The 114,069-nt window shown below is 59.6% G+C and carries 110 protein-coding genes and 1 tRNA gene (1 of these 111 only partly in view); 68 read left to right on the top strand and 43 right to left on the bottom strand.

Annotated elements, in window-relative coordinates; all coding sequences use genetic code 11:
* From ftsZ to ACR0J8_RS12495, 5 genes are all read left to right on the top strand, one after another.
* Positions 1-1,434 carry the 3' portion of a cell division protein FtsZ gene (gene ftsZ / locus ACR0J8_RS12515; protein WP_480890488.1) on the top strand. It extends 183 nt beyond the left edge of the window, so 1,434 of the gene's 1,617 nt are visible here — the last part of the coding sequence; its start codon lies off the left edge, out of view; its stop codon occupies positions 1,432-1,434.
* A gap of 213 nt (positions 1,435-1,647) precedes the next feature.
* Complete coding sequence (lpxC, locus tag ACR0J8_RS12510; RefSeq protein ID WP_170806597.1) at positions 1,648-2,568, top strand: UDP-3-O-acyl-N-acetylglucosamine deacetylase; 921 nt, start codon at positions 1,648-1,650, stop codon at positions 2,566-2,568.
* A 148-nt stretch (positions 2,569-2,716) separates the two neighbouring features.
* Entirely contained in the window at positions 2,717-3,577 is an 861-nt protein-coding gene (locus ACR0J8_RS12505; RefSeq protein ID WP_170615252.1) for an outer membrane protein assembly factor BamD, read from the top strand.
* A gap of 35 nt (positions 3,578-3,612) precedes the next feature.
* Positions 3,613-5,262, top strand: coding sequence for a DNA repair protein RecN (gene recN / locus ACR0J8_RS12500; protein ID WP_480890485.1), 1,650 nt, complete (start codon positions 3,613-3,615; stop codon positions 5,260-5,262).
* Between the two features lie 100 nt (positions 5,263-5,362).
* Positions 5,363-7,048, top strand: a complete 1,686-nt coding sequence (locus tag ACR0J8_RS12495) for a chloride channel protein (protein WP_480525140.1) — start codon at positions 5,363-5,365, stop codon at positions 7,046-7,048.
* A gap of 49 nt (positions 7,049-7,097) precedes the next feature.
* Here the strand turns inward: ACR0J8_RS12495 and ACR0J8_RS12490 are convergent, their stop codons facing one another.
* Positions 7,098-8,015: a LysR family transcriptional regulator gene (locus ACR0J8_RS12490; protein WP_480525142.1), complete on the bottom strand. Its 918-nt coding sequence runs from the start codon at positions 8,013-8,015 to the stop codon at positions 7,098-7,100.
* A gap of 137 nt (positions 8,016-8,152) precedes the next feature.
* On the opposite strand from ACR0J8_RS12490, the gene ACR0J8_RS12485 reads away from it, so the two are divergent.
* Both ACR0J8_RS12485 and ACR0J8_RS12480 read left to right on the top strand, forming a co-directional pair.
* On the top strand, positions 8,153-8,665 hold the full coding sequence (locus tag ACR0J8_RS12485; RefSeq protein ID WP_480890481.1) for a sulfotransferase family protein: 513 nt from the start codon (positions 8,153-8,155) through the stop codon (positions 8,663-8,665).
* Between the two features lie 295 nt (positions 8,666-8,960).
* A complete protein-coding gene (locus ACR0J8_RS12480; RefSeq protein ID WP_480525146.1) occupies positions 8,961-9,779 on the top strand; it encodes a DUF2189 domain-containing protein in 819 nt (272 codons plus the stop codon).
* A gap of 62 nt (positions 9,780-9,841) precedes the next feature.
* Here ACR0J8_RS12480 and ACR0J8_RS12475 read toward each other — a convergent pair whose 3' ends face one another.
* From ACR0J8_RS12475 to ACR0J8_RS12430, 10 genes are all read right to left on the bottom strand, one after another.
* Complete coding sequence (locus ACR0J8_RS12475; protein ID WP_480525148.1) at positions 9,842-10,186, bottom strand: DUF427 domain-containing protein; 345 nt, start codon at positions 10,184-10,186, stop codon at positions 9,842-9,844.
* Between the two features lie 63 nt (positions 10,187-10,249).
* A complete protein-coding gene (locus tag ACR0J8_RS12470) occupies positions 10,250-12,040 on the bottom strand; it encodes an aminopeptidase P family protein (protein WP_480890478.1) in 1,791 nt (596 codons plus the stop codon).
* 77 nt (positions 12,041-12,117) lie between these two features.
* Entirely contained in the window at positions 12,118-13,284 is a 1,167-nt protein-coding gene (locus ACR0J8_RS12465; RefSeq protein WP_480525152.1) for an alpha/beta hydrolase, read from the bottom strand.
* 294 nt (positions 13,285-13,578) lie between these two features.
* Entirely contained in the window at positions 13,579-15,456 is a 1,878-nt protein-coding gene (gene cobT / locus ACR0J8_RS12460) for a cobaltochelatase subunit CobT (RefSeq protein ID WP_170615270.1), read from the bottom strand.
* 121 nt (positions 15,457-15,577) lie between these two features.
* The gene (cobS, locus tag ACR0J8_RS12455; protein ID WP_170615271.1) at positions 15,578-16,564 is read right to left on the bottom strand and encodes a cobaltochelatase subunit CobS; all 987 of its coding nucleotides are present in this window, start codon (positions 16,562-16,564) and stop codon (positions 15,578-15,580) included.
* Positions 16,565-16,747: 183 nt separating this feature from the next.
* Positions 16,748-17,821, bottom strand: a complete 1,074-nt coding sequence (locus ACR0J8_RS12450) for an alginate O-acetyltransferase AlgX-related protein (RefSeq protein ID WP_480890474.1) — start codon at positions 17,819-17,821, stop codon at positions 16,748-16,750.
* A 12-nt stretch (positions 17,822-17,833) separates the two neighbouring features.
* Entirely contained in the window at positions 17,834-18,247 is a 414-nt protein-coding gene (locus ACR0J8_RS12445) for a hypothetical protein (RefSeq protein WP_480890472.1), read from the bottom strand.
* Between the two features lie 6 nt (positions 18,248-18,253).
* Positions 18,254-19,249 carry an MBOAT family O-acyltransferase gene (locus ACR0J8_RS12440; protein ID WP_480890469.1) on the bottom strand — a complete coding sequence of 332 codons (996 nt, stop codon included), beginning with the start codon at positions 19,247-19,249 and terminating at the stop codon, positions 18,254-18,256.
* Between the two features lie 156 nt (positions 19,250-19,405).
* A complete protein-coding gene (locus ACR0J8_RS12435) occupies positions 19,406-20,050 on the bottom strand; it encodes a dimethylsulfonioproprionate lyase family protein (protein ID WP_480890466.1) in 645 nt (214 codons plus the stop codon).
* 30 nt (positions 20,051-20,080) lie between these two features.
* Entirely contained in the window at positions 20,081-20,500 is a 420-nt protein-coding gene (locus ACR0J8_RS12430; RefSeq protein WP_480525161.1) for an Lrp/AsnC family transcriptional regulator, read from the bottom strand.
* Positions 20,501-20,637: 137 nt separating this feature from the next.
* On the opposite strand from ACR0J8_RS12430, the gene ACR0J8_RS12425 reads away from it, so the two are divergent.
* Positions 20,638-21,414 (top strand): carbon-nitrogen hydrolase family protein, encoded by a 777-nt coding sequence (locus ACR0J8_RS12425; RefSeq protein ID WP_480890463.1) that lies wholly within the window; start codon positions 20,638-20,640, stop codon positions 21,412-21,414.
* 69 nt (positions 21,415-21,483) lie between these two features.
* Here the strand turns inward: ACR0J8_RS12425 and ACR0J8_RS12420 are convergent, their stop codons facing one another.
* A complete protein-coding gene (locus ACR0J8_RS12420) occupies positions 21,484-22,110 on the bottom strand; it encodes a J domain-containing protein (RefSeq protein WP_170615281.1) in 627 nt (208 codons plus the stop codon).
* 107 nt (positions 22,111-22,217) lie between these two features.
* Here ACR0J8_RS12420 and ACR0J8_RS12415 point away from each other — a divergent pair, with 107 nt between their 5' ends.
* Entirely contained in the window at positions 22,218-22,472 is a 255-nt protein-coding gene (locus tag ACR0J8_RS12415) for a BolA family protein (protein ID WP_480525164.1), read from the top strand.
* 6 nt (positions 22,473-22,478) lie between these two features.
* Here ACR0J8_RS12415 and ACR0J8_RS12410 read toward each other — a convergent pair whose 3' ends face one another.
* The 7 genes from ACR0J8_RS12410 to pepN form a co-directional block, all read right to left on the bottom strand.
* Complete coding sequence (locus tag ACR0J8_RS12410; RefSeq protein WP_480525166.1) at positions 22,479-23,378, bottom strand: hypothetical protein; 900 nt, start codon at positions 23,376-23,378, stop codon at positions 22,479-22,481.
* Positions 23,379-23,520: 142 nt separating this feature from the next.
* A complete protein-coding gene (locus ACR0J8_RS12405; RefSeq protein ID WP_480890459.1) occupies positions 23,521-23,955 on the bottom strand; it encodes a DUF4177 domain-containing protein in 435 nt (144 codons plus the stop codon).
* 81 nt (positions 23,956-24,036) lie between these two features.
* Positions 24,037-25,293 (bottom strand): peptidase T, encoded by a 1,257-nt coding sequence (pepT, locus tag ACR0J8_RS12400; protein ID WP_480525170.1) that lies wholly within the window; start codon positions 25,291-25,293, stop codon positions 24,037-24,039.
* A gap of 150 nt (positions 25,294-25,443) precedes the next feature.
* Positions 25,444-26,955 (bottom strand): Asp-tRNA(Asn)/Glu-tRNA(Gln) amidotransferase subunit GatB, encoded by a 1,512-nt coding sequence (gene gatB, locus ACR0J8_RS12395; RefSeq protein WP_480525171.1) that lies wholly within the window; start codon positions 26,953-26,955, stop codon positions 25,444-25,446.
* 99 nt (positions 26,956-27,054) lie between these two features.
* Positions 27,055-28,242, bottom strand: a complete 1,188-nt coding sequence (locus ACR0J8_RS12390; RefSeq protein ID WP_480525173.1) for a hypothetical protein — start codon at positions 28,240-28,242, stop codon at positions 27,055-27,057.
* Positions 28,243-28,446: 204 nt separating this feature from the next.
* The gene (locus ACR0J8_RS12385) at positions 28,447-28,875 is read right to left on the bottom strand and encodes a hypothetical protein (RefSeq protein WP_480525175.1); all 429 of its coding nucleotides are present in this window, start codon (positions 28,873-28,875) and stop codon (positions 28,447-28,449) included.
* Positions 28,872-31,424 carry an aminopeptidase N gene (gene pepN / locus ACR0J8_RS12380; RefSeq protein ID WP_480890455.1) on the bottom strand — a complete coding sequence of 851 codons (2,553 nt, stop codon included), beginning with the start codon at positions 31,422-31,424 and terminating at the stop codon, positions 28,872-28,874. Before pepN ends, ACR0J8_RS12385 begins: the two co-directional genes overlap by 4 nt.
* Before the next feature lie 210 nt (positions 31,425-31,634).
* Here pepN and ACR0J8_RS12375 point away from each other — a divergent pair, with 210 nt between their 5' ends.
* The 3 genes from ACR0J8_RS12375 (at position 31,635) to ACR0J8_RS12365 (ending at position 35,289) form a co-directional block, all read left to right on the top strand.
* Complete coding sequence (locus ACR0J8_RS12375) at positions 31,635-33,770, top strand: malate synthase G (protein ID WP_480525178.1); 2,136 nt, start codon at positions 31,635-31,637, stop codon at positions 33,768-33,770.
* 82 nt (positions 33,771-33,852) lie between these two features.
* Entirely contained in the window at positions 33,853-34,278 is a 426-nt protein-coding gene (locus tag ACR0J8_RS12370; protein WP_170615294.1) for a GlcG/HbpS family heme-binding protein, read from the top strand.
* A 231-nt stretch (positions 34,279-34,509) separates the two neighbouring features.
* Entirely contained in the window at positions 34,510-35,289 is a 780-nt protein-coding gene (locus ACR0J8_RS12365) for a gamma-glutamyl-gamma-aminobutyrate hydrolase family protein (RefSeq protein WP_480525180.1), read from the top strand.
* A 39-nt stretch (positions 35,290-35,328) separates the two neighbouring features.
* Here ACR0J8_RS12365 and ACR0J8_RS12360 read toward each other — a convergent pair whose 3' ends face one another.
* On the bottom strand, positions 35,329-37,569 hold the full coding sequence (locus ACR0J8_RS12360; RefSeq protein WP_480525181.1) for a xanthine dehydrogenase family protein molybdopterin-binding subunit: 2,241 nt from the start codon (positions 37,567-37,569) through the stop codon (positions 35,329-35,331).
* 3 nt (positions 37,570-37,572) lie between these two features.
* Positions 37,573-38,037: a (2Fe-2S)-binding protein gene (locus tag ACR0J8_RS12355; protein WP_170806577.1), complete on the bottom strand. Its 465-nt coding sequence runs from the start codon at positions 38,035-38,037 to the stop codon at positions 37,573-37,575.
* Positions 38,038-38,135: 98 nt separating this feature from the next.
* On the opposite strand from ACR0J8_RS12355, the gene ACR0J8_RS12350 reads away from it, so the two are divergent.
* Positions 38,136-38,714 carry a TetR/AcrR family transcriptional regulator gene (locus ACR0J8_RS12350; protein WP_170615298.1) on the top strand — a complete coding sequence of 193 codons (579 nt, stop codon included), beginning with the start codon at positions 38,136-38,138 and terminating at the stop codon, positions 38,712-38,714.
* Here ACR0J8_RS12350 and kynU read toward each other — a convergent pair.
* Positions 38,707-39,900 carry a kynureninase gene (kynU, locus tag ACR0J8_RS12345; RefSeq protein WP_480890450.1) on the bottom strand — a complete coding sequence of 398 codons (1,194 nt, stop codon included), beginning with the start codon at positions 39,898-39,900 and terminating at the stop codon, positions 38,707-38,709. The genes ACR0J8_RS12350 and kynU overlap by 8 nt on opposite strands.
* Positions 39,901-40,070: 170 nt before the next feature.
* On the opposite strand from kynU, the gene ACR0J8_RS12340 reads away from it, so the two are divergent.
* From ACR0J8_RS12340 to ACR0J8_RS12315, 6 genes are all read left to right on the top strand, one after another.
* On the top strand, positions 40,071-40,520 hold the full coding sequence (locus tag ACR0J8_RS12340; RefSeq protein WP_321254091.1) for an isoprenylcysteine carboxylmethyltransferase family protein: 450 nt from the start codon (positions 40,071-40,073) through the stop codon (positions 40,518-40,520).
* 131 nt (positions 40,521-40,651) lie between these two features.
* Complete coding sequence (locus ACR0J8_RS12335) at positions 40,652-42,223, top strand: Re/Si-specific NAD(P)(+) transhydrogenase subunit alpha (RefSeq protein ID WP_170615301.1); 1,572 nt, start codon at positions 40,652-40,654, stop codon at positions 42,221-42,223.
* Positions 42,224-42,236: 13 nt separating this feature from the next.
* Positions 42,237-43,691 carry an NAD(P)(+) transhydrogenase (Re/Si-specific) subunit beta gene (locus ACR0J8_RS12330; protein WP_480525187.1) on the top strand — a complete coding sequence of 485 codons (1,455 nt, stop codon included), beginning with the start codon at positions 42,237-42,239 and terminating at the stop codon, positions 43,689-43,691.
* A gap of 161 nt (positions 43,692-43,852) precedes the next feature.
* A complete protein-coding gene (locus ACR0J8_RS12325; protein ID WP_480525189.1) occupies positions 43,853-44,209 on the top strand; it encodes a VOC family protein in 357 nt (118 codons plus the stop codon).
* A gap of 106 nt (positions 44,210-44,315) precedes the next feature.
* A complete protein-coding gene (locus tag ACR0J8_RS12320) occupies positions 44,316-45,593 on the top strand; it encodes a DUF3422 family protein (protein WP_480525191.1) in 1,278 nt (425 codons plus the stop codon).
* An 83-nt stretch (positions 45,594-45,676) separates the two neighbouring features.
* The gene (locus ACR0J8_RS12315) at positions 45,677-46,801 is read left to right on the top strand and encodes an MFS transporter (protein ID WP_480890445.1); all 1,125 of its coding nucleotides are present in this window, start codon (positions 45,677-45,679) and stop codon (positions 46,799-46,801) included.
* A gap of 6 nt (positions 46,802-46,807) precedes the next feature.
* On the opposite strand, the gene ACR0J8_RS12310 is transcribed toward ACR0J8_RS12315, so the two are convergent.
* The 3 genes from ACR0J8_RS12310 to ACR0J8_RS12300 form a co-directional block, all read right to left on the bottom strand.
* On the bottom strand, positions 46,808-47,788 hold the full coding sequence (locus ACR0J8_RS12310; protein WP_170806572.1) for an ABC transporter permease: 981 nt from the start codon (positions 47,786-47,788) through the stop codon (positions 46,808-46,810).
* Positions 47,781-48,788 (bottom strand): ABC transporter permease, encoded by a 1,008-nt coding sequence (locus ACR0J8_RS12305; protein WP_170615306.1) that lies wholly within the window; start codon positions 48,786-48,788, stop codon positions 47,781-47,783. The genes ACR0J8_RS12310 and ACR0J8_RS12305 overlap by 8 nt, the downstream gene beginning before the upstream one ends.
* 94 nt (positions 48,789-48,882) lie before the next feature.
* Complete coding sequence (locus ACR0J8_RS12300) at positions 48,883-50,589, bottom strand: peptide ABC transporter substrate-binding protein (protein WP_170615308.1); 1,707 nt, start codon at positions 50,587-50,589, stop codon at positions 48,883-48,885.
* Positions 50,590-50,874: 285 nt separating this feature from the next.
* On the opposite strand from ACR0J8_RS12300, the gene ACR0J8_RS12295 reads away from it, so the two are divergent.
* From ACR0J8_RS12295 to ACR0J8_RS12280, 4 genes are read left to right on the top strand one after another with little or no spacing between them, the layout of a single operon-like run.
* Complete coding sequence (locus ACR0J8_RS12295) at positions 50,875-52,695, top strand: ABC transporter ATP-binding protein (RefSeq protein WP_170806571.1); 1,821 nt, start codon at positions 50,875-50,877, stop codon at positions 52,693-52,695.
* A 5-nt stretch (positions 52,696-52,700) separates the two neighbouring features.
* Entirely contained in the window at positions 52,701-53,867 is a 1,167-nt protein-coding gene (gene argE / locus ACR0J8_RS12290; protein WP_480525196.1) for an acetylornithine deacetylase, read from the top strand.
* A 51-nt stretch (positions 53,868-53,918) separates the two neighbouring features.
* On the top strand, positions 53,919-55,085 hold the full coding sequence (locus tag ACR0J8_RS12285) for a M20 aminoacylase family protein (RefSeq protein WP_480525197.1): 1,167 nt from the start codon (positions 53,919-53,921) through the stop codon (positions 55,083-55,085).
* Between the two features lie 18 nt (positions 55,086-55,103).
* Entirely contained in the window at positions 55,104-56,267 is a 1,164-nt protein-coding gene (locus ACR0J8_RS12280) for a M20 aminoacylase family protein (RefSeq protein WP_480890441.1), read from the top strand.
* Positions 56,268-56,361: 94 nt separating this feature from the next.
* Here the strand turns inward: ACR0J8_RS12280 and ACR0J8_RS12275 are convergent, their stop codons facing one another.
* Positions 56,362-57,657: a 3-deoxy-D-manno-octulosonic acid transferase gene (locus ACR0J8_RS12275; protein WP_480890438.1), complete on the bottom strand. Its 1,296-nt coding sequence runs from the start codon at positions 57,655-57,657 to the stop codon at positions 56,362-56,364.
* A gap of 1 nt (position 57,658) precedes the next feature.
* Positions 57,659-58,666: a GTP 3',8-cyclase MoaA gene (moaA, locus tag ACR0J8_RS12270; protein WP_170806566.1), complete on the bottom strand. Its 1,008-nt coding sequence runs from the start codon at positions 58,664-58,666 to the stop codon at positions 57,659-57,661.
* Between the two features lie 90 nt (positions 58,667-58,756).
* Between moaA and ACR0J8_RS12265 the strand changes: the two genes are divergently transcribed.
* Positions 58,757-59,173: a hypothetical protein gene (locus ACR0J8_RS12265; protein ID WP_170806565.1), complete on the top strand. Its 417-nt coding sequence runs from the start codon at positions 58,757-58,759 to the stop codon at positions 59,171-59,173.
* On the opposite strand, the gene ACR0J8_RS12260 is transcribed toward ACR0J8_RS12265, so the two are convergent.
* The 4 genes from ACR0J8_RS12260 to glmU are packed head-to-tail and all read right to left on the bottom strand — an operon-like array spanning position 59,161 to position 63,580.
* Complete coding sequence (locus ACR0J8_RS12260; protein ID WP_480890435.1) at positions 59,161-59,847, bottom strand: DNA alkylation repair protein; 687 nt, start codon at positions 59,845-59,847, stop codon at positions 59,161-59,163. The two genes, ACR0J8_RS12265 and ACR0J8_RS12260, sit on opposite strands and share 13 nt — an antisense overlap.
* A complete protein-coding gene (locus ACR0J8_RS12255; RefSeq protein ID WP_480890432.1) occupies positions 59,837-60,397 on the bottom strand; it encodes a pyridoxamine 5'-phosphate oxidase family protein in 561 nt (186 codons plus the stop codon). The genes ACR0J8_RS12260 and ACR0J8_RS12255 overlap by 11 nt, the downstream gene beginning before the upstream one ends.
* A 3-nt stretch (positions 60,398-60,400) precedes the next feature.
* The gene (gene glmS, locus ACR0J8_RS12250) at positions 60,401-62,224 is read right to left on the bottom strand and encodes a glutamine--fructose-6-phosphate transaminase (isomerizing) (RefSeq protein WP_480525208.1); all 1,824 of its coding nucleotides are present in this window, start codon (positions 62,222-62,224) and stop codon (positions 60,401-60,403) included.
* Positions 62,225-62,227: 3 nt separating this feature from the next.
* Complete coding sequence (glmU, locus tag ACR0J8_RS12245) at positions 62,228-63,580, bottom strand: bifunctional UDP-N-acetylglucosamine diphosphorylase/glucosamine-1-phosphate N-acetyltransferase GlmU (RefSeq protein WP_480525210.1); 1,353 nt, start codon at positions 63,578-63,580, stop codon at positions 62,228-62,230.
* Positions 63,581-63,714: 134 nt separating this feature from the next.
* Here glmU and ACR0J8_RS12240 point away from each other — a divergent pair, with 134 nt between their 5' ends.
* The 3 genes from ACR0J8_RS12240 (at position 63,715) to ACR0J8_RS12230 (ending at position 66,955) form a co-directional block, all read left to right on the top strand.
* Entirely contained in the window at positions 63,715-64,386 is a 672-nt protein-coding gene (locus tag ACR0J8_RS12240) for an HAD-IA family hydrolase (RefSeq protein ID WP_480890427.1), read from the top strand.
* 39 nt (positions 64,387-64,425) lie between these two features.
* On the top strand, positions 64,426-65,625 hold the full coding sequence (locus tag ACR0J8_RS12235) for a DegT/DnrJ/EryC1/StrS family aminotransferase (protein ID WP_480890424.1): 1,200 nt from the start codon (positions 64,426-64,428) through the stop codon (positions 65,623-65,625).
* 166 nt (positions 65,626-65,791) lie between these two features.
* Positions 65,792-66,955 carry an isovaleryl-CoA dehydrogenase gene (locus ACR0J8_RS12230; protein ID WP_480525216.1) on the top strand — a complete coding sequence of 388 codons (1,164 nt, stop codon included), beginning with the start codon at positions 65,792-65,794 and terminating at the stop codon, positions 66,953-66,955.
* A 51-nt stretch (positions 66,956-67,006) separates the two neighbouring features.
* Here ACR0J8_RS12230 and ACR0J8_RS12225 read toward each other — a convergent pair whose 3' ends face one another.
* Complete coding sequence (locus tag ACR0J8_RS12225) at positions 67,007-67,609, bottom strand: OmpW/AlkL family protein (RefSeq protein ID WP_480525218.1); 603 nt, start codon at positions 67,607-67,609, stop codon at positions 67,007-67,009.
* Between the two features lie 136 nt (positions 67,610-67,745).
* On the opposite strand from ACR0J8_RS12225, the gene ACR0J8_RS12220 reads away from it, so the two are divergent.
* The 31 genes from ACR0J8_RS12220 (at position 67,746) to ACR0J8_RS12070 (ending at position 96,848) form a co-directional block, all read left to right on the top strand.
* Positions 67,746-69,272: an AMP-binding protein gene (locus ACR0J8_RS12220; RefSeq protein WP_480525220.1), complete on the top strand. Its 1,527-nt coding sequence runs from the start codon at positions 67,746-67,748 to the stop codon at positions 69,270-69,272.
* Positions 69,273-69,651: 379 nt separating this feature from the next.
* Positions 69,652-71,256, top strand: a complete 1,605-nt coding sequence (locus ACR0J8_RS12215) for a carboxyl transferase domain-containing protein (RefSeq protein ID WP_480525222.1) — start codon at positions 69,652-69,654, stop codon at positions 71,254-71,256.
* A gap of 78 nt (positions 71,257-71,334) precedes the next feature.
* Positions 71,335-73,266, top strand: coding sequence for an acetyl/propionyl/methylcrotonyl-CoA carboxylase subunit alpha (locus ACR0J8_RS12210; protein ID WP_480525224.1), 1,932 nt, complete (start codon positions 71,335-71,337; stop codon positions 73,264-73,266).
* Between the two features lie 79 nt (positions 73,267-73,345).
* Positions 73,346-74,200, top strand: coding sequence for a hydroxymethylglutaryl-CoA lyase (locus ACR0J8_RS12205; RefSeq protein WP_480525226.1), 855 nt, complete (start codon positions 73,346-73,348; stop codon positions 74,198-74,200).
* Between the two features lie 12 nt (positions 74,201-74,212).
* Positions 74,213-74,731 (top strand): P-loop nucleotide/nucleoside kinase family protein, encoded by a 519-nt coding sequence (locus ACR0J8_RS12200; protein ID WP_480890541.1) that lies wholly within the window; start codon positions 74,213-74,215, stop codon positions 74,729-74,731.
* Positions 74,724-75,512, top strand: a complete 789-nt coding sequence (locus tag ACR0J8_RS12195) for a crotonase/enoyl-CoA hydratase family protein (RefSeq protein WP_480525229.1) — start codon at positions 74,724-74,726, stop codon at positions 75,510-75,512. The genes ACR0J8_RS12200 and ACR0J8_RS12195 overlap by 8 nt, the downstream gene beginning before the upstream one ends.
* 186 nt (positions 75,513-75,698) lie before the next feature.
* Positions 75,699-76,064: an NADH-quinone oxidoreductase subunit A gene (locus ACR0J8_RS12190; RefSeq protein ID WP_170615352.1), complete on the top strand. Its 366-nt coding sequence runs from the start codon at positions 75,699-75,701 to the stop codon at positions 76,062-76,064.
* On the top strand, positions 76,055-76,588 hold the full coding sequence (locus tag ACR0J8_RS12185; protein WP_480525231.1) for a NuoB/complex I 20 kDa subunit family protein: 534 nt from the start codon (positions 76,055-76,057) through the stop codon (positions 76,586-76,588). Before ACR0J8_RS12190 ends, ACR0J8_RS12185 begins: the two co-directional genes overlap by 10 nt.
* A gap of 11 nt (positions 76,589-76,599) precedes the next feature.
* Entirely contained in the window at positions 76,600-77,202 is a 603-nt protein-coding gene (locus ACR0J8_RS12180; protein WP_480525233.1) for an NADH-quinone oxidoreductase subunit C, read from the top strand.
* A gap of 2 nt (positions 77,203-77,204) precedes the next feature.
* Positions 77,205-77,378, top strand: coding sequence for a hypothetical protein (locus ACR0J8_RS12175; protein WP_170615358.1), 174 nt, complete (start codon positions 77,205-77,207; stop codon positions 77,376-77,378).
* Positions 77,379-77,382: 4 nt separating this feature from the next.
* Positions 77,383-77,505, top strand: a complete 123-nt coding sequence (locus ACR0J8_RS12170) for a hypothetical protein (RefSeq protein WP_480713765.1) — start codon at positions 77,383-77,385, stop codon at positions 77,503-77,505.
* Positions 77,505-78,728: an NADH-quinone oxidoreductase subunit D gene (locus tag ACR0J8_RS12165; protein WP_480890415.1), complete on the top strand. Its 1,224-nt coding sequence runs from the start codon at positions 77,505-77,507 to the stop codon at positions 78,726-78,728. The genes ACR0J8_RS12170 and ACR0J8_RS12165 overlap by 1 nt, the downstream gene beginning before the upstream one ends.
* Positions 78,725-79,336, top strand: coding sequence for a hypothetical protein (locus ACR0J8_RS12160; protein ID WP_480525236.1), 612 nt, complete (start codon positions 78,725-78,727; stop codon positions 79,334-79,336). Before ACR0J8_RS12165 ends, ACR0J8_RS12160 begins: the two co-directional genes overlap by 4 nt.
* Positions 79,336-80,433, top strand: a complete 1,098-nt coding sequence (gene nuoE / locus ACR0J8_RS12155; protein WP_480525237.1) for an NADH-quinone oxidoreductase subunit NuoE — start codon at positions 79,336-79,338, stop codon at positions 80,431-80,433. The genes ACR0J8_RS12160 and nuoE overlap by 1 nt, the downstream gene beginning before the upstream one ends.
* Before the next feature lie 32 nt (positions 80,434-80,465).
* A complete protein-coding gene (locus ACR0J8_RS12150; protein WP_170806546.1) occupies positions 80,466-80,687 on the top strand; it encodes a DUF5337 domain-containing protein in 222 nt (73 codons plus the stop codon).
* Positions 80,688-80,699: 12 nt separating this feature from the next.
* The gene (gene nuoF / locus ACR0J8_RS12145; RefSeq protein WP_321254057.1) at positions 80,700-81,998 is read left to right on the top strand and encodes an NADH-quinone oxidoreductase subunit NuoF; all 1,299 of its coding nucleotides are present in this window, start codon (positions 80,700-80,702) and stop codon (positions 81,996-81,998) included.
* Between the two features lie 5 nt (positions 81,999-82,003).
* Positions 82,004-82,420, top strand: coding sequence for an MAPEG family protein (locus ACR0J8_RS12140; RefSeq protein ID WP_170806545.1), 417 nt, complete (start codon positions 82,004-82,006; stop codon positions 82,418-82,420).
* Complete coding sequence (locus tag ACR0J8_RS12135; protein ID WP_480890411.1) at positions 82,369-82,809, top strand: hypothetical protein; 441 nt, start codon at positions 82,369-82,371, stop codon at positions 82,807-82,809. Before ACR0J8_RS12140 ends, ACR0J8_RS12135 begins: the two co-directional genes overlap by 52 nt.
* A 149-nt stretch (positions 82,810-82,958) precedes the next feature.
* The gene (locus ACR0J8_RS12130) at positions 82,959-83,312 is read left to right on the top strand and encodes a DUF5333 domain-containing protein (RefSeq protein WP_480890409.1); all 354 of its coding nucleotides are present in this window, start codon (positions 82,959-82,961) and stop codon (positions 83,310-83,312) included.
* A 3-nt stretch (positions 83,313-83,315) separates the two neighbouring features.
* Positions 83,316-85,337: an NADH-quinone oxidoreductase subunit NuoG gene (gene nuoG, locus ACR0J8_RS12125; RefSeq protein ID WP_480890406.1), complete on the top strand. Its 2,022-nt coding sequence runs from the start codon at positions 83,316-83,318 to the stop codon at positions 85,335-85,337.
* A 204-nt stretch (positions 85,338-85,541) separates the two neighbouring features.
* Positions 85,542-86,579 (top strand): NADH-quinone oxidoreductase subunit NuoH, encoded by a 1,038-nt coding sequence (nuoH, locus tag ACR0J8_RS12120; RefSeq protein WP_480890403.1) that lies wholly within the window; start codon positions 85,542-85,544, stop codon positions 86,577-86,579.
* 1 nt (position 86,580) lies between these two features.
* Positions 86,581-87,075, top strand: coding sequence for an NADH-quinone oxidoreductase subunit NuoI (gene nuoI, locus ACR0J8_RS12115; protein WP_170615374.1), 495 nt, complete (start codon positions 86,581-86,583; stop codon positions 87,073-87,075).
* Positions 87,072-87,482, top strand: coding sequence for a carboxymuconolactone decarboxylase family protein (locus tag ACR0J8_RS12110; protein WP_010442761.1), 411 nt, complete (start codon positions 87,072-87,074; stop codon positions 87,480-87,482). Before nuoI ends, ACR0J8_RS12110 begins: the two co-directional genes overlap by 4 nt.
* Positions 87,479-88,081: an NADH-quinone oxidoreductase subunit J gene (locus ACR0J8_RS12105; protein ID WP_170558473.1), complete on the top strand. Its 603-nt coding sequence runs from the start codon at positions 87,479-87,481 to the stop codon at positions 88,079-88,081. The genes ACR0J8_RS12110 and ACR0J8_RS12105 overlap by 4 nt, the downstream gene beginning before the upstream one ends.
* Before the next feature lie 4 nt (positions 88,082-88,085).
* Complete coding sequence (gene nuoK / locus ACR0J8_RS12100; RefSeq protein ID WP_005984024.1) at positions 88,086-88,391, top strand: NADH-quinone oxidoreductase subunit NuoK; 306 nt, start codon at positions 88,086-88,088, stop codon at positions 88,389-88,391.
* A 6-nt stretch (positions 88,392-88,397) separates the two neighbouring features.
* Complete coding sequence (gene nuoL / locus ACR0J8_RS12095) at positions 88,398-90,587, top strand: NADH-quinone oxidoreductase subunit L (protein WP_480525246.1); 2,190 nt, start codon at positions 88,398-88,400, stop codon at positions 90,585-90,587.
* Positions 90,587-92,131, top strand: a complete 1,545-nt coding sequence (locus ACR0J8_RS12090) for an NADH-quinone oxidoreductase subunit M (RefSeq protein WP_170615380.1) — start codon at positions 90,587-90,589, stop codon at positions 92,129-92,131. Before nuoL ends, ACR0J8_RS12090 begins: the two co-directional genes overlap by 1 nt.
* A 15-nt stretch (positions 92,132-92,146) precedes the next feature.
* Positions 92,147-93,589, top strand: coding sequence for an NADH-quinone oxidoreductase subunit NuoN (gene nuoN, locus ACR0J8_RS12085; protein ID WP_480525248.1), 1,443 nt, complete (start codon positions 92,147-92,149; stop codon positions 93,587-93,589).
* 54 nt (positions 93,590-93,643) lie between these two features.
* On the top strand, positions 93,644-94,393 hold the full coding sequence (locus ACR0J8_RS12080; protein WP_480525250.1) for a biotin--[acetyl-CoA-carboxylase] ligase: 750 nt from the start codon (positions 93,644-93,646) through the stop codon (positions 94,391-94,393).
* A gap of 11 nt (positions 94,394-94,404) precedes the next feature.
* Positions 94,405-95,184: a type III pantothenate kinase gene (locus ACR0J8_RS12075; RefSeq protein WP_170615386.1), complete on the top strand. Its 780-nt coding sequence runs from the start codon at positions 94,405-94,407 to the stop codon at positions 95,182-95,184.
* The gene (locus tag ACR0J8_RS12070; protein ID WP_480525251.1) at positions 95,181-96,848 is read left to right on the top strand and encodes a ribonuclease J; all 1,668 of its coding nucleotides are present in this window, start codon (positions 95,181-95,183) and stop codon (positions 96,846-96,848) included. The genes ACR0J8_RS12075 and ACR0J8_RS12070 overlap by 4 nt, the downstream gene beginning before the upstream one ends.
* Positions 96,849-96,857: 9 nt before the next feature.
* Here ACR0J8_RS12070 and ACR0J8_RS12065 read toward each other — a convergent pair whose 3' ends face one another.
* Together ACR0J8_RS12065 and ACR0J8_RS12060 are read right to left on the bottom strand one after the other, a co-directional pair.
* Positions 96,858-97,559, bottom strand: coding sequence for an NUDIX hydrolase (locus ACR0J8_RS12065; protein WP_170615390.1), 702 nt, complete (start codon positions 97,557-97,559; stop codon positions 96,858-96,860).
* A gap of 9 nt (positions 97,560-97,568) precedes the next feature.
* On the bottom strand, positions 97,569-97,967 hold the full coding sequence (locus ACR0J8_RS12060) for a DUF983 domain-containing protein (RefSeq protein ID WP_170806534.1): 399 nt from the start codon (positions 97,965-97,967) through the stop codon (positions 97,569-97,571).
* 198 nt (positions 97,968-98,165) lie between these two features.
* On the opposite strand from ACR0J8_RS12060, the gene ACR0J8_RS12055 reads away from it, so the two are divergent.
* The 4 genes from ACR0J8_RS12055 to ACR0J8_RS12040 are packed head-to-tail and all read left to right on the top strand — an operon-like array spanning position 98,166 to position 100,064.
* On the top strand, positions 98,166-98,633 hold the full coding sequence (locus ACR0J8_RS12055; protein WP_170806533.1) for an EF-hand domain-containing protein: 468 nt from the start codon (positions 98,166-98,168) through the stop codon (positions 98,631-98,633).
* A 6-nt stretch (positions 98,634-98,639) separates the two neighbouring features.
* Positions 98,640-99,254: an RNA polymerase sigma factor gene (locus ACR0J8_RS12050; RefSeq protein WP_480525254.1), complete on the top strand. Its 615-nt coding sequence runs from the start codon at positions 98,640-98,642 to the stop codon at positions 99,252-99,254.
* Positions 99,247-99,594 carry a hypothetical protein gene (locus tag ACR0J8_RS12045; protein WP_480525256.1) on the top strand — a complete coding sequence of 116 codons (348 nt, stop codon included), beginning with the start codon at positions 99,247-99,249 and terminating at the stop codon, positions 99,592-99,594. The genes ACR0J8_RS12050 and ACR0J8_RS12045 overlap by 8 nt, the downstream gene beginning before the upstream one ends.
* Entirely contained in the window at positions 99,591-100,064 is a 474-nt protein-coding gene (locus tag ACR0J8_RS12040; RefSeq protein WP_480525258.1) for a periplasmic heavy metal sensor, read from the top strand. The genes ACR0J8_RS12045 and ACR0J8_RS12040 overlap by 4 nt, the downstream gene beginning before the upstream one ends.
* A gap of 18 nt (positions 100,065-100,082) precedes the next feature.
* Here ACR0J8_RS12040 and ACR0J8_RS12035 read toward each other — a convergent pair whose 3' ends face one another.
* A complete protein-coding gene (locus ACR0J8_RS12035; protein ID WP_480525260.1) occupies positions 100,083-101,483 on the bottom strand; it encodes a diguanylate cyclase in 1,401 nt (466 codons plus the stop codon).
* An 88-nt stretch (positions 101,484-101,571) separates the two neighbouring features.
* On the opposite strand from ACR0J8_RS12035, the gene ACR0J8_RS12030 reads away from it, so the two are divergent.
* The 5 genes from ACR0J8_RS12030 (at position 101,572) to ACR0J8_RS12010 (ending at position 105,949) form a co-directional block, all read left to right on the top strand.
* A complete protein-coding gene (locus ACR0J8_RS12030; RefSeq protein ID WP_170615403.1) occupies positions 101,572-101,856 on the top strand; it encodes a DUF3572 domain-containing protein in 285 nt (94 codons plus the stop codon).
* 24 nt (positions 101,857-101,880) lie between these two features.
* Positions 101,881-102,582 carry an HAD family hydrolase gene (locus ACR0J8_RS12025; protein ID WP_480525262.1) on the top strand — a complete coding sequence of 234 codons (702 nt, stop codon included), beginning with the start codon at positions 101,881-101,883 and terminating at the stop codon, positions 102,580-102,582.
* A 105-nt stretch (positions 102,583-102,687) separates the two neighbouring features.
* Positions 102,688-104,247, top strand: coding sequence for a trimethylamine methyltransferase family protein (locus ACR0J8_RS12020; protein WP_170677788.1), 1,560 nt, complete (start codon positions 102,688-102,690; stop codon positions 104,245-104,247).
* A gap of 101 nt (positions 104,248-104,348) precedes the next feature.
* Positions 104,349-104,936 (top strand): heme NO-binding domain-containing protein, encoded by a 588-nt coding sequence (locus ACR0J8_RS12015; RefSeq protein WP_480525264.1) that lies wholly within the window; start codon positions 104,349-104,351, stop codon positions 104,934-104,936.
* Entirely contained in the window at positions 104,933-105,949 is a 1,017-nt protein-coding gene (locus ACR0J8_RS12010) for a GGDEF domain-containing protein (RefSeq protein ID WP_480525266.1), read from the top strand. The genes ACR0J8_RS12015 and ACR0J8_RS12010 overlap by 4 nt, the downstream gene beginning before the upstream one ends.
* Before the next feature lie 103 nt (positions 105,950-106,052).
* On the opposite strand, the gene ACR0J8_RS12005 is transcribed toward ACR0J8_RS12010, so the two are convergent.
* The 8 genes from ACR0J8_RS12005 to ACR0J8_RS11970 all read right to left on the bottom strand — a co-directional run bounded on the left by ACR0J8_RS12005 (position 106,053) and on the right by ACR0J8_RS11970 (position 113,601).
* On the bottom strand, positions 106,053-106,748 hold the full coding sequence (locus ACR0J8_RS12005) for a sirohydrochlorin chelatase (protein WP_480525267.1): 696 nt from the start codon (positions 106,746-106,748) through the stop codon (positions 106,053-106,055).
* A 62-nt stretch (positions 106,749-106,810) separates the two neighbouring features.
* On the bottom strand, positions 106,811-107,743 hold the full coding sequence (locus ACR0J8_RS12000) for an AEC family transporter (protein ID WP_480890390.1): 933 nt from the start codon (positions 107,741-107,743) through the stop codon (positions 106,811-106,813).
* A 66-nt stretch (positions 107,744-107,809) separates the two neighbouring features.
* Positions 107,810-108,607: an MBL fold metallo-hydrolase gene (locus tag ACR0J8_RS11995; protein ID WP_170615417.1), complete on the bottom strand. Its 798-nt coding sequence runs from the start codon at positions 108,605-108,607 to the stop codon at positions 107,810-107,812.
* Positions 108,604-109,410: a TatD family hydrolase gene (locus tag ACR0J8_RS11990; protein WP_480890387.1), complete on the bottom strand. Its 807-nt coding sequence runs from the start codon at positions 109,408-109,410 to the stop codon at positions 108,604-108,606. Before ACR0J8_RS11990 ends, ACR0J8_RS11995 begins: the two co-directional genes overlap by 4 nt.
* Positions 109,407-110,528 (bottom strand): DNA polymerase III subunit delta', encoded by a 1,122-nt coding sequence (locus ACR0J8_RS11985; protein ID WP_480890384.1) that lies wholly within the window; start codon positions 110,526-110,528, stop codon positions 109,407-109,409. The genes ACR0J8_RS11990 and ACR0J8_RS11985 overlap by 4 nt, the downstream gene beginning before the upstream one ends.
* A 7-nt stretch (positions 110,529-110,535) precedes the next feature.
* Positions 110,536-111,162 (bottom strand): dTMP kinase, encoded by a 627-nt coding sequence (tmk, locus tag ACR0J8_RS11980; protein WP_480525275.1) that lies wholly within the window; start codon positions 111,160-111,162, stop codon positions 110,536-110,538.
* Complete coding sequence (locus ACR0J8_RS11975; RefSeq protein WP_480441340.1) at positions 111,159-112,325, bottom strand: D-alanyl-D-alanine carboxypeptidase family protein; 1,167 nt, start codon at positions 112,323-112,325, stop codon at positions 111,159-111,161. Before ACR0J8_RS11975 ends, tmk begins: the two co-directional genes overlap by 4 nt.
* Positions 112,326-112,344: 19 nt before the next feature.
* On the bottom strand, positions 112,345-113,601 hold the full coding sequence (locus ACR0J8_RS11970) for an SPOR domain-containing protein (RefSeq protein WP_480890380.1): 1,257 nt from the start codon (positions 113,599-113,601) through the stop codon (positions 112,345-112,347).
* 128 nt (positions 113,602-113,729) lie between these two features.
* Between ACR0J8_RS11970 and ACR0J8_RS11965 the strand changes: the two genes are divergently transcribed.
* Positions 113,730-113,819 (top strand) — tRNA-Ser (locus ACR0J8_RS11965).
* Positions 113,820-114,069 lie beyond the last annotated feature (250 nt).

Here is a 114,069-nt window from a genome sequence, read left to right as displayed (position 1 = left end):
GTGCAGCTGGGTGTGAAAGTCACCGAAGGCCTGGGCGCTGGGGCGCGTCCGACTGTTGGCGCAGCCGCCGCCGAAGAAAGCATCGAACAGATCGTCGATCATCTGGCTGGCGCGCATATGTGCTTCATCACTGCTGGAATGGGCGGTGGCACCGGGACAGGCGCGGCTCCGATCATCGCGCAGGCCGCGCGCGAGCTGGGTGTGCTGACCGTCGGTGTCGTAACCAAACCCTTCCAGTTCGAAGGTGCCAAGCGGATGCGTCAGGCCGAAGACGGTGTTGAGGCGCTGCAGAAGGTTGTCGATACGCTGATCATCATCCCGAACCAGAACCTGTTCCGTCTGGCCAATGAAAAGACGACCTTTACCGAGGCGTTCTCGATGGCTGACGACGTTCTGTATCAGGGGGTCAAAGGCGTGACCGACCTGATGGTCCGTCCGGGCCTGATCAACCTCGACTTTGCCGATGTTCGCGCCGTCATGGACGAGATGGGCAAAGCGATGATGGGGACCGGCGAGGCAACCGGTGAAGATCGCGCGGTACAGGCGGCCGAAAAGGCGATTGCCAACCCGCTGCTGGACGAAATCAGCCTCAAGGGTGCCAAGGGCGTGCTGATCAACATCACCGGTTCGCACGACCTGACCCTGTTCGAACTGGACGAAGCCGCCAACCGCATCCGCGAGGAAGTGGACCCCGAAGCCAACATCATCGTCGGGTCGACCCTCGATACCGCGATGGAAGGCGGCATGCGCGTGTCCGTCGTGGCCACCGGGATCGATGCAACCGACAAACAGGCCGAAATTCCGGTTGCGCGTCGTTCGATGTCGGCACCGCTGACCCGCACCGTTTCCGCGGAAGAGCAGGCGCAGGAAGAAGCGCAGACCGTTGCCGCAGAACAGCAGGCACCTACTGAGGTAAACCCCGAACCATCGCTGTTCGAAGCGGCTGACGAGCCGGTGCAGTCCCAGCCTCAGTTCCAGCCGCAGGCGGAACAGGATGATGATGACCTGCCGCCGCCCGCCTATCAGCCGCGCGTGGCCGAGTTTGAGCCGCAGCCCGAGGTTGCGGAACCTGCGCCGGAAAGCTTTGTCGCACCGCGCGCCGCTGCTGCCGGCACTCCGTCCCCCGAGGCCCTGCAGCGACTGCAGGCGGCGGTTCAGAATGTGCCATCGGCAAAACAGCGCATGGCGGCAAGCCGCGCGGACGTCGAAGAAGCAGCCCCCGCACGGCAGGCGGAAGCTCATGACCGGCCCCGTTTCGGCTTCAACAGGCTGATCGACCGCATGACCGGTCATGCGGCCGATACACCCGCTCAACCGGCCCGCCAACAGCCGGTCATGCGCCAGGCTGACGCCACGGCACCTGCCCATGAAGAGGCAGATCCGGATCAGGAACGTATCGAAATTCCGGCCTTCCTGCGCCGTCAGGCCAACTGATCGCGGTAACAAAATGATGACAAGGGGTCGCCATTTGGCGGCCCTTTTTCGTTTAAAATAAAGTGCTTATTGTAATGTAAGCAGGGTTTTGCCGATCTGTAACATCCATGTTTCAATCGGTTGCAAAGAGTGAGTTGAGCCTTATCGCCGGCTTCCTTAACTGAGTGTCCAACACAGCCCAAGCAGGCTGGACATCACTCACTGAGGTCAGTTTTGCAACACACGCTCAAATCATCGGTCACGTTTACAGGCACAGGGCTGCACAGCGGCAAGCCTGCGACGATGGTCCTGAAGCCGGCAGCCGCCGGTCACGGCATCTGGTTCAAACGGACGGATATCGAATTGGGCAATGCGCTGATCCCGGCGATCTACGACATGGTGGACCGGACCCCGCTCTGCACCCGTCTGGTGAACGAGGCCGGAGTTTCCGTTTCAACCGTTGAACACATCATGGCGGCCCTTGCCGGTTGCGGCGTGCACAACGCGCTGGTCGAGATTGATGGCCCCGAAGTTCCGATCATGGACGGCTCGTCCATCGAATTCGTGCGCGGCATCATGGCCAAGGGCGTGCGCCGTCAGGCCAGCCCTGTTCTGGCCTACGAAGTGCTCAAACCGGTCACCGTCTCTCGCGAGGGCGCAAGCGCCTCGATCGCTCCGGCAAATGGGCTGATCATCGACTTCCACATCGATTTCGAAGATGACGCGATCGGCAACCAGACCAAGACGCTGGATATGCGCAACGGCTCGTTCGCGCGCGAACTCAGCGATTGCCGCACGTTCTGCCGCCGCACTGATGTCGAAGCCATGCGCGAAAACGGTCTGGCGCTGGGTGGTACGCTGGACAACGCAGTTGTTGTTCAAGGCACCGACGTTCTGACACCCGGCGGGTTCCGCCGCGCGGATGAGGCCGTGCGCCACAAGATGCTGGATGCCCTGGGCGACCTGTATCTGGCAGGCGGTCCGATTCTGGGCCACTTCACCGGCGACAAGTCCGGTCATTCGATGACCAACACGCTGCTGCGCAAGCTGTTCGAGACGCCCGGCGCCGTGCGCCCCGTGCTGTGCACCCCCGAACAGGCGGCCCGACTGCCCGGTCAGGGTCTGATCTGGGCGGAAATCCCCGAAGTCGCCTGATCTGGGCGGTCTGCGAGATGCCGCGGATCAACACTGGCGACATTTCCGACAGAGAGCGTTAAAGACGTTTTGCACCGGAATTTTCTATGCTAGACCATGGCACAATCCGGGTCAGAACCCGTTAAGCAAGACGACAAGGATGAGCGGAATGGTGGGCAGCAAAGCGGCAGTCAGGTTCGCAGGGGCGATTCTTCTGGCAGCAACTTTAGCAGCGTGCGGCAATGGCGGACTTTTCGGAAGAAGGGGCGCGGACCGCGACCAGAACCTGGAAGGCTTCACGCCGGAACAGATTTACACGCGCGGTGAATACGAACTGTCGCAGAACCGTTCTGACGATGCGGCGTGGTATTTCTCGGAAGTCGAGCGGCTCTATCCCTATTCTGACTGGGCCAAACGGTCGCTGATCATGCAGGCGTTCGCGTTCCATACCGACGAGAACTATGAAGAAAGCCGGGCCGCAGCTCAGCGGTATATCGATTTCTACCCCACGGACGAAGATGCCGCCTATGCCCAGTATCTGCTGGCGTTAAGCTACTATGACCAGATCGACGAAGTGGGCCGCGATCAGGGTCTGACCTTTCAGGCGCTGCAGGCGCTGCGCACGGTGATCGAGGTCTATCCGGACAGTGAATACGCCACCTCTGCGGTGCTGAAATTCGATCTCGCCTTCGACCATCTGGCTGGAAAAGAGATGGAGATCGGACGCTATTACCTGCGTCAGGATCATTTCGCCGCCGCCATCAACCGCTTCCGCGTCGTGGTCGAGGATTTTCAGACCACCTCGCACACCGCCGAAGCGCTGTATCGTCTGGTCGAGGCGTACCTGTCGCTGGGCCTGGTGGATGAGGCGCAGTCGGCCGGTGCGATCCTGGGCTACAACTACCAGTCTTCGGAATGGTACGACAGCGCTTATACCCTGCTGACTTCGCGCGGCCTCAAACTCAAGAGCCGTGGCAACAACTGGCTCAGCCAGGTTTACCGTCAATCGATCAAAGGGCAGTGGTTGTAATCGCCATGACCATAGGGTTGGGACAGTAGGACCCGATGCTACGCGCCCTTGATATTCGCGACATGCTGATCATCGACCGGCTGGAACTGACCTTCCAGCCGGGTCTCAATGCGCTGACCGGTGAAACCGGTGCGGGCAAGTCGATCCTGCTGGATTCGCTGGGCTTTGTTCTGGGCTGGCGCGGTCGCGCCGAACTGGTGCGGCAGGGGGCAGCACAGGGCGAAGTGCTGGCCGAATTCGAACTGTCCGCCGATCATCCCGCCCATGCAGTTTTGGCCGAAGCCGGGCTGCCCGCCGGCGAAGAACTGATCCTTCGCCGCGTCAACACGGCCGAGGGCCGCAAAACCGCCTGGGTCAATGACCGCCGCTGCTCGGGCGAGGTGCTGCGTGCGCTGTCCGAGACATTGATCGAACTGCACGGCCAGCACGATGACCGCGGCCTGCTGAACCCGCGCGGTCATCGTGTTCTGCTGGACGACTATGCCGGGGCAGGGAACCAGCTTAGCGCCGTTCGAGCGACCTGGTCACAGATGTCCCGCGCCCGCAAGGCGCTGACCGAGACCGAAGGCACGCTGGCCGCAATGCGCGCCGAAGAAGAGTTTCTGCGCCATGCTGTGTCGGAACTGGATCAGCTTGATCCTCAGCCGGGTGAAGATGCCGAACTCGACGCCCGCCGCCGCATGATGCAGGGGGCCGAACGGATCCGCGACGACGTGGCCCGTGCCTTTGCCCTGTTGGGGGGCGAGAGCGCCGAAGGCGCTTTGGCCGACGCGGTGCGCTGGCTTGAAGGTGTGTCGGACCATGCCGGCGGCCAGCTTGAAGAGCCCATCGCCGCCCTCGGCCGCGCCATGATTGAACTGGGCGAAGCGCAGGATGGCGTCAACGCCTGCCTTCAGGCGCTGGATTTCGACCCGGCAGAACTGGAACAGACTGAAGAACGCCTGTTCGCCATCCGCGCGCTGGCCCGCAAACACGACGTCGCGCCGGACGATCTGGGCGCTTTCGCCGAAACCCTGCGTGAGCGTCTGAACCGGCTGGACGCCGGAGATGCCGACCTTGCCGACAGGCGTGCCGCTGTCGAGGCCGCGCAGGTCGCCTACGATGCCGCTGCAGCCCAGCTCAGCACCATGCGTCAGAATGCGGCCGGGCAACTCGACGCCGCCGTGATGGCCGAACTTGCACCGCTTAAAATGGAACGCGCGGTGTTTCGAACCGAAATCACACCAGCCGATCCCGGCCCCGAAGGCACCGATGCGGTGGCCTTCACCGTCGCCACCAATCCCGGCGCGCCCTCGGGACCGCTGAACAAGATCGCATCCGGCGGTGAACTCAGCCGCTTCCTGCTGGCGCTCAAGGTTTGCCTCAGCGGTGATGACAGCGCCCGCACAATGATCTTCGATGAAATCGACCGGGGTGTCGGCGGTGCCACTGCCGATGCGGTTGGCCGCCGTCTGGCCGCTCTGGCGCAGGGGGGGCAGGTGTTGGTCGTGACGCATTCGCCGCAGGTGGCCGCGCGGGCCGCGCATCACTGGCGTGTGCAGAAACAGGTTGCGGACGGGCAAACCCTGTCCACCGTCATCCCGCTGGCCGACCCGGATCGGGTGGATGAGATTGCCCGCATGGTCGCAGGCGACACCATAACGGACGAAGCCCGCGCCGCCGCACGCGCTTTGCTGCAGGCCTGAGACATATCTGCCGCTTTCCGGTTCTCAAACCGTCGCTATCCCACTTTTATAAGGACGCCCCGTGGCTTACTAATGAGGGAACGATGACCTCCGAGGGCAAATGACCCAGTCGACCCGCACCGTTCTGCGCAATCAGCTCAATCAGGCACTGGCCGCGATCAAGGATGCATGGCGGGTGATGCTCCGCCGGGGACCCAGCCAGATTCAGTTCTGGTTCATTGCCCTGGCCATCGGTATCGCGGCGGGTTTCATGGCGCTGGGATTCCGCAAGGCCATCGCCGCACTTCAGGCGTATATCTACAACACCGAAGATATCCTTCTGCTGCACAGCCATGTGGAAAAGCTGCCCTGGGTCCTGATCCTGATCACGCCGATCATCGGTGGCCTGGTTGTCGGTATCATCCTGCACATTTTCACCGATGACGGGCGTGTCCGGTCCGTAGCGGACGTGATGGAAGGTTCTGCCGTCACTGATGGGAGGGTCGAGATCAAGGCAGGGATCGCGTCTTTCCTCGCCTCGCTCATAACGCTCAGCTCTGGCGGCTCGACGGGCCGTGAAGGGCCGGTGGTTCACATGGCGGGCGTCATTTCAACATGGGTCAGCAACCGCATCCACGCGGACGGCATCACCGGTCGCGACCTGCTGGGCTGTGCCGTGGCCGCCGCCGTCTCAGCCAGCTTCAACGCCCCGATCGCAGGTGCGCTTTTTGCGCTCGAAGTGGTTCTGCGCCATTTCGCGGTCCATGCCTTCGCCCCTATCGTAATTGCCTCGGTCGCGGGGACAGTTATCAACCGTCTGGCCTATGGTGACGTCACCGAGTTTGTCCTGGAGACCCCCGGATCGCTGCAATTCTATGTGGAGTTGCCCGCGTTCCTGATCCTCGGGCTGATCTGTGGGTTCGTCTCTCTGCTGCTGATGCGCTCGATCTTCTTTGCCGAGGATATCGGCAACCACATTCAGACCCGCCTGTCTCTGCCGCGCTGGCTGCGGCCGGCGGTATCGGGGGCGATGCTGGGGCTGATGGCGATCTGGTTCCCGCATATCATCGGTGTCGGGTACGAGACCACGATCCGCGCCCTGACCGGCGACCTGCTGCTGACCACCGCAATCCTGTTTGCCGTTCTCAAGACCGTTGCGGTCGCCATTACCATGGGCGGCCGCATGGGTGGCGGTGTGTTCTCACCGTCGCTGATGATCGGCGCGCTGACCGGGCTGGCCTTTGGCCTGATCGCCACCGGCCTGCTGCCGGACGTATCGGGGACCCACACGCTCTATGCTTTTGCCGGAATGGGTGCCGTGGCCGCCGCAGTTCTGGGGGCACCCATCTCGACCACGCTGATCGTGTTCGAACTGACCGGAGACTGGCAGATCGGCCTTGCGGTGATGGTCTCGGTTTCGATGTCCACCGCGCTGGCTTCGCGCCTGGTGGACCGGTCCTTCTTCCTGACACAACTGGAGCGCCGCAATGTGCATCTGGCCGCGGGGCCGCAGGCCTACCTGCTGGCCATGTTGCGCGCTGGTGCCGTGATGCGCCCGCTCGGAGATCCGCGCTCGATCACCAGGGACGAGGCGCAGGAGTTGATTGAACAGGGCTTCTGCATTCAGGCCAGCGCCACGCTTGAGGCTGCGATGCCCTATTTCGACCGCGATGACATCCCCTGCATTCCGGTGGTTCTGATCGAAGAAAACGGTGTCGAAACCCCGGTCGGCGCGCTTTATCACATAGATGCGCTCAAGGCGTATAACCGCGCGCTGGCGGCGACAGCGGCCGAGGAGCATTCGTAGCGAGGCGGAAGCCGGTACGTTGCGCTGCGTCTTCTGAAACGGGAGCCGCTTAGCCGGTTGGCGCTTTCTTCGCTTCTTCCTTGATCACAGACCGGACCCAACGTGCCAGTTTCGACCGGTCGGTTGCAGCGGTCCAGTACATATGCTCTGCCATGCCCGTGTCAAAATCGAAAGGCCGCAGAGCAAGCCTGTCCCTGAAACGGTTGGCCATCCGTGAAGGCAACGCAGCCAGCAGGTCGGTGCCCACGATGATTTCGCCAAAGGATATCGCATCACTGCTGACGATCGAACGCCGCAGGCTGATGCCCTGTTCGGCGGCATAGCGAACCGTCGCCTGCTGCCAGCCGGGGCGCGGTTCGAAATGGACGAAATTCATCTCCTTGATGTCGTCCAGCCCCAGGACCTCTTTCTTTGCCAGCGGGTGTGACGGATCCATCATGCAGACATGCTGCTCGCAGTTCAGGTATTCTTCGCCGTAAATCCCGCTGTCCGACACTTTCTGCGGCCCGAGGTAGATATCGGCGCTGCCACTCAGCAACAAGTCGCTGGCAAGGCCGTAGTTATAGTTCAGGATCAGCCGGATCGCAGGTGCTTCGCGCCGGAGCCGCCGAACAACTTGCGGCAAAACAAGCAACGTTTCGTAACTGGTGATGTTGATCCGGATCTCTCCCTCGGACTGCTTCGGATCGAATGCCTCATCGTCGCGAAACTGCTCGGCTTCTTCCAACATGTGCTCCACCCGGTCCATGAGCCGGTGACAATGGTGCGTGGGTGCTATCCCCCCGCCTTGTTTGACGAACAGGGGATCCTGCGCTGCCTTTCTTACACGTTCGATCGTGTAACTGACCGAAGACGGGTTCATGCCCAACTCGGCTGCGGCCTTTGCGAATGAGCGGTGCGTGTACACCAGCTTCAGCGTACGAAGCGCCGCGAAATCGAGCGAGAGTATTTCTGGCGCTGTGGACATCGGAACCCTGTCTGAGTGTAATTGAAAATTTCAATGTATTGAAACGAATTGATCTGATTGTTCAATCTGACACATCCGGACATCCTTAGGCAAGCAGACCCGTCACGGGATGCATTGCAATTGACCGGAGGATGAACATGACTTTGAAAGTGATCGGAGCCGGATTTGGACGGACAGGAACGGAAAGCCTCAAGCGGGCGCTTGAAGCCCTTGGGCTCGGACCGACGCACCACATGTACGAGGTCATGGACAGCGAAACGCAGCGGGAACGCTGGCTCGCTTTCGCAAACGGGGCAACACCGGACTGGCCCTCGCTGTTTGAAGGATACATCAGCGCCGTGGACTGGCCATCAGCCGCCTACTGGCGCGAAACGATGGCCTTCTACCCGGATGCCAAAGTGGTGCTGACCCACCGGCCCGCCGAAGACTGGTGGAACAGTTTCACCAATACGATTCAGACAGCGCTGCTAACGGGCACGGATGTCGGCGGTCTGGGAACCAGCGTGATAACCGAAGGGGTTTTCGGCGGAAACATCCAGGACAAGGCACATGTTCTGTCTGTTTACGAGGACACGATCGCCAGTGTCCGAAACGAAGTGCCTGCGGAACGGCTTATCGAGCTGCCGCTTGGCTCCGGTTGGGATCCTTAGTGCAGGGGGCTGGGCTTGCCGGCACCCGACATCGACTATCCCAAAGGCAACACAAAGGCAGGGTTCCGGGCGGTCGCATAGCCCTCCCGAATAACCCAGGCCTTGGGAACCGGCGTACCCTTGACGCGAAATTGCTGATTTTCCGCAGACCCTGCGAAGACTTGGCCACAATACTCGCTTCTTGCCCTTGTGCCCCACCTGATGCAAACTTGGTCGCAGAGGAGGGATGTCTGTTTCTCCGTTTGGTCTGTTTGAAAGCGGACCAGAACGGTGCAGCTGCTTTGGGAGGAGTGTCATGACATCCAAGACTGCGGGTTCCACGCCACCGGACAATCTGACGCCGCCGCCGCAGGCCATGCCCAGGATCAACAAGGTCACTGCGGATGATATCACGGCGTCCCTGAAGGCCGGCTTTTCCGATTTTCTGGCCCGCCCCTTCATGAGTGGCTTTTTTGGCCTGTTCTATGCAGTCTTCGGCATCCTGTTTGTCTGGAGCCTGGTCTGGCTTGGCAAGATCTGGATGATCATTCCAGCGGTTGTTGGCTTCCCCCTGGTCGCGCCATTTGCTGCCGCCGGGCTGTATGAGATGTCCCGCCGGATGCAGAACGACGAGAGTTTCGGCTGGTCTGAAATCCTCACCGTCATGGCCAACCAGCGCAAGCGCGAAATGGGCTGGATGGCCTTTGTCACCCTGTTCATTTTCTGGGTGTGGATTTATCAGGTCCGGCTTTGGCTGGCGATCATCCTACAGAATGCATCTTTCTCGGATTTCGACGGGTTTCTGAACACCGTGTTCTTCACACCGCAGGGCTGGACTTTCCTGGCCGTTGGCACCTGCGTCGGCGCATTTCTGTCGGCTGCCTTGTTCTCGGTGACCGTCATCGCCATGCCCATGCTGCTTGACCGGGAAACCAATTTCGTCTCTGCCATGATCACGTCCATTCGCGTCGTCACGAAAAATCCGTTGGTCATGCTTGGCTGGGCGGCGATCATCTCGGTCACTATGCTGTTGTCGCTTGTCCCGGCGTTTCTGGGACTGATCTTCACCCTGCCGATCCTTGGCCACACAACATGGCATCTCTATCAGCGGGCCATGCAACCCGCCGAGGGGTGATCCGGCCTGCCATCACTTGGCGCAACTGTCGGCTTCGACTGACTTCTCAACACCGGATGGTTCTACAACTGTTCGACCTTCACCGAATCCAGCGGATAGAACGCCAGATAGCCTTTGATTTCGGCCACCGCCGGGATCGGGTCTTCATAGCTCCACGCGGCGTTTTCGGTTGTCGAGGATTTGTTGACGATCGAGAAATGCGTGGCGTCGCCTTTGTGCGGGCAGTGGGTGACTTTATCCGTCTGGTCCAGAAAGGCCATCGCGACATCTGAGCGTGGGAAATAGATCACCGGATCCAGATTGCCTTCAAGCAACTCCAGCGCACCCGTGGTTTCGCCCAGAATCGCGCCACCTGACCGGACGCTCCATTTTCCGGGCGCCTTGCGGATTGTTATGTGGTCGGTCATGTCTGCTCCTTCTATTGTCGCGTCAGGGCCTTTCCTCTGCCCAGTCTATGTAACAGCCGGATGTCACACCGGCGCGGTTGCGGCATCCAACCACAGTTGCGCGTCATGGCCCAGCCTTGGCCTGATTTTTTCCGCAACTTCGCGGTGATACTCGTTCAGCCATGCCCGTTCCTGCGGGGACAACATGTCGGCGACGATCAACCGGCGGTCAATGGGCACAAAGGTCAGCGTACGCCAGTTCAGCATCGCCCGTTCGGTATCACCACCGGGCAGCGAGGGGGCTTTGTCCACAACCACCAGATTCTCGATCCGGATACCAAAGGCACCTTCCCGGTAGTACCCCGGCTCATTTGACAGGATCATACCGGGTTCCAGCGCAACATGGCTGACCTTCGACAGGCGCTGCGGGCCTTCGTGCACGCTCAGATAGGCACCGACGCCGTGGCCCACGCCGTGGTTGAAATCCTGCCCCGCGGACCACAGCGGCGCGCGCGCCACACATTCGATGTCGCGCCCGGACAGCCCGACGGGCCAGCGCAGCATGGACATGGCAATCATGCCTTTCAACACGCGCGTGAAGCAGGCGCTTTCCTCGTCACCGGCGGTGCCGATCGCAACGGTTCGGGTGATGTCCGTGGTGCCGTCCAGATATTGCCCTCCGCTGTCCAGAACCAGAATATGGCCATCCTTCAACAGGCTGTCTGTCTCGGTCGTCACCCGGTAATGCATGATTGCGCCGTTTGGCCCGGTGCCCGCAATGGTGTCGAACGAGATATCCCGCAGTGCCGCGTCCTGCCGTCGGTTTTCCTCCAGCCGGGTGACGACCTGTGTTTCGGTCAGGCTGCCTGGGGGCTGCGCGTCCAGCCAGCACAGCGTTTCGATCACCGCGACTGCATCGCGCAGATGCGCCTCGGCGCTGCCCGCGATTTCCGCAGCGTTCTTGCACGCTTTGGGCAGGGCGCAGGGGTCGCCCCCCTCGGCCATCCTGTCGCCCAGAGCGTCCGCAACAATCTGCGGCAATGTCGCCGGATCGACCTGCACCGAACCAGCCAGCCCGCTTATGGCCTGCAAAAACGCATCCGGTTCGTGCTGGCGCACCCGAGGCCCCAAATGATCGGCAACACCGGACAGCTTTTTGGCGGCCATGAACAGGTCCACTCCGCCATCGGCATGCAGAATCGCAAACCCGTGCGCCACCGGGTTGTACCCGATATCCGATCCCCGGATGTTCAGCAGCCACATGATGGAGTCCGGCAGCGTGATCACCGCAGCCGCATGTCCTGCTTTTTGCAGCGCTTCGGCCAGGCGGCTGATCTTGCTTTCGGCGGATTCACCCGCGAATTCAATCGGGTGCGCGCTAACCGGGTTCATCGGTGGCGCAGGCTGGTCCGCCCAGATCCGGTCCACCAGGTTCGGACAGCGGACCAGTTCGATACCGCTGCCCTGCAGATCCTTCTGGGAGCTCGTGATCTGACCCACAGCATGCAGCCAGGGGTCAAACCCGACCTTGCCGCCCTGTGGCAGCTGTTCTTTCAGCCAGGCGGCCAACCCGATATCGGGCCAGGGAACCGGAGTATACACATCCGCGACCTGCGCCTTGACCTGCGTGCGATAGCGCCCGTCGATGAATACACCCGCCACGTCTGTCAGCGCGGCACAAAACCCGGCCGATCCGGTGAACCCGGTCAACCAGGCCAGACGCTCATCGCGCGGCGCTACATATTCCCCCTGATGCGCATCTGCGCGGGGAACCAGAAATCCGTCCAGCCCTTCCTGAGCCATCTCACTGCGCAAGGCCGCCAGCCTGGGCGGCCCCTGTTCCGGGCGGGCGGTCACTTCGAATGTCTGGAACATGGGGGCCTCTTGCTTATGTCTTGGTGCGGCGAAAAGTGGGGCGCGCGGCGGCAAATGTCCAGCACATCGCGACGACACTATTCGGTTGCGCCCAGAAAGCCTTTCAGCGTCTCGATATAAGAGTCGTAAACGTCGTTTCCGGGCAGAGGAATGTGATTGGCGGTTTCCAGAATGACAAGCGAAGCGTCGGGAATACCGGCTGCCAGTTTTCGCGCCTCGGACAAGGGGTGGACGGCGCTGTTGCGCCCATGCAGGACCAACGTCGGGCATTGCACTTGCGGCAAAAGATGCAGAACCGAGGCGGTGTTTCCGCTGTCGCGCTGATACAGTTTCTGCTCGACGGAATAGAGCGTCTGCATCTCGTTCACAATTTCGCGCACGGTTTCCAAAGGTCCCTCGGGAAAGTAGCTCAGTAGCGAGCCAACCGCATAACCGCTCCCGGGGTCTTTCCAGCCTTCGATGATCAGGTTGCGGATCGAATCCGGCCCCGCCACACCTTCACGATGATCGCGCCCTTCTGCCCAGCCGCCAACAATCGCCAGCCTGCTGACGCGCTCGGGATATTTCGTGGCGAATTGCAGGGCCGAGAATACGCCGCCGAATTCCGAGACAATGGCAAACCGGTCAAATCCTGCGGCCTGCGTCACCGCCAGAATGTCTTCGGCAACCCCTTCGTAATTGGCCCGGCAGGGGTCGCCCCAATGGGACTGGTGGCTTTTGTTGTAACGCAACATCGTGAACTCAGCGTCCATCGCTTCAAGGTAGGTCCGCTCAGAAGCCAGCCGCCCCTCTGCCTCCAGATCATAAACGATGGAACCGACCCTCAGAACCGGAGGGCCTTCTCCGGACATGGCAAAGGCAATCGCCTGACCGTCATGTCCCCGGGCATATCTTAGCCGCTGGGTTCGATGTTCGCCGTTTTGTGCAGGCTGTGAATCACGGCTGACTTCAGCCGCCATCTGCAGGCCACGCCGCACAATTGTCCGGATGATCCGTTGCGTCTTGCCATCATCGCCTACTGCCTTGCGTGCTGCAGCGATGCGGGCGCTTATGGTCGATTCCGAGACAAACCGACCATGCCAGACCCGCTCGATGATCTCTTCGCGTGCAACCAGCTTGCCGGGGCTTTCAACCAGTAACTCCAGCAGATCAAAGACCTGAGGTTCAACCGGAACCGCTTCGCCCCCGCGCAACAGCACGTGGCGGTCAACGTCCAGAATACAATCTGCAAACTCATAGCGCATGGGCTGAATACACTCCGTTTCGATTGGGGCCACAAGGTTCAATGGCCTTCCCAAAGGTTTCTCGGGGGTTTCTCAGGATTGTCTTCAAGCGAGAGGGCAGCGCCGTTGCCAAATTAGAGGCAACAAACAGGAGCTTCAGATGATGCCACCCTTCGATATCGCGTTATTGCACCACAAGGCCGTTCGCCACAGGCACAATAATACCCAGCCCCGAATTGCTCCGACTACCGGATCGTCAATCTGGGGCTGGTTGCTTAGGATGCTATGCCGCCCGGCAGGGCGACGTCAACGGATCTAGCTGGCCCGCTTCATTCCCATGACCCGCGCCCGCGCCCGCGGGTCGCTGTCGAACAGAGCTGCCAACTGCTCGGTCATCGCACCCGCCAGTTGCTCGACATCGGTGATCGTGACCGCACGGTCGTAATAGCGGGTCACGTCGTGACCGATACCGATCGCCAGCAGTTCGACCATCTTGCGCTTTTCGACCATCGCGATCACGTCGCGCAGGTGTTTTTCCAGATAATTCGCAGGGTTAACGCTCAGAGTTGAATCATCAACCGGCGCACCATCCGAGATCACCATCAAAATCTTGCGCTGCTCTCGCCGCGCCAGCATCCGGCGATGCGCCCATTCCAGCGCCTCGCCGTCGATGTTTTCTTTCAACAGACCTTCTTTCATCATCAGACCCAGATTGGGCCGCGCGCGACGCCACGGGGCATCCGCACCCTTGTAGATGATATGGCGAAGATCGTTCAGGCGCCCCGGCTGCTGCGGGCGTCCATCGTTCAGCCACGCCTCACGCGCCTGACCGCCTTTCCATGCCCGTGTGGTAAAGCCCAGAATCTCGACCTTGACGTTGCAGCGCTCCAGCGTCCGCGCCAGAACATCCGCACAGATCGCCGCGATCGAGATCGGACGCCCGCGCATCGAGCCCGAGTTGTCCAAAAGCAGCGTCACCACGGTGTCGCGGAACTCGGTATCCTTCTCGACCTTGAAGCTCAGCGGTGTTGTTGGGTTCGCCACGACACGTGCCAGACGGCCTGCGTCCAGAATGCCTTCCTCGCGGTCAAACTCCCAGGACCGGTTCTGCTGCGCCTGCAACCGACGCTGCAGCTTGTTGGCCAGACGCGATACCGCCCCTTTCAACGGCTCCAGCTGCTGATCCAGATAGGCCCGCAGCCGCTCCAGTTCGGCGGGTTCCGCCAGATCCTCGGCGGCGATCTCCTCGTCATGGGTGCTCAGGTAAACCTTGTAGTCGGGATCCGCTTCAGACGCGGGCGGCGGGGCAGGCGGCTCCAGCGGGGCCTCGCCATCGGGCATCTCGGCCTCTTCGCCCATCTCATCCTCGGCCATCTCGTCCATCGAGACCTGCGCCTGAGACTGATCCTGCTGCTCTTCCTGCGTCTGTTCGGGGGTGGCGTCGGCGTCCTGCTCGTCCTGATCGTCCTGCCCGGTGCTGTCGGGGTCGGGCTGTTCCTCGGCGTCGTCTTCGGCCTGATCTTCCTGCTCGTCGTCCAGCTCGTCCGGGTCCTCGCCCAGCTGGTCGCCATAGCCCAGATCCTTGATCATCTGACGGGCAAACCTTGCGAATTCCGCCTGGTCCGACAGAACCTCTTCAAGGTTCTCCAGCACGCCACCCGCCTGTTCCTCGATGAACCCGCGCCACAGGTTCATGATGTTCTCGGCTGCCGGCGGCAGATCCCGCCCGGTCGCCAGATGCCGGATCAGATAGCCCGCGGCCACCGCAAGCGGCGCATCTGCAGGCTGTTTGCACTGGTCATATCCGCGCCGGATCGCCTCGTGGCTGATCTTGACATCGATATTGCTGGCAGTCCCGGGCATGTCCCGTGCGCCCATCGCTTCACAACGGGCAACTTCCATCGCCTCATAAAGATCCCGCGCCATATCACCCGGAGGGGCATAACGCGCATGGGTCGCATCGTCATGATACCGCCGCTGCAGCGCCAGAGCATCCGCCGTGCCGCGTGCCAGCAACACCTCCTCGCGAGTCATGCGGCGAGAGACCTGCGGCAACCGCATCGATTCACCGGACAGACCCGACGGGTCGACCGTATAGCTCACCGAAAGCTCGGGATCGTCGGCCATCACCTTGGTGGCCTCGGCCAAGGCCTTCTTGAAAGGATCGGCGGGGTTATCGTTCTTCTGTGCCATGTCCTTAAGCCCTCATCAAAGTGACCAGCCCGGCCTGGAAAACATTAACGGATCCGCCTTCATCTGGCCAAAAATATCCCCGCCGGAGGCATTGCGCCCGAAACGGGCGCAATTCAGGTGCTTACCCCAGGCTCGCACTCGCCGCGCTCTCGGGCAGTTCCTCGTCGAAACAGCGCTGATAGAACTCGGCCACGGTCTGGCGCTCCAACTCATCGCACTTGTTCAGAAACGACAGGCGGAAGGCGTAACCCACATTGCGGAAAATCTCTGCGTTCTGGGCCCAATTGATCACGGTCCGCGGGCTCATCACCGTGGACAGATCGCCATTCATGAAGGCCGTCCGGGTAAGGTCAGCAACGGTCACCATCTGGCTGACGGTCTTGCGGCCCTCGGCGGTGTTGTAGTGCGGTGCCTTTGATAGCACGATCATCGTTTCGGCATCATGGCTCAGGTAGTTCAGAGTCGAAACCAGCGACCAGCGGTCCATTTGCGCCTGGTTGATCTGTTGCGTGCCGTGATAAAGGCCGGTGGTATCGCCCAGACCCACGGTGTTGGCGGTCGCGAACAGGCGGAAGTTCGGGTTCGGCGTGATGATCTCGTTCTGGTCCAGCAGGGTCAGCTTGCCGTCATGCTCCAGCACACGCTGGATCACGAACATCACGTCGGCACGGCCCGCATCGTATTCGTCGAACACGATGGCAACAGGGTTGCGCAGGGCCCAGGGCAGGATACCTTCGTGGAATTCGGTCACCTGTTTGCCGTCGCGCAGCTTGATCGCGTCCTTGCCGATCAGGTCGATCCGGCTGATGTGGCTGTCCAGGTTCACACGTACGGCAGGCCAGTTCAGACGCGCGGCGACCTGTTCGATATGGGTCGATTTCCCGGTGCCGTGATAACCTTGGATCATCACGCGGCGATTGTGCGAAAAGCCCGCCAGGATTGCCAGCGTGGTTTCGGGGTCGAACTTGTAGGTCGGGTCGATCACCGGAACGCGGTCGCTGCGCTCGGCGAACCCCTTGACCGCCATGTTGCTGTCAATTCCAAATACGTCACGGACCGAGATGTCTTCGGTTGGTTTTGCGTTGATATCGATCGATCCGTCAGCCATGCGCCTTGTCCTTATCCTTTGCCCCGCTCTCCGGGTTTGAACCCGTGTGTGGTGCAACATATTGCGGACAAGGGCAAGGGAAAGCCGACCGTTCATTTGGCTGGCCGGATGTTTCTTTGAAACTGACCATAAATCGTGGGTATCACAATCCGGTGGCCCGTAGCCGGCGGGCCTTTCAACCTATTACAGGTGCAGGCGAGGCTCGAACAGGTTTCGTTCGACAAGTTGGAAAATGACCACATCGGGCTGCAGGCGAGCGATCTGTTCCGCCATGTCTCGATCTAAAAGATCCTGCCATTGTACCTTGTGAACGATCCGGAACGTGCTGCGATAAAGCGCGATGTTCGCCTCGCAGAATGAATCGCAGATTAGCAATGCGGTGCCGGGATTTATGGCGGCAGGCGCAAATGTCGTCTCAAAACCCCCTCCGTCGCCCGCTTCTGCCGTACAGATGTCAGGTACGCTTCCGATGAACGGAGTTGCACCTGCGCAGACCACCAAATTCTCAAATCCGATTGCATAATCCGTTTCATGGCGGTGGCCCAGCAAATCCCGAACTTTAAGCAGATTGGCCAGATCACCTGATGTATATTCCAGTACCTCTGCCGCGTAGACAATCGGATCATAGTCGGGCCCAAGTGCCTCCAAAGTCGCTTCATATCCTCGCGCGGCCCCCAAGTTTGTCCAATGGGTATCGGTTTTCAGGTAGGCCTGAGCGGTGGCCTTCAGTCCCGTCATCAGGGTGCGCAAATCCAGCAGCGGCAGATTTTGTTCACGCGCGGCCTCAATAAACATGTCCGTGCCGTTAATGTCCGCTGGTGCCACTTCGGGCGGCAGAAATTCCGGATAGATCGTATGCTTGTTCGGCGCGATCACAAGCAGGAAATCCGAACCCCGCGCCTGCAGCCAGTCCGAGAACTGCCGCAGATGATCCGCCCAGCCCGCAACATCCCTGGCATCGGGCATCTTCCGGCCCGACGTTCTGTCGAGCACACGATTGTGACCGTTGCCCAGAAACAGATAGCCCGACTGCCCGATCACCACCTGATCGGTGTCCAGTGAGACGCCGCAGCAGGACCACAACCCCAGCGCCAGCATGCCTTCGGCATTGTTCACGGACCATAATGCGCGCGGGTCTTCCGGCACAATCGGCCCGTCCTGCATCTGCAGGCGCGCCAGCAGAGTGGTGACGGGCAGAAACAGGAACACAACCGCCGCGATGGCGCTGACCAGAAGGAAACGATTGCGGTACATCATCCGGCCTGTTCCTCAGAAGTTGAAATAAAGGAAAACGTCGCTGCGCGTGGCCAGCATCGCCGTGCAGGCGGTGCCAAAGGCCATCCCGGCGAAAACGGTTTTCCATTGCGGTTTGAGGTTGCGCACAAACTGGTTCGTGTTGGGCAGGGCCAGCGCCACGTAGAACGCGGCAAGAATGGCAACCGCCGCAGTGTCACTGTCGATGATCACCACATGGCTGCTGCCGGAGTTCGATGCACCCCGGCCAAACATGGTTCGAAGAACGCTGTTGGCCTGCGCCACGCTGTCGGCCCGGAAATAGACCCAGGCGCAATGAACGATCAAAAAGGTGATTGCCCAACGGGCCGGTTTCGGCAGGCTGACCTTCAGCCGGGCCAGATAGCGCTCGGCCACCAGAACAGCGCCGTGAATGGCACCCCAGATCACAAAGGTCTAGCCTGCGCCGTGCCAGGTACCGCCAAGCAGAAAGGTTGTGAACAGGTTTGCCGACACCCGCGCGGGCGACCGGCGGCCGCCGCCCAGCGGGATATAGACATAGTCGCGCAGAAAACGCGACAGCGTCATGTGCCACCTGCGCCAGAAATCCTGAACCGACAGGGATTTGTAGGGCGAGTTGAAGTTCTGCGGCAGGCGGATGCCGAACATTCGCGCCGCGCCGATGGCCATATCCGTATAACCGCTGAAGTCGAAATACAGCTGGAACGTGTAGGACAATGTCGCAACCCAGGCGTCCAGAACGGTCAGGTTGGCATAATCGGCAAAACCCTGATCCGCATAGACCGCCAGTTGATCTGCGATGACCAGTTTCTTGAACAGCCCGATGCCAAAGATCACTATCCCGACATACAGGTTTTTCCATCGCAAAATCCCGATCGAAGGCGATTTGAACTGCGGCATCATCTCATGGTGATGCACGATGGGTCCCGCGATGAGCTGCGGGAAGAAGGTGACAAAAACCAGATAGTTCAGAAACCGCGTCGGCCGCGCGATCCGCTTGTAGCTGTCCACCAGAAATGCGATTTGCTGAAAAGTGAAAAAGGAGATCGCCAGCGGCAACGCGATGCTCAGCGGCTGGATGAAGGACCCCGTGACGTCATTCAGGATACCGACGGCAAATCCAAGGTATTTGAAGAACCCAAGCAGACCAAGGTTGAACAGTATGCCCGCGACAAGCAGCCCCCGCGCCGCGCCGTCCTGCCCCTGCGCCGCCATCTTGTGCCGAATGGCCCGGGCCACAAGAAAGTTGACGCAGACCGATCCCAAGAGAATTGGCAGGTAATCCAGCCGCCAATAGGCATAGAAAAACAGCGAACAAGCCGCGATCCACAAGAGTTTCACATCCGCATTGCGCAGTCTTGCGGCTGCGTAAAACCCCAGAAGGCTCAGAGGCAGAAAAACAAACACAAACGGAACGGAACTGAATAGCATCTCAGTCTTTCAAACGCGGCGGGTCACGACCTACTGCCTCAGTCCCGAAGCGCTTTCAAGCGAGGAGTTGCCCCACACCCGGTTTGCCCAAGCCCGATGCGCCGGAAAACCGAAGCCTCTGGCCGGAACCCTGCGCGTGATCAAGCCACAAGGCTATCACTTCGAAGGCGTCAGAACAGGCGGTGTGTCAAACCCGTTTCGCCACGCGACAAGGCACAGGACCGGCGCGTCCAATGTCTCCATCGCGTGTGGCTGGTTGCTTTGATGCAGTACCGTGTCGCCTTCGCGCAGGGCTTCATCGGGGCATCCCTGCCGCTTGAAAACAGCCGACCCGGACACAACCAAATATGCCTCCTCCCCCGGATGATGGTGCCAGGGATAATACAGCCCGGCTGGCATATGGACGACCCACAGCCACAACTGCCGCGAGGTGAATGGCCCGCCTTTGCCGATGATGGAATAGCATCCGAAATTTTGCAGGAACCGGTCCCCGATATTGGTGCCCTTGTAGGTTTCACGCCAGACAGCCGCCGGACCGGCGGCAATGATGGCATCCTGCAGATCGCCATAGTGTTGGGATGACAAACCGGTTTCGTTGCGCAGAGCTTCACCGCAGGGGCGGTGTAATGGCGTGATTGGCTGCCGCTCGACGTCATCTGGAAACGCCGCAAAGGCCGTCAATTCACGATTGCCGCGATAGGCGTCGCGCGAAAGGCGCAGAAGATTGTCGTACAGGTGATCGTTGCCCATACGGTGATCAGACGATCGAATCGGACCATTAGGCTTGTCCACCTGCGACATCGGGCAGGTATTTCGCTGCGGGCACTTGCTTCATTTGAAATGATTAAGGCGGATGCAGCTGTTGGTTTCGGCCACCATCGGCATGCGGCGGATATCCATCAGGACCGTATCCAGACGCTGATGCGAGGAGGTGCGCAATTCCAGAACCAGATCGAACACACCGTTCACGGAGCCAAGCGACTGAACTTCGGGAATTCTCCTGAGTTGGTCGATGATCCGTCTGCTGTCCCCCGGTGCCAGCTTCAAAAGCACAAGTGCATCGACCAGCGCATTTTCAACCAAGCCCCCAAGTTCCACCGTAAACCGCGCGATTGTGCCGTTCGCCTTCAGCTTGTCGATCCTGTTCTGGATCGTGGCCCGCGACACGCCCAGTTCACGCGCCAGTTCGGCGGCCGAACAACGGGCATCCCCGCTCAGAAGGCGCAGCAGTTCCCGATCGATATTGTCCATGCCTTGTGTTCGCTTTCGTCAAAATGGCTGTCAAATCGTTAAAGGTCTATCGAAACGATACCATTCCTTGACTGTTACGCCAATACACGCGCAGTCATGCTGATCCGCATTACCAACCATGTCCAAGGACCGCAGCCGTGAAAGTCACCGTTTGCCAACTCGACCCGCGCCCATCACAACTGGACCAGTACCTGTCGGGTCTGGCCGATCATGTCCAAGCTGCCGGAACAGATTTTTTGCTGCTGCCCGAGATGTGTTTTTTCGACTGGCTGGCGCATGACGCAACGCCGGATGCCGGGCGCTGGGCTGCCTCCGTTGCGGCGCATGACGACAGGATTTCGCAGCTTTCGAAACTGGGCGTTCGCGGCGCGATGGGAACCCGCCCGATTGTCAACGCCGCCGGCAGCCGCCGCAATCAGGCCTATGTCTGGACCGCTGAAACCGACAACGCAGCGCCGGTGCATGAGAAATACTATTTGCCGGATGAACCGGGTTATCATGAGCACAGCTGGTATGATCGCGGACCCAAGAGCTTTGATCTGGCCCGTGTTCTGGGGATGCGCGTCGGCGTCCAGATCTGTACCGAGATGTGGTTCTTTGAATGGGCCCGCCACTATGCGGCCTCGCGTGCCGACCTGTTATGCGTCCCGCGTGCGACGCCGCACGGCTCTGTCGAAAAATGGCTGGCCGGCGGTCAGGCCTCGGCCGTGTGTTCCGGTGCTGATTGCCTGTCGTCCAACCTGTGGGCCCCTGTCGGAGATGCCCCCGACGCAGGCGGTCTGGCTTGGGTGATCGACCCCGAAGGAAACGTGCTGGCCACCACCGACCCTGACAATCCCTTTGCCACGGTCGAGATCGATCTGGACTTTGCCGCGCAAAGCAAATCGACCTATCCGCGCTACGTTCCGGAATGATTGTTTGACGCGCCAGATCCGTTCTGGTCCTGCTGTCATTGTTTGCGGCAGGGCCAACCGGATGCCGGACTATTTGAAGTTCCGGCTGTCCTTGATCTGATCCCAGGCCCAGACAACCTCCTGCAGTTGCTCTTCCTGACTGCGGTCGCCGCCGTTCATATCCGGGTGAAGCACCTTGATCAGCTTTTTGTAGGCCTTGCGCACCTCGGCCTTTGACCAGCTGTCATTGGCTTCCAGAATCTCGATCGCACGGCGCTCGGTCGGGGGCAGGCGACGCCCGCCGCCACCTGATGTACGGCCCTTGTTCTGTGTACCGTTGGCGCCCAGCACCTGGTGGGGATCCTCGATGCCCAGCCGGGCCCAGGCGCGCGCCTCGGGGTCGCCCATGGGTTTGGTCTCACGCTCCCACACCTTGTCCTTGGACCGCTGCGCGTTCAGTTCGGCCTCGGTGGTGCCGTCGAAGAAATTCCACTTCTGATTATACTCGCGCACATGCTGCTGGCAGAACCAGAAGAAGTCATCCAGAACGTCCGGCGCTTTTGGCGCCCGAAACTTGCCCGCCTCTTCACAGCCCTCGTGATCGCAGATTCGCATCGAGGTCTCAGACGCACCCGACATGCCCCGACGCCCGCGCGGGTTCTTTTTCTTGGCGCTGGAAACGGACATATCGAATCCGAATGGGTCTGATTTCGTCATGCTCTGATCCTTACGAACACATCTTTTCGACTCGGAGGCAGCAGTTTAGTCTAAGCAGCCGAAAGTAGAAGAGGGGGGCGGCAAAAATTTTGCCGATGAGCATAAAAATGAGCGTGACCGAAGAAATCCGATCCCGCCTGCAGGCCGCGTTTGACCCGCGCGAGCTTGAAGTGGTCGATGACAGCGAAAGCCACCGGGGCCATGCCGGATACCAGGACGGGGGCGAGAGCCACTTCAACGTCCGCATCCGCGCCTCAGCCTTCGCAGGCCAATCCCGCGTTGCCCGCCACCGTGCCGTGCACAAGGCGCTGGGCGATGTGGTTCCACGCATCCATGCGCTGGCTTTGGATATCGGTGTCTGATCGCGCTTAGAACCGCAGCCGGAAGGCGAGACCGACCAGAGGGGCCGTGTCATAGTTCTGACGGCTGATTTCGTTACCGTTCTTGTCCTCCAGCGTCAGTCGGCCATCGAACTCGGCCCCTGCAAAGACGGTTACTGACACGCCAGGATTCGGGTCATAGCTGAGGGACGCAACCACCGGGATGCTCTGATCTTCACCAATCCCGCTGGGAGCCAGCCCGTTGTCGTCTAGCCGGAAGCGGATTTTCTCGGAACGTGCCGAAAGCGAGAGGCTGAAATCTTCATTCACCGCATAGCTCAATGTCAGCCCCGGCCCTCGCGTAGCTCCGATTCCGGATCCGGTGTTCAAGTTCCAGCGATCATTGATGTCCCAATCCACCAACAACGCGGGAAAGACATCCACACCGCTATCTTCCAGTTGCGAAAAAGCCCCAAATGCCGGGCCGATTGTCAAGCTTTGGCTCATCCGCCATGCGACACCCGCAAAAACACCATATGTGCGCCCATCCGAAGGTGCGGCACCTCTGTGGTAGTCCCATCTGATCTGAGGCGATACGAACACGCTGCCCCTTTGCCTGGCCTGAAACCGAAGCGGGGTCGAAACTCGGATGTCGCGGATATCGTTCCACGGCTGGTTGTCCGCTGCGCTGAAATCGTAATCCAGTTGTCCGTAGCTTACCGAAACACCGAGCGAAGTATCGCTGTCAAAACTATATAGCCCCGTAGCCCGCAGAAACGACCGCGTCGCGCTGAAGTCGCCGCCTTGATCCAGATCGGCGCTGCCCTGATAGGCGGCCAGCCCGTCGATCTGGCTGACCCAGCCTAATCGTTGTTGTGCGACGGCGGGCAACGCGAACTGGCATGCGATGGCGGCAAAAAGACAAAGATTAGCTTTGCGGGGTTTCATCGCAGTAGGGGGTCCTTCTGGGGGGCAAAAAATATCTCTTAACGATACGACCGGAACCCTGAAACGGATGACCGTCTCAGTCCTGCTGGTCAAATCCGTGCCATCAAAACCACACCTTCGAACCGTCTGGTCTTGATGCTTGTTACTTGGAATCTTCGTCGGCTTTTTCGCCGGGTTGCAAAGTCAGGGGAGGCTCATCCACCTCGGCTGAAATAGGTCCCGGGGCCAGAACCGCATGCGGCTCGGGCGCCTTCACCGTATCCGGTCCCGGGATCGGGTGGGCCAGCGGAACGCCTTCGGGCGTTTCTGTCGGGCTCGGGACGGGAACCGGGGCGACCTCAGCCTCGACCGAGCGGCGGAACACCAGCACATTGCGCCAGTGGGTCGTCGATCCGGTCAGGCCCGAGCGTTCCTCGCTGGGCAGCAACTCGGCGCGCTGGTATTCCCAGCCGTCCTGACCCATCTGGTTCAGCAATTGTTCGACCGAATTGGCAAACCGCCCCTCGGGCGTTTTCACGCCCTTGGCCTTGGTGCCTTTTTGCGGGGCGGGGACAACCTTGTATTCGTAGCGCTGCATCAACCGTTCCTGAAATGCCTGTGGCGGACAGGTTATCACGTTGACCGCCGGGCGAAAGAGACGTCGACCCGATGTCGGATTTTAGCCGCCACTGTTGCCCGGTTTCTGCGCTGCCCTGGTCGCCACGGACAGGCACAACTCGGTCGCGACGGCCATGTCCTGCACCGAAATCCATTCCAGCGGGCCGTGAATGCACTGCATCCCGGTAAAGATATTGGGGCAGGGGGTGCCGAACTCGGTCAGGCGCGACCCGTCGGTGCCGCCCCGGATCGGAACAGATACAGGCTCGATCCCCATGTCGCGGCAGGCGTCGCGGGCCAGATCAACCGGGGTCATGTCCTTTTCCAGCCAATAGCGCATGTTGCGGTATTGATGGTAAATCTCACAGGTGATTACCGCCCGCGGCTCTGTGGCCTGTACAGTGGCACAAACCTGCCGCACCAGATCACCCTGCGCCTCCAACGCTTCCATTTCGAAATCGCGCAGGATCAGCTTGATTTCCATTTCGGAGGAACCGCCATTCATGTCGGTGATATGGATGAACCCCTCGTGCCCGTCCGTGACTTCGGGGGTCATCGTCGCCTGCGGAAGAGTTTGAACGATCTTAGCTGCCAGATGGGCTGCGTTGACCATTTTTCCCTTCGCAAGCCCGGGGTGGATCGAGACGCCCTCGATCCGGATCACGGCACGGTCGGCCGAAAAGCTCTCATATTCGATTTCGCCGACTTCCTGACCATCCAGAGTGTATGCGAAATCAGCGCCCAGATCCTTGGGTAGTTGTTCGGTAACACCGCGCCCGATCTCTTCATCGGGGGTAAAGGCGATGCGGATCGGCCCGTGCGGAATATCAGGATTATTAATCAGATGCCGCGCCATGGTCATCAGGATCGAGACACCCGCCTTGTCATCCGCACCCAGCAAGGTGGTGCCTGATGCAGTAATCAGATCGTGCCCGATCTTTTCGGCGAGATAGGGGTGCTCCTCCGGCGACAGGACCAGATCGGGGTCGTCGGGAAAGGTGATCTCGCCACCATTGTACCCCTTGATCACGCGCGGCTTGACGCCGGCGGCATTGAACTGCGGGGCGGTGTCGACATGGGCCAGAAACCCGATTGTTGGGCCGGGAACAGTTCCGGGGATAGTGGCGACAACAACGCTGTCACCGGTCAATTCAACATCCTGCGCGCCGATTTCGGTCAGTTCCTGGCGCAGCAGGTTCAGCATGTTCAGCTGGATGTCCGAACTTGGGGTCGAGGGCGACGTCTCATCGCTCTGACTGTCGATCGCAGCATACCGGACCAGCCGGTCCTCGAGTTCCTGATCAAATCTTTTCTGCATGTTACCTCACCTCAATTTTCGGGGATGAAAGGGTGCAATCCGGCGGGGAGTCAAGCAGATGCTCAGCCCGAAATCGGGGCTGAGCGGTTAACTTTTTGTTATGTACAAAATGCACACCGTGGGCCGTGCGCGACGTGCAAACCCGAAGATTTACGAACCCAGCTTTTTGCTGACCAATTCGTTGACGGCCTTCGGGTTGGCCTTGCCACCGGTCGCCTTCATCACCTGACCGACAAACCATCCGGCCAGTTTCGGGTTCACTTTCGCCTTCTCGACCTGCGCCGGGTTGGCGGCGATGATCTCGTCCAAAGCCGTTTCAATCGCGCCGGTATCCGTCACCTGTTTCATGCCGCGTTCTTCGACAATCTGTGCCGGGTCCCCGCCTTCGGTATAGACGATTTCAAACAGATCCTTGGCGATTTTGCCCGAGATGGCGTCCGACGAAATCAGATCGATGATACTTCCCAGCTGCGCTGGCGAAACCGGCGACTCAGTGATGTCGTGATCTTCTTTCTTCAACCGGCCGAACAGCTCGTTGATGACCCAGTTCGCGGCCAGTTTACCGCTGCGTCCCTTGGCGACTTCTTCGAAATACGCTGCCGATTCCACCTCGGCAGTCAGCACCGAGGCGTCATAATCAGTCAGCCCGAACTCGCTGATAAAGCGCGCTTTTTTGCCGTCCGGCAGTTCCGGCAGATTGGCGGCGATATCGTCCACCCACGCCTGCTCGATCTCAAGCGGCAGCAGGTCGGGATCCGGGAAATAGCGGTAATCATGCGCTTCTTCCTTGGACCGCATGGACCGCGTCTCGCCCTTGTCCGGATCGTACAGGCGGGTTTCCTGATCGATCTTGCCGCCAGCTTCGACGATGGCGATCTGACGGCGGGCTTCCACTTCGATGGCCTGCTGGATGAAACGCATCGAGTTCATGTTCTTAATCTCGCACCGTGTGCCCAGATGCGAGAAGTCCTGCGTTTCCTGATACTTCTCATACGCGCCCGGCAAGCAGATCGAGACGTTTACGTCCGCCCGCAGGTTGCCGTTCTGCATGTTGCCGTCGCAGGTACCCAGATAGCGCATGATCTGGCGCAGCTTGGCGATATAGGCGGCGGCTTCTTCGGGGCCACGGATGTCGGGACGCGACACGATTTCCATCAGGCAAACGCCGGTCCGGTTCAGATCGACGAAGGACATATGCGGGTCCATGTCGTGGATCGATTTGCCCGCGTCCTGCTCCATGTGGATACGTTCGATCCGCACCTTGCGTGCGGTGCCGTCACCCATCTCGACCAGCACTTCGCCCTCACCCACAATCGGATGATAAAGCTGGGAAATCTGGTATCCCTGCGGCAGATCGGGGTAGAAATAGTTCTTGCGGTCAAAGGCCGATTTCAGATTGATGTCTGCCTTCAGGCCCAGCCCGGTCCGCACCGCCTGTTCCACGCAATACTCGTTGATCACCGGCAGCATGCCCGGCATTGCCGCGTCCACGAAAGCAACGTTTGCGTTCGGTTCAGCCCCGAATTTTGTCGACGCGCCCGAAAACAGTTTGGCATTGGACGAGACCTGCGCATGCACTTCCATCCCGATTACCAGTTCCCAGTCGTGCTTGGCCCCGGCAATGGTCTTGGGTTTGGGCATTTCGTATGTCAGGTCGAGCATGGCGCGCCTCATATCCGCAGAAAGTCTAGGCCAGCGTATTAGGCCCGGCACGTCAGAGGAGCAAGGGGGAATGGCTGTGATTTCCAGTCTTTTGCCGGTTCAGTTCCGTGAAAGTTGCAGGCCCGACGAGGTAAATGTCACGTCCTTGCCGCTGTTGAGTTCCTCGCGAAACAGATCGGCGATGGCCCGCAATGCGTCCCGGTGCCCGCGCGCGGCGAACCGCTCGGGCGAAGGTACGCGGACCGAATTGTTGAACCCGGCGGCCGCATGCGCCCAGATCAGCGGATGCAGTTCGGTCAGATGATCGCGGATCAGCCAGTTTGCCGCCTCGCGCAGTTGCGAGCGGACAAGATCGGCTTTTTCGTTCAGGCCCACGCCGTTTTGCACGGTAATGGCGCAATAGGCCGACAGCATGTTGATGGTCTGCTGGTCCGGACGACGCTCCAAGATGTCGTGCAGCCCCTCCAGGAAGAACTCGATATCGACCCGAGCGCAGGCTTCCTCATCCAGGGCAATCGCATCGAATTGGACCCAGGTATATCCCCCGGCGCCCCATATTTTTTGCGTTCTGGCGGCGTTGCGCAGGGCCTGAACCTCAAGCTCTTCATAGCTGCCAAACCAGCGCGGCAGCAGATGGCTGCCCATGGCGCGCATGTGACGCTGGTTTTCGGGGTCCAGCGCGATCAGCCGCTCGTACTCGTCTGCTACCCGAACCGACGTGCGGCGTTGACCGGCCAGCAGGGCGCAGCCTGCGGCAGCAACCAACGGGCTGTCTGGCAACGCGGCGTTGCACTTGGGCAGAATAGCCGCCGCCCGGTCAAAATGCGCTGCGCAGCGCGACCGGTGCAGCGGTGGCAAGGTCGCATCCAGCGCCGTTCCCCGCCATGCCCAGGCAAGATCAATATGTGCAAGTGCAACGATCAGGGCTATCATCGGGTTGCCGAGGTGTTCCTGCATCACGTCTTCCAGATCGGCGACGCCTCCTAGCAGATCATAGTCTGACAGGGCCTTGCCATCCGACAATGCATGTTCAGCGGCCAGAACCACATCCGAGCGTGCACCGAATGCCAGCAAATCAGCAATCGGCAACCCGTCGGGCGCGGTGTCGCGCGCTGCATCAGCTGCCCGCATTTCCGCGGACAGATCTTCCCACCGGTCCTGCCGGGCCAGGTGACGGCCGCGTTCAATAGTGGTGCGTCCCACGAAGTCGCCAGCGTTTAGTTGTGCAACGGGAATGTTAAGCTGACCCTGATCAGGCAGAACGGCGGCGACAGCATCTGCTGCCACCTTGTTTGGCGGCGCAATTTGCCGGGAAGGATTTGTGAAACGGGCAAGATGAGCCCTGAATGACCTGAACATGGCGAAACTCGGAACTGTAACAAAAAACGTAACTTACAGCGGAAGTCTGGCTGTAAATCAGCGTCAGTTCAAGTAAATTGCCTGAAACACTTCAGAATCCCGCGCCAATCCGGCCTGTGGTGGCGCATCGTTTCAAAAAACTGTAAAATGATGACGCTCAACCCGAAAACCGGCGTTTTCCAAAGTGTTTTCGAAGGCCCGGTGCGGCGGAACCGACTCATCCGGCAGCCGGATACGCTTGCCTGATCTCAACATTAAAGAGACGCGAACCGAGAAGTCCCAACGTGTGTCGAAGCGGAAAAAATCGATCTCGTTCAGGTCGATTTCACCTTCGCGCCCGCCCGAATGCCACCTGAGGCAATCCCGGTCCAGCGTCAGCCCGGCGCTGGTGTCTTTCACGATGTCCCAGATGGCCGGCAGCGTGGCAAGCGCCAGCACCCCGACCAGCCATAGTGCGGCGTTGAAAAAGATCACGAGCGATATCAGCCCCGCAAAGACGCCGATCAGGATCAGTACAGCGCGGGGCGCGCGGTTTTGCCGGGTGAAGGTAAAGGGCGTCATGCGTCGAGTATGCGTGACACCATTTCCCCGGTGTCCCGCGACAGGTTTGGGGTATCCTGGATGCGTGTCAGTTGTGCGCGCATCAGGGTCTGACGGTCACCGTCATACCGCTTCCATGTCTGGAAGGCCGAGCACATGCGCGCGGTGGTCTGCGGGTTGACCGGGTCAAGCCGGATCAGCCAGTCCGCCAGCAGGGCATAACCTGCGCCGTCGGCCTGATGGAACCCGGCGTGGTTCATTGCCAGCGCGCCCATTACTGCGCGGAACCTGTTGGGATTCTTCCAGTTGAAATCGGCATGTTCGGTCAGATTGTGCGCGGTATCTGGCACCGCATCGGGCGCGGCCATCGCGACCTGCAGGCCGAACCATTTGTCCACGACCAGCCGGTCGTGCTGCCACTGCGTGTAAAATCCGGCCAGTTCCGTCTCACCTTTTCCGGCCCGCAAAAGACAGGCCAGGGCCGAGAGTTGAAGGGTCATGTTGTTGGCTGCGCCATACTCTTCTACTGCCTTGGCACCGCCGTCCAGGCGCGAAGTCAGCGACAGAGCGGCGCTGCCCAGTGCGCGTTTGCCGGATTGCTCCGCGTCGGGGCCGTAGGGGGTCTGAACCAGGGCTTCGCTGTGCAGGCGGGGCAGCAGGTCCTGCACATGTTGCGCTGTGGCTTGCCGCAATGTCTCGACCGCACTCCAGATCGCCATTGGATCTGGTGTTTCACCACGGTCGAACAAGGCGGTAGCGAGTTCCGATTGCGTTGGCAGTCCCAGCATCAGGGCGCGGTAAGCCGGATCAAGATCCCGGTTGCGCAGCACGGCCAGCAACCCGTCCAGATAATCGGAGTCCGGGGTGGCGTCTTCGGATATCATGCGCAGCAGTGTGTCCTGCGCCAGTGAGCGTCCCGCCTGCCAGCGGTTGAACGGGTCGGTGTCATGGGCCAGCAGGAACGCGCGTTCGGCATTGGTCTGATCGTGTTCCAGGATCACTGGCGCCGAGAAATCACGCAGGATCGATGGCGTTGGTTTGGCGGCCAGACCGGTAAAGGCAAAGCTCTGTTCCGCTTCCGTCAATTCCAGCATTTCAGTTGTGCGCACCTCGTCGCCGTTCGGCCCCAAAAGGCCAACAGCAACGGGGATCACCTGCGGCAACTTCTCGGTCTGACCCGGTGTGGGTTCTGTCCGCTGGCTGAGGGTCAGCGTATAGGTGCCATCGGCCCAGTCCTCTGTTACCGCTACACGTGGGGTTCCTGACTGGCTGTACCAGCGCTTGAACTGGCTCAGGTCGCGGCTGGCGGTATCCTCAAACACCTGGATCCAGTCCTCGATGGTGCAGGCCTGCCCGTCATGGCGGTCAAAATAAAGGTCAAGCGCCCTGGAATAGGCCTCATCCCCCACCAGCCGTTTCAGCATGCCGATTACCTCGGCGCCTTTTTCGTAGACGGTCGCGGTGTAGAAGTTGTTGATCTCCTGGAAGCTTTCGGGCCGAACGGGGTGCGATAGCGGCCCGTTATCCTCGGGGAATTGCCGTGCGCGCAGGTCTATGGCGTCGTGGATGCGCTTGACCGGGGCCGAGCGCATGTCGGACGTAAACTGCGCATCGCGGAAGACGGTCAGACCCTCTTTCAGGCACAATTGGAACCAGTCGCGGCAGGTGATCCGGTTGCCGGTCCAGTTGTGGAAGTACTCATGCGCGATGATCGCTTCGATCCGTTCGAAATTGGCGTCGGTCGAAGTTTCGGGGCTGGCCAGCACGGCGGAGGAGTTGAAGATGTTCAGCCCCTTGTTCTCCATCGCGCCCATGTTGAAATCATCGACGGCCACGATGTTGAACACATCCAGATCGTATTCGCGGCCATAGACATCTTCGTCCCATTTCATCGACTTCTTCAGCGCTTCCATGCCAAAGGCGCATTTGCCCTCGTCGCCCGGACGAACCCAAAGCTTCAGGTCCACGTCCCGGCCCGACATGGTAGTGAACCGGTCGGGATGGGCGATCAGGTCGCCCGCGACCAGTGCAAACAGATAAGCGGGTTTGGGCCATGGGTCGGTCCATTCGGCCCAGCCTTCGCCTTTGGCCGTGGGGTTGCCATTGGACAGAAGCACGGGCAGGTCGCCATTTATCCGCACGGTGAAGGTCGACATCACATCCGGGCGGTCGGGGTAGAAAGTGATCTTGCGGAACCCCTCGGCCTCGCACTGCGTGCAGTACATGCCGTTCGACATGTAAAGCCCCTCAAGCGCGGTGTTGTTGCCCGGGTCAATCTCGACTTCGGCCTCCCACACGAACGGCGCATCCGGTGCATCCGCAGTCAGGCCCTTGTCGGTGACCTGTGGCGCGATGTCCGCGCCATCAATGGCGGCGCGGATCAGTTTCAGATCCTCGCCGTGCAGGAAAAAGGTTCGGTCCGTTGCTTGGGGATTGGGGTGGAATGCGATGCGCGATGTGACGCGCGTGGCGTGTTCGGCCAGATCAAAGGTCAGATGCACACTGTCCACCAGATAGCCGAAGGGCGTGTAGTCTTTCAGATAGATTGTGGTGGGGGCGGCGTCGCGCATCGGGGGCCTCGCATCGGTTCATGTCTGGCGCGACGTTATGGGTTGCGGCGACGCGCTGCAAGCGGTGCCGGGCACGTAAATCCGGCGTGCTGACGCCACGCCAATCCGGCAGGTCCGCCGAAAAGCGATGGCGAATATGTTGCCTATCGGAAACTTCCGCTCTAATTGAAGCCGGCATACAGTGGCGTACAATTGCGGGAGATGTCGAATATGAGCAGTAGAGAAGCCCGGAACGGTTTGCAGATCGCCGTTGAACTGGCAGATTTCATCGAAAACCGGGCGCTGCCCGGAACGGGCCTTTCATCCGAGGATTTTTGGTCGGGTCTGTCCCGGATGGTTCAGGAGCTGGGGCCGAAGAACAAAGCGTTGCTGGCAAAACGGGCCGAGATCCAAGGCCGGGTCGACGGCTGGCATCTGGCCCGAACAGGGCAGGATCATGATGCCGCCGCGTATCAGGCTTTCCTGCGAGAGATTGGATACCTTGTCGAGGAAGGTGCCGATTTTCAGATCGAAACCGCCAAGGTCGATCCGGAGATCGCTCTGACGCCCGGACCTCAGCTGGTGGTGCCAATCACCAACGCCCGCTTTGCGCTGAACGCCGCCAACGCGCGGTGGGGCAGCCTGTATGATGCGCTTTATGGCACTGACGCGATGGGCGATCTGCCCGAGGGTAAAGGATACGATACCGCACGGGGTGCCCGCGTGATCGCATGGGCCAAGGCGTTTCTGGATGACGCAGTACCGCTGGAAAATAGTTCGTGGTCCGACGTTTCGGACCTGAGCGTCGAAGGCGGTGCGCTGGTGCCCGCGCTGGCCGATCCCGCAGGTTTCGTTGGCTTTGGCGGTTCCGCTGACAAGCCTGAGTTCGTGGTACTGAAGAATAACGGTCTTCACGTGCAGATCATGATCGACCCGTCCAGCAATATTGGTGCCTCCGACCCCGCAGGCATCGCTGATGTGCGCCTGGAATCGGCGCTGTCCACTATCATGGACTGCGAGGATTCGGTGGCTTGCGTGGATGCCGCCGACAAGGTTGTGGCCTACAGCAACTGGCTGGGTCTGATGAAGGGCGACCTGACCGAAGAGGTTTCGAAAGGTGGCCGGACATTCACCCGAAAGCTGGCTGGCGACGTTGAATACACCGCCGTTGGCGGCGAAACCGCGGCGCTGAAGGGCCGCTCGCTGATGTTGATCCGAAACGTCGGCCATCTGATGACCAACTCCGCCGTTCTGGATGGCGAGGGTAATGAGATCGGCGAGGGGTTGATGGATGCGCTTTGCACCACGCTGATCGCGATGCACGATCTGCGGCGCGAGGGGGGCAACTCGGTCGAAGGGTCGGTTTACGTGGTCAAGCCCAAGATGCACGGGCCGGAAGAAGTGGCGTTCTCGGTCGAAATTTTCGACATGGTCGAGGATATTCTGGGCTTGCCGCGCAACACAGTGAAACTGGGCATCATGGATGAGGAGCGCCGTACGTCGGTCAATCTAAAGGAATGTATCCGCGCTGCAAAATCGCGGGTGGCCTTTATCAACACCGGCTTTCTGGACCGCACCGGGGATGAGATTCACACCTCGATGGAGGCCGGCCCGATGCTGCCGAAAGGCGACATCAAGAACACGCCCTGGATTGCGTCCTATGAGGATCGCAACGTTGATATCGGTCTGGCCTGCGGCCTGAAGGGCAAGGCTCAGATCGGAAAGGGCATGTGGGCGATGCCCGACCGGATGGGCGACATGCTGGACCAAAAGATCGGCCACCCGAAATCCGGCGCGACCTGTGCCTGGGTGCCTTCGCCAACCGCCGCTACACTGCATGCGACCCACTATCACAAGGTTGATGTTCTGGCCCGTCAGGACGAACTGGCGGCCGGCGGCGCGCGCGGCACGCTTGAGGATCTGCTGACCGTGCCCCTGCTGGGCGGGCGCAACCTGAGCGAAGAGGAAATCACTCGTGAGGTCGAGAACAACGCGCAAGGCATTCTGGGTTATGTGGTGCGATGGGTCGATCAGGGTGTCGGATGCTCGAAAGTGCCGGACATTCATGACATTGGCCTGATGGAGGACCGCGCGACCTGCCGGATTTCTTCGCAAGCGCTGGCCAACTGGCTGCATCATGATGTGATTGACGAAGGCCAGGTGATGGCCGCAATGCGCAAGATGGCCGCCGTCGTCGATCGCCAGAATGCGGATGATCCGGAATATTCTCCCATTGCGCCCGGTTTTGATGGTATCGCCTTTCAGGCGGCTTGCGATCTGGTTTTCAAGGGGCGGGTGCAGCCCTCGGGCTATACCGAGCCGGTTTTGCATGCACGGCGGCTGGAAAAGAAAGCCAGTTTGGGTTGAGTTGCACGGGCGGGAACGAGGGGGCTGTCTGCCCCCTCGCGCTCCCCCGAGGATATTTTGGGCCAGATGAAAGGGATCAGGGATGGCTATTTCCTTGCGCAAGGCGCGCACCATCATTCGAAAGTCGTTGGAAAAAGCGCATGAGATGGAGTTGAAGCCACTCTCGGTGGTTGTGTTGGATGCCGGCGGTCACGTCATCGCATTCGAGCGTGAGGACGGCGCGGCCCCGGGGCGCTTTGGAATAGCGCACGGCAAGGCCTATGGGGCGGTCATGTTGGGCATGGCGGGTACTGCGCAGATGCAGCGCGCCGAGGCTCAGGCCTATTTCATGGCGGCGGTAAATGGCGTTTATGGCGGTCAGGTCGTGCCTGTTCCGGGTGGCGTCCTGCTGCGCGACAAAAAGGGTGCCGTAATTGGTGCGGTTGGGGTGACCGGCGATACGTCGGACAACGACGCGGCGGCGGCCCTGGCTGGCATCGAAGCCGCGGGTCTGACGGGCGAGATCTGACACGCAACGTTATGTCGTGGCCGGTGTGGAGGCTGAAGAACCGCCATTAGGAACTTATTCCCTCTATTGGTGACATTGCTGGAACAGTTTCCTGAATATTGATCGAAAATTGGAAAAAATTGTGCAGTTGTGAACAGGAGCTTGCGCTGAGATGCAGGGTGTGTGCTATTGCACGTCTCATCTGCTGCCGATAGTTTTCAGCTAGATCTGGAAACGTTTTGGAAAACAACAATGTCACGACCCGTGGTTGGTATCATCGGTAACTCGTATCTGATGAACGATCAATACCCGACGCATGCCGGCGGTACGATGAATTCCGATGCGGTGGCGAATGTTTCGGGTTGCCTGCCGATGCTGATCCCGGCAGACCCCAGATATGTAGCCGTCGATGAACTGCTTGAGGTCTGCGACGGCTTCCTGCTGACAGGTGGGCGCCCCAATGTTCACCCGGAGGAGTATGGCGAACTGGCCACTGAAGCGCATGGGGAATTCGACCGGGCGCGCGATGCGATAACTTTGCCACTGGTCCGGGCCTGTGTTGAGCGAGGTCAGCCGTTTTTTGGAATTTGCCGTGGGTTTCAGGAAGTCAACGTGGCATTGGGTGGGACGCTATACCCCGAAATCCGTGATCTGCCCGGGCGCATGAACCACCGGATGCCGCCCGACGGCACGCTGGAAGAGAAATTCGCCCTGCGCCATGTCGTGACACTGGCCGAGGGTGGTGTGTTCCACCGCCTGATGGGCGCGACCGAGGTGATGACCAATACGTTGCACGGGCAGGGGATCAAGACAGTCGGCCACAGGATCGAAATCGACGGCCATGCACCGGACGGCACACCCGAGGCGATCTATGTCAAAGACGCCCCGGGGTTCACCCTGTCCGTGCAGTGGCATCCGGAATGGGATGCTGTGAATGATCCTGTGTCACGGCCATTGTTCGAAGCATTTGGAGCGGCGGTGCGGGCCTGGGCGACTGGATCGGAAGCTGGACTGTTTCAACAAACCGCGTGACTTGCGCTGGCCCCGCAAAACGGGACCGGTCGGGTTGCATCAAACCAGCAGATTGAACTGATTAATCAGTGGCAGAGACCGAGCGCGTTCTCCGGTTAGGTCAAACAGCGCGTTGCCCAGTGCCGGCATTGATGGCGGCGTGCCGGGTTCTCCTGCGCCGCCCAGGTGACGGTTGGTTTCCAGTACGCGCACTTCGACTTCCGGGGCCGTGTGCATACGAACGGCGTCATAGTCGGGGAAGTTGAACTGTTCGACCTCGCCATCGGCAAAGGTTATTTCACCAAAGCAGGCCGCTGACAGGCCGTACATCATGCCGCCGAACATCTGCGCCTTGACGTTATCGGGGTCCAGCGCAATGCCCATATCGCAGGCAATCCACGCCTTGCTGATGCGGATGCTGCCGTCTTCGTCAACGACTTCGATCACTTGCGCTACCGGAGTGCCGAAGCTGTAGGTGAAGGCGACCCCACGGCCAACTCCGTCCGGGGTCTGGCCGGTCCAGCCCGACATGTCGCGCACCGCTTCCAGACACCCGGCCGATGGCGCGTGTTCGCTCTTCATCAGCTCCAGCCGGAATTCCAGTGGATCGCGGCCGGCGGCATGGGCCATTTCATCCACGAAAGTTTCGTGGAAGAACCCGTTGTGACTGTTGCCGACCGAACGCCAGAAGCCGACGGGAATATCCAGATCGGCGATGTGGCCGCTGATGCGATAGTTCGGCACGGCATATGGCTGGTTGAACAGCCCTTCGACAAGTACCTTGTCGGGGCCGCCGCCGGCGAACCCGGTCACGCGAGACACGGCCTGATGTGTGCAGGATTGCGAGGCGACCCGACCGTCAATCAGAACCGCCTGACCGTCTTTGACCGCACCGCGCATCCGGGCCATTGCGCCGGGACGATAGAAGTCGTGGCGCATGTCCTCTTCCCGGCTCCAGGTCGTCAGAACCGGAGTGTTCGGCATGGCCAAGGCGATTTTTGTGGCGATGACCCCAAAGTCAAACTCCAGCCGACGGCCATAGCCCCCGCCCAGATAGGTGGTATGAACCTCAACCGCATCGGTCTCGAGATTGGCCGCTTCGCCAATTTTGATCTGCATGAAGGTCGGGGCCTGGTTGCCGCCCCAGAATTCCAGCTTGTTGCCGGAAAACAGCGCGGCAGCCGTCATCGGTTCCATTGTCGCGTGGGCCAGGTAGGGCACGATGTATTCTGCGGAAATCTCGGTGGCGCCTTCCGGCAGAGTGCTGACGTCGCCGTCATCGCGCATGGTCGAGTTCGGGTCGTTCTCGAACGCCTCGCTGATCCTGGCAAAGATTGCCTCTGTCCCGGGCGGATAGGGCGCGTCGCCCCAATCCACGTCAATGGCTTCGACTGCCTGATTGGCCAGCCATGTATTGGTGGCAATGACAGCAACGCCGGTGCCCAGGTCGACGATTTTCTCGACCCCAGGCATTGACTTCGCGGCGGTGTCGTCAAAGCCGTTCATCTGGCCACCCAGTTTCGGGTTCATGCGGACCGAGGCGAACTTCATTCCGGGCAGGCGTACATCGATTGCGAATTCGGCGGTGCCGGTTGCCTTTTCGGCCATGTCCAGACGCGGTTGGGGCCGGCCAAGGTAACGCCATTCCGAGGGGTCACGCAGCGGTGCCTCGATCGGGTCGAGCTTAGCCACATCCCCGGCCAGTTCGGTGTAGGGTATCTTGTCGCCATTCGGGGCAACCACATGGCCCGAGGCCGTTTTCAGGGCACTGCGGTCCACGCCCAGACGGTCGGCGGCAGCCTGTTTCAGCGTTTCGCGGGCCGAGGCACCGGCTTCCCGCATCCGCTCGAACCCGTCCTTCATCGAGGTCGAGCCGCCAGTCACATGCAGGCTGAGCACTTTGCCGATCCCGCCCAAAGCTTCACCCAGATTGTGCTGGAAATCAGAGATGTCGTAGCCCTTGTTCGGCAAGCCTTCACCGATCATGGCCGTGTTGTAATACGCTTGCGCCGCCGGGCCGTGCAGGACGGTGATCTGGTCCAGATCCACGTCCAGTTCTTCCGCGATCAGTGCGGCCCAGGTGGTTTTCACGCTCTGCCCCATCTCGGCGCGGGGTGCAAAGAGGGTAACGCCGTTCTGGTCGATCAGAACGAACGGGTTCAGCGCCGCCTCGCCTTTGCCAGGTTTGAGCGGATTGGCGACCGGGCGGCTGACATAGTAGGCGCCGAACGCCACGCCGCCGACAATTGCGGCTGAACCGATCAGGAACGTGCGGCGGAGGATTTTACCAACAGATGCCATAATTTACGCCTCGTTTATCTTGGACGCCGCATCGTGAATCGCGGCGCGAATGCGGGGATAGGTGCCACAGCGGCACAGGTTGCCCTGCATCGCCTCGTCGATATCGCTGTCGCTTGGGACGGGGTTTTCCGCCAGCAGCGCAGCGGCCTGCATGATCTGGCCTGACTGGCAATAACCGCATTGCGCGACCTGATGATCGACCCAGGCCTGCTGTATGGTCGCCATCGCGTCCGGGGTGCCGATACCTTCTATTGTGGTCACGTCACCCCAAACGTCCGATAGCGCAACCTGGCACGAGCGTACCGCCTCGCCATCAATATGGACGGTGCAGGCCCCACAGGCTGCCACGCCGCAGCCGAATTTGGTCCCGGTCAGGCCGACCTCATCCCGCAAGACCCAAAGCAGGGGGACGTCATCGGGCAGGTCAATCTGATGCTGCTTTCCATTGATCTTAAGGGCGGTCGCCATGGCGCACCTCTCGTAGCTGTCGCGGTTTATGACACAATTGTTGAAAAGTGTCAGGATGTCAATTGACAAAATAAACAAAAAATGTCACGAATTTGAGCATGACAGAAGCAGTTGGCGATATACGGCAAAAAGCGATCCTGGACTCGGCCTTTCAGGCATTTGCAACGTACGGATTTCGCAAGACATCAATGGACGACATAGCGCGGGGCGCGGGGATGTCCCGACCGGCCGTGTATCTGCACTACAAGAACAAAGAAGCGATCGTCAGAAAGCTGACCGAACTCTACTATGCGGAAAAAAGCGCAGCGGTTGCTGCCGCGCTGGCGTCGCCCGGTTCCGTGCCGGACGTGTTGAAGCGAGCAATACGGGCGCAGACCGAAGGAATGGCAGCCATTCTGGCGCTGCCGCACGGGCTTGAACTGCTGGATAACACCAAGTCCATGTCTTCCGAGATCATCTCGGAGGGTGAGGCCATGCTGGCGGGGCTTTACGCAGACTGGCTGTCACACCAACAACAAGCTGGGCGCGTTCGGTTGTTCGCGGACGCGGTCGAAACCGGCCGGACCATTTCAGCGACGCTCAAGGGGCTGAAACTGACCGGAGCGGGTGCCGAGGTTTACGAACAACAGGTTGGCCAGGTGGCCGACCTGTTTGGCGCCGGGCTCGAGGTCAGGTGACGCGCTGGCGAATTTTGTATTCCGGCGCATCCCACAATCTGTTCTGCATGATATCTGCAAGGATTTCGACCGCGCGTTCGACATCCTGTTCATCGATGTAGAGCGGCGTGAAGCCAAAGCGCATTATGTCCGGGGCCCGGAAATCTCCGATCACGCCGCGCGCGATCAGGGCCTGCATCGCGGAATAGCCCTCGGTGAAATGGAATGAGACCTGACTGCCGCGCAGGTTCGGATCTCGCGGGCTGGCCAGATGCAGACCAGGGCAGGTGGCTTCGACGCGCGCAACGAAAAGCTCGGTCAGTTCGATGGACTTGGCGCGCACGTCGTTCATGTCTGCCAGATCCCAGACATCCATTGCTGATGCAAGCGCGCTCATCTGAATGACCGGGGGGGTGCCGACCCGCATTCTTTCGATCCCGCTGCCCGGACGGTAATCCAGATCAAAGGCAAATGGCGCTTCGTGACCCAGCCAGCCGGACAGTGCCGGCCTGACGCTGTCAGTCAGACGTGGTGCGACATAGATAAAGGCTGGTGCGCCGGGACCACCGTTGAGGTACTTGTATGTACAGCCCACTGCAAAATCTGCGTTGCAGCCCGACAGGTCAACGGGGATTGCGCCCGCGGAATGGGCCAGGTCCCAGACTGTAACTGTGCCGTTCGAATGCGCCTGTTCCGTCAGCGCCTTCATGTCGTGCATGCATCCTGAGCGATAGTCCACTTCCGTCAGCATCAGAACGGCAACGTCTTCGGCAATGTTCGCGGCCACGTCTTCGGGGGCGACTACACGCAACTCATAATCCGGTCCGAGTGAGCGCAGAAGCCCGTCCGCCATGTAAAGGTCCGAGGGGAAGTTTCCGTTGTCCGACAGAACAACCTTGCGGTTGGGGCATAGCTCCAGCGCGGACGCCACGGCCTGATATACCTTGATCGACAATGTGTCGCCGACCACAACGCTGCCGGGTTCGGCCCCGATCAGCCGCCCTATACGATCACCCAGCCCGGTCGGCATTCCCATCCAGCCTGCCTTGTTCCAGCCGGTGATCAGCATTTGCCCCCATTCGTTGGCCATCATGTCCTGCACACGTGCGCCCGCCGCCTTGGGCAAAGGGCCGAGCGAATTGCCATCCAGATAAATCACGCCCTCGGGCAGGTCGAACATGGCTTTGGTTGCGGCAAAATCGGTCATTCAGGGCTCATCTTATTGTGCTTCGGATCAGTGTTTCCCCGGGCCTATCTGATCGGAAACCGCCTGTCCATCGATGCGACATCCTGAGCTTTGCCATTTTGGCCCGAAAGCGGTAGGACGTCGTTCAGAAGCGACATGATCGCGCGTGTCGTCAATCACAGGAAATGTGCGTGCAACGGATTGATGTACCACCCGTCTGGCTTTTGGGATTCGCCGTGCTCGCGTGGCTGCAGGGACGTCATCTGTCGTTGGATCTGTCGCTGGAAAGCGGCCTGACCGATCTTTTGAGTGGCATCCTGATCGGAGGGGGCATTCTTCTGGCCGTGTTGGCCATCGTCGAATTCCGCCGCCACAAAACCACCGTTATTCCGCACGAAACACCAACCGCGATGGTGCGATCGGGCATCTACAAGCGCAGCCGCAATCCGATTTATCTGGGGGATGTTCTGATCCTGGCCGGTCTGATTCTGCGTTTTGATGCAGTGCTTTCGCTGGTTTTGGTGCCGGTCTTTGTCTGGGTCCTGGAACGCCGTTTTATCCTGCCGGAAGAAGACCGTCTGCGCCGGACATTCCGCGCCGATTTTGCCCGCTATGAACGGGAAACACGGCGGTGGATATGAGTGGGTTGCGGCGATGATCCAACGTCAAAAATGCTGCGCTTGCGAAATAATGTTGCGCAGGATACATGTTTGCTTATCAAACAATACCGACCACCTGCTCAGATTGAGTCAAAATTAGGGGGATAGCACCGGTGAAAATAGGCACACCGAAGGAAAGACTGGACGGAGAGAACCGGGTTGCGATGACGCCGGACTCTGCCGTGCAATTGCAGAAGCTGGGCTATGAGTGCCTGATCGAGAAGGGCGCGGGTGCCGCTGCCGGGTTCTCGGATGCGGCCTATGAGGCTGCGGGTGTCGAGGTGGTCAAGACCGCGGCGGCGCTTTGGAAGGCGGCCGATATTGTCGCCAAGGTGCGCCAACCGACCGATGTGGAATTGAAGCGGCTGACCAAGGGCAAGACGCTGATCTCGTTCTTCAACCCTGCGGGCAACGAAGAAGGCATGGAACTGGCCAAATCCAAGGGCGCAAACGTGATCGCCATGGAAATGGTGCCGCGTATTTCGCGCGCGCAGAAGATGGACGCACTATCGTCGATGGCCAATATCGCGGGTTACCGCGCCGTGATCGAGGCGGGCAACAACTTTGGTCGCTTTTTCACCGGTCAGGTGACGGCGGCGGGTAAAGTGCCGCCTGCAAAGGTGCTGATCGTTGGCGCCGGTGTGGCCGGTCTGGCGGCCATCGGGACCTCGACCTCGCTGGGCGCGATCACCTATGCGTTCGACGTGCGCCCGGAAGTGGCCGAGCAGGTCGAGTCCATGGGTGCTGAATTCGTCTATCTGGACTTTGAAGAAGACCAGCAGGACGGCGCGGCCACCGGTGGCTATGCCTCGGTCCAGTCCGAAGAGTTCCGCAACGCGCAGCTGGCCAAGTTCCGCGAACTTGCGCCCGAGATGGACATCGTCATCACCACGGCGCTGATCCCGAACCGCGAAGCGCCCGAGCTTTGGACCAAGGACATGGTTGAAAGCATGAAGCCCGGCTCGGTGATCGTCGATCTGGCGGCGGAAAAGGGCGGCAACTGCAAGCTGACCGTGGCGGACGAGAAGATCGTGACCGACAATGGCGTGACCATCATCGGCTACACCGACTTCCCCAGCCGGATGGCAGCACAGTCCTCGTCTTTGTATGCGACCAACATCCGTCACATGATGACCGACCTGACGCCCGAAAAGGACGGTCAGATTAATCATGACATGGAAGATGACGTGATCCGCGGCTCGACTGTGACATTCGAGGGCGAGATTACCTTCCCGCCGCCGCCGCCCAAAGTGCAGGCGATTGCGGCGCAGAAGAAACCGGAAGTCAAGGAACTGACCCCGGAAGAGAAGAAGGCGCAGGAGATTGCGGCCTTCAAGGCGCAGACCAAGCAGCAGTTTACCCTGCTGGGTGTGGGCGGCGCGCTGATGTTGCTGGTGGGGCTGATCGCTCCGGCCAGTTTCATGCAGCACTTCATCGTCTTTGTGCTGGCGATCTTTGTGGGCTTCCAGGTGATCTGGAACGTTTCGCACAGCCTGCACACCCCGCTGATGGCGATCACCAACGCGATCTCGTCGATCATCATCGTTGGGGCCTTGATGCAGATTGGGTCGGGGTCCTTCCTGGTCATCCTGCTGGCGGCGCTGTCCGTCTTCATGGCCGGGATCAACATCTTCGGTGGCTTCCTCGTAACCCGGCGCATGCTTGCCATGTTCCAGAAATCTTAAGGAGGCCGGGCACATGGAATTTGGCTTCACTACTGCTGCCTATGTTGTTGCGGCTGTTCTGTTCATCCTTTCGCTCGGCGGTCTGTCGAACCAGGAAAGCGCCAAGCGCGCGGTCTGGTATGGCATCGTCGGTATGGCGCTGGCGGTCTTCGCCACGCTGGTTGGTCCCGGTTCGGGACTGTGGCTGCTGTCGCTGCTGCTGATCGCCGGCGGCGGTTTCATCGGCCAATACGTGGCGCAGCGCGTGCAGATGACCGAGATGCCGCAGCTTGTCGCAGCTATGCACTCGCTGGTGGGTCTGGCGGCTGTGTTCGTCGGCTTCAACGCTCATTTCGAAATCGGTAACGTGGCGCAGGTCATGGCGATTGCCGACAGTGCGTCTCAGGCGGATCTTTCCGATCTGGGCGCATTTGCTAAGCTGATCGCCAAGAAGACCGCGGCGGAACTGGCAATCCTGCATGTCGAATTGTACCTCGGCATCTTCATCGGTGCGATTACCTTTACCGGTTCGGTTGTCGCCTATGGCAAGCTGGCGGGTAAGGTGACGAGCGCCGCAACCAAACTGCCCGGCGGTCACGCGCTGAACGCGGCGGCTGCCGGTCTCTCGCTGATCTGCCTGATCTGGTACACCTCGTCGGGTGGCCTGTTCCCGCTGATCCTGATGACGCTGGCGGCGCTGTTTATCGGTTACCACCTGATCATGGGTATCGGAGGCGCTGACATGCCGGTGGTTGTGTCGATGCTGAACAGCTACTCGGGCTGGGCCGCTGCGGCGATCGGCTTCTCGCTGGGCAACGACCTGCTGATCGTGGTCGGCGCGCTGGTGGGCTCGTCCGGTGCGATCCTGTCCTACATCATGTGTAAGGCGATGAACCGTCACTTTGTCAGCGTGATCCTGGGCGGCTTCGGTGGCCCGCAGGGCGAGCAGATGGCGGTCGAGGGCGAGCAGGTGGCGATCGACGCAGATGGAGTTGCGGCCGCGCTGAACGACGCTGACAGCGTGATCATCATCCCGGGCTACGGTATGGCCGTCGCGCAGGCGCAGCAGTCCGTTTCTGAGCTGGTCCGCAAGCTGCGCGCCAAGGGCAAAGAGGTGCGTTTTGCGATCCACCCCGTAGCCGGTCGTCTGCCGGGCCATATGAACGTTCTGCTGGCCGAAGCGAAAGTGCCGTATGACATCGTTCTTGAAATGGATGAGATCAACGAGGACTTCCCCGACACGGATGTCGCCATCGTCATCGGTTCGAACGACATTGTGAACCCTGCGGCGCAGGAAGACCCCAACAGTCCCATTGCCGGCATGCCGGTTCTGGAATGCTGGAAGGCCAAGCAGGTGTTCGTGTCCAAGCGTGGTCAGGGTACTGGCTATTCGGGCATCGAAAACCCGCTGTTCTTCAAGGAAAACACCCGCATGTTCTATGGCGACGCCAAGGCGAGCCTGGACAAGCTGCTGCCCATGATCGACTGATCGGCAGGCTGAACAATATTGCAAAGGGCGCCAGACGGCGCCCTTTTCTTTTTTTGATATGCAGGAGGCTTTGCCTCCTGACCTCCAGGATATTTTTGGCCAGATGAAGCAAGCGGGGCGTGCTAGGCTGGGCAGGACAGGTTGTTGACAGGAGGGCGTTGATGGAAAAGGTGAACGGCATCGGCGGCGTGTTTTTCCGCGCGCGTAATCCGAAAGCGTTGTCCGCCTGGTACGAGACACATCTGGGGGTCAATCACTACGATCCTGTCCCCTGGAAACAGCGCGAGGGGTACACGGTGTTTGCTCCATTCGATCAGGAGACCGAATATTTCGGCCGGTCAGAGCAACAGTGGATGATCAACTTCCGCGTCGATGATCTGGCAGCGTTAATCGCTCAGCTTGAGGCAGCAGGTATCCAGGTCGAAACCCGCGATGAGTGGGACAGTGAGGTCGGGAAGTTCGCTCGTATTTGCGACCCTGAAGGCAATCCGATCGAGCTCTGGCAGCCAAATCAATAGGATAGCGCCACTGTATGCGGTGGTATTCACGTAAGCTTATGAAATAAAACAATAATTGATGTATTTTGAATGCGGGGTATAGTGGCCTGGAGTCAGGGAGCTAACAATGACGCCCATCCAGGATCATCCGCTGCGCTATGCGCTGGCCAATGAATTGCACGCGCGCCCGTTTCCGGTGGCGAAAACGCCCTGTACGGTGGTGTTTCTGGCCATCAAGAAGCCCGTTGCGGCGGCAGCGCGGGATCGTGATGAAGATATTGCGCATCTGACGGATTTGCTGAACCGCCACGGAGCGCCGCATCCGCAGCCCGGGGCCACGCATTATGCCGGGCAGATCGGACGCCACTGGCTCAAATGGGAGCAGCACGCTGAATTCGTAACGTATACGGCCATTGCGCAGAATGTCAGTGACCGCCCGTTCAATCCGGCGGACTTCGAAATTTTTCCGCCCGACTGGCTGATGGCAAGCCCCGGTCAGCGCGTAACCTCGGCGATGCTGCGGGTGGTGGAATGCAAGGATGATGACTCCGTGAAGCCGATGCTTGCGGATTGGTTCGAACCGGAAAGCCTGGCGGTGGCCCGCGTTTTGGATGACGCCGCCATTTGCGCCAGCGATTTTCGCATCGACCCGGCGGGGCATATGCGCTTTGCCGTTTTTGTCCGTGACGGGACCAATCAGCGCCGGACTGGCCGTATCATTCAGCGTCTGTGTGAAATCGAGACCTACAAGGCAATGTCCATGCTGGGCTTTGCGCGGGTGAAACAACTGATGCCGCGCATAGGCGAACTGGACGGGAAGCTGACGGAATTGATGAGGCAGATGACCGTCAGTTCGTCCAAGCCGGATGAATTATTGCCGCAACTTTTGTCCACGTCGATCGAACTGGAAACCCTGTCGGCCCAATCCTCTTTCCGCTTTGGAGCGTCGGGCGCCTATGAAGCCATCGTCAACCAGCGGATCGAAATCCTGCGCGAGGAGCGGTTCGAGGGCGGCCAGTCCTTTGCCGATTTCATGATGCGCCGCTATGACCCGGCAATGCGCACCGTGAAGTCGGCCGAGCGCCGCCTGCAAGCCTTGTCGGACCGTGCCATCCGCGCCGGCGACCTGCTGCGGACACGGGTGGATGTGGAACGAAGTGCGCAGAACCAGGCGCTGTTGGAAAGCATGGACCGGCGCGCGGATCTGGCCTTACGACTTCAGCACACGGTAGAAGGTTTGTCGGTTGTTGCAATCAGCTATTATGCGGTGTCTTTGGTCAGCTATCTTTTGTATCCGCTGACGAGCGCGGGCATCAGCAAGGGAATGCTGACGGCCGCCGTGACATTGCCGGTTGTCGCAGGCGTTTGGGTCGGTGTTCGCCATATCCGCAAGCGGCTGTCCTAGATCACGTTTGCGAAAATCCATCAGGCCTGTAGAACGGGGCTGGCAGGTTTGCCCGGCAAGAGGGGTTTTTCGTGATCGGAATAATGGTCGCATGGCGCGCCGTCGCGGCCATGTTCATCCTGAACGGTGCCTTGTTCGGCATCTGGGCATCGCGCATTCCCGCGGTGCGTGACAGGCTGGAGCTGACGCACGAGGCGTTGGGTTATGGCTTGCTGTTCATGGCGGCAGGGGCGGTGTGTTCATTTCCAGTGACGGGGCGTCTGACCGACCGTTTCGGAGCCGTCGTCATCACGCGTGTGATTGCCGTTCTCTACACGCTTTCGCTGATCCTTCTGGCTCTGGCAGGCGGTTTCTGGGCGCTGGCTGTGTTTCTGTTCATCTTTGGGGCATTCCACGGGTCGATGGACGTGGCGATGAACGCCTGGGCGGCCGAGGTAGAGCAGGCTTACGATAAACCCCTCATGTCCTCGTTTCACGCAATGTGGAGCCTTGGGGCCGGGCTGGGGGCGCTCAGCGGTTACATGGCGGTCCAGATGGGGCTGACCGTGATCACTCATTTCCTGCTGGCGGGTGGGATTGTCGTAGGGTTTGCGCTTGCCCTGTCATGGGTGCGCTGGACGTCAAAACTGTCGGAAAGCGCGGGCGGCGCCGTTTTTGCATGGCCGTCCGGTGCTTTGGTTCTTGTTGGAGTTACGGCCCTGTGTGGTGCGTTGGGCGAGGGAGCGGTCGCGGACTGGAGCGCGGTCTACCTGCGAGATGTCACGGAAGCGACCGAAGGTGTTGCAGCGTTGGGTTATGCGGTGTTTTCGGTTGCCATGGTTGCACTCAGGCTGGCAGGTGGTGTGTTCATAGCCCGGTTCGGGCCGGTCAGCATTGCAAGGTTCGGTGGTGTCTGTGCGGCCATCGGGGTGTTTTGCGTGATATCCGCTGCGGCGACCTCGCTGGCTTTGTTCGGCTTTGCTTTGATGGGGATCGGTTATGCCGTCATCATGCCTCTGGCATTCAGTCGCGCCGCGAATGACCCGCTGGTGCCCCCCGGACAGGCAATTGCCAGTGTTGCAACGCTTGGATATGGCGGGTTGCTGATCGGGCCACCATTGATCGGGTTTCTGGCCGAATTGTTTGGCCTGAGAATGGCGTTTTCGGTGCTGATACCGCTGGCGGTACTGATCGTCGTGTTGGCCGGCACGCTGAAACGCGCCGGCTGACTTGGTTCAACGTCCGCGAATACGCGGGTCCAGAGCGTCGCGCAGACCGTCACCCAGATAGTTGACGCTTAGCACTGTCAGCGAGATCGCAAGACCGGGCCAGAACACGCGCTCAGGGTATTGCTGCAGATAGTCGACACCGTCAAACAGCAAACGGCCCCAGGTCGGGAAGTCCGGTGGGAAGCCCAGACCCAGGAAGGACAGTGCGCTTTCGGTGATGATCGCGGTGGCGATGCCCAGCGTGGCGGATACCATGATCGGGGACAGCACATTGGGCAGGATGTGCCGTGTGATGATCTGTCCGTTGCTTGTCCCGATCGAGCGTGCGGCCAGAACGAACTCCCGCTCCTTGATCGCCAAAACATCTCCGCGCACGATCCGTGCGGTCGGCATCCATGACGTGACGCCGATTGCAGCGACGATCAGAATGAAGATCCCGCGCTCCAGCCCGAATGCCGCCGACAGCGGTTCGCGGAACAGCAGCATCATGACCAGAAGCAATGGCAGCAGGGGCAGGGCCAGGAACAGATCGGTCAGGCGCATCAACGGCCCGTCCAGCCGTTTGAAGAACCCGGCCAGAACGCCGATGAAAGATCCCAGGAACAACGCCAGCAACATCGCGGTGATGCCCACAGAGACCGAGGTTTGCCCGCCTGACATCATACGGGCCAGAATGTCACGGCCCAACTGGTCTGTTCCAAACGGGTGCGACCAGCTTGGCCCCTGATTGCGGGACCGGATGTCGATCTGTGTCGGGTCGATGCTCCACAGATAAGGACCAATGTAGACGCCGGCCACGATGAAGATAAACAGGATGGCCCCGATCATCGCGCCCTTGTGGGTCTTGAACTGATCCCAGACATCGCGCCACTGGCTGCGGGGCGGGGTGGCCAGTTCCTCCAGCACGTCTGCCGTTGGCAGGGCGGTCGAGGCCGGGGCAAGCCCTTCGTCCGGAACCAGAGAATCCGTGCGATCATGATCAGTCATAGCGAATCCTCGGGTCCAGAATGCCATACAGGACGTCTGCGATCAGGTTGAACAGCACGATCAGGACGGCGAAGATGAAGGTCAGGGTCTGCACCATCGGCAGGTCATTGGCCTGAATGGCCCCGATCAGCAACTGGCCGATGCCGTTCACCTTGAAGACCTGCTCGGTAATGATGGCGCCGCCGAAGATGGCCGGGATGCCCAGAGCAATCACGGTGACAACCGGAATCATCGAGTTTCGCAGCACGTGGACCATCACGACGGTGTATTCGCTGAGGCCCTTGGCGCGGGCGGTGCGGACGTAGTCCTGGTTGAGGTTATCCAGCATCGAGGCGCGCATGAACCGGCTGAGTTGTGCGGTGATCTGAAGCGCCAGAACCATGACAGGCATGATCATCTGCTTCAGCTGCACGACAAAACTGTCCCAGCTATCGACCACATGTGTTGTGTCATAGATTGACGGGAACCAGCCAAGTTGGACCGAGAAGATCACGATCACCAGCACGCCCGAGAAGAAGGGCGGGACCGAGAAGCCGACCATCGACACGAATGTGCCCATCTGATCGAACCAGGAATACTGGCGGTACGCGGAATAGATTCCGATGGGCAGCGCGATCAGGATGGCGACCACATAGGCGGTGCCGACGACCCACAGGGTCTGCGGGATACGCTGAACGACGATGTCCATGACGGGCGAGCGGGTCTGCCACGAAATCACACGCAGATCGCCTTCGGAGAAGGTCGTGCCGAACATCGAGTCGATCAGCACCTGCGGTTCAATCCAGAAGAACTGCACGATCCATTTCCAGAACCGGATATGCATCGGCTGCCCGAGGCCAAGCGCCTCGCGCATCTTCTCTTTGACTTCGGGGGGGACGGTAAGCGGAACCTGCGCCATGGGATCGCCGGGTGCGAGTTCAAGCAGCAGGAAGATGACGAGACTGATGAACAGGAGCGTCGGAACGGCCAGAATCAGTCGTCTGATGGTGAAGTTGAGCATCAAAAGGCGCCTTTATTGTGCGTCTTCTTGTTGGAGTGGTGTGCAAATGACCGCGCCCCGATACAGATCGGGGCGCAGCTTTGCAACTTGATGTTTAGGATCCGGTCTTGCGGTACCAGTCTGCTGCATTCCACAGCTCGCTGTCCCAAACATTCAGGATCACGCCACCCAGGGTGTTTGCGTGCGCCGACAGACGGCCACGGTGCACCAGCGGGATCATACCGCCGTTTTCAACCATGATGTCGTTCAGACGACGGGCGATTTTCGCACGCTCTTCCGCACCGGCGGTTTCGGCCAGCTGACCATGCAGCTTGTCGAATTCTTCGTTGCAGAAGCGGCTGATGTTTTCACCCTGCCACTGCGATTCCGGCTTGGGAGCCTTGTCGCACAAGCCGTTGCCCAGATAGGACTGCGGGTCGGTGCCGTTGAAGGTGTTGGCGTACATTTCAACGTCCGCATAGAACTTCTGGAAGGTGTCGGGCGAACCCGGGTCACCGCCGAAGAAGACCGACGCGTTGATGTTGCGCAGCTCGGTTTCGATACCGATCTGGCTCCACCATTCCTTGATCAGCGCCTGGAAGTCCTGACGGACGGCGTTGGTCGAGGTCTGGTAGACGATCTTCAGCGGAACGCCGTCTTTTTCACGCACGCCGTCGCCATCAGAGTCTACGATACCCGCGTCATCCAGCAGTTTCTTCGCACCTTCGATGTCCTGCGTGTCACAGGAAAAGGTGTCCGAATTCACGGCAGCCGGGGCCGGAACCCAGTTACAGGTGACCTGACCGGCCTGGCCATAGCCGATTTCCACCAGCAGCGGACGGTCGATTGCCAGAGACATCGCCTTGTAAACCGCAGGATCCTGCAGGAACGGGTGCGGATGCGCAGCAGTCGAACGCTCGCCTTCCGGCAGATCGGGCGACGGGTTGGTCTGGTTCAGCATGATGCGCTCGACCAGCGGGCCGAAGCCTGCGACCGGAGTGCCCTTGCCGCCTTCCTGCATCTGCTGGATCACCTCGGGTGCCAGCTGCAGGTTCCAGGCATAGTCAAACTCGCCGGTTTCCATCACCGCGCGGCCCGCCGCAGTTGCGTCACCGCCACCTTTGAAAGTCAGCGTCGCAAAGGCAGGTTTTGCCGGATCACGGTAGTTGTCGTTGGCCTTCATGGTGATCACGTCGTTCGGCTTGAACTCAGTGACGACAAACGGGCCGGTGCCGATCGGGTTAAAGTTCTGCTCGGTGCATTCGGGGGCTTTCGCGCCCAGGCAGTCGGCAAACTGTGCGGCCTGAATGATCGGGCTTTCGCCGCCGACAAACGGACCATAGGGGAACGGGGTCGGTGCATCGAACGTGACCTTTACGGTCAGGTCGTCCACTGCTTCGACCGATGTGACACCTTCGAATTTGGTCACCTGCGCGCAGCCACCTTCGGGGTGCATGCAGTAGTCAGCGGTGAATTTCACGTCGGCAGAAGTAAACGGACTACCATCCGACCAGGTGATTCCCGGTGCGATTTTCCAGGTGATCGAGGTCAGATCTTCGCTGACACCGCCGTTTTCAACGGTTGGAATTTCGGATGCCAGATAAGGCACCATGTTGCCGTCCTGGTCGTAGCGGGCGAGCGGTTCGATCACCAGCGATGCCGATTCCACATCCTTGGTACCACCCGAAAGGAACGGGTTCAGGATCGACGGTGCCTGCCAGTAAATGATGCTGACATTGCCGTCCGATCCGCGCTCGGCAAAGGCCATCGGGGCCATCGCCGTGCTTGCAATCGCACCAAGCAAAAGGGTTTTGATTTTCATCATACACTCCATGTTGGACACATTCGTGTCTCGATTATCTCCGCAAGGCCTGCGGGTTTGGCGTTGCCGTGTGGGATTGTAAGGCGCTGAAAAGAAACATGTATGCAAGCCACGCTTCGCGAATTCCGCCATCTCCCAAAAACGGTTACGCGGCGTATCGAAACAGAGTTTTGGAAAATTGCAAGCCTTGCCTTAAGGAAAACCTGCAATGGGTTTGACTTTTCCCTTCCTGCCGCCTTAGCGTTTGGCATTCAAAAATAACAAGCCGCCAAGGGGAGCGTGCGCGTGCTGGATCAGCCTATTGCCCAGATCAAGAATCTCAGGGTCGAATTTCAGACCAAGGATGGTCCGGTGGTCGGGGTCGAAGATGTCTCGTTTTCGGTCAATCCCGGCGAAACCGTATGTATCGTTGGTGAATCGGGTTCAGGGAAATCGGTATCGTCTTTGTCGCTGATGCGGCTGGTGGAATTCGGCGGCGGTGAGATCGCGGGTGGGCAACTGCTGTTTGACCGGCGCGACAAGACCGAAATGGACCTGTCTGGGGCCGATCAGAATCTGATGAAACAGATTCGCGGCAACGAGATCGGAATGATCTTTCAAGAGCCGATGACAGCGCTGAACCCCGTTTTTACCGTCGGCCGGCAGTTGACCGAAGGGTTGCGGATCCACAAGAACCTGTCCAAGTCGCAGGCCGAGGACCGCGCGCTGGAACTGCTGCGTCAGGTCCGCATTCCAGAACCCGAACGGCGACTGAAGCAATACCCGCACGAGTTGTCCGGCGGCATGCGCCAGCGGGTGGTGATCGCCATGGCCATGGCCTGCGAGCCGCGCCTGCTGATTGCGGATGAACCCACCACAGCGCTGGATGTGACCATTCAGGCCGAGATTCTTGCGCTGATGGACCGGCTCAAGCGGGAAACCGGCACGGCGGTGATGTTCATCACGCATGACATGGCGGTTGTGGCGCAGATGGCCGACCGCGTCGTGGTCATGTTCCGCGGCAACAAGGTCGAAGAGGGCACGGTCAAGGAGATCTTTGAGAATCCGCAGCACGACTACACCAAGGCGCTGCTGGCCGCTGTTCCGAAACTGGGCGAAATGCAGGGAAAATCGGCCCCGGAACCGATGAAGCTGCTGGGTGTCGAAGGGCAGAACATCGCGCCAATCCCTGGCACTGAAGAAGTTCTGCTGTCCGTCAAGAACCTGACCACCCGGTTCCCCGTCAAGGGTGGGCTGCTGCGCCGCACGATTTCCAATGTGCACGCGGTCGAAGACGTTTCGTTCACCCTGAACAAGGGCCAGACGCTGAGCCTTGTGGGCGAATCAGGGTGCGGCAAATCTTCGGCGGGTCGGTCGATCCTGCGGCTGGTCGAGCCGATGGCAGGTGAGGTCAATCTGGATGGCCTTGATATCATGAAACTGGATTCTGCGGGTCTGCGCAAAGCGCGGCTGGATATGCAGATGATCTTTCAGGACCCGTTCGCCTCGCTCAATCCGCAGATGCAGCTGATCGATCAGGTGGCCGAACCGATGCGCAACTACGGTGTCGCGTCAGGCTCGGAGTTGCAGGACCGTGTGGCGCAACTGTTCGACAAGGTACAGTTGCCGCGCAGCTTCATGCGTCGTTTCCCGCACGAGATGTCGGGTGGTCAGCGGCAGCGGATCGCGATTGCCCGAGCGCTGGCGCTGAACCCCAAACTGATCGTCGCGGACGAGGCGGTATCGGCGCTTGACGTATCGGTCCAGGCGCAGGTTCTGAACCTGATGATGGAGCTTCAGTCGGAACTTGGCCTCAGCTATCTGTTCATCAGCCACGATATGGCCGTGGTCGAGCGGGTCAGCCACCATGTCGGCGTCATGTATCTGGGCCGCATTGTCGAACTTGGCCCGCGTGCCCGGGTGTTCGAGAACCCGCAGCACGCCTATACTCAGGCGCTGATGAAGGCTGTTCCGATTGCCGATCCGAACCAGCGGAAATCGGAAAAGGATCTGAATTTCAAGCCGATCCCGTCGCCAATTCATCCAATCGGCTATAAACCCGAACCTTCGGAATACCGCGAGGTCGAGCCGGGTCACTTCGTCCTAACCACGGATAGCGGTTACTGATCCTCATGCCGCACCGCCTGACGCCGCTTGAGATCATGACGCACCTGATCTCGTTCCCGACGGTGAGCCGTGAGACCAACCTGCCTCTGGTGGACTGGGTCGAAGCCTACCTGGCCAGCCACGGCATCACGTCGCATCGCTGGCCCGATCCGAACCAGCCTCACAAAGCCGCCCTGCTGGCCCATGTTGGCCCCTGGCAGGAAGGGGCGGTTGTCCTGTCCGGCCATACCGATGTCGTGCCCGTTGACGGGCAGCCATGGGACAGCGACCCTTTCACTGTTTTTGAAAGAGACGGCAAATATTTCGGACGCGGAACCTGCGACATGAAGGGCTTTGACGCACTGGCCATCTGGGCATTGGTCGAGGCGCAATACGCGGATCTCAAACGACCTCTGCAACTGGCGCTGAGCTTTGATGAGGAGGTTGGCTGCACCGGAGCCCCGCCGATGATCGAAGCCATGCAGGAGGTTCTGCCCAAAGGATCCGCGGTGATCGTGGGCGAGCCGTCGATGATGCAGGCCGTCACGGGCCACAAGGGCAGCTTCGGGTATGATACACATGTTGTCGGGTTTGAGGTCCACAGCTCGATCATGCATACCGGGGTCAACGCGATCATGTCGGCGGCGCCGCTGATCGATTGGGCCAACGATCGTAATGCCGAGAATATGGCAGCCGAACCGAGTGATGTCGCCGCGATATTCGACCCGCCCTGGACCACCTGCCATGTCGGGATGATCGAAGGGGGCACGGCGCACAATATCACTGCCAAGGACTGCCGGTTCATGATGGATTTCCGAGTGGTGCCCGGTGAACAGGCATCGCACTGGAGAACGGACTATCTGAAGCAGGTGCGGCAGATCGAAGCCCGGATGCAGCAGGTCCACCCGGAAGCGCGCATCGACGTGGCCGAGGATTTTGCAGTACCGGCGCTGGTGCCCGAACCTGATGGAGAGGCCGAGGCCTTGGTGCGATCCCTGACGGGGGACAATGCCTCGCATGTTGTCAGCTACGGGACTGAAGCGGGACAGTTTCAGGAAGCGGGCTATTCAGCGGTTATTTGCGGCCCCGGCGATATTGCACAGGCCCATCAGCCGAACGAGTTCATAACGATTGCACAGTTCAATGAAGGTCACAGATTTATGGAGCGGCTGGTAAACAAGCTCGGGGCCTGAGATTTGTGGCCACTTGGTCGATATTGAAACTCTTGTCACAGGAGGATGAAAATGCCCGTCAAAAACAGGCTAGCCGAAATGCATGGCGAGATCACCAAATGGCGCCGCCACCTGCATGCCAACCCAGAATTGATGTATGACGTCCATGAAACGGCCGCCTTTGTAACAGAGCGCCTGAAAGCGTTTGGCGTGGATGAGATTACGCCCGGTATCGGTAAAACAGGCGTTGTTGGCGTGATCCGGGGGCGGACCGACACGAAGGGTCGTGTCGTGGGTCTGCGCGCCGATATGGATGCGCTGCCCATCGAAGAGGCAACCGGGCTCGACTATGCCTCGACCGTGCCGGGTAAGATGCATGCCTGCGGGCATGACGGCCATACCTCGATGCTGCTGGGGGCGGCACAGTATCTGGCTGAGACCCGGAATTTTGATGGCACCGTTGTTCTGATTTTCCAGCCCGCCGAAGAAGGCGGCGCGGGCGGATTGGCGATGTGTCAGGATGGCCTGATGGAACGATGGGGCATTCAGGAAGTATACGGCATGCACAATATGCCGGGTCTTCCGGTGGGAGAGTTCGCCATTCGACCTGGTGCCTTGCTGGCCTCGTCCGACGAGTTCGAGATTGTTGTGACGGGCAAGGGCGGGCACGCCGCCGCGCCGCATGATGCGGTGGATACAACACTTGTCGCATCTCATATTGTCGTGGCTTTGCAGTCGGTTGTGTCGCGCACCGTCGATCCGATCAAGCGTGTGGTGCTGACGGTCGGCACCTTCGTGACTGATAGCGTTGCGTCGAACGTGATCGCGCATACGGTGCGGTTGCAAGGCACGGTGCGAACGCTGGATCCCGAGTATCGCGCCATCGCGGAAGAGCGGGTGCGCCGGATCGCCGAGGACACGGCCTCGGCCTTTGGTGCAACGGCAAAAGTGATCTGGACGCCGGGGTACCCGGCGACTGTCAATACCGATGCGGAAACAGGCTATGCGGCCGAAGCTGCGGCAGCTGTTGCCGGCAAGGTGAATGATAGCGTCGATCCGATCATGCCGTCGGAAGATTTTGCCTACATGCTTGAAGAACGGCCGGGCGCCTACATCTTTGTTGGCAATGGGGACACCGCCATGTGCCACCATCCTGAATATAACTTTGATGACGAAGCCATACCCGCGGGCTGCAGTTGGTACGCGGAAGTGGTGGAACGACGAATGCCTGTCGCATGACACACAGGGGAGAATGACATGCCTATCAAGAACCGCCTTGCCGAGATGCAGGAAGAAATCACCGCTTGGCGACGGGATCTTCATGAAAATCCGGAAATACTGTTCGAAACGCATCGCACCAGCGCGGTGGTCGCCGACAAGCTGAAGGAATTCGGCTGTGACGAGATTGTAACCGGCATCGGGCGAACCGGCGTTGTCGGCGTAATCAAGGGCAAGTCGGATACCAAAGGCAAGGTCATCGGGCTGCGCGCGGATATGGATGCGCTGCCGATCCATGAGGCGACCGGTCTGGACTATGCATCGAAAACTCCGGGTGCCATGCATGCCTGTGGCCATGACGGGCATACGGCGATGTTGTTGGGGGCCGCAAAATATCTGGCTGAAACCCGCAATTTCGATGGAACGGTTGTGGTCATCTTCCAACCTGCCGAAGAAGGCGGCGGCGGCGGGCGCGAGATGTGCGAAGATGGCATGATGGATCGCTGGAATATTCAGGAAGTCTATGGAATGCACAACTGGCCGGGTAAGCCTGTAGGGTCGTTTGCGATCCGTCCGGGTGCGTTCTTTGCAGCTACTGACCAGTTCGACATCACGTTCGAAGGCCTTGGCGGCCATGCGGCCAAACCACATGAAACTGTTGATACGACCGTCCTGGCCGCCAATGCAGTTTTGGCGTTGCAGACCATCGCTTCGCGTAATGCCGATCCGGTCGATCAGATCGTGGTATCCGTAACCTCGTTCGAAACCTCTTCCAAGGCTTTCAACGTGATTCCGCAGACGGTTCAGATCAAGGGAACCGTGCGCACCATGAGCAATGCTATGCGGGATCTGGCTGAGCGCCGGATCAACGAAATCTGCAACGGTGTTGCCGCGACTTACGGTGGGACCGCTGAAGTGACCTATATCCGAGGCTATCCGGTTATGGTGAACAGCGACGAGCAGACCGATTTTGCGGCGGACGTGGCGCGTTCAGTCTCAGGCGCTTGCGAGGAGGCGCCTCTGGTCATGGGCGGCGAGGATTTTGCCTTTATGCTGGAAGAACGTCCGGGCGCTTATATTCTGGTTGGCAACGGCGACACGGCGATGGTGCATCACCCGCAATACAACTTCAATGATGAGGCCATTCCGGCAGGATGCAGTTGGTGGGCCGAGATTGTCGAGCAAAGGATGCCGGCCGCCTGACGGCAAAGGCGATGGGGGCACTGCCCCCGTCGCGCCCATGGCGCGCCTCCCCCGGGATATTTTTAGCCAGATGAAGCGTGGACCCCGCGGGCGATCACGTGAGAGAAAGATACTTGCAGAGTGTATCTGTGACGTCGTCCAGCGCCGATTTTTGAGTGTTCACGCAGGATTTGACGGCGCTTTGGGCTTCCGCTAATGCCACTTTGTCGCTCAGCCAAGTGGTAACGGCCGTGGCAAGGTCTTGTGCTGTCCGCACCTCGATTGTGCCGCCACTTTCGATCAGAGGCGCAAATGTTTCGGCAAAGTTGAAATACCCCGGCCCGGTAATGACGGCCGCGCCGGCCTGTGCCGGTTCAAACGGATTGTGACCGCCGATTTCCTTAAGCGAGCCGCCCAAAAATACGATCGGACACAAGGCATACCAGGTTCCGGTTTCACCGAGGGTATCGGCGACGTAGACCTGCGTGTCTGCCGTGATTGGCATGTCGGCAGAGCGCAGCGACATGGAAAGGCCGGCCTGCTGGATCAATGTACCGACATCTTCGCGCCGTTCAGGATGGCGGGGGATCAGCAGGAGTAGCAGGTCGGGCCAGCTTTCCAGCAATTGCGCGTGGGCCGCCAGCACGATTTCCTCTTCTCCGGCATGGGTGGAACTGGCGATCCAGACCGGCCGCCCGGCAATCTGGCTGCGGATGCTGGTCAGCGTTTCCTTGTTCACGGGCAGGGGGGCGGACATCGACTTGAGGTTGGTCCCGGGCTTGACCCGATCAGCTTGGGCCCCCGTGGCCAGCAGGTTGGCCGCCGCCTTGTCGTTCTGAGTCAAAAACAAGCGAAACTGTTCAAGGATGAACCGTGCTGTTCGCGGACGCTTTTTCCAGCCAGCGACTGATTTATCCGACAGTCGGGCATTGAGCAGGGCAAGCGGCGTTCCCAGGTGCGAGGCCTCGACAATCAGGTGCGGCCAGATTTCGCTTTCGACGAAGATCCCGGCATCGGGCTTCCAATGGGCGAGAAACCGTCCGACGGGGCCGCCGGTGTCCAGCGGCGGGTACTGGTGGCGCGTTCTGGGCGGAAGGCGCTTTTCGATAAGGGCCGCCGAGGTCGGAGTGCCGGATGTGATCAGGAAATGCGCATCTGGCAGCTTTTCCGCCAGCCGATTGATCAGGCTGAGAACGGACAGGCTTTCTCCGACGCTGGCGGCGTGAAACCAGACCAGGCGGCCATCTGGACGGGGCTGGCTTGCGTGGCCGAGGCGTTCCTGTTGCCGTGCCTGGGGAACCCCTGCAGCCTGCAGCTTGTTGCGCACGGTACGCCAGACAAGCGGTGCGGCAATTGAGGTCAGGCCGCAATACAATCGATAAAGCAGTGTCTGGCCGTTCCGGCGCGGCATGTCAGCCGCCTGTGTGGCTCATGTGGCGGCTCATCCGGCCATCTACCGCCTGACGGGAATAGTCGAAATCATGCCCCTTGGGTTTGAGGTTGATCGCAGCGCGGATCGCGTCTTCGAGCGGTTGTTCCGTATCCGGATGATCCCGCAGCGGATCGCGCAGATCGGCCATGTCTTCCTGGCCCAGGCACATGTACAGCTCGCCCGTGCAGGTCAGCCGCACGCGGTTGCAGCTTTCGCAGAAATTGTGGCTGAGCGGCGTGATGAAGCCGATCTTCTGCCCCGTTTCCTCGAGCCGGACGTAGCGTGCTGGGCCGCCGGTCCGCTCGGCCAGATCGGTGACCCGGTAGTGGTTTTCATATTCGGCCCGTACATCCTTGAGTGACCAGTACTGATCCAGACGATCTTCGTTGCCGATGTCGCCCATCGGCATTACTTCGATCCAGGTCAGGTCCATGTCACGCTCAGCGCACCATTGCGTGATGCGCGGCAGTTCTTCCTCGTTGAAGCCTTTCAGAGCCACGGCATTGATCTTGATCCGCAATCCGGCTTTTTGTGCGGCATCAATGCCGTTCAGCACTTGTTTCAGGCGTCCCCAACGGGTGATGCGGGCGAATTTGTCGTCATCCAGCGTATCCAGCGACACGTTGATCCTGCGCACGCCCGCGGCATACAGATCCTCGGAAAAACGGTTTAGCTGTGATCCGTTGGTTGTCAGCGTCAGCTCTTTCAGCGCGCCGCTGTCCAGATGCCGGGTCATGGCGTTGAAAAAGCTCATGATGTTACGGCGCACCAGTGGTTCCCCGCCGGTTATGCGCAGCTTTTCGACGCCCAGCCGGACAAATGTCGAACACATGCGATCCAGCTCCTCGAGAGTCAGCAGGTCCTTCTTGGGCAGGAACGTCATGTTTTCGGACATGCAATAGACGCAGCGGAAATCGCAGCGATCCGTGACGGAAACACGGAGATAGGTGATGGCGCGCGCAAACGGGTCGATAAGAGGAGCTGTCATGCGACATAGGTAAAGCTGCGGCCTGCCCGCGACAAGGGTGAAGTTTCCTTTGCGCTGGCATAGATGGGCACAGATCGATAGGTTGTGGCCATGAGATATGCGGTTTTGGTGTTTTGCGCTTTGCTGGCGGGATGTGACGCGGTTCGGTCAACGACGGACCGGGTCTTTGGCGGTGGCGATGGCGTTGCCGAACCGGATGCTGCGACTGCCGGGGAAGCGATCGAACCGGAACCTGTTGCCGCCACTGCGGCTGGTTGGATCGGCGCCAGAACGACCGTCGCAGCGCTGGGTGATCCCACGACGCCGGGACGCTGGATGGAAACCCCTCTGGTCGAGACCGAGTTTACGGGGCGCGTTCTGGTCCCAAGTACGGGGGCACAGGCCTATATTGCGCTGGTCCCGGCGCCGGGACCTGAAAGCGGGGGCAGCCGCCTGTCGCTGGATGCAATGCGGGCACTTTTGTTGCCGCTCGACGCTCTGGTCGAGCTCGAGGTTTATTCCAACTGATCTTTCAGGTATTTGCCGGCCTCGCGGCGGGCAAAGGGCTTCATCTGGCTGCCATGCGCGGACAGAAACGCAATGACGCGGGACGGATCGTGTTTGGACAGTTCGCGCAGCCACCAGGCGACAGATTTCTGAATGAACCAGTCACGATCGGGAACATAACCCGCAGCCCAACCCAGAATACGGTCGCGGCGTTGCAGATCGTCGGGTTTGGGGTGGTTTTGCTTGGTCCAAGGCAGGGTGGCGACCAGCGCAGCCCTGCGGGTCCACATGTGATCTGAGGTGGTCCAGAGCTCCACCTGATCCAGCCGTTCGGGGTCTGCTGTAAGGCGCTTTTGCATTGCCATGCAGGCGTGATCGGCCACCGCCCAGGCGTCAAAATCCGGCAACCAGCTGTGCAGCAGTTCCCAGACCGCCTGATCTGGCCGGATACGGGCCTGCGTCAGCAGCTTGGCGGCAGCAAGACGGGCCTCGTGAATGTTGCTCTGCCACAGAGCGTCCGCCACTTTTACGCGATCAGAAACATCCAGCTCTTGCCGCCACGACTTGGTGAGGTCGTTCAAAACCGGATTGGCGACCCCCAGATAAGGACGCTCGACCTTGTGATAGGCCGCCATTTGGTCTGCGCGCTCTGGGTCGGCATGAGCCTTGATCTGGTTGAGATAGCTACCCGTCATCGCCGCTCTGATCCAGGGCACGGGTGGGGTGGCCGTCAATCGTGGAGTGGTTCTTGTCGACCCAATAGGCACGGATGTCCTCGTCGGATTTTCCGTCGACCCACTTTTGCATCGTGTCGCGGTCCGATTGGAATTCCATGAACGGGACCGCGTAGCCACAGGACGTCTGCACCATGTCGAGGCTGAGGTCATAGATCTGCCGGGCGCTGCGATGAGTGGGGAACAGGGCGGCCAGTTGGTCCCAGCCATCGTCGCCGACGTGCAGGGTATGTGCAGTGCCATAGGTGCGCAGGATCAGAGGGCGCGTGGTGAAGGAGCACCACATCAGCGTCATGCGATTGGTCTGCAGCAAATGACCGGCGGTTTCGTTGCCACTGCCGGTTAGGTTCAACCAAACGATCCGGTTGGGCCCAAGAACACGCAATGAATCCATGCCCTTGGGCGAGATATTGACGCGACCTTCAGGCCCTGCGGTGCCAACGAAGAACATGTGCTGGTCTTCGATGAACTTGCGTTGGGCGTCGTCCAGTTCCGGGAATTGTTTGGACATGGTTCACTCCACCGTTACGGATTTGGCCAGGTTGCGCGGCTGATCCACATCCGTGCCCTTTGCGACAGCGGTGTGATAGGCCAGCAACTGGGCCGGCACCGAATACAGGATTGGCGCCAGGCTTGTATGGACATGCGGCATGCGGATCGTGTTCCAGACGCCGTCTTCCGCGTCGGTAATGCCGTCATCGTCCGAGATGAGAATGACCTTGCCCTTGCGTGCCATGACCTCCTGCATGTTCGAAACCGTCTTGTCGAAAACGGCGTCGCGCGGGGCCATGACAACCACCGGCATATGCTTGTCGATCAGGGCGATGGGCCCGTGTTTCAATTCACCCGAGGCATAACCTTCCGCATGGATATAGCTGATTTCCTTGAGCTTCAGCGCCCCCTCCATGGCCAGTGGATACATCAGCCCCCGGCCCAGAAACAACACGTCGCGCGCCTCGGACAGGCGCTGGGCGGATTTGCGGATGGCGTGGCTTTGATCCAGCGCCGCGTTCAGGATTGTGGGCAGACCGCGCAGAGCTGCGGCGTGATCGGCCAGTTCTTCGTCGCTAAGCGTGCCCCGGTCGGCGGCAGCCTTGAGCGCAAGCATCAGCAACACGCTCAACTGACACGTGAACGCCTTCGTCGATGCCACGCCGATTTCCACGCCGGCGTGGATCGGCAGGGCGATGTCACTTTCGCGGGCAATCGAGCTTTCGGGGACATTGACGACCGAAACGATCTTGTCCGCCTTGCCCTCGCAATAGCGCAGCGCGGCCAATGTGTCCGCCGTTTCGCCCGACTGACTGACGAACAGGGCCAGTGTGCGATCAGTGATCGGTGGCTCGCGGTAGCGGAACTCGCTGGCGATATCGACTTCGACCGGCATTTTGGCCAGTTGTTCGAACCAGTATTTTGCGGTCAGGCAGGCATAGAAGGCTGTGCCGCAGGCCACCATGGTCAACCGATCCAGTTTCGTGAAATCCAGATCCGCATCGGGCAACACGACCCGGTCGCCACCGGTCGGCAGATAGGACCGGATCGCCTCGGCCACCACGATCGGCTGTTCGGCGATTTCCTTGGCCATATAATGTTTGTGCCCGCCCTTGTCGGTTCGGGTGTGATCCAGTTTGATCCGGCGCGTTTCCCGGTTGGCTAGGTCACCCTTTTCATTGCGGATTTCCAGCGACGTGCGGGTCAGGACGGCGCGGTCGCCTTCCTCGAGATATGTGATCCTGTCTGTCAGCGGGGCCAGCGCAATGGCGTCCGAGCCAACGAACATCTCGCCATCGCCATGACCAATCGCCAGCGGAGAGCCTTTGCGGGCTGCAATGATCAGGTCATCCTCTCCGTCGAACAGGAATGCCAGGGCAAAGGCACCTTCCAGCCGGTCGATCGTTTTAAAGGCGGCTTGAACCGCGTTCAGACCGGTTTTCATGTAGTGTTCGGTCATCAGGGCGACGGTTTCAGTATCGGTTTCGGTCTGGAAATCGATCCCGTTTTCTGCCAGCTCAGCACGCAATTCGCGGTAGTTTTCGACGATGCCGTTATGGACAACGGCCACCGGGCCCGCCCTGTGCGGGTGGGCGTTGGTGACCGAAGGCGCGCCATGCGTGGCCCAGCGGGTGTGGCCGATACCCGATTTTCCGGGCAATGGGTCGTGCACCAGCAGATCGCTTAGGTTGACCAGCTTGCCCACGGCCCGCCGACGCCCCAGCGCGCCGTTGTTGACCGTTGCAATTCCCGCACTGTCATAACCGCGATATTCCAGCCGCTTCAGCGCCTCGACCAGAATCGGGGCGGCCTCGTGCTGTCCCAGTACGCCAACAATACCACACATATTTTAGGCTCCTTTGTCGCGGCGAGCCTTCTTCGCCTTTAACATTTCAAACAATTTACGCGCATAACCCGGTTTGTTTTCCTGGCGTGAACGAGCCACGGCCAGTGCGTCGGGATCGACATTCCTAGTGACCACCGTGCCGGTCGCCGTCATTGCGCCGTCGCCCAGCGTGACCGGTGCCACCAACATAGTGTTGGAGCCGATGAAGACATCGTCACCAATCGTTGTTCGGTGCTTCATGACGCCGTCATAGTTGCAGGTGATGGTTCCGGCGCCGATATTGGTTCTGGCCCCGACCGAGGCATCGCCGACATAGCTGAGGTGATTGACCTTGGCACCTTCACCGATTTCGGCATTCTTGATTTCGACGAAATTACCGATCCGCGCATCTTCGGCCAATTCGGTGCCCGGACGCAGGCGGGCATAGGGGCCGACGATGGCACCGCGGCTGACATGGCATCCTTCAAGATGCGAAAAGGCGCGGATCGTTGCGCCGCTTTCCACGGTAACGCCGGGGCCAAAAACCACATTTGGTTCAATCACGGTATCGCGCCCGATCACGGTGTCAGCAGCCAGGTACACGGTCTGCGGGTCCATCAGCGTGACGCCCAGATCCATCAGTTCTGCACGAGCGCGGGTTTGATAAACGGCATCTGCCGCCGCCAGATCGGCGCGGGAATTGACACCCAGTGTCTGGGCCTCATCACAGGCAACAGCGGTGACTTTCAGTCCGCGACTTCCCGCGATTTCAACAACATCGGTTAGGTAGTACTCGCCGGATGCATTGCCATTCCCGACCGCGTCGATCAGTGAGAACAGTGTCTGAGCATCGCAGGCCAAAAGGCCCGAATTGCAGAAGGTGATCGCGCGCTCCTCCTCGGAGGCGTCCTTGAATTCAACGATCCGTTCCAGTGTGTCGCCCTTCATGACTAGTCGGCCATAACGGGCGGGATCGGCCGCCTCGAACCCCAGAATGACAAGATCGTTCTCGGCCCGCGCGGCTACCATCCGTTCCAGAGTGTCCGGTTGCAGAAAGGGTGTGTCGCCATACAGAACCACGATATCGCCGGAAAACCCGTCCAACGCGCCGCGTGCCTGCGCGACCGCGTGGGCGGTGCCCAGTTGCTCCTCCTGCACGGCGATATGCACGTCTTCATCCTCGGCTCGCGCGGCTTTGGCGACCGCCTCGGACCCGTGCCCGGTGACGATGACAGTGCGTTCGGGGGACAGAATTGCGCCTGCGCGCATGGCGTGAACCAGCATCGGGGCCTGCGCGATGGGATGCAGAACTTTTGGTATCTCCGAATTCATCCTGGTGCCTTTTCCGGCGGCGAGGATGACAAGGGCAGTGGTCATGAAATCGTTTTCTCTTTGTGTTTTGTTGTCGTCCGTTTTATCCGCTGGTTTCAAAGGCGCAAGCGGTTCGCCCATCAAACTAGATTGCCGTTTGCAACATCTCATGGCGGGTTTCTGCCGAGCAAGGAGGCAAAATGCGTACGGTGATCTTCGATCTGGACGGCACTTTGGCGGATACTTCAGGCGATTTACTGGCGGCGGCAAATCATTGTTTTCGTGAAATGGGGCACGGCGATGTTCTGACGCGGGAACAGGACGCCGGTGTTGCCTTGCGTGGCGGACGCATGATGCTGAGCCACGGGCTGAAACGGGTCGGAGCGTATGACGAGGCAACAGTGCTGGCGTATTATCCAATTCTGCTCGAGGCCTATTCGGAAGCCATTGACATCCACACCAAATTCTACCCCGGCGCGCTTGAGGCAGTCGATACGTTGAAAACCACAGGGTACGGTGTGGGTATCTGCACCAACAAACCCGAGGCTCTGGCCGATCTGCTTTTGACGCGTCTTGGGGTGCGGGATCGTTTCGCCTCGCTGGTTGGGGCCGATACGCTGGCGGTGCGAAAGCCCGATCCTGAACCCCTGCGCGAGGCCGCGCGCCGTGCTGGCGGGCACCCCGACCAGTGCGTTCTGATTGGGGACTCGGATACCGACCACAACACGGCACGCGCCGCCGGGGTGCCGTCGGTCCTGGTGACGTTCGGGCCTTCCGGCGAAGATATGGCCGCGTTGGAACCGGACGCCCTGCTGCATCATTTCAATGATCTGCCCGACGTCGTGAATGACCTGATCGGCGTGACGGCGTAAGCTCTTGACCGGAACCTTTTGCAGGATCAGAACTGGCACATGACCGAAACATTCTCTGGCAGCTTCACGCAGCAGGAACCCATCCCCGAAGACGCAATCGAAGCCGCACTGGCTGTCCTCCGGCACGGTCGGCTGCATCGCTATAACGTGGTGCCCGGGGAACTGAGCGAGACTGCGTTGCTGGAACAGGAATTTGCCGCGCAGACCGGCGCGAAATACTGTCTCGCCGTGTCCTCGGGGGGGTATGCGCTGGCGACCGCCTTACGGGCCGTCGGGGTTCAGCCGGGTGATCCGGTTCTGACGAATGCCTTCACGCTGGCTCCGGTGCCGGGGTCAATCGCCTCGGTCGGTGCCCGCCCGGTGTTTGTCGGGGTGACGGAAAGCCTGACGATCGATCTGGACGATCTGGAAGGAAAGTTGGGTCAGGCACGCGTTCTGATGCTAAGCCATATGCGCGGACATCTGTGCGACATGGACCGGCTGATGCAGATGTGTGATGCGGCGGGTGTCACGGTGATCGAGGACTGCGCCCACACGATGGGCGCGGCATGGCGGGGGCAATTGTCGGGCCGTCAGGGCGCCATCGGGTGCTATTCCTGTCAGACCTACAAGCATGTCAATTCCGGTGAAGGCGGGCTGCTGATCACCAATGATGAGGAACTGGCCGCCAAGGCCACGATGCTGTCAGGATCCTACATGCTGTATGAACGGCATCTGGCCGCCCCCGGGCCGGAGGTTTTCGAGCGCATCAAATACACCACGCCTAACGTTTCTGGCCGCATGGATAATCTGCGGGCCGCGATTCTGCGCCCGCAACTGCGGGATCTCGACCGTCAGGTGCAGCGCTGGAACGAACGTTACAGAGAAGTTGAGGCAGGTTTGCGCCAAACGCCCGGGTTGACGATTGTCGAACGCCCGGAGGCCGAGACCTATGTCGGGTCTTCGATCCAGTTTCTGCTGCTGGACTGGCCCCCTGACCGCATCGCAGAGGTCATTGCCCGCTGTGCCGCGCGAGGGGTGGAGTTGAAGTGGTTTGGCGGGGCGGAACCGGCCGGTTTTACCTCGCGCTATGACAGCTGGCGCTATGCGGAAAGCACCCGGATGCCAGCGAGTGACCGTATCCTGGCCGGCATCATGGATATGCGGGTGCCTTTGACGTTTTCGCTTGAAGACTGTCGCGTCATTGCGCGGATTATCCGATCCGAAGTCGGTGCAGTCTATCAGGCGCAATCCGATTGAGTGCGCCTGCGGCGCACGCTTGATTTCTCAAAGAAACCGCCGCCTGCCAACGGGCGGCGGTTTTTTCGTTTTGGCAGATCGTGAAACCGTAACGTTGACCGGCCGGATGCAAGCTGGTATGTCGTTATTGAACAACTGTTCATTAAACCGGCAAGGGAGGCCCCGGATGTTCACCGCAACAATGCAATTTGATCTGGGCGAAGATGTGAATGCCCTGCGCGATATGGTGCATCGCTGGGCGCAGGAGCGGGTCAAACCGATGGCCGCCGAGATCGATTCCTCGAACGCGTTTCCGAATGATCTGTGGACGGAAATGGGGGAACTGGGCCTGCTGGGCATTACCGTACCCGAGGAATACGGCGGAGCCGGAATGTCCTATCTGGCGCACACGGTCGCGGTCGAGGAAATCGCTCGCGCGTCCGCTTCGGTGTCTTTGTCTTACGGCGCCCATTCGAACCTGTGTGTGAACCAGATCAAGCTGAACGGCAACGCCGAGCAGAAACAGAAATACCTGCCACGCCTGATTTCCGGTGAGCATGTCGGCGCGTTGGCGATGTCCGAACCTTCGGCCGGATCCGATGTAGTGTCGATGAAGCTGCGGGCCGAGAAACGGAACGATCATTATCGGCTGAATGGCAACAAATACTGGATCACCAACGGCCCGGATGCCGATACGCTGGTTGTCTACGCCAAGACTGATCCGGACGCAGGGTCCAAGGGCATCACCGCCTTTCTGATCGAAAAGGAGATGACCGGGTTTTCGACCTCACCCCATTTCGACAAGCTGGGGATGCGCGGGTCGAATACCGCCGAACTGATCTTCGAAGATGTCGAAGTGCCCTTCGAGAATGTTCTGGGCGAGGAGGGCAAAGGCGTTTCGGTGCTGATGTCCGGGTTGGATTACGAACGCGTCGTTCTTGCGGGGATTGGAACCGGTATCATGGCGGCCTGTCTGGATGAGGTCATGCCTTATCTGGCCGAGCGCAAGCAGTTTGGCAAACCAATCGGTACCTTTCAGCTGATGCAGGGCAAGATCGCCGATATGTACACCGCGATGAACTCGGCCAGAGCTTATATCTACGAGGTCGCAAAGGCCTGTGACCGGGGCGACGTGACCCGTCAGGACGCGGCGGCTTGCTGCCTCTATGCGTCGGAGCAGGCCATGACGCAGGCTCATCAGGCGGTTCAGGCAATGGGCGGGGCCGGGTTCCTGTCCGACGCTGCGGTCAGTCGCATCTTCCGGGATGCAAAGCTGATGGAGATTGGTGCCGGGACCAGCGAAATCCGTCGGATGCTGATCGGGCGCGAAATGATGAACAAGATGCTCTGAGATAATTCGCCCCGCAGGCCAGTGGACCAGCGGGGCGGGATTGCGAACGGATCAGAAGCGATGGACGTAGGACACACCGACCAGCCACGGATCGATTTCGGCTTTGCCGATTTTGGCGCCGTCCAGCGTGACGTCCGAGTCGATGTCGAACCAGCGCACGTTCAGCCGCACCGAGCCTTGTTCGGTGACCATGTAGTCCAGGCCGGCCTGCAGCGAGACGCCAAGGGAATTGTCGATGTCGAGATCGCCCAAGGCGGACTTTTCGTCAAAGAAGATCGTGTAGTTCAGACCGGCACCAACATAGGGCTTCCAGGCGCTGTTGGTCGGGAAGTGATAGTTCAAGGACAGGGTCGGCGGCAGTTGCTTGGTGCTGGCGGCATCAATGCCACCCAGCGTGATGGTGTGGCTGAACGGGGTTGCGGCCAGAAGTTCGATACCAAGATTGTCGCGGACGAAGTACTCGGCGGTAAAGATCGGGCGGGTGCTGGACCCGACTTCGGCATCCAGCGTGGCCAGAGTGCCATTGTCGGATTTCGGGTCGAGGTAGCCGACACCGATACCCACGGTCCAGTCCCCTTGCGATTGTGCAAAAGCCGGCGCGGCCAGCGCAACCAGTGCAGTAGACAAGGTCAAAGCGGCGAGTTTCTTGGTCATATTCATGCCTTTGGTTATGTTGATAAGGCTGTGGTGCCGGATCAAAGGCTGGCGGACTCTGATCTGAGTCAAATCCGTGTCGAAATGCCAAATGAGGTAGCGGCGGTAAAGCGCAGTAAAACAATGGAAAAAACCCATGCGTCCCACTGAGGTCATACCGGGTTTGCGCGCCGATCACAGCTGGGATTGTCCGGCGCAATTGAACATGGCCCGGCAGTGCTTGGCGCAGGCCCCGGACAAATTGGCGTTGCTGGATCTGACCGGTGAAGAACCCTCATCCGTGACATACGGGGAACTCAGCGCTCTGGCGGATGGTTTGGCACGGGCGCTGTTGCGCAGGGTGCGGACCGGGGACAGGGTTGGTGTGTTGCTGGGGCAGTCTGTCTGGTGCGCTGCGGCACATCTGGCAATCTGGAAAATCGGTGCCATTTCAGTGCCGCTGTTCAAGCTGTTCCGCCGCGATGCTCTGTCTTCGCGAGTCGGGGATTCCGGGGCGCGGATTGTGCTGACCGACGCCGAAGGGGCCGCGCTGCTGGGCGATCTGGCCGAACCTTTGCTGGCACACCAGATCGGAGAACCAGGTGATCCGGTGCCTTTTGCCGACACGGGCCCCGACGACCCTGCGGTTTTGATCTATACGTCTGGTACAACAGGGACTCCGAAAGGGGCTTTGCACGGGCATCGGGTGCTGACCGGCCATCTGCCGGGCGTGTCGATCAGCCACAACCATCTGCGGGACGGTGATTGCCTTTGGACACCTGCGGACTGGGCTTGGATTGGCGGACTGTTCGACGTGTTGATGCCGGGGTTGGCATTGGGAATTCCGGTGGTTGCCGCGCGGCTCGAGAAGTTTTCGCCCGAAGGGTGCGCCGACGTGATTTCGCGGGGTGGAGTACGGAACGTCTTCTTCCCGCCGACCGCGCTGCGGATGCTGAAAGCGGCAGATCAGAGCATTCCCGGCCTGCGCTCTGTCGCCTCGGGAGGAGAGCCTTTGGGCGCGGAAATGTTGGCCTGGGGGGAAAAGGCGTTTGGCCTGACCATCAACGAATTCTACGGTCAGACCGAATGCAACATGGTCGTGTCTTCCTGCGCCGAGGACTATCCGGTGCGTCCCGGATGCATCGGCAAACCGGTGCCGGGGCATGAGGTCGCGGTGATTGACGAGTATGGTGTTCCGACGGACGAGGAAGGCGACGTAGCGATCAGGCAGGGGTCTGCCTCAATGATGCTGGAGTATTGGAACCGGCCCCAGGCCACGACCGAGAAGTTTCGCGGCGATTGGCTGATCACTGGCGACCGCGGCGTGTGGGAGGGGGAATACCTGCGTTTTGTCGGCCGCGAAGATGACGTGATCACTTCGGCTGGCTACCGCATTGGCCCCGCCGAGATCGAAGACTGCCTGCTGACCCATCCGGCGGTAGCGACCGTGGGCGTAGTCGGCAAGCCTGACCCGCTGCGGACCGAGATCGTCAAGGCTTATGTCGTGCTGAAACCCGGCGCCGAGGCGTCGGGGGCCGAGTTGCAGGATTGGGTCAAAGACCGTCTGGCGCATTACTCCTATCCGCGCGAGGTGGCGTTTTTGGAAGAATTGCCAATGACGGTGACGGGGAAGGTTATTCGGAAAGAGTTGAAGCACTTGGCTGCAGAGGAAACAAACAATTGATTGGGCTTTTTCGACGACTGGCTGGCCTAAAGTGCCCGAATTGTTGTGAACCGCTTCCGCTATGGGTGTCTTGGATGCTTGCGGGGAGTGTTGATATTGTTGAAGGCCATATGCCCGCAGGTAAATGCGCGAAATGTAACAGCATTCTAAGAGTTAGGCTTGGTAACGCGCTGAGCTTTTTCTTGGTTTCACTTATCTTGATGTTTGTCCCGATTTTCTTCCTAATTTCGCAGGGAATACTAGACGTGCTAGCAGACAGTATAACGTCAATGGCACCTTTCGTTTCATCGGGCGTCGCCAAATTCATTCCCTTTCTGATTAATGTGTTCCTTGTTGCAATGCCGCTGAGTAATCAAATGCTGAAATTAGAGGTCAAGGTATGAAACTCACATCCAAAGCCATGCCCACCTCCGAGGGCTTCAAACAAAACCGCGCTGCTCATCTCGAGGCATTGGCACAAATCTCCGCTGCTGCGGAAGCGGCCCGTATGGGGGGCGGTGAAAAGTCCCGTGCACGCCATGAATCTCGGGGGAAGATGCTGCCGCGCCGCCGGGTGGCGAACTTGCTCGATCCGGGCTCTCCTTTCCTTGAAATCGGTGCAACGGCGGCCCATGGGATGTACGGAGATGCCGCGCCGTCTGCCGGGGCCATTGCGGGCATTGGCCGGGTGCAGAGGCGCGAGGTCATGGTGGTGTGTAACGACGCCACCGTGAAGGGCGGCACCTACTACCCGATGACGGTCAAGAAACACCTTCGCGCGCAGGAGATCGCCGAGGAAAATCATCTGCCCTGCATCTATCTGGTCGACAGTGGCGGCGCGAACCTGCCCAATCAGGATGAGGTCTTTCCCGACCGCGACCACTTTGGTCGCATCTTCTACAATCAGGCGCGGATGAGCGCGAAGGGGATCCCTCAGATTGCGGTGGTCATGGGGTCGTGCACGGCGGGTGGCGCCTATGTGCCTGCGATGTCGGACGTAACGATCATCGTGAAAGAGCAGGGGACAATCTTTCTGGCCGGACCGCCTCTGGTCAAGGCCGCAACGGGTGAGGTGGTCAGTTCCGAGGATCTGGGCGGTGGTGACGTTCATACCCGCCTGTCCGGCGTAGCCGACTATTTGGCCGAGGATGATGCCCATGCGCTGGCGCTGGCGCGCCGGGCCGTCGCATCGCTGAACCTGCGCAAGCCGCAGACCGTGGATTGGGCGAACCCGGAGGACCCCGCTTATGATCCTGAAGAGATTCTGGGGGTGGTCCCCGCCGATCTGCGCACGCCCTATGACATCCGCGAGGTAATCGCGCGGCTGGTGGATGGCTCGCGCTTTGACGAGTTCAAACCGCGGTTCGGGGAAACGCTGGTGACTGGGTTCGCCCATGTCAAAGGCTGCCCCGTCGGGATCATCGCCAATAACGGCGTGCTGTTTTCAGAGGCAGCCCAGAAGGGTGCGCATTTCGTTGAACTCTGTTCACAACGCAAAATCCCTCTGGTTTTCCTGCAAAACATCACCGGCTTCATGGTCGGGCGGAAATACGAGAACGAAGGCATCGCACGGCACGGGGCCAAGATGGTGACTGCCGTCGCGACGACCTCGGTGCCGAAGATCACGATGCTTGTCGGTGGCTCGTTCGGGGCAGGCAACTATGGCATGGCGGGCCGCGCCTACCAGCCACGCTTCCTTTGGACCTGGCCGAACTCGCGCATCTCGGTCATGGGTGGCGAACAGGCGGCGGGTGTTCTGGCCACGGTCAAGCGCGACGGGATCGAACGGCAGGGCGGCACATGGTCGGCTGAAGAAGAAGCGGAATTCAAGCGGCCCACGCTGGACATGTTCGAGGAGCAGTCGCATCCGCTCTATGCCTCGGCGCGGTTGTGGGACGACGGCATCATCGACCCGCGCAAAAGCCGCGATGTGCTGGCCCTCTCGCTGAGCGCTGCGTTGAATGCCCCGATCGAGGAGACGCGTTTCGGCGTGTTCAGGATGTGATGGCAGAGAAGTTTCTGCGAAAATTCTTGGGAAGAAATCCTTCGTCGAGGGATTTTTGTTCAGAGAGGAACTGGGCTTGTGTTCACTAAAATTCTGATTGCCAACCGGGGTGAGATTGCCTGTCGAGTGATGGAAACCGCGCAAAAGCTGGGGGTTTCTTGCGTTGCCGTCTATTCGGACGCCGATATCGGGTCCAAGCACGTCCAGATGGCCGATGAGGCTGTGCATATCGGTGGCGCGGCCCCTGCTGACAGCTACCTTAAAGGGAACGTGATCATCGAGGCGGCGTTAAAGACCGGCGCGCAAGCGATCCATCCCGGCTATGGGTTCTTGTCCGAAAACCCCGATTTCGTGGATGCAGTCGAAGCTGCCGGTCTGACGTTCATAGGACCGTCCGCCGATGCGATCCGCAAGATGGGATTGAAGGATGCCGCGAAGGTTCTGATGGAGGAGGCCGGTGTGCCGGTTGTTCCCGGCTATCACGGCGAAAACCAGGACCCGGAACACCTTGCCGGGGCTGCGGATACCATTGGCTACCCGGTTCTGATCAAAGCGGTTGCCGGCGGCGGCGGCAAAGGCATGCGGCTGGTCGAAAAGCCGCAGGATTTCGACGCCGCGCTGGACAGCGCGCGCAGCGAGGCGCGGACGGCGTTTGGCAATGACGCGGTTCTGGTCGAGAAATTCGTCGCCAAACCCCGCCATATCGAAGTGCAGGTGTTCGGTGACGGAACCCATGCCGTGCATTTGTTCGAAAGGGACTGCTCGTTACAGCGGCGCCATCAGAAGGTCATCGAGGAAGCGCCAGCGCCGGGGATGACGTCCGAGATGCGCGAGGCGATGGGGCTGGCAGGTGTCCGGGCCGCCGAGGCGATCGGCTACAAGGGCGCAGGGACCGTTGAGTTCATTGTAGATGCCTCGGAGGGGCTGCGCCCGGACCGGTTCTGGTTCATGGAAATGAACACACGGTTGCAGGTTGAACATCCCGTGACAGAAGCGATCACTGGCGTTGATCTGGTCGAATGGCAATTGCGGGTCGCGTCCGGGGAAAAGCTGCCCGCCGGTCAAGAAGATCTGTCGATCAGCGGGCATGCCTTCGAGGCGCGGCTTTACGCCGAAGACGTACCAAAAGGGTTTCTGCCCGCGACCGGACAGCTTTCTCATCTTCGGTTTCCAGATGATTGCCGCGCCGACAGTGGTGTGCGTGCCGGTGACATAATCAGCCCGTGGTACGATCCGATGATTGCCAAGGTCATCGTACATGGACCAACCCGATCGGCGGCGCTGGAGCAATTGCACCGTGCGTTGCAGCAAACCGAGGTCGCTGGAACGGTCACGAACCTTGCATTTCTGGGCGCGCTGACACGGCATGCAGGATTTGCAGCAGGAGACGTCGATACGGGGTTGATTGGCCGGGAGTTGCCGGGGCTGACTTCGGAAACAGAACCCTCTGCCGGACATTCCGTGGCCGCCGCTATGGCGGCCCTGGGCCTTGTAAACACGGATCACGAGACCGGTTTCACGCTGTGGGAGCCGCTGCGTCGTGCGGTTCACCTGCTGCACCGGGGCGATGTTATCGATCTGGACGTGCAGGTCGATGGGCGTGACCGGCAACTGTGGTATGTAAACCAGAAACAGATCGAGGCACGGCGGCGCGATGGCCTCTGGCGTCTGGACGGTCAGCCCATGCCTCGCGTTGCCATCAACGGAGCCGTCATCACGGTTTTTGACGATTACGGCCACGCGTTTGAACTGATCGATCCGCTGGATCGCGATACCACAGCATCCGGCAACACAAACGTGATCGAGGCGCCCATGCCCGGTCTGGTCAAGGCCGTGTTCGCCGAGGCTGGTCAGTCCGTATCGGAGGGCGACCGCTTGGCCATTCTGGAAGCGATGAAAATGGAGCACGCCTTGCTGGCCGCACGTGACGGCATCGTTGCCGAAGTTCTGGCCGCTCCCGGATCGCAGGTGGAAGCCGGCGCCGCGCTTGTTCGGCTGGAAGAGGAGTAGCCTATCCCTGTGATGCATCGCATGTCATTGTCGGGGCAGGTTCAGCCGTTGATCGGAACAACACAGGAGAGGCGCAGGAATGGGTGACAGAGTCGAAATCTTTGAGGTCGGGCCCCGGGACGGTCTGCAGAATGAACAGCGTCAGATCCCCGTGGCCGAGAAAGTGGCGCTGGTGAATCGCCTGAGCGATGCCGGCTTCAATCGCATCGAAGTTGCGAGTTTTGTATCACCGAAATGGGTGCCGCAAATGGCAGACAGTGCAGCGGTTTTGGCAGGCATTACCCGCGCGGCTGGCGTCCGCTACGCTGCCTTGACGCCGAATATGCGCGGCTATGAGGATGCTATTGCCGCACATGCTGACGAAATCGCCATATTCGCGTCGGCATCCGAAGGGTTTTCGAAGGCAAACATCAATGCGTCTATTGCGGAATCCATCGCGCGGTTCGAACCGATTCTGGAGGAAGCGCGCCATATCGACCTGCCGGTGCGCGGGTATATTTCCTGCGTGACCGACTGCCCCTATGACGGACCGACAGCGCCGGAGAAAGTCGCCGAAGTGGCAGATGTGCTGTTTTCGCACGGCTGCTATGAGATTTCATTGGGCGATACCATCGGGCAGGGCACGCCCGACAAGATCGCGCGCATGATCCTTGCTGTTCGCGAGCAGGTGCCGGTCACAAGATTGGCGGGGCATTTTCATGACACGAATGGCCGGGCGATGGATAATATCGATGCCGCTCTGGCACTCGGGGTGCGTGTCTTCGATACGGCGGTCGGCGGTTTGGGCGGCTGCCCATACGCGCCGGAGGCGGCGGGGAACGTGGCGACCGAGGCGGTTGCGGCGCATCTTGAACGGTTGGGCTATGACACGGGTCTGGACGCCGCGATCCTGCAAGAAGCGGCAGAGATGGCCCGTTCGATGCGGGGCACCTGAGTGCCGGTTTTGATGTGTCTGTCAGGTTTGCCGGGTGTTGGCAAAACGACAATTGCCCGAATGGTTGCGGAGCGGACAGGCGCGTTGTGGCTTTGGATTGATCAGATCGAAACCGCCATGCAGTCGTCGCATATGAAGGTCGATGATCTTGCAGATGGCGGCTATGCCGCAGCACAAGCCGTTGCCACTGGTGCCTTGCAGCAGGGGTTTGATGTGATAGCCGATTGTGTGAACCCGATCAGCCTGACGCGAAACGCTTGGCGCAGTGTTTCGGAGAGAGCCCGGGCGCGGCATCTTGATGTGGAATTCTGGTGCTCAGACAAGACCGAACATCGAAAACGTGTCGAAAAGCGCGTGGTCGAGTTGCGCAATTGGTCACCGCCGACCTGGCAGGCTGTTGAGATGCGCAGATACGACCCGTTTCCAAATCCCGATATCAGGATCGACACAGCGCAGACAGATCCGGCCGAGGCGGCGACCTTGTTGGCGGCTGCGATCCGTGAAGACCCACAGGAGAAAAACGATGTTTGAAACGATCGATATTGCAGTTGATCAGCGTGGTGTCGCCAGGTTGACCCTGAACCGACCCGAAAAGCACAACGCCATGTCGGCGCAAATGATTTCGGAACTGACCAACGCGGCAGCGGCGCTGGGCAAGGATGAAAACGTGCGCGTGGTTGTTCTGACCGGGGCAGGAAAGAGCTTTTGCGCCGGGGGCGACCTTGGTTGGATGCAGGACCAGATGGCAGCGGATCCCGCCACACGGTTCACCGAAGCACGCAAGCTGGCCGAAATGCTGAACGCCCTGAATACCCTGCCCAAGCCGTTGATTGGCGCCTTGCAAGGCAACGCGTTCGGGGGCGGTGTGGGCATGGCGGCCGTCTGCGACATTGCGATCGGTGTGAACAGCCTGAAGATGGGCCTGACGGAAACCCGCCTAGGTCTGATCCCGGCAACGATCGGGCCATACGTCGTTGCTCGCATGGGCGAAGCGCGAGCGCGCCGTGTCTTTATGTCCGCGCGCCTTTTTGATGCGAGCGAGGCGGTGGAGCTTGGGCTGCTGGCTGAGACTGTGCCCGCCGAAGGTTTGGAGGACGCGGTGGAAGCCCATGTGGAACCTTATCTGTCCTGCGCGCCCGGGGCCGTATCGTCCGCCAAAAGCCTTGTTCAGGCGTTGGGCCCGAAAATCGACGATGCCGTGATTGATCAAACGATCAACGCCCTGGTCCAAAGGTGGGAAACACAAGAGGCGCAAGAGGGAATCAGTGCGTTCTTCGAGAAACGAAAACCTGCATGGAATAGTAAGGTTTAGCAGCATCTTCCCGTTTGTTGGATAAAGCGAAATCCGGGCGGTGTATCGGGGTCAGGCATGCAGATTAATACGGCATTCGCCGCCTGTGCTTGGTTGACCCTCTGACCCCGCGCGGATAGAGAATGTCCAGTCAACACGCCAATTGACGGCGCGCCCGGGACCGGACGCGCAGGAAAGGAGCCACTCGTGGAAGAGCTGTTGCGGGAGTATCTCCCGATCCTGGTGTTTCTGGCCGTCGCCGTAGGCCTTGGAATAGTCCTTATTCTTGCGGCTGTGGTGCTTGCTGTTCGCAATCCTGATCCTGAAAAAGTCAGCGCATATGAATGTGGCTTCAATGCCTTCGACGATGCGCGGATGAAATTCGACGTCCGATTCTACCTGGTCTCGATTCTCTTCATCATCTTCGATCTGGAAATCGCCTTCCTGTTCCCCTGGGCCGTGGGCTTCCGCGACATTAGCGATGTGGGTTTCTGGTCCATGATGGTATTCTTGGCGGTGCTGACGATCGGCTTTGCCTATGAATGGAAGAAGGGGGCCCTGGAATGGGAGTGATGACGGGCTCAAACACCGCTGGCGTCGACAAGGAAGTCGCCACCCAGGCCCTGAATGCCGAGCTGCAGGACAAGGGCTTCCTGCTGACCTCGAGCGAAGACATCATCAACTGGGCGCGTACCGGGTCGCTGCACTGGATGACATTCGGTCTGGCCTGCTGCGCGGTTGAGATGATGCACACCTCGATGCCGCGCTACGATGCCGAACGGTTTGGCATTGCTCCGCGCGCCTCTCCGCGTCAGTCCGACGTGATGATCGTCGCGGGGACGCTGACCAACAAGATGGCACCGGCGCTGCGCAAGGTGTATGACCAGATGCCGGAACCGCGTTACGTTATCTCGATGGGGTCCTGCGCCAATGGCGGTGGGTACTATCACTATTCCTATTCTGTTGTTCGCGGCTGTGACCGGATTGTTCCTGTGGACATCTACGTACCGGGCTGCCCTCCGACGGCTGAGGCCCTGCTTTACGGTCTGATGCAGTTGCAGCGCAAAATCCGCCGCACCGGCACCATCGTACGCTGAGGAGAGAGCTGATGAGCGAAGCACTCAAAGAACTCGGCGCACAGTTGGAACTGAAGCGGGCCGATTGCGTTTTGTCCTGGGATGTCACCCACGGCGAGCTGAACGTTGATGTGGCCCCGTCGAACCTTGTGGAATTTGTCGAATTCCTGACGTCCGATCCGAACTGCAAGTTTTCGACGTTGGTGGACATCACCGGTGTGGACTACCCGGAACGGGCCAAGCGCTTCGACGTGGTGTACCACTTCCTGTCGATGTACCAGAATCAGCGCATCCGCCTGCGGGTCTCGATCCGCGAGGAAGACATGGTGCCCTCGATCGTGGGCGTTCACCCCTCGGCCAATTGGTTCGAGCGCGAGGTGTTCGACATGTTCGGCATCCTGTTCTCGGGCCACCCGGACCTGCGGCGTATCCTGACCGACTATGGCTTCCGCGGCTATCCGCTGCGCAAGGATTTTCCGACCACCGGCTATACCGAGGTACGGTACGACGAGGCGCAGAAGCGCGTGGTCTACGAACCCGTGTCGCTGGTTCAGGAATATCGTCAATTCGATTTCATGTCCCCATGGGAAGGTGCGAACTACATTCTGCCAGGGGACGAAAAACAGGAGACGTAATCATGGAGTTCTTGATCTGGATTATCGTGGTGGTTGCAACGGTCATTCCGATGACCAAGCTGTTGCCGCATTTCGGGATCAACAAGAACTGGGCGTTTGCTTGCGTGATTTCGCCAGTGGTCATTGTCCTTTTGTGGATGATGGCCATGAAGCTGCAAGAGATGGAGCGACGCTGACATGATGGGCGAACTGATCGTTTTGGGCGCCTTGGGCGTCTTGCTTGCAGGGGCCGCGGCGAAAGCGGCCGAAGCCGAAAAGGTCCGGGTCCGGGCTGAGGCGAAAAAGAAGAAACGAGGGCGTTGATGGACGGCTCAAGATACGATGACGGCAGCACGGACGCGCTGAGCGGAGAACAAAAGATCCGCAACTTCAACATCAACTTCGGCCCGCAACACCCTGCGGCTCACGGGGTTTTGCGTTTGGTGCTTGAGCTCGACGGCGAGATCGTCGAACGCTGCGACCCGCATATCGGCCTGCTGCACCGTGGCACAGAAAAGCTGATGGAAAGCCGGACGTATCTGCAGAACCTACCGTATTTCGACCGTCTGGACTATGTGGCCCCGATGAACCAGGAGCACGCCTGGTGTCTGGCCATCGAAAAGCTGACCGGTGTGGAAGTGCCACGTCGCGGCTCGCTTATCCGGGTTCTGTATTCCGAGATCGGGCGCATCCTGAACCACCTGCTGAACGTGACCACGCAGGCAATGGATGTTGGCGCGCTGACCCCGCCGCTGTGGGGCTTTGAAGAGCGCGAAAAGCTGATGGTGTTTTATGAGCGCGCCTGCGGGGCCCGCCTGCACGCCGCCTATTTCCGCCCCGGCGGTGTACATCAGGATCTGCCGCCGGAATTGCTGGACGATATCGAGGCGTGGAGCCATGAGTTCCCCTCAGTTCTCGATGACATTGATGGCCTGCTGACCGAAAACCGCATCTTCAAACAGCGCAACGCCGATATTGGTGTTGTGACCGAGGATGACATCCAGAAATACGGCTTTTCGGGCGTGATGGTGCGCGGATCGGGCCTCGCTTGGGACCTGCGCCGCGCGCAGCCCTATGAGTGCTATGACGAGTTCGAATTCCAGATCCCCGTTGGCAAGAACGGCGACTGCTATGACCGTTATCTCTGCCGCATGGAAGAGATGCGCCAGTCGCTGCACATCATCCGTCAGGCCATCTCGAAAATCCGTGATTGCCCCGGCGATGTTCTGGCGCGCGGCAAGATCACCCCGCCGAAACGCTCGGACATGAAGACCTCGATGGAGAGCCTGATCCATCACTTCAAACTGTATACCGAAGGTTTCCACGTCCCCGCCGGTGAGGTCTACGCTGCAGTCGAAGCCCCCAAGGGTGAGTTCGGCGTCTATCTGGTCGCCGATGGCACCAACAAACCCTACCGCGCCAAACTGCGCGCACCGGGGTTCCTGCATCTGCAAGCCATGGGCCACGTTGCCAAAGGTCACCAACTGGCCGACGTTGCCGCGATTATCGGGACCATGGACGTGGTGTTCGGGGAGATTGACCGGTGACGTGGTCTAAATTCTACGAGGCTCTAAAGGCGATAGCCGCTCTCTCGGGTTTGATGGCGTTCATCGGCTTTGCATTCAGCTATTACAAGGATGTTCAAATCAGGCAAAGCGCGTTGGATCAGGGGTGGCAAGAGACCGAGATCTACCGTGTTGTTGTTGATGCGGGTGTTGATGGAATCAAGTTCGAAGAAATAGTCTCGGAAGTACAATCTGCGTACTTTGCCTCTGGTAGTGACAAGTCCGTCAGCACAAGTGCTGCTAAACAAGATAGCGTGAGGCGCGGGTTGATTGGTCTGGCGGCCAAAAACTCAATCGTCCGTGACACTGAAGGCAATTATCTTGTGCCTGCTGTGGCGCGAAACTATCTCACGCAGGACTTGCTGTTCTCGCGACGCCAAGAACTGGACGAGCGCGCTTTCAATCTAGTGATCGAAAATCCAGGCCGTTACGACAGCCATGAGTTGCGCAAGTTGTTGGAAAATTCCGGCGCCACACCTCGAGAAGCCTGGCAAACTATTGGTTCGGCCTTGTTCATGAGTCCGCCGGCGTTTGTCCCCGTTGAGGGCCTGCAATACAAACCCGATAGCAAACTGAAGGTTCTGGAATAGTGCTCCGCCGTCTTTACCCCGAACAACCCGAAAGCTTTGCCTTCACTGCTGCGAACCAGCAATGGGCCGAAGCGCAGATCACAAAATACCCCGAGGGGCGTCAGGCCAGCGCGGTCATCCCGCTGCTGTGGCGTGCGCAGGAACAAGAGGGCTGGCTGAGCCGCCCGGCGATTGAATCCGTCGCCGACATGCTGGGAATGGCCTATATCCGCGTGCTTGAGGTTGCGTCTTTCTACTTCATGTTCCAGCTGCAACCGGTTGGATCTGTTGCGCATATCCAGGTCTGCGGCACGACGTCGTGCATGATCTGCGGGGCCGAGGATCTGATTGCGGTCTGCAAAGAAAAGATCGCCGCCAAGCCGCATGAACTGTCCGCCGATGGCAAGCTGAGCTGGGAAGAGGTCGAATGCCTCGGCTCCTGCACCAATGCTCCGATGGCGCAGATCGGCAAGGATTACTATGAGGATCTGACCGCCGAGAGCTTTGGCCAGATCATTGACGATCTGGCGGCGGGCAAGGTTCCGACGCCGGGTCCGCAGAACGGGCGCTATGCGGCGGAACCGCTGAAAGGCCTGACCAGTCTGACCGAGTATGACAGTGGCAGAACGCAGTATAACGCCAGCGTCGCATTGGCGACGGATCTGGGTGATACGGTCAAGCGGATCGACGGAACCGAAATGCCGACTCTGACGCCCTGGCTGGGCAAGGATGGCAAGGCTGCCGCGACCAAGGCGGCTCCGATGCCTCCCAAAGCACCTGCGCCGGCTAAACCTGCAGTGAAACAGGCGGCTGAGGCGAAGGCCAAGGAAAATGCGCCTGAAACGCTGTCGGCTGCGCGGGATGGCAAGGCAGATGATCTCAAGCTGCTGAAAGGCGTTGGGCCGAAGCTGGAGCAAACGCTGAACGAGCTGGGACTCTACCACTTTGACCAGATCGCCGCCTGGACGCCTGATCAGGTGGCTTGGGTCGACGCGCGTTTGAAGTTCAAGGGCCGGATCGAACGGGATGGCTGGATCGAGCAGGCGGGCAAGCTGGCCGCTGGTGAAGAAACCGAGTTTGCGAAACGTGCCAAGAAAGACGGCACATACGAAGAGTGATAGCCGGTGCCCATCCGGGGCATCAATGTGTGATGGACAAGGACAAAGAACAGGCCATAGCCCGAAAGGGCCGACATATCGGTATCGTCATCGCAGTGACGATGACGATTTGGCTTGCGATGAACTTGTTTGTCGGCCCCGCGTTGGGATTGACGGCGCGACACGCGCTGCTGTTTGACTTTGCCGCGTTGGCGGCATTCATCTATGCGGGCGTGAACATTTTTCAACTCTGGCGCATGCGTCAGGACAGCTGAAGGTAACGAATGATGCTGAAGGATCAGGACAGGATCTTTACCAACATCTACGGGATGCATGAGCGCACGCTGAAAGGCGCGCAGGCCCGGGGGCATTGGGACGGCACCGCTGGCCTGATCGAAAAGGGGCGCGACTGGATCATCCAGACCATGAAGGACTCAGGCCTGCGTGGTCGTGGTGGTGCGGGCTTTCCGACCGGTCTGAAATGGTCGTTCATGCCAAAGGAAAGCGATGGGCGCCCGGCCTATCTGGTTGTGAATGCGGATGAATCCGAGCCCGGCACATGCAAGGACCGCGAGATCATGCGCCACGATCCGCATACACTGATCGAAGGCTGCCTGATCGCGTCCTTCGCAATGAACGCGCACACCTGCTACATCTACCTGCGTGGTGAATATATCCGCGAGCGTGAGGCGCTGCAGGCGGCGATTGATGAGGCCTATGACGCTGGCTTGCTGGGAAAGAACGCCGCTGGTTCGGGCTGGGATTTCGACCTGTTCCTGCATCACGGTGCCGGCGCCTATATCTGCGGCGAGGAAACCGCCCTGATCGAAAGCCTTGAGGGCAAGAAGGGTATGCCGCGGATGAAACCTCCGTTCCCGGCAGGTGCGGGTCTTTACGGCTGTCCGACCACGGTGAACAACGTGGAATCGATTGCTGTGGTGCCGACGATACTGCGCCGTGGGGCCGACTGGTTCGCGGGCTTCGGCCGCCAGAACAACGCGGGCACCAAGCTGTTTGCGATCTCTGGCCATGTGAACAACCCCTGCGTGGTTGAAGAGGCCATGTCGATCCCGTTCGAACAGCTGATCGAAACCCATTGCGGTGGTATTCGCGGCGGTTGGGACAATCTTCTGGCGGTGATCCCGGGCGGTTCGTCCGTTCCCTGTGTGCGCGGTGAGAACATGCGCGATGCGATCATGGATTTCGATCACCTGCGCAACGATCTGGGATCTGGCCTGGGCACGGCGGCCGTAATCGTGATGGACAAGTCCACCGACATCATCAAGGCGATCTGGCGTCTGTCGAAGTTTTACAAGCACGAAAGCTGCGGTCAGTGCACGCCTTGCCGCGAAGGTACCGGCTGGATGATGCGCGTCATGGACCGCCTGGTCCGAGGCGAGGCGGAACTGGAAGAGATCGATATGCTGTTCGACGTGACCAAACAGGTCGAAGGCCACACGATCTGCGCCCTTGGCGACGCGGCGGCCTGGCCGATCCAGGGCCTGATCCGCAACTTCCGTGAAGAAATCGAGGATCGCATCAAGGCTCAGAAATCGGGCCGCATGGGTGCGATGGCTGCGGAGTGAACTCAATGGAAATCTATGCCGAATATTCCCACGCAATCGCCGCATTGGTGATTTTCACCCTGGTTGTTCTGTTTCTGTCACCGTTCACCGCGCTGGCCAAACAGGGAAAAGGGCTGGCTCCGGGGGCGACACCGGATCAGGATTATTCGGACAAGGCTTACCGCCTGAACCGGGCCTATCTGAATGGTACCGAGACGCTGCCAGCGTTTCTGGCTGTTACAGTGGCCGCAATTTTGATGGGTGTAAGCCCGTTCTGGGTCAACCTTTTCGCATCGGTGGCGTTGGTTGCCAGACTGGTCATGTTGTTCGTCCATATTCGCGGCGTCGGCAAACCCAACAGCGGTTTGCGATCCGTGCTGTACGTCGTGGCATGGGCCTGCATGTTCCTTACCGGTCTCATGGCATTGGTGGCGGCGTTCTGATGTCGACAGGTGCACGCGAAAATACGACCCGCAAGCCAAGGGCTGCATCGATGCTGACAGTGGCGGTTGCGGCTTTGTCGCTTGTGACGGCATGCGGCCTTGTCAAACCTCCGGATGACCGGGTCACGTTCGATGGCAAATCCTTCCGGGCCAAGGCGAAAGCGGTAAACAAAAAGGCCATGCCGGCCGAGTTCACCGTGACCGTGAAAGGTGTTTCCGCGTCGTTGGACGGCGCGCTCGAAGCCGGCCGTTATGAAGGCACCAAGTTCTGTATTCAGAACTTCGGATCGTCCAGAATCGCTTGGAAAGTCGGACCTGATACGGAACCCCAGAATCTGCGCATCGCGGATGACAAACTGACATTTGCAGGAACCTGCCAGAGACCATGAAGCAGGGTTTTGCATATCGCGGCGGATTGACCGGGCAGCTATTGCATAGCGCCCGGAGAAAACTTCGTTGTGGACCTTCCAAACCGAACGGGAGGATCACGCCCGGCGCGAAGGCAGTTGCTCTGATTTCAGTATTAACCTTCCCGATAATGGCAGAGGCCAAGCCGCCTTTGAGGGATGTCAAAGAGATCGACAATGAACTCTACTACATCGCCATCGCAAACGAGATTTCGGAACAGTGCCCGTCGATCAGCGGGCGCCGGATGAAAGCGATCGGAGTGATGTGGGGATTGCGATCCAAAGCGAACAAACTGGGGTACTCGGATCAGGAAATCCGCGCCTATGTGGCCTCGGATTCCGAAAAGGACCGGATGCGCGCCAAGGGCGAGGCGTATCTGGCCCAGAACGGTGTGTCTTATGACAACCCCAAGTCCTTCTGCTCACTGGGGCAGACGGAAATCGAAAGAAACAGCGCCATTGGCGTGTATTTGAGGGCGAACTAGAGAATGTCTGACCTCCGCAAGATCAATATCGACGGGCAGGATATCGAAGTCGATGGTGCGATGACCCTGATCCAGGCCTGTGAACAGGCCGGAGTCGAAGTGCCGCGCTTCTGCTATCACGAGCGCCTGTCGATTGCCGGAAACTGCCGGATGTGTCTGGTCGAGGTTGTTGGCGGCCCGCCCAAACCTGCGGCCTCCTGCGCGATGCAGGTGCGCGATCTGCGCCCGGGGCCGGAAGGACAGCCGCCGGTGGTCAAGACGAACTCGCCCATGGTCAAGAAGGCCCGCGAAGGGGTGATGGAGTTCCTGCTGATCAACCACCCGCTGGATTGCCCGATCTGCGATCAGGGTGGTGAGTGTGATCTGCAGGATCAGGCGATGGCTTATGGTCTGTCGGGCACGCGCTTCAAGGAAGCCAAGCGGGCGGTGGATGATCTGGATCTTGGACCGCTGGTCGGCACCGCGATGACGCGCTGCATCAGTTGTACCCGCTGCGTACGCTTCACCACCGAAGTCGCCGGGATCACCCAGATGGGCCAGACCGGGCGTGGTGAGGATGCCGAGATCACGTCGTACCTGAACCAGACGCTGGATTCGAACCTGCAGGGCAACATTATCGATCTGTGCCCGGTCGGGGCGCTGACGTCGAAGCCGTACGCCTTTACCGCGCGTCCGTGGGAACTGACCAAGACCGAAAGCGTCGACGTGATGGACGCTCTGGGTTCGAACATCCGCGTCGATACCAAGGGGCGCGAAGTGATGCGTTTCCTGCCGCGCAACCATGATGGCGTGAACGAAGAATGGATCAGCGATAAAACCCGCTTCGTCTGGGACGGCCTGCGCCGTCAGCGTCTGGACAAGCCTTATGTGCGCGAGAACGGCAAGCTGCGCCCGGCCTCTTGGTCTGAGGCGCTGAACAAGGCCGCCGAGGCGCTGAAAGGGGCCGAGAAACCGGCTGGGATCGTCGGTGATCTGGCTCCGGTCGAGGCTGCATTTGCTCTGAAACAGATGATCGAAGGGCAGGGTGGTGTTGTTGAATGCCGCACCGACGGGGCCAAACTGCCTGCGGGCAATCGTGCGGCCTATGCCGGGACTGCGGCGATCGAGGATATTGACGCTGCCGAACGCATTCTGCTGATCGGCACAAACCCGCGTGACGAGGCTCCGGTTCTGAACGCCCGGATCCGCAGGGCCTGGGCGCACGGGGCCGAGGTTGCACTGGCAGGTCCCGCTGTGGACCTGACCTATGAGTATCACCATGTGGGTGATGACCGCACGGCGCTGCAAAAGGTCGTGGACATGGGTGGCGACGATACGATCAAGGGCAAACGCTCGCTGGTCATTGTTGGCCAAGGTGCGTTGCAAGAGGCGGACGGCGCCGCCGTTCTGGCCGCCGCACAAACCATTGCTGCAAACACGGAAAGCGGTCTGATCGTTCTGCATACCGCCGCCTCGCGCGTAGGTGCGATGGATGTGGATGCGACCAACGAAAGTGGCATGGATGCCGTTTCAGCGGCGGACGTGATCTACAACCTCGGCGCGGACGAGGTCGAGATCGGTGAGGGCGCCTTCGTGATCTATCAGGGCAGCCATGGTGATCGCGGCGCGCATCGCGCCGACGTGATCCTGCCGGGTGCCGCTTATACCGAGGAAAACGGCCTGTTCGTGAACACCGAAGGCCGCCCGCAACTGGCCATGCGCGCCGGGTTCGCGCCCGGTGAGGCGAAAGAGAACTGGGCGATCCTGCGTGCCCTGTCGGCCGAGCTGGGTGCTACGCTACCCTTCGACTCGTTGGCGCAGTTGCGCACCGCGCTTGTCGAAGCGGTTCCGCACCTGGCCCAGATCGATCAGGTGGTCGAAAATGAAGTTCAGCCGCTGGATGCCGGCCCGTTGGGCACGGCGACCTTCCGCAACGCGGTCAAGGATTTCTACCTGACCAACCCGATTGCGCGGGCCTCGCAGCTGATGGCCGAGCTTTCGGCGCAGGCGCAGGCACGCAAGGCCGAGAAGATCGCGGCGGAATGAACCAGAGCTGTTTCATATCGCAGGCAAACGCGACTGCCGGGTGGCAGTACGCTGCACCTGATTTGTGTGTGAAACCCAAGATTAAGGGTGGCGCATGGGCGGCGGATGCTGTTTACACCAACGCGCCGACCCAGCCGCAGTTTGCGCAGGCACGTGGCCTTTGCATCGTTCGCGGAAAACGGAATACCCACGGTGTGAGGACCAATGGCTGATTTCTTTAACACCCCAGGCGGAATAGCCATCATCATTCTGGCGCAAGTGCTTGCAGTCGTTGCCTTTGTGATGATTTCGCTGTTGTTCCTTGTCTACGGCGACCGCAAGATCTGGGCGGCCGTTCAGATGCGCCGCGGACCCAACGTGGTTGGCGTCTATGGCATTTTGCAATCGGTGGCGGATGCGCTGAAATATGTGGTCAAAGAGGTTGTGATCCCGGCCGGCGCCGACCGCACGGTCTTTATGCTGGCACCTCTGACCTCTTTCGTTTTGGCGATGATCGCCTGGGCGGTGATCCCGTTCAACGATGGCTGGGTGTTGTCGGATATCAACGTCGCAATCCTCTATGTCTTCGCCGTGTCCTCATTGGAAGTTTATGGCGTGATCATGGGCGGTTGGGCGTCGAACTCAAAGTACCCGTTCCTCGGCTCGCTGCGCTCGGCGGCACAGATGATTTCCTATGAGGTGTCGATCGGCCTGATCATCATTGGCGTGATCATTTCGACCGGGTCGATGAACTTCGGCGACATCGTCCGCGCGCAGGACGGCTCGTTCGGCTTCTTCAGCTGGTACTGGCTGCCGCATTTCCCGATGGTGTTCCTGTTCTTCATCTCGGCGCTGGCCGAGACCAACCGACCGCCGTTCGACCTGCCCGAAGCGGAGTCGGAACTGGTTGCCGGTTACCAGGTCGAATACTCGGCCACGCCCTTCCTGCTGTTCATGGCGGGCGAATATATCGCCATCTTCCTGATGTGCGCGCTGACTTCGCTGCTGTTCTTCGGCGGCTGGCTGTCCCCGATCCCGGGCCTGCCGGACGGCGTGTTGTGGATGGTCGCCAAGATGGCGTTCTTCTTCTTCATCTTCGCAATGGTCAAGGCGATCACGCCCCGCTACCGCTATGACCAGCTGATGCGGTTGGGCTGGAAAGTGTTCCTGCCGTTCTCGCTGGCCTGGGTGATCTTCGTGGCTTTTGCGGCGAAATTCGACTGGTTCTGGGGTGCATTCGCCCGTTGGAGCGTAGGAGGCTGATATGGCAAACATCGACTACACCCGCGCTGCCAAGTATTTCCTGCTGCAGGATTTCTGGGTCGGTATGAAACTGGGGCTGAAGTACTTCTTCGCGCCCAAGGCCACCTTGAACTACCCGCATGAAAAGGGCCCTCTGTCGCCACGTTTCCGGGGGGAACACGCTCTGCGCCGCTATCCGAATGGCGAAGAACGCTGCATCGCCTGCAAACTGTGCGAGGCGATTTGTCCGGCGCAAGCCATCACCATCGACGCCGAACCGCGCGAAGACGGCAGCCGCCGCACCACGCGCTATGACATCGATATGACCAAGTGCATCTATTGCGGTTTCTGCCAAGAGGCCTGTCCGGTCGACGCCATCGTCGAAGGCCCGAACTTTGAATTCGCGACAGAGACTCGGGAAGAGCTGTTCTACGACAAGGAAAAACTCCTGTCGAACGGTGAACGCTGGGAAGCCGAGATTGCCCGCAATCTGGAAATGGACGCGCCGTACAGATGAGCGACAGCCCGACAAATCCGTTCGAGCTGATGATGAAGCAGGCTCAGGACATGGCCAAGGCGATGAACCCGGCGATGGAGAATTTCTCGCCCAAGGGGTTCGAGGCGCTTTGGCCGACCATGCCGAAAGAGGTCATGGAGATGATGTTCGGCAATACCGTCAACAAGGACGGTCTGGATGCCAAAACCCGCTTGCTGCTGACGCTGGCCGGTCTGACCTGTCAGGGCGCACAGGCGGATTCGGCCGTGCGCCAAACCGTACGCCACGCATTGGAAGCGGGCGCCAAGAAACAAGAGATCGTGGAAACGATCGGTCAGATGTCGGTCTTTGCCGGCATCCCGGCCATGACCCGCGCGCTGGATCTGGCGCAAGAGGTCATGGGCGATAACGAGGATGAGGATCAATGACCGTCTTTGCCTTCTATCTGTTTGCCATCAGCGCCATCACCGGCGGGCTGTTCACGGTGATCAGCCGCCAGCCGGTGCACTCGGTGCTGTGGCTGATCCTGTCCTTCCTGTCCTCGGCGGGGCTGTTCGTACTGCTGGGGGCCGAGTTCGTCGCGATGCTGTTGATCATCGTCTATGTCGGCGCGGTCGCGGTTTTGTTCCTGTTCGTGGTGATGATGCTGGACGTGGACTTTGCCGAGCTGAAGGCCGAGATGGCGCGCTATATGCCGCTGGCCCTGCTGATCGGTCTCGTCATTCTGATGCAGTTCGTCATGGCGTTCGGGGCCTGGGACAGCGCGCAAGGCGTTGAGGCCAATCTGGCGCAACCGGTCCCGACGGACCGCCATAACACCGAGGCGCTGGGCGTCATTCTTTACGATCAATACTTCCTTCTGTTCCAACTGGCGGGCCTGATCCTGCTGGTCGCGATGATCGGTGCAATCGTTCTGACGCTGCGCCACCGTCAGGACATCAAGCGTCAGGACATCGTCGGCCAGATGATGCGCGACCCGGCCAAGGCTATGGAGTTGAAGGACGTGAAACCGGGGCAGGGGCTTTAAGACGATGATCGGACTTGAACACTATCTTACGGTCGCGGCGACGCTTTTCGTCATCGGCATCTTCGGTCTCTTCCTGAACCGTAAGAACGTCATCATCCTGCTGATGAGCATCGAACTGATGCTGCTGGCGGTGAATATAAACCTCGTGGCGTTTTCCAGCTTCCTTGGCGATCTGGTCGGGCAGGTGTTTACGCTGTTCGTACTGACCGTTGCGGCGGCCGAGGCGGCGATCGGGCTGGCCATTCTGGTCTGCTTCTTCCGCAACCGCGGCACGATCGCGGTTGAAGACGTCAATATGATGAAGGGGTAAGGGAATATGGAAACCACCATCCTCTTTGCCCCGCTGGTGGGCGCTCTGCTCTGCGGGTTCGGCTGGAAGTTCATTGGCGAGAAGGCCGCCATGTGGACTGCAACAGGCCTGCTGTTTCTGGCCTGTCTGCTGTCGTGGATTGTTTTCTTCACCTTTGACGGTGTGACCCAGCAGATCGAGATCATGCGCTGGATCGAGAGCGGCTCTCTGTCGACAAGCTGGGCCATCCGTCTGGACCGGTTGACCGCGATCATGCTGATCGTGGTGACGACGGTCTCGGCGCTGGTTCACCTCTATTCCTTCGGCTACATGGATCACGATCCGCAATGGCGCGAGGGTGAAAGCTATAAGCCGCGCTTCTTTGCCTATCTGTCGTTCTTTACCTTCGCCATGCTGATGCTGGTGACGGCGGACAATCTGGTTCAGATGTTCTTTGGCTGGGAAGGCGTGGGTGTCGCGTCCTATCTGCTGATCGGGTTCTACTATCGCAAATCCTCGGCGAATGCGGCGGCGATGAAAGCGTTTATCGTCAACCGTGTGGGTGACTTTGGCTTTGCGCTGGGGATTTTCGCGCTGTTTTTCCTGACGGACAGCATCAACTTCTCGGACATCTTTGCATCAGCTCCGGCTTTGGCCGAAGAAAAACTGCATTTCCTGTGGGGTGAGTGGACTGCGATCGAAGTGATCTGTGTCCTGCTGTTTATTGGTGCGATGGGTAAATCGGCGCAGTTGATCCTGCACACCTGGTTGCCGGACGCGATGGAAGGCCCGACGCCTGTGTCGGCGCTGATCCATGCCGCGACCATGGTGACGGCCGGTGTGTTCCTTGTCTGCCGTATGTCGCCGCTGATGGAGTTCGCGCCGGGTGCGACCGGGTTTATCACCTTCCTTGGGGCCTCGACCGCATTCTTCGCGGCGACCGTGGGTCTGGTGCAGACTGACATCAAACGCGTTATCGCCTATTCGACCTGTTCGCAGCTGGGCTATATGTTCGTGGCCGCTGGTGTCGGCATGTATTCCGCTGCGATGTTCCACCTGCTGACGCACGCGTTCTTCAAGGCGCTGCTGTTCCTTGGGGCCGGTTCGGTGATCCACGCCATGCATCACGAGCAGGAGATGACCGAATACGGCGGGCTGCGGAAAAAGATTCCCTATACCTTCTGGGCGATGATGATTGGTACGCTGGCCATTACCGGCGTGGGCATCCCGCTGACGACATTCGGCTTTGCCGGCTTCCTGTCCAAGGATGCCATCATCGAAAGCGCCTACGCGGGCGGTACGGGTTATGCCTTCTGGATGTTGGTTATTGCGGCGATGTTCACCTCGTTCTACAGCTGGCGTCTGATCTTCCTGACCTTCTATGGCGACCCGCGCGGCGACAAGCATACTCATGATCACGCGCATGAAAGCCCGATGACAATGCTGGTGCCGCTTGGTGTTTTGTCACTTGGTGCGGTTTTTGCCGGGATGCTCTGGTACAGCCCCTTCTTTGGGCATACCGACAAGGTCGGCAAGTTCTACGGCATCCCCGTGGCCGAAGCCTCGGAACATGCGGAAGGTCACGACGCCGAAACGCATTCCGAGCATGTGGCCGATGGTACCGCCGAGGAGCATCACGGCGACGAAGCTGAAGAAGCTCATGCGGACACAGCGCACGCGGATGAAGGGCGTGGCGAGGATGCCGTTCATGGTGACAAGGACGCAAAAGGCGGCGATCACCACTATGTCTTTGCCGGAGAACCAGGTGAGGGCGCATTGTATATCGCACCGGACAACCATGTGCTGGACGATGCACATGCGGCGCCGAAATGGGTCAAGGTTTCGCCCTTCGTTGCGATGTTGCTGGGCTTTGTCGTCGCGTACTGGTTCTACATCGTGAACACCTCGCTGCCCGCGCGGCTGGCTGCGAACCAGCGTCCGCTGTACCTGTTCCTGCTGAACAAATGGTACTTTGACGAGATCTACGACGCGATCTTCGTCAAGCCCACCGTGGCTTTGGGGCGGTTCCTGTGGAAACGCGGTGACGGCAACACGATTGACGGCTTCCTGAATGGGGTTGCCATGGGCGTAGTTCCCTTCTTTACCCGCCTCGCAGGCAAGGCGCAGACGGGGTACATCTTTACTTACGCCTTCTGGATGGTACTGGGTATCGCAGCCCTGATCACCTGGATGTCGATTGGCGGGGGCGCACACTAATGGACAATATCCTCTCCATTGTCACCTTCATCCCCGCAGCGGCGGCCGGTATTCTGGCACTGTTCCTGCAAGGCGATGATGCCGCGGCACAGCGCAATGCGAAATGGATCGCACTGCTGGCGACCACTGTCACCTTCCTGGTGTCGATCGGCATCTATACCGGCTTTGATCCGTCCAACACCGGCTTCCAGATGGTGGAAGAGGGTGAATGGCTGATGGGCCTGAAATACAAGATGGGCGTGGATGGCATCAGCGTGTTGTTCGTGCTGCTGACCACCTTCATCATGCCGCTGACCATTCTGGCCAGCTGGAATGTGACGACCCGCGTCAAAGAATACATGGTTGCCTTCCTGATGCTGGAAACCCTGATGCTGGGCGTGTTCATGGCGCTGGATCTGGTGTTGTTCTACCTGTTCTTCGAGGCGGGTCTGATCCCGATGTTCCTGATCATCGGCATCTGGGGCGGCAAGGATCGCATCTACGCCAGCTTCAAATTCTTCCTCTACACCTTCCTCGGCTCTGTACTGATGCTGGTGGCGATGGTCGCGATGTATTCGGACGCGGGAACCACGGATATCGAGGCGCTGATGACGCATCAGTTCTCGTCCGAAGGGTTCAGCGTTCTGGGCATCTACATTGTCGGCGGTATGCAGACGCTGATGTTTCTGGCGTTCTTTGCATCATTTGCCGTGAAGATGCCGATGTGGCCGGTCCACACCTGGCTGCCGGACGCGCACGTGCAGGCCCCGACTGCGGGCTCGGTCGTGCTGGCGGCGATCCTGCTGAAGATGGGCGGCTACGGTTTCCTGCGGTTCAGCCTGCCGATGTTCCCCGTGGGCTCGGCGGTGATGACCGATCTGGTGCTGTGGATGTCGGCCATCGCGGTTGTCTACACCTCGCTGGTTGCGCTGGTGCAGGAGGATATGAAGAAGCTGATCGCCTATTCATCCGTTGCGCACATGGGCTTTGTGACTATGGGGATTTTCGCGGCGAACCAGCAGGGTATTGACGGCGCGATCTTCCAGATGCTCAGCCACGGGTTCATCTCGGCGGCGCTCTTCCTGTGCGTTGGTGTGATCTATGACCGGATGCACACCCGCGACATCGAAGCGTACGGAGGTCTGGTGATCCGGATGCCCGCCTATGCGCTGGTCTTCATGCTGTTCACCATGGCCAATGTCGGCTTGCCGGGCACCTCTGGGTTCATTGGCGAATTCCTGACCCTGATGGGTGCATTCCAAGTCAACACCTGGGTGACTGCGGTCGCCGCAAGCGGTGTAATCTTCTCGGCCGGATATGCGCTGTGGCTGTATCGCCGTGTTGTCTTTGGCGACCTGATCAAGGAAAGCCTGAAGGCAATGACAGACATGAGCTCGCGCGAGCGGCTGATCTTTGCGCCGCTGATCGTGATGACCATCCTGCTGGGTGTCTACCCGTCGCTGGTGACAGATGTGATCGGCCAATCGACCGCTGCATTGATTTCGAACTATGACACGGCTCTGGCCGCGGCTGAGGCCGCGACCCAGACGGCCGCCTCGCATTAAGGGAGCTTTGGAGACATGATCCAGGCTGATCTGACAACAATCCTGCCGGAAATCGTTCTGGCCGTGTATGCGATGGCTGCTCTGATCGGGGCTGTCTATACGACGAAAGACGGGCTGGCGCCGGTTCTGGTCTGGGCGACGGCAGGTCTGATGGCGCTGCTGTCCTTCTGGATTGCCACAAATGGCGACGGCACCAATGTCGCGTTCAACGGCATGTTCGTGGATGACGGGTTCTCGCGCTTTGCCAAGGTTGCAATCCTGTTGTCGGCCGCCGCCGTTCTGGTGATGAGCCAGGATTACATGACCCGCCGCGGTCTGCTGCGGTTTGAATACCCCTTGCTGGTGGCCTTGGCCGCTGTTGGCATGATGATGATGGTCAGTGCCGGCGACCTGATGTCCCTTTACATGGGATTGGAACTGCAATCGCTGTCGCTTTATGTGGTGGCCGCCCTGCGTCGTGACAGTGCAAAGTCGACCGAAGCCGGTCTGAAATACTTCGTTCTGGGCGCGCTGAGTTCGGGCTTGCTGCTCTACGGTGCGTCGCTGGTCTATGGTTTCACCGGCACCACGCTGTTCTCGGGCATTATCCAGACGGTTCACCACGGCGACGTCTCGATTGGCCTTCTGTTTGGTCTGATCTTCCTGATCTCGGGGCTTGCGTTCAAAGTGTCGGCCGTGCCGTTCCACATGTGGACACCGGACGTTTACGAAGGGTCGCCCACGCCGATCACGGCCTTCTTTGCCACCGCGCCGAAAGTGGCCGCTATGGCGCTGTTTGCCCGACTGATGCACGACGCCTTTGGTGGTGTGGTGAAAGACTGGCAGCAGGTGATCGTGCTGCTTTCGGTCCTGTCGATGCTGTTGGGTGCGGTTGCCGCGATTGGTCAACGCAACATCAAGCGACTGATGGCGTTTTCATCAATCGCTCATATGGGTTACGCGATGATCGGCCTAGCTGCAGGCACGGAAATGGGCGTCAAGGCGATGCTGATGTATCTGGCAATCTATGTGACCATGAACATCGGCACGTTTGCCTTCATCCTGATGATGGAGCGTGACGGCAAACCGGTCACTGACATTGACGCTCTGAGGCAATACTCCAAGCGTGATCCGGGCAAGGCACTGGCCGTTCTGATCCTGATGTTCAGCCTGGCCGGGGTGCCGCCGATGCTGGGCTTCTTCGCCAAGTTCGGCGTCTGGCAGGCCGGTGTCGGCGCGGGGTTGACCGGGTTGGTCATTGTGTCGGCCATCGCTTCGGTCATTGGTGCCTTCTATTATCTGCGGATCGTGTTCTACATGTACTTCGGTGAAGAGAATGAAGAACCGATCGAGACACATTCCACACCGGTTCTGTGGGTCGCTCTGATGGGGTCGGCGGCACTCATGCTGATCGGCGTGTTCTACCAGTTCGGGATCGAGGGGGCGGCTGCGGCTGCGGCGGCGACACTTGTCAACTGATCTTCCCTTTCGCAACATTCAGGAGGCTCGGTCTTGTGACCGGGCCTTTTTGACATGAGCGGTTGGCCCGCCGGATACGGCCTGCATGTTGTGCAGGAGGTGGACAGCACCCTGAACGAAGCGGCCCGGATCGCTCCGACTGCGCAGGGACCTGTCTGGATCATGGCCCATCGCCAGACGGCGGCGCGGGGCAGACGTGGACGGGTTTGGGCCAATCCGAAAGGTAATCTGGCGGCGACCTTGCTGATGCGCCCACAGGGCAACCCGGAACAATCCGCCCTGCGAAGCTTTGTGGCTGCTCTGGCCCTGTTCGATGCATGCGTCGCTGTTTCAGGCCGGGCGACCGGTTTGTCGTTGAAATGGCCCAATGACGTTCTGCTGAACGGCGGTAAACTGGCCGGCATATTGCTGGAAAGCACCGGCCACGGGCGTGAGGTATCGCATCTGGCGATCGGCATCGGCGTCAACCTGACCGAAGCTCCGGGAGCGGATATGGTCGAACCGGGCGCTGTTCGGCCCGTTTCGTTGTTGTCGGAAACAGGGGCGCAGGTGTCGCCCGAAGATTTCCTGACGGAAATGGCCGCGGCCTATGCACGGTACGAGACGCAGTTTGTCACATTTGGGTTTGATCCGATCCGAAAGGCATGGCTGTCCCGTGCGGCCCGGTTGGGCGAGGTTATTACCGCCCGGACCGCAGCGTCAGAAACGGTTGGAACATTCGAAACAGTAGACGCGACAGGAAACCTTGTCTTAAACACCGCGAAAGGCCGGGTGAGCATTCCTGCGGCCGATGTGTTTTTCTGAGGGAGGCGTACATGCTTCTGGCTATCGACTGCGGCAACACGAATACCGTTTTCTCGATCTGGGATGGCGAGAAGTTCCTGTGCACCCTGCGCACATCGACCCATCACGCCCGTACGGCTGATGCGTATTTCACCTGGTACTCGACCTTGGTGAAACACTATGGGATCGAAGCGGAAATCACTGATGTCATCATCGCTTCGACTGTGCCGCGCGTGGTTTTCAACCTGCGGGTTTTTGCGGACCGTTTCTTTGATTGTCGCCCGCTGGTCGTGGGCCGGCCGGACTGTCTGCTGCCCGTGCCCCCGCGCGTGGATGAGGGGACGGTTCCTGGGCCGGACAGGCTGGCCAATGCCGTCGGTGCCTTTGACCGGCATGGCGGCAATGTCGTGGTGGTGGACTTCGGCACTGCGACCAATTTCGACGTGGTGGCCGCAGATGGTGCCTATGTCGGCGGCATCATCGCCCCCGGCGTGAACCTGAGTCTTGAGGCATTGCATCAGGGCGCGGCGGCATTGCCACATATCGACATAACCCGCCCGGAAAAAGTGATCGGGACAAATACGGTTGGCTGTATCCAGTCCGGCGTGTATTGGGGCTATTCCGGATTGATCGAAGGACTGATTTCCCGGATCAAGGCTGAATACGGAATGCCGATGAAAGTCGTTGGAACCGGTGGGCTTGCGCCTCTGTTCGATCAGGCCGACGTGGGGTTCGACGCAATCGAGGATGATCTGACGATGCACGGTCTGACCGTGATACATCGCTACAACAAGGAAAACGGCTCGGCATGAGCAGCGAAAGATTGATCTATTTGCCGCTGGGCGGCGCGGGCGAGATTGGCATGAACGCCTATGTCTACGGGTATGGCAAACCGGGACAGGAACGGCTGATCCTTGTGGATCTGGGTGTGACGTTTCCGGATATGGATACCACCCCGGGCGTTGACCTGATCCATGCCGATATCTCGTGGCTGCGGGAACGTGCAGACCGGCTGGACGCGGTATTCGTGACCCACGCGCACGAAGACCATGTCGGCGCGGTTGCGCATTGTTATGACGCGCTGAACGCGCCGATCTACGCGCGGGCCTTCACCGCCAATATCGCACGCCGCAAGATGGAGGAATACGGCCATCCGGAGGACGCGGTGCGCACAGCGTCTGCCTGGCCCGAACAGATTCAGGTGGGTCCGTTTACGGTCGGGTTTTTGCCGGTCTCACACTCCATCCCCGAAAGTGCGGCGCTGGTGATCGACACCCCGGCTGGCCGGATCGTGCATACGGGCGATTTCAAACTGGATGCCAGTCCTGTTGTCGGCGAAGCCTTCGATCCAGATCTGTGGGCCGAGGTTGCCAAGCCCGGCGTCAAGGCGCTGGTCTGTGACAGTACAAACGTGTTCTCCGCCCATCCCGGACGCTCGGAAAGTGAAGTCGGGCCCGAAATCACACGACTAGTCGAAGAGGCCGACGGAATGGTCGTCGCGACCACATTCGCCTCAAACGTCGCGCGGGTCAAAACCCTGGCCGAGGCCGGTCAACGGGCCGGCCGGTCCGTTGTTCTGCTGGGGCGCGCCATGCGCCGCATGATTGAGGCCGCGACGGAAACCGGCATCCTTTCGGACTTCCCTCGCGTCGTCAGCGCCGAAGAGGCGGTGGATATGCCGCGTCAGAACCTCATGCTGATCGTGACCGGCAGCCAGGGTGAACGCCGCGCCGCAAGCGCACAGCTGGCGCGTGGAAAGTATCGCGGACTTGAGTTGAAGGACGGCGACCTGTTTCTGTTTTCCTCCAAAACCATTCCCGGCAACGAGCGGGGGGTGATTTTCATCATGAACCAGCTGAGCGAAAAGGGCGTGGACGTGGTGGACGACAGTTCGGGTCTGTATCACGTTTCAGGCCACGCCAACCGCCCTGACCTTGAGCGGGTGCACGAGTTGATGAACCCAAAGATGGTCATCCCTATGCACGGTGAACACCGGCATCTGCGCGAACATGCGAAGCTGGCCGAGGCGGGCGGCCGAACCGGTATGCTGGCCGTGAACGGGACCTTACTGGACTTGACCGGGGATACGCCCGAGGTTGCGGACTACGTGGAAACTGGTCGCACCTATCTGGACGGAACCGTCAAGATTGGCGCGCTGGATGGGGTTGTGCGGGACCGGATACGCATGGCGCTGAACGGCCACGTGACTGTGACGGTTATTCTGGATGAAGAAGATGAACCGCTGGGCGAGCCCTGGTGTGACACCATGGGCCTGCCGGAGCTTGGGTCGTCACGCGCGGCGCTGGTCGAGGTGCTGGAGGAGGATCTGAACCAGTTCCTGATGCGGGCCGAGGCCAAAACCCTGCGCGATGATGACAAGCTGGAAGAAGCGATGCGACGGATCGTACGTCAGAGCACAAAAACGGAGATCGGGAAAAAGCCCGAAGTTACCGTTGTCATCAGCCGGATGAAATAAGCGGACGGGTCAGTCTGCTTCGGGCATGGGATAGCCCTTGAGACGCAGAAACAGGCTGGCCTCTTCATTGTTCAGGAAAAACGGCACAGAGGCCGGGGGTGATGTGTCCGCGACCCGTGCAGCGATCTCGGCCAGAACAACTTCGGTGATGAAGGGCAGGTCAAAATCACGCGCCTGATCCAGCCTGACCCATTGCAGGTGCGACAGCTCGTCCGAGGCATGGCTGAAATCGTCCAGATCGCCTTGTACCTCATCGGCATCAACCAGAAAGAACCGCGCATCAAAGCGACGGGGGCGGCCCGGCGGCGTCAGTGCGCGAAACACGAACTGCAGGCCTTGCGCAGAGGGCCGAAAACCCATCTCGGCAAAGCCCTGCCAGTCTTCGGGGATGTCTCCCGGCCAGGTGCCCGGTTGCCCCAGGATCAGGCCGGTTTCTTCCCACAGCTCGCGGATCGCGGCCGAAGCCAGCGCATTCTGCAAATTTGTCTCTGCCCGCTCGGCCAGACGGCCGTGGCACTTTGAAGTCAACGGCGTGGCAAGCGGAACATCACCATCCGCGGCATCGACTGCACCGCCAGGAAAAACGAACTTGTTCGGCATGAAAGCCGCTTTGGCCCCACGCTGGCCCATCAGAATTGACGGCTCGGTCATTCTGTCCCGCAGGACAATTACGGTTGCCGCGTTGCGAATTGCAGTTTTGTCTGTGGTCATGCCTGTCCGTCACCGGGCCCGTTCGAACCCATGCATCCGCCGCGCCCACTGATAGGCCACGACGGCCCCCTTCATCCTGGGCAGCAAGGCAAGGGTCAGAACCGTACAGCCAATGGCGAAAACCAGGGCCATCGTCAGCGGATCAGGGCGCCAGTGCACATATGAGACGTGCAGCGCGGGCGCGAGCAAGTGGCCTACAATCAGAATGGTCAGGTATGCAGGGCCGTCATCCGCCCGGTGGTGGTGCAGTTCCTGCCCGCAATTGCTGCAGTTGTCGTTGACCTTGAGGTAGCTGTGCAGCAGCTTGCCTTCTCCGCATTTCGGGCAACGGCAACGAAAGCCTTTGACCAGTGCGGGCCAGGTCTCACGATCCTGAGGAGTTGTGGTGTCGATCGTATGATCCGTCATGATGAAAACTCGCGCATTCGAATGTCGCATATATTGCGCATCTTTGGGTCTGCTTGAAAGGGGGGTGCGTCGCAATGACCGCATCCGGCGAAAAATGGTCTGAAATAAATTTGGTTTCCAGCGACGGAAATCTGCGGCTGTCCCGTATTAACACCATAAGCAGCGGCAATGGGGTCGCGCGAAAAAAGGAAACACGACATGCACAGCGCAAAGTTCATTTCGGCAATTGTAGTTGCGGCAGTTGCGATTACAGGCACAACGGCTTTGGCCGCAGGGTCGAAAAACCGGGAACCGGTGTCGTTTCAGGAACTGGATGCGAATGGCGACGGGCAGGTTACGAAAGACGAAATGCTGGCCCATCGCAATCAGCGATTTACCGATGCGGATGCCAACGGGGACGGCCAGTTGAGCGTCGAAGAGATGCAGGCCGCAGCGCAGAAAAAGACCAGCGACCGCATTGCAAGTATGTTTGAAGAACACGACGCCAATAACGATGGTTTCCTGACCACGGATGAGTTGCCGAAACCGCGCCGGGCTGACAAGATGTTTGACCGGATCGATGCGAATGATGACGGAACGATCTCGGAGCAGGAATTTGCGGATGCAAAAGACAGAATGGGTCGGCACCACAAGAAGCGTGGCAAGGCAGACTCTGACGACAGCTGATGCGGGATGGAGGATCTGACCTCCTCAACGCAAGACGTTCGCGGCGGGACTTGCGCCGCGGACGCAATCGGTGACGATGCGTTGCTGGAGCGGTTTGCCGCCGGCGACGCGGCGGCGGCGCGTGTTTTGACCGACCGGCTTGGCCCGCGCTGTTTTTCCGTCGCCCTGCGGATGCTGGGCAACCGAGCCGAAGCCGAAGATGTCACGCAGGACGCGATGATGCGCCTTTGGCAGATGGCGCCGGATTGGATGCCGGGACAGGCAAAGGTTTCAACCTGGCTGTATCGCGTGGTGCTGAACCTGTGCGTTGACTTGCGCCGCAAGAAACAGCCTGACAGGCTGGCCGAAGGTGTCGATCCCGAGGATGACAGCGCAAGCGTGGTTGAACGCATGCAGGACGAGGCCCGAAAAGACGCGCTGCAATCCGCCCTGTCTCATCTGCCCGAACGGCAGCGACAGGCAGTTGTATTGCGGCATATCGAAGAGCTGCCCAACCCCGAGATTGCCGGGATCATGGGCATATCTGTAGAAGCGGTCGAAAGCCTGACGGCACGCGGAAAACGCGCCTTGGCGGGATATCTTGCCGGGCGTCGGGACGAACTGGGGTATGACGATGGCTGATGATGATACCGAGCTGAATCAACTGTTTGCGCAGGCCAGAGCCGGGCGTCGACACCTGCCGGACGATCTGGCGGTTCGGATTATGACGGACGCAGAACAAGTTCGACTGGATCGGCTGGCCAAGCGTTTCCCGCCGGGGCGCAGAACGTGGCAACGCCTTCTGGACGGTATCGGTGGTTGGCAGGGCCTTGGCGGGCTGGTCGCGGCCAGTGCGGCGGGTGTCTGGATCGGGTTCTCGGCTCCGGCCTTTCTACCGGACCCGGCGACGTATCTGTTCTCGCAGGACGCAACCTATGAAGTGGCGGACCTGGATGCAGTGTTCCTGGAGGATACGGAATGAGCGAAACACCCAAGCCAAAACGCCGTTGGATGCCGATACTTTTGGCTGTGTCCCTGGCCCTTAACTTGCTGATTATCGGTATCGCTTTGGGGACTTTCATGAGGGTCAAGGGCAGCGATCATGCCAAGGCGCCGCCGGGGTTCGGGTCGGCTCTATACCGGGCATTGCCCAAACCGGACCGAACCGCGATGCGGTCAGATCTGTCCGGTTTGCGCAAAGAGGGATCGCGGCACAGGTCCAAGGATTTCGCAGTTCTCAGCCAGGCCTTGCGGACCGTGCCATTTGATCCGGCCGCCGTCGAAGTTTTGCTGACGCAGCAGGCGCGGGCTTCGGCGGAATTGCAGGGTGCCCTGCAAGGGCAGTGGCTGGCGCGTGTCATCGCAATGAGCGATGCAGAACGGGCAGTGTATGCCGACCGGCTGGACGAGGTGACAAAACGCGGTCGGCATTGGCACAAGAAAAAGGACTAAAACGCGCTGAAACCGGTGTTACGCCGCGTTTTGCCGGGTGCTGATCTGGTTGCGACCGGCTTTTTTTGCAGCATAAAGAGCTTGGTCTGTGGATTTGATCAAACTGTCCAGAAGCGCGTGTTCGGTTTGATATTGCGGGTAAGGGGGCCGAAACACGTTCAGGCCTATGCTGGTCGTGACTTGGGTGAACCCGTTCCGGTCCGGCAGCGAAAAGGGCCTTTCGCGGATTGATCTGCACATCGCATCTGCCAGTTTCAATGCCTGCGCATTGGTTGCGTCAGGCACCCCGATCATAAACTCCTCACCTCCGAAACGGGCGACAAAACCGCGGGGGCCAAGCGCGTTACGCATGCGTCTGGCCGCTTCGGTCAGAACATGGTCTCCGGCGGCATGACCATACCGGTCATTGATTGCCTTGAAGTGATCAAGGTCGGCCAGCATCAGAGCGCACCCACGGCCGGTGTGCCGGGATCGCCGGACGATATGGCCAACGGCCTGCATCGCAAACCGGCGGTTGTTTAGACCTGTCAGCGGGTCGACCCATGAGTCAGCAAGTCCGCGACGCAATGAGGCGCGCATCTGATCGGTGCGGGACTTGCGGGCAATCAGACTGTCCAGTCGCAGCGCAATCTCACGTGCGCAGAAGTCGCCCAGGCAAACTGCGTCAGCCCCACGATCCAGCGCTTCGGCTGCATTGGGCGCGTGTTCTTTGTCCAGAACGCCGATCAGGACGGTGTGTCGTGTAGCGCTGCGCGATCTCAGGTCTGCCAGAACGTTGAGGGAAGAGGGCGCGGTGTTCAGGTCCACCACAATTGCATCCGGAACAGGGCCTGACACGATGTCTTTCAGGTTCGATTGGGTGTGCTTGGAAAGGTAATGATGCGTCTGCTGCTGCAGAGCCCGGCACCACGACGCACCTGTGCGGTAGGACGGGGCCAGAATTGCGACCCGCGATGGCGCGGTTGGTGCGATCAATGTGGCGGGAGGTTCGGCAAAGCCGATGGGAAGCGTATCTTCCTTGAACTGAAGGTCCTGCACGTCCGCGCGCATGCGCAGCAGGCTGCGAACCCGCGCCATCAGCAAATTGTCCTTGAACGGATGGGCCAGAACGTCGTCCAGCCCGGCAGACAGCGCCTCAAGCCGGGCCGCTTTGTCATTCTGCGGGGCGATGGCAACCACGGGGATGTCTCCAAGATCCGGAATGTTCTGAATCAACCGCTTTACATCTGCGGCGGTTCCATCTGCCAGCGCGAGCGCCGTCAGCACCAGATCCGGCCGCACACGGCGCAACAGGGGTGTCAGCCCCTCAAGCTTCTCACCCTGAACGACGTGATACCATGCCGCAGTCAGCTGAACCTTCAGCATGATGCGATTGGTCGAGGCCCCGTCTAGGACAAGGATAGTTCCTTGCACGGACATTTTCGTTCACCGTTGATTGCATGTGCTGCCAAAGTGTTTATGAGTCTGGTTAACAAACCCTTTCCAAGTTCTGATCCGAGGCTTGAATATGGCAATCTCCGGCAATTCGGCGGAAACTCTGGCGCTGAATGTGCTGACCTGGCTTGTCGGTAACGAGGAACTTCTACCGGTGTTTCTGGGTTCGACCGGTGCATCGGTCGGCGATCTGCGCGCCCGCGCTGGCGAGCCGGATTTCATGGCGTCGGTTCTTGAGTTTCTGATGCTTGACGATTCGTGGGTGATCGCCTTTTGTGATGCCAATTCGGTCCCTTATGACCTGCCGGGTCAGGCGCGCGCCGCGTTGTCTGGCGAAGCCGATGTTCACTGGACCTGAGACGACTTTTTTGCAGGAGCCCCAATGCCAATAAACGCCATCGTGTTCGACAAGGACGGTACCTTGTTTGACTTTGCAAACACCTGGGGTACATTTGGGCGCAGTCTGCTGCTGCGTCTGTCATCGGGTGACCAGGCAAAGGCGCAGGAACTTGCGCTGGTGATCGGGTTTGATCCCGAGAAGGGGACCTATTCGCATGACAGCATCGTAATTGCCGCTAGCGTTGTGGAAATTGCAGAAGCGCTTCTTCCCTATTTACCCGAGATGACCTGCGAGGCCCTGATCGAGTTGATCGACGAGGAATCCGCCGCGGCCCCACAGGCGCCGGCCGTTCCGCTTGTGCCTTTTCTGGAACAGCTACGGGAAGCCGGCTTTAAGCTGGGCGTTGCCACCAATGACAGTGAAAGACCCGCGCTGGAGCATCTGTCATCCGTTGGAATCCGGGATCATTTCGACTTTGTCGCGGGATATGACAGCGGCCACGGCTGCAAACCGGGACCGGGCCAGTTGCTGGCTTTTGCCGCACAAGTGTGTGTGGACCCTGCGAATGTGGTCATGGTTGGCGACAGCCTGCATGACCTGCAGGCAGGCCGCGCCGCCGGCATGACCACCATCGGGGTTTTGACCGGTCTTGCAGGCCCTGAAACGCTCGCACCGATGGCCGATGTTGTATTGCCGGATATCGGACACATTCCTGCTTGGCTGGCGGAAAATCGGTCGATTTGAGCGGATTTCGGCGGTTTGGAATAAGAAACCGACAAAACCTGTCGCAGACAGAGCGGCCATAATCCAGACTTCCGGGCTTTTTGATTAAAAGCCTCGGAGGAACAAATGGCCGACAGCAATACGCGCAGACGCAGAAGTGGTGGACGTTCGGGAGCCGCAGCTCGCCGGGGCAGCGCAGTCATCGATCAGATGCCGTGGAACCCACCCGTCAATATCGACAGACCCACCGAGCCGCTGGATCAGGCCGGGATCGAGGCGATCCACGAGGGCGCGATGCGAATACTCGAAGAGATCGGCATCGAGTTCTACAACAAGGAGGCGCTGGGCATTCTGCGCGAAGCAGGATGTACCATCAACGGCGACAATGTGCGCATGGGGCGCGACTTTGTCATGGAGATGATCGCCAAAGCGCCGTCAAGCTTTACCATCACGCCGAGAAACCCGGACAAAACGATCGAAGTCGGCGGCAAGACCATGCTGTTCGGGAATGTCTCTTCGCCGCCGAATTACTGGGATATGGAGATCGGCACCAAGGTTTCGGGAAATCGCGAGATGTGCCGGAACCTGCTGAAGCTGACGCAGTACTTCAACTGTATCCATTTTGCTGGCGGCTATCCGGTCGAGCCGGTGGATATTCACGCCAGTGTGCGACATCTGGACGTGCTGTATGACAAGCTGACCCTGACCGACAAGGCCATGCACGCCTATTCGCTGGGTAAGGAGCGTGTGGAAGATGTCATGGAAATGGTGCGCATCGCCAGCGGCCTCAGCCATGAGGAGTTCGAGTCGAAGCCGCGGATGTACACCAACATCAACTCGACATCACCTCTCAAGCACGATTTCCCGATGATTGATGGCTGTCTGCGACTGGCCCGTCGGGGGCAGGCGATTGTGGTGACGCCATTTACCCTGGCCGGGGCCATGGCACCCGTGACCATGGCCGGGGCAGTCGCGCAGTCGCTGGCCGAAGCACTGTGTGCCATTGCGTTGTTTCAGTATGTACGTCCTGGTATTCCCTGTGTGATCGGAACCTTCACCTCAAATGTAGACATGAAGTCCGGCGCTCCGGCCTTCGGGACGCCGGAGTACATGCGGTCGACGCAAATGACAGGGCAGATGGCACGTTTCTACGGACTGCCGATGCGCTCATCAGGTGTTTGTGCTGCAAACGTCCCGGATGGGCAGGCGATATGGGAGACATCGAACTCGCTGTGGGCAGCGGTGCAGTCGGGGACGAACATGGTCTACCATGCTGCAGGCTGGCTTGAGGGCGGCCTTATCGCGAGCCCTGAAAAATTCATCATGGATTGCGAGATTCTGCAGCAGATCCAAAGATATATGCAGCCAGAAATCTGCGCCACAGGGCCGGACGAGATCGCGCTGGATGCGATCAGAGCGGTTGGTAACGACGGGCATTTCTTTGGTATCCAGCACACTCAAGACCGGTACTCAACCGCGTTCTACCAGCCGTTTCTGAGTGACTGGAAGAACTATGAAGGCTGGGCGGCGGCCGGAGGCATCTGGACAGCCGAGCGGGCGCATCACATGTTCAAGGAAATTATCACAAGCTTTGAACCACCTGCATTGGATGAGGGCATTCGCGAAGAATTGGCCGACTTTGTCGCGCGGCGCAAATCTGAAGGTGGCGCGCCCACGGATTTCTAGGAATTCGAATGGCTGCAATATTTCCGGTTTCGCAGCGGGTATTGGGTATTTGTTAAGGATTGTCCGGCCAGATTGAACGCGAAGTCAATCCGGGGCAATTGATGCATGGTCTGATCAACCGGGCGGTACAGTCCTTCGTATGCGCGACCTATGGGCAGGCATGCTGGCTGCGCGTTGCCGCGGCGGCTGAACTCGGGTTTGTCGAGTTCGAAGCGATGCTTGTCTATGATGCGGACACCTCGTTGCGGGTATTGGATGCGCTATGTGCCGACCGGAACCGCGCACGGGCCGAAATGCTTGAAGACCTTGGGACATATCTAGTCTCGCATCCGAATACCGAAGGGTTGCGGCGCCTGCTGCGTTTTGGCGGCGTGACTTACGTGGAGTTTCTGCATTCCCTGGACGACTTGTCCGACCGGGTCAGGCTGGCGGTATCCGACCTGTCTCTGCCCGCGCTTGAATTGCGTGAACTGTCCGGCGCTGAATACCAGTTGCACTGTTTTCCGGACTTGCCGGGATACTCTAGTGTCATGGTCGGAGTTTTGCGAGCCATGGCGGATGACTACGGCGCTTTGGTGATGCTGTCCCATGACGGCCAACAGGGGGACGCTGATGTCATTACAATTGCCCTGGTGGAGAGTTCCTTTGCCGAAGGGCGTCAATTTGAACTTGGGGCGCGAAGACCATGATGGATGTGCGGGGTCTGGGCGTCTTGCTTGAAACTCTTTGCCCGATGTTCTTGTTGTTGGACAATGACGGGCGGATTGTTCAGGTCGGACCGACGCTGCAAAAGCTCCGGCCGGAACGCGCAATGGCCGGGCAGAATTTTCTGGACTTGTTTGAACTGGTTCGCCCCCGGACCGTGTCGACCGTTCCCGTTCTGATGTCGATGGCGGGTGCAAAGCTGCACCTGCGGTTTCACGATGAACCACGCACGGCTTTGAAAGGGCTGATAACCCCGCTGCCGGATCAAGGTGGCGCGGTGATCAACCTTTCGTTTGGTATTTCGATCCTAGATGCTGTTCGCGACTACGCGCTGACCAGCGCAGATTTTTCCGGTGCTGATCTTGCGATCGAGCTTCTTTATCTGGTCGAGGCCAAGTCCGCAGCGATGGAGGCGTCGCGATCGTTGAACCGGCGCCTTCAGGACGCCAGGGTGGCGGCGGAAGAACAGGCCTTTACCGATACGTTGACCGGCCTGAAAAACCGTCGCGCGATGGATCACATACTGGGCCAGATGGCATCGACGCAAACCGATTTTGCCCTGATGCACCTTGATTTGGACTTCTTCAAGTCCGTGAACGACAAGTTGGGACACGCGGCCGGTGACTTTGTTCTGCAAGAGGCTGCGCGGATTATGGTCGAAGAGACCCGCAGCGATGATGCAGTCGTCAGAATGGGTGGGGATGAGTTTGTTATTGTTTTTAGGAACCTGACGGATGAAAAGAAGCTGTCGGCGATTGCGGGCCGTTTAATCGGCAGGCTTCGCGAGCCGATGAGTTTCGATCAGAACCCATGTCGGATTTCAGCCAGCATTGGAACGGCGATTTCCACACAGTTTGATATCCTCAAGCCTGCCGAAATACTGCATGCCGCCGACCTGGCCTTGTACGAGGCCAAGCGAAACGGCAGGTCCCGTCACCACCTTTTTTCCGACATTGCCAGCTCGGTCCAGCGCGAGCACATGGTCAAACCACGATAGCTGAGGCTAAACTTAGCTTCTTTGGCTTTGCATCGGACAACAGTTATTCGGCAGATGTGCGTTGAGACGGAAACGGTGCAGTTTTTTGTTTATGAAAGCCCTGTTATGCGGTGCATTCGCGGGTCAGAACATCCGCGATATGAGACTGAATTTCAGGCAGCTCTCCGATCACGGGCAATGTAACACCTTGGAAACCGGCTTGCTGCAATTGATCCGGAACGTCCTGCAGAACATGACCACCCGTGCAGGCGAAAAACGGAAGGCACAGCGCGTGTTCGCCCAACCCTGCTGCGGCTTCGGCAATGGATGGCGGTTCCTCGACAAATCCGACACGGACAGAGCGGAAGGGCAAATGCGCCCTCAACTGATCAGCAAAACTGTTTGTCACGGCAGAAGGGTTGCGGCTGCGTCCGGAACCATGGGCCGCAATCACCAAATCCGTCGTGCTGGTTTCCCAGTTCTTCCCCGACAACGTCGCAAGCAGCGACCGGGCGGTCAGTTCGGGCAAGTCCGGATCAATGCCCAGAGGGTCCAGAATACGGGCACCACGCTCGCCGATCCGCTTCGGCAGGGCACTGGTTACAAACCAGCCTTTGGCCATGAACAGGGGGTAAATCGCCACATCTTCAGGCAGCTCGTCCAACCGCGACTCGAATGCCCCCTGGGCGGCCAATGTCGCCGATCGGACCGTGACGTCCTGCGCCAGCCTGTTGACCTGATCAGCAAACGCCGCCAGCGCGGCCTCGGCCGGGGCCGGGTCCGATGGTTGGCCATGAGCGACGATAAGAGCATGAGGCATTGCCGGGTCTCCTGTGTGATATCGCGATAGGTGTTTTCCGGGTGCGGATTGTCAATGCCGTATCACCCTAAAAGGGTCAGCCACATCCAGACTGTCAGGATCGAAACCGCGGTGCCAATCAGAACCGACGACGCGGCAACACGTTTGGCGCGACCATACATGTTTGCAAAGATATACGCGTTGAATCCCGGTGCCATCGCAGCATTCAGAACGCCTGAGCGGAACAGATCCTGCGGTAGGCCAACCGCTGAGCCGAACAGCCAGACAAGCCCCGGATGCAGGGCCAGAGAAATGCAGCAGACAAAACCGATTGTACGAAAGTCACCTTCGGGTTTGTATTTTACCAGCACCCCGCCCAAAGCGAAAAGCGCGCCGGGCAGCGCGGCGCGGGTGATCAGCCCCAAAGCCTCGTCCACGACCGCCGGAACTGCAAACCCGGACAGATTAACCACAAAGCCAAGTGCAATCCCAAGAATCAGCGCGTTGCGGAACATGGCCGTGAGAACGGACCGGGCCATATGCGCACCACCGTTCCCACGGTTGCGAATGATCTCCATGACCGTGATGCCAACCCCGTAACAGAAGGGCGAATGAAACGCGATGATGGCGTAGTTGCCAGTCAGGTTCTCGGGGCCATATGCGCGCTCGGTGATTGGCAGGCCTAACAGCACCGAGTTCGAAAACAGACAGCAAAACCCAATGGCGACGCAATCCTCCCACTCGCGGCCAAAGATCAGACGTGCGCCAAAAAGTCCGGCCGTAAAGCACAAAGCGGCGGCGGTATAGAAACTGACCAACAACCGGGGATCAAAGCTGGCGCTCAGGTCAAGGTGGGCAATTGCCAGAAACAGCAGGCAGGGGATGGCAAACCCTTGGGTGAATTTCATCAGCCCGTCGATGTGGATTTCCTTGAAGTAACCCAATCGGGTCGACGCATAGCCTGCACCAATCACCAGAAAGACCGGCAGAATGACGTTGATCAGGCTTTGCAGCATGCTAGCGCCCCGCCTGCGAGATCGGGGATGGCCCGAAGGGCGATATCGCAGGCGCCGGTAACAGGGTCAGAGCGCCTGCCGGATCACCATGCCGTCAAAAGCAGGCGTAATGTGATCGGGGGTTTCCGTATCAACCGTTTCATAATCCAGATCGATATGCATGTTGGTCAGAATGGCGCGCTGTGGTTGCAGCTTTTTGATCCAGCCCAGGGTCTTTTCCAGGTGGGCATGTGTCGGATGCGGCGACCGGCGCAAGGCGTCGATAACAAGGCAATCCAGACCCAGCATGTCGGTCCATGCATCGTCGTAAATCTCTGCGACATCAGGCAGATAGGCCAGTTTTCCCAATCGGAACCCCAGCGAGTCGATCGAGCCGTGATTGACCTTGAACGGATGAAACGGGATCGGGCCGCCGGGGCCGTCCACCTCGAACGGGCCATCTATGGATTTGAGGTCCAGAATAGGCGGGTATGGAGAGCCTTCGGGCTGGATGAACGCATACCCGAACCGGCCCAGCAGGGCGTTCTGCGTGTCGCCATCCGCCCATACCGGAACCCGGGTGCGCATGTTGAACACGATCATCCGCAAATCATCGATGCCGTGCACATGATCGGCGTGTGAATGGGTGTAGACCACGCCATCCAGCCGCCCGGTTCCCGAATCCAGCAGTTGGCTGCGCATATCCGGCGACGTATCGATCAGGACCGAAGTCGTACCCTCGGGGCCGTCCCGTTCGACCAGCATGGAACAGCGGCGGCGAACATTTTTTGGGTTTTCAGGGTCGCAATCACCCCAATGGCCGCCCAGCCGGGGCACACCACCCGACGATCCGCAGCCCAGGATGGTGCAGCGCAGCTCGGTCATGCAGCCGCCTGTGATGTCGCCGCCTTGGTGAACAGACGGTCAAAATTGGCCTGTGTGCGCGCCGCGAACTCGGTGTAGTCCATGCCGAAAACCTCGGCACCCTTGCGGGCGGTGTGGGCGGTATAGGCCGGTTCATTGCGCCTGCCCCGGAAAGGCGGCGGAGCGAGATAGGGCGCATCGGTTTCGACCAGAATACGGTCGACCGGGGCGCTGGCGAAAATGTCACGCAACTCCTGGCTTTTGGGAAATGTCGCGATGCCGGACATCGACAGATAGAACCCCAGATCCAGCGCCGCCTTGGCCAGTTCGGCGGACGAAGAAAAGCAATGCATCACGCAGGAATAGGGCGCATTGCGGTATTCCTCGGTCAAGATCCGGGCCATGTCGTCATCTGCGGCACGCGCATGGATGATCAGGGGCAGATTGGTGCGCTGCGCGGCTTCGATATGAATACGCAGTGACTTCTTCTGAATCTCGGCGCTTTCGGCGGTGTAATGATAATCGAGCCCGGTTTCGCCGATGCCAACGAATTTCGGATGGTGCGAGAGGGCGACAAGCTGGTCGACACTTGCCAGGGGTTCGTCCGCCGCACTCATGGGGTGCGTTCCCGCAGCGTAAAACACCGGAGCGTGTGCTTCGGCAATCGCGCGCACGATGTGCTCGTTACGCAGCCGGGTGCAGATCGTAACCATGCGGGTCACGCCCGCTTCGGCAGCGCGTGAGATGATTTCGTCAAGTTGCCCGTCGAAATCGGGGAAATCCAGATGGCAATGGCTGTCGGTGATCGTAGGGAGGGTGCTCATCTGCTCTGACCGGCGGTTTCCTGTATCTTGAACACCGTATCTAGGACCAGAGCGGCAGGGTCAAGGTTCACCGCCTGTCCATGACGTGCGCGTGCCGTGATCATTGCCGCGGCTTCGGACCATTGCCGCGCCTGATGCGGTGATCCTGACAATCGCGACAGTGTTTGCGCCTCATTCGGGGCAGCTTCGGGACTTGGCGGTTCGCCTTTTGCGCCGGTCAGCGCCAGACGGGACAGGGCCAGATCGATCAGGGTCAGCAACAGATCGAACCAGTCTGCCGCGCCCCGTTGTGCGGCGGCTTCGGCCAAAGCAAGGGCGCGCTGCCGGTCAAGCCTGGGCAGGGTGCCCAGAATGCCGATCAGTTCGGCATAGATCTCCAGCCCGCCCAGATTGATCAGGCGGACCGCATCCCCGACCGACCCTGCGGACAGCGCCGCCAGATGGTCGGGTTGTGCCGGCAGTTCAGCCCCGGTCTGCGTCAGCGCCGCCTGCATGTCGTCGGGTCCCAACGGAGACAGGCGCAATGTTCGGCATCGGGACCGGATCGTCGGCAGCAGCCGCGAGGGCTGATGGGAAACCAGCAGCAACGTTGTCCGCGCCGGAGGCTCTTCCAGCATTTTCAGCAACGCGTTTGCCGCGCTGACATTCATTTCATCCGCCGAATCCACAATCACCACGCGCCGACCGCCATCCGCAGAGGACAGGCCAAAGAACCGACCGAGTTTGCGGATGTCGTCGACCACGATCTCATTGCGCAGCCGACCCTGATCGTTCAGCGACCGGGTGATTGTCGCAAGGCCGGGTTCCGCTCCGGCCAGCATGCGATGCGCGACAGGATGTTCGGGGTCGATATCCAGCGTTTGCGGGGCAGGGGGAGCGCCAAACAACCCGCCATCATCTGCTGGCGGAGTTGCAAGCAAAAACCGGGCGATACGCCACGCCAGTGTTGCCTTACCAATCCCACGCGGACCGGTCAGCAACCAGCCATGGTGCAAACGATCAGAAGTATAGGCAGACATAAAGGCCTGTTCAGCCTCGTCCTGACCAAAAAGGCGGGCTGTTTCGCGCGGGTGCGGTGCACCGGGCGCCTGATCCGGTAAAGTAATGTTGTCGTTCATCGTTCGTCTATGGCAAGGCTTGCATGACGATTTCTGTCACATCCTGCGCGACACTGTCCATGTTTCGGTTACCATCCACGACGCGAAACCGGGTGGCATATTCATCCGCCAGCGCAAGAAAACCCGCGCGCATCTGTTGTTGCAGGGCCGGGCCAAAATCTTCGAACCGCTCTTCGGTGCCCTGCCGCCCTTTGGCGCGAGACAGGCCGGTATTGGGGTCCATGTCGATCAGCAGTGTCAGATCCGGCTCGCGCCCGATCATCAAGCTGTGCAGTTGGTCTACCAGGCCCCGCAGATCGCCACGGGACAGGCCCTGATACATGCGCGTGCTGTCGGCAAAACGGTCGCAGATCACCACCTTTCCCGCAGCCAAGGCGGGTTCGATGGTGCGCTCAAGATGATCGCGCCGGGCTGCTGTGAACAGCAGGATTTCAGTTTCGGCCGACCATCGGTCGGGGTCCCCTTCAAGCACCAGTTTCCGGATTTCTTCCGCCCCGGCTGAGCCGCCGGGTTCGCGGGTCAGGACAACCTCGTGACCAGCTTCGCGCAGGCGTTCCGCAAGCCTGCGCGCCTGAGTCGATTTGCCTGATCCGTCAATTCCTTCAAAAGTGACAAACAATCCGCGCCGCGTCACATTGCACCCAGCGGGCCGTTGATCACGTCCTTCAGAACAATTCCGCCCACTGTCATCATGCGAACCACAAAGCCACCGAGCGGCACGTTTTCGGATGCAACCAGCGGGCGGCGGATTTCCGGCAGGCCTTCAGGTTTGATCACCAGTTCCGCCAGTTGCTGCCCCTTTGCGACGGGCGCATTGATCGGGCCGTCATAAACCACTTCGGCCTGCACGTCCTGATCGCCCAGAACCGGGAACAGCAGGGTCAGATCGCCCTCCGGGACCAATCCCACCGTCTTCTGTGCACCCATCCACAATTTGGCTTCGGCTATCGGCGTTTCCGGGTTGGCAACCGTCCTCTCGACAAAATTTCGAAACGACCAATTAACCACGGCCTCAGCCTCCTCTGCACGGCGGGCCGTGCTGTCGAGGCCGGACAGAACAAAGATCACACGCCGATCACCCTGCTTGGCCGAACCGACCAGACCATAGCCCGCCTCCTGAGTGTGCCCGGTTTTCAACCCGTCCGCGCCAATATCCAGTTTCAGAAGCGGGTTGCGGTTGCGCGCATTCGAGGGTGCGCGGCCGTCGAATTCAAATTCCTCTTCGGCGAACAAAGGATAGTATTCCGGAAAATCGGCAATGAGGCGGTCCGCAAGAACGGCAAGGTCGTGTACCGACATCATATGTCCGGCAGCGGGCCAGCCGTTGGAATTGGCGAAGTTCGACGTGTTCATGCCCATCTGCTTGGCGCGTTGGGTCATGTAGCGGGCAAATCCGGCTTCGGTTCCATCCGGGCTGAGCGCTTCGGCGATGACGACGCAAGCATCGTTGCCAGAAAGAACGATGATACCGCGCAGCAGATCTTCGACCCGCACGCGGTCCTGCGTGTTCAGGAACATGGTCGAGCCGCCATAGCTCATCGCGTGTTCCGACACCGGCAGTTTTTCATCCAGTGTCAGGCGCCCGTCCCGCAGCGCCTCAAACGCAACATAGAGCGTCATCAGCTTGGACATCGATGCCGGTGGCAGCGGCAGGTCGGCTTCCTTGGAAAGCAAAACCGTGCCTGTCGTCTGGTCGATGACATAAGCGGCACGCGCGGTCGTATCATAGGCGCTTGCAGGCAGGGCCAGTACGGCAAGCCCAAGCGTTAAGACAGATGTTCGCAGAGAGGATAGCACGTAGGGGCCCTCCTTGATTCTAGTTGCTTGTGGTGAACGCGTCGGTGAACCCCAGGTCCCTGACATCGCCAAGCAGGGCTTTGCGTTCCGACCGGGTCATGGCAGGGCCAACCAGGACGCGCCAAACCGTGTTTTCAGCGGTTTTCAGTTCCCGAACTTCGGCTGCCATTCCGTTCCGCCGGATTTTTTCTGCCGCACTGTTGGCGTTCTTTTCAACGCTGTATGTGCCGATCTGGATGTAGGGTTTGGTCAAGGACGAAACCTTCGCAGTGCCGGTTGTCGCGGCCACCGGAGTAGGTTCCGCCGCATCAATCGCTGCTTCTGCACCGGCAATCGGATCCAGAGGCGTCTGTGTTATTTCGTCAGGATCTTTCTTTTGCCACCATTTTCGTTTGGCGGGCTTTTCAGTGGGTGCCTGCACCGGAGCGTCGGACAGTCCGGGGGTCGAATCCGCCTGAACCGCTGCATCCGCAGTGCTTTCGGTGGCTTCGGCGGCAACGTCAGACCCGGTTTCGGCTGTTGCGACAGCCGCGGCTGCTCCGGCAGTGGCGGCTGCGGCAGGGGCCTTCTTTTGCCACCACTTCCGTTTTGCCGGTTTTTCGGATTGCGTTTCCGCGGTTTCCGAAACTTCCTGGGCTTCTTCCGAAGCCTCGGTCGCGTCAGCGACAACCTGATCTTCCGAGGCAGCCTCTGCCGGTGCCTCGTCCGTTTCCGCGGGCGCTTCTTCAACTGTTTCACGCCGCAGCGCCACTACGTAGATGCTGGTAGGCGCGCCAGCCAGAAGGCCGAGTTTTTCAGCGGCCGCCGATGAGACCTGCAGTGCCGGGCCCGGCAAATCGCGTTCGCGGCGAAACAGGGCGCCTGTTACTGACTTATTGTTGGATTTATTCTTGATTACAACGCGTTCAGGTTGTGCCGCGTCTGGATGTGCGACCCATATTCCGCCCAGTGACGGACGACCATCCCAAAGACCCGCTTCGGTCACTTCAAAGACATCCGGGGCTTCGACATCGCGTTGCGAGCCGCTTGCAACCTGCGGTAGCAGTTCGATTTTCCCATCGTTATCCGATGCGCTTGTGTCCCCACCCGGCGAAGCGCCGGAATTTAACAACGCCTCGTCACAGCCGGATAGTAACCCCAAAGTCACAGCCAGAACCGCAAATCCCAGCGGTTTTGCGCGTGTCCCAGTCGCTCGATTCATCGCGTATTCCCTTGCCTGAAGGGGCTTGGTTCGCCGTGCCCCGACGCCGATCTGCCAGTTCTGTTTTGCTGGCATTATTTGGTCTTTCCAGCAGATCATAACCCGCGCGTGATGCCATGGAAAGACCACTGCTTGGGCTTCGGCAAGATTTCCCTCTTTTGACTTGCCACCGTTTCAACTTGGCCTTAGACCCTGCTTTCGACGGGGAGGTGGCAGAGTGGTCGAATGCGGCGGTCTTGAAAACCGTTGGGCGTGAGAGCGTCCCCAGGGTTCGAATCCCTGTCTCCCCGCCACTCATACCCGTCTCAATCCAGTTTTATTTTCTGACCCGGAATTGTGCCGCAGTTCCCGCGCGTTGACGCATGCGCTGTCGATCAGAGACGGAGCATACCGCACGCTCCGAGTGCAATTCAGTCCCAAGTCTCAGTGACGCATATTGGCGGGGTCGCTTTGGCGGGATTTCCCTGATAACCGGCTATTTACAGGGAATTTTCGTTGAATAGGTCTGAGTTCCGTCATTTCTCCTATCGGAACTGCATGTTT

The organism is Ruegeria sp. N11 (genome assembly GCF_056531525.1).
Note: the sequence above shows the minus strand (reverse complement) of the source record. Positions and strands in the feature narration are given on the sequence as shown.

Coding starts and splice junctions, on each gene's coding strand:
- ACR0J8_RS12505 (WP_170615252.1), top strand. CDS start 2,717: ATGGTGGGCAGCAAAGCGGCAGTCAGGTTCGCAGGGGCGATTCTTCTG.
- recN (WP_480890485.1), top strand. CDS start 3,613: ATGCTACGCGCCCTTGATATTCGCGACATGCTGATCATCGACCGGCTG.
- ACR0J8_RS12495 (WP_480525140.1), top strand. CDS start 5,363: ATGACCCAGTCGACCCGCACCGTTCTGCGCAATCAGCTCAATCAGGCA.
- ACR0J8_RS12490 (WP_480525142.1), bottom strand. CDS start 8,015: ATGTCCACAGCGCCAGAAATACTCTCGCTCGATTTCGCGGCGCTTCGT.
- ACR0J8_RS12485 (WP_480890481.1), top strand. CDS start 8,153: ATGACTTTGAAAGTGATCGGAGCCGGATTTGGACGGACAGGAACGGAA.
- ACR0J8_RS12480 (WP_480525146.1), top strand. CDS start 8,961: ATGACATCCAAGACTGCGGGTTCCACGCCACCGGACAATCTGACGCCG.
- ACR0J8_RS12475 (WP_480525148.1), bottom strand. CDS start 10,186: ATGACCGACCACATAACAATCCGCAAGGCGCCCGGAAAATGGAGCGTC.
- ACR0J8_RS12470 (WP_480890478.1), bottom strand. CDS start 12,040: ATGTTCCAGACATTCGAAGTGACCGCCCGCCCGGAACAGGGGCCGCCC.
- ACR0J8_RS12465 (WP_480525152.1), bottom strand. CDS start 13,284: ATGCGCTATGAGTTTGCAGATTGTATTCTGGACGTTGACCGCCACGTG.
- cobT (WP_170615270.1), bottom strand. CDS start 15,456: ATGGCACAGAAGAACGATAACCCCGCCGATCCTTTCAAGAAGGCCTTG.
- cobS (WP_170615271.1), bottom strand. CDS start 16,564: ATGGCTGACGGATCGATCGATATCAACGCAAAACCAACCGAAGACATC.
- ACR0J8_RS12450 (WP_480890474.1), bottom strand. CDS start 17,821: ATGATGTACCGCAATCGTTTCCTTCTGGTCAGCGCCATCGCGGCGGTT.
- ACR0J8_RS12440 (WP_480890469.1), bottom strand. CDS start 19,249: ATGCTATTCAGTTCCGTTCCGTTTGTGTTTGTTTTTCTGCCTCTGAGC.
- ACR0J8_RS12435 (WP_480890466.1), bottom strand. CDS start 20,050: ATGTCGCAGGTGGACAAGCCTAATGGTCCGATTCGATCGTCTGATCAC.
- ACR0J8_RS12430 (WP_480525161.1), bottom strand. CDS start 20,500: ATGGACAATATCGATCGGGAACTGCTGCGCCTTCTGAGCGGGGATGCC.
- ACR0J8_RS12420 (WP_170615281.1), bottom strand. CDS start 22,110: ATGACGAAATCAGACCCATTCGGATTCGATATGTCCGTTTCCAGCGCC.
- ACR0J8_RS12415 (WP_480525164.1), top strand. CDS start 22,218: ATGAGCGTGACCGAAGAAATCCGATCCCGCCTGCAGGCCGCGTTTGAC.
- ACR0J8_RS12410 (WP_480525166.1), bottom strand. CDS start 23,378: ATGAAACCCCGCAAAGCTAATCTTTGTCTTTTTGCCGCCATCGCATGC.
- ACR0J8_RS12405 (WP_480890459.1), bottom strand. CDS start 23,955: ATGCAGCGCTACGAATACAAGGTTGTCCCCGCCCCGCAAAAAGGCACC.
- pepT (WP_480525170.1), bottom strand. CDS start 25,293: ATGCAGAAAAGATTTGATCAGGAACTCGAGGACCGGCTGGTCCGGTAT.
- gatB (WP_480525171.1), bottom strand. CDS start 26,955: ATGCTCGACCTGACATACGAAATGCCCAAACCCAAGACCATTGCCGGG.
- ACR0J8_RS12385 (WP_480525175.1), bottom strand. CDS start 28,875: ATGACGCCCTTTACCTTCACCCGGCAAAACCGCGCGCCCCGCGCTGTA.
- pepN (WP_480890455.1), bottom strand. CDS start 31,424: ATGCGCGACGCCGCCCCCACCACAATCTATCTGAAAGACTACACGCCC.
- ACR0J8_RS12375 (WP_480525178.1), top strand. CDS start 31,635: ATGAGCAGTAGAGAAGCCCGGAACGGTTTGCAGATCGCCGTTGAACTG.
- ACR0J8_RS12370 (WP_170615294.1), top strand. CDS start 33,853: ATGGCTATTTCCTTGCGCAAGGCGCGCACCATCATTCGAAAGTCGTTG.
- ACR0J8_RS12365 (WP_480525180.1), top strand. CDS start 34,510: ATGTCACGACCCGTGGTTGGTATCATCGGTAACTCGTATCTGATGAAC.
- ACR0J8_RS12360 (WP_480525181.1), bottom strand. CDS start 37,569: ATGGCATCTGTTGGTAAAATCCTCCGCCGCACGTTCCTGATCGGTTCA.
- ACR0J8_RS12355 (WP_170806577.1), bottom strand. CDS start 38,037: ATGGCGACCGCCCTTAAGATCAATGGAAAGCAGCATCAGATTGACCTG.
- ACR0J8_RS12350 (WP_170615298.1), top strand. CDS start 38,136: ATGACAGAAGCAGTTGGCGATATACGGCAAAAAGCGATCCTGGACTCG.
- kynU (WP_480890450.1), bottom strand. CDS start 39,900: ATGACCGATTTTGCCGCAACCAAAGCCATGTTCGACCTGCCCGAGGGC.
- ACR0J8_RS12330 (WP_480525187.1), top strand. CDS start 42,237: ATGGAATTTGGCTTCACTACTGCTGCCTATGTTGTTGCGGCTGTTCTG.
- ACR0J8_RS12325 (WP_480525189.1), top strand. CDS start 43,853: ATGGAAAAGGTGAACGGCATCGGCGGCGTGTTTTTCCGCGCGCGTAAT.
- ACR0J8_RS12320 (WP_480525191.1), top strand. CDS start 44,316: ATGACGCCCATCCAGGATCATCCGCTGCGCTATGCGCTGGCCAATGAA.
- ACR0J8_RS12315 (WP_480890445.1), top strand. CDS start 45,677: ATGGTCGCATGGCGCGCCGTCGCGGCCATGTTCATCCTGAACGGTGCC.
- ACR0J8_RS12310 (WP_170806572.1), bottom strand. CDS start 47,788: ATGACTGATCATGATCGCACGGATTCTCTGGTTCCGGACGAAGGGCTT.
- ACR0J8_RS12305 (WP_170615306.1), bottom strand. CDS start 48,788: ATGCTCAACTTCACCATCAGACGACTGATTCTGGCCGTTCCGACGCTC.
- ACR0J8_RS12300 (WP_170615308.1), bottom strand. CDS start 50,589: ATGAAAATCAAAACCCTTTTGCTTGGTGCGATTGCAAGCACGGCGATG.
- argE (WP_480525196.1), top strand. CDS start 52,701: ATGCCGCACCGCCTGACGCCGCTTGAGATCATGACGCACCTGATCTCG.
- ACR0J8_RS12285 (WP_480525197.1), top strand. CDS start 53,919: ATGCCCGTCAAAAACAGGCTAGCCGAAATGCATGGCGAGATCACCAAA.
- ACR0J8_RS12280 (WP_480890441.1), top strand. CDS start 55,104: ATGCCTATCAAGAACCGCCTTGCCGAGATGCAGGAAGAAATCACCGCT.
- ACR0J8_RS12275 (WP_480890438.1), bottom strand. CDS start 57,657: ATGCCGCGCCGGAACGGCCAGACACTGCTTTATCGATTGTATTGCGGC.
- moaA (WP_170806566.1), bottom strand. CDS start 58,666: ATGACAGCTCCTCTTATCGACCCGTTTGCGCGCGCCATCACCTATCTC.
- ACR0J8_RS12265 (WP_170806565.1), top strand. CDS start 58,757: ATGAGATATGCGGTTTTGGTGTTTTGCGCTTTGCTGGCGGGATGTGAC.
- ACR0J8_RS12260 (WP_480890435.1), bottom strand. CDS start 59,847: ATGACGGGTAGCTATCTCAACCAGATCAAGGCTCATGCCGACCCAGAG.
- ACR0J8_RS12255 (WP_480890432.1), bottom strand. CDS start 60,397: ATGTCCAAACAATTCCCGGAACTGGACGACGCCCAACGCAAGTTCATC.
- glmS (WP_480525208.1), bottom strand. CDS start 62,224: ATGTGTGGTATTGTTGGCGTACTGGGACAGCACGAGGCCGCCCCGATT.
- glmU (WP_480525210.1), bottom strand. CDS start 63,580: ATGACCACTGCCCTTGTCATCCTCGCCGCCGGAAAAGGCACCAGGATG.
- ACR0J8_RS12240 (WP_480890427.1), top strand. CDS start 63,715: ATGCGTACGGTGATCTTCGATCTGGACGGCACTTTGGCGGATACTTCA.
- ACR0J8_RS12235 (WP_480890424.1), top strand. CDS start 64,426: ATGACCGAAACATTCTCTGGCAGCTTCACGCAGCAGGAACCCATCCCC.
- ACR0J8_RS12230 (WP_480525216.1), top strand. CDS start 65,792: ATGTTCACCGCAACAATGCAATTTGATCTGGGCGAAGATGTGAATGCC.
- ACR0J8_RS12225 (WP_480525218.1), bottom strand. CDS start 67,609: ATGACCAAGAAACTCGCCGCTTTGACCTTGTCTACTGCACTGGTTGCG.
- ACR0J8_RS12220 (WP_480525220.1), top strand. CDS start 67,746: ATGCGTCCCACTGAGGTCATACCGGGTTTGCGCGCCGATCACAGCTGG.
- ACR0J8_RS12215 (WP_480525222.1), top strand. CDS start 69,652: ATGAAACTCACATCCAAAGCCATGCCCACCTCCGAGGGCTTCAAACAA.
- ACR0J8_RS12205 (WP_480525226.1), top strand. CDS start 73,346: ATGGGTGACAGAGTCGAAATCTTTGAGGTCGGGCCCCGGGACGGTCTG.
- ACR0J8_RS12200 (WP_480890541.1), top strand. CDS start 74,213: ATGTGTCTGTCAGGTTTGCCGGGTGTTGGCAAAACGACAATTGCCCGA.
- ACR0J8_RS12195 (WP_480525229.1), top strand. CDS start 74,724: ATGTTTGAAACGATCGATATTGCAGTTGATCAGCGTGGTGTCGCCAGG.
- ACR0J8_RS12185 (WP_480525231.1), top strand. CDS start 76,055: ATGGGAGTGATGACGGGCTCAAACACCGCTGGCGTCGACAAGGAAGTC.
- ACR0J8_RS12180 (WP_480525233.1), top strand. CDS start 76,600: ATGAGCGAAGCACTCAAAGAACTCGGCGCACAGTTGGAACTGAAGCGG.
- ACR0J8_RS12175 (WP_170615358.1), top strand. CDS start 77,205: ATGGAGTTCTTGATCTGGATTATCGTGGTGGTTGCAACGGTCATTCCG.
- ACR0J8_RS12170 (WP_480713765.1), top strand. CDS start 77,383: ATGGGCGAACTGATCGTTTTGGGCGCCTTGGGCGTCTTGCTTGCAGGG.
- ACR0J8_RS12165 (WP_480890415.1), top strand. CDS start 77,505: ATGGACGGCTCAAGATACGATGACGGCAGCACGGACGCGCTGAGCGGA.
- ACR0J8_RS12150 (WP_170806546.1), top strand. CDS start 80,466: ATGGACAAGGACAAAGAACAGGCCATAGCCCGAAAGGGCCGACATATC.
- nuoF (WP_321254057.1), top strand. CDS start 80,700: ATGCTGAAGGATCAGGACAGGATCTTTACCAACATCTACGGGATGCAT.
- ACR0J8_RS12140 (WP_170806545.1), top strand. CDS start 82,004: ATGGAAATCTATGCCGAATATTCCCACGCAATCGCCGCATTGGTGATT.
- ACR0J8_RS12135 (WP_480890411.1), top strand. CDS start 82,369: ATGGGCCTGCATGTTCCTTACCGGTCTCATGGCATTGGTGGCGGCGTT.
- ACR0J8_RS12130 (WP_480890409.1), top strand. CDS start 82,959: ATGGCAGAGGCCAAGCCGCCTTTGAGGGATGTCAAAGAGATCGACAAT.
- nuoG (WP_480890406.1), top strand. CDS start 83,316: ATGTCTGACCTCCGCAAGATCAATATCGACGGGCAGGATATCGAAGTC.
- nuoH (WP_480890403.1), top strand. CDS start 85,542: ATGGCTGATTTCTTTAACACCCCAGGCGGAATAGCCATCATCATTCTG.
- nuoI (WP_170615374.1), top strand. CDS start 86,581: ATGGCAAACATCGACTACACCCGCGCTGCCAAGTATTTCCTGCTGCAG.
- ACR0J8_RS12110 (WP_010442761.1), top strand. CDS start 87,072: ATGAGCGACAGCCCGACAAATCCGTTCGAGCTGATGATGAAGCAGGCT.
- ACR0J8_RS12105 (WP_170558473.1), top strand. CDS start 87,479: ATGACCGTCTTTGCCTTCTATCTGTTTGCCATCAGCGCCATCACCGGC.
- nuoK (WP_005984024.1), top strand. CDS start 88,086: ATGATCGGACTTGAACACTATCTTACGGTCGCGGCGACGCTTTTCGTC.
- nuoL (WP_480525246.1), top strand. CDS start 88,398: ATGGAAACCACCATCCTCTTTGCCCCGCTGGTGGGCGCTCTGCTCTGC.
- ACR0J8_RS12090 (WP_170615380.1), top strand. CDS start 90,587: ATGGACAATATCCTCTCCATTGTCACCTTCATCCCCGCAGCGGCGGCC.
- nuoN (WP_480525248.1), top strand. CDS start 92,147: ATGATCCAGGCTGATCTGACAACAATCCTGCCGGAAATCGTTCTGGCC.
- ACR0J8_RS12080 (WP_480525250.1), top strand. CDS start 93,644: ATGAGCGGTTGGCCCGCCGGATACGGCCTGCATGTTGTGCAGGAGGTG.
- ACR0J8_RS12075 (WP_170615386.1), top strand. CDS start 94,405: ATGCTTCTGGCTATCGACTGCGGCAACACGAATACCGTTTTCTCGATC.
- ACR0J8_RS12070 (WP_480525251.1), top strand. CDS start 95,181: ATGAGCAGCGAAAGATTGATCTATTTGCCGCTGGGCGGCGCGGGCGAG.
- ACR0J8_RS12065 (WP_170615390.1), bottom strand. CDS start 97,559: ATGACCACAGACAAAACTGCAATTCGCAACGCGGCAACCGTAATTGTC.
- ACR0J8_RS12060 (WP_170806534.1), bottom strand. CDS start 97,967: ATGACGGATCATACGATCGACACCACAACTCCTCAGGATCGTGAGACC.
- ACR0J8_RS12055 (WP_170806533.1), top strand. CDS start 98,166: ATGCACAGCGCAAAGTTCATTTCGGCAATTGTAGTTGCGGCAGTTGCG.
- ACR0J8_RS12050 (WP_480525254.1), top strand. CDS start 98,640: ATGGAGGATCTGACCTCCTCAACGCAAGACGTTCGCGGCGGGACTTGC.
- ACR0J8_RS12045 (WP_480525256.1), top strand. CDS start 99,247: ATGGCTGATGATGATACCGAGCTGAATCAACTGTTTGCGCAGGCCAGA.
- ACR0J8_RS12040 (WP_480525258.1), top strand. CDS start 99,591: ATGAGCGAAACACCCAAGCCAAAACGCCGTTGGATGCCGATACTTTTG.
- ACR0J8_RS12035 (WP_480525260.1), bottom strand. CDS start 101,483: ATGTCCGTGCAAGGAACTATCCTTGTCCTAGACGGGGCCTCGACCAAT.
- ACR0J8_RS12030 (WP_170615403.1), top strand. CDS start 101,572: ATGGCAATCTCCGGCAATTCGGCGGAAACTCTGGCGCTGAATGTGCTG.
- ACR0J8_RS12025 (WP_480525262.1), top strand. CDS start 101,881: ATGCCAATAAACGCCATCGTGTTCGACAAGGACGGTACCTTGTTTGAC.
- ACR0J8_RS12020 (WP_170677788.1), top strand. CDS start 102,688: ATGGCCGACAGCAATACGCGCAGACGCAGAAGTGGTGGACGTTCGGGA.
- ACR0J8_RS12015 (WP_480525264.1), top strand. CDS start 104,349: ATGCATGGTCTGATCAACCGGGCGGTACAGTCCTTCGTATGCGCGACC.
- ACR0J8_RS12010 (WP_480525266.1), top strand. CDS start 104,933: ATGATGGATGTGCGGGGTCTGGGCGTCTTGCTTGAAACTCTTTGCCCG.
- ACR0J8_RS12005 (WP_480525267.1), bottom strand. CDS start 106,748: ATGCCTCATGCTCTTATCGTCGCTCATGGCCAACCATCGGACCCGGCC.
- ACR0J8_RS12000 (WP_480890390.1), bottom strand. CDS start 107,743: ATGCTGCAAAGCCTGATCAACGTCATTCTGCCGGTCTTTCTGGTGATT.
- ACR0J8_RS11995 (WP_170615417.1), bottom strand. CDS start 108,607: ATGACCGAGCTGCGCTGCACCATCCTGGGCTGCGGATCGTCGGGTGGT.
- ACR0J8_RS11990 (WP_480890387.1), bottom strand. CDS start 109,410: ATGAGCACCCTCCCTACGATCACCGACAGCCATTGCCATCTGGATTTC.
- ACR0J8_RS11985 (WP_480890384.1), bottom strand. CDS start 110,528: ATGAACGACAACATTACTTTACCGGATCAGGCGCCCGGTGCACCGCAC.
- ACR0J8_RS11970 (WP_480890380.1), bottom strand. CDS start 113,601: ATGCCAGCAAAACAGAACTGGCAGATCGGCGTCGGGGCACGGCGAACC.